Origin of the sequence: Acinetobacter sp. YH16042, assembly GCF_013417245.1 — a bacterium.
In the GTDB taxonomy this organism is placed as follows: Bacteria; Pseudomonadota; Gammaproteobacteria; order Pseudomonadales; family Moraxellaceae; genus Acinetobacter; species Acinetobacter amyesii.
Window position 1 is genome coordinate 57,541 of sequence record NZ_VPEJ01000002.1, and the last position, 115,343, is coordinate 172,883.

Here is a 115,343-nt window from a genome sequence, read left to right on the forward strand (position 1 = left end):
AAATCATAAGGTGTCATTTCTACTTTAACACTGTCGCCAGTCAAAATACGGATATAGTGTTTACGCATTTTGCCAGAGATGTGAGCAATCACTTCATGACCGTTTTCTAAACGTACACGGAACATAGTATTAGGAAGCGTCTCGGTGACAACGCCTTCGAACTCGATGAGTTCCTCTTTATTGGCCATAGCCTACCTGAATGAATAAATTAGCAAGGCGCAAATTATAGTCAATTTTTTTTCAGAATACAAGCCGTAAAAGGCTTTGAACTGATCGACTGTCAGTAAAATAAGCGAACAATTCAGTTAAATATTTTCAACAAAAAATGTGCAGTAACAGTTGTCAGTTTGGTCAATCGCAGTTAATCTAAAATCAATCTTTTTAGGTATAAATGAAGTACATACAAGGAAGGTTCTGGAGTGGGTCAGCTAACTGATGCATCTGTTGTGTTGCGTTTAGGGTATCAAGCGATTCGTCGTGCCGGATTGCCAACAGAAGAAATTTTAACAAAAGCGGGTGTGGCATTAAATCAGGTTGAAACCAATGACCGTACCCCATTGAATGCACAATTTGCATTCTGGGTGGCTGCAGAAGAGGTCAGTAAGGATCCTGACATTGGTTTGCATCTGGGTGAGCATTTGCCTTTATATCGAGGGCAGGTGATTGAACACTTATTCATTTCATCTGAGAATTTCGGTGAAGGTTTAAAGCGGGCTTTGGCGTATCAACGCCTCATTAGCGATGCCTTTCATGCGCAATTGGTGATTGAAGATGACCGCTGCTATTTGACCAATGGTCATCAGCCTTGGGCAGAAAATATCGTGAATCGTCATTTTTCTGAATGCGCGATGTCGGGTGTTTTGCGTTTCTTTAAGTTTATTACTGAAGGGCGTTTTCAGCCAATTTATATCGACTTTAACTTTAGTCAGGGCGCGCCAGATGATGAGTATTTCCGTGTCTATGAATGCCCTGTGAGCTTAGGGCAAAAAGAAACCCGATTATATTTTGATCCGGCTATTTTAGAGTATCAATTGTGGCAGGCAGAACCTGAGTTATTACAATTGCATGAGCAGTTAGCGATTGAAAAACTTCAGGAGTTGGCGCGTTATGATTTGGTTGGTGAAGTTCGCCGTGCTATTGGTTCAACGCTTGAAAGTGGTGAAACCACACTCGAAACGGTCGCTGCACAGCTCAACATTACCCCACGTCGTTTACGGACTCAGTTGTCAGAAGCCAATACCAGTTTTCAGCAAATTTTGTCAGACTATCGCTGTCGTTTGGCTAAAAAATTATTGGCCAATACCAATGAAAGTGTGGAGCGCATTGTTTACTTAACGGGTTTTTCTGAGCCAAGTACGTTCTATCGCGCATTTAAACGCTGGACCAATGAAACGCCTGTGGAATACCGTAAGCGGAAGCAGCGTTAAGGTTGATCTTCGATAAAATCCTTTCCTAAACAGAATCCCCCCTTTGAAAGGGGTACTTTCATTTTTAGAACCTAGCAATGGCGAAAATGACACTCATCCCTCTGTGAAAGGGAGGTTGGGAGGAATTTTTTATTCAGGCATATTTAACCAATGAGGTCCCAGCGGAACTTGAGGAAGTTCAAACTGTGCTGGATAGTCTGCATGGATAAAATACAGCCCATCGGGCGGTGCGGTGACACCAGCTGCTTTTCGGTCTTCAGCCGCAAAAATATCGTCAATATGGTCAACGTCATACATACCTTGCCCAATTTCCAATAAACAGCCCATGATGTTACGCACCATGTGATGTAAAAAACCATCGGCCTGAATATCTAGGACCAAGTAACATCCGTGTTGGATCAAGCGACAATGGCTGACATGACGAACTGGCTGATTGGACTGACAGGCTGCGGCACGGAAGCTTTCGAAATTATGAGTGCCTTCAAATTTGGCCACGGCACGTTGCATTTTCAGCACATCTAGCTTGGCATAAACATGGGTCACTTGCTTATGTAATAAAGCTGGACGTTGTGGATTATTATAGACCACATAGCGATAACGACGTGCTTGCGCTTTAAAGCGGGCATGGAAGTCCTGATCCATTTCCTTAATCCATTGGATGGAAATATCACGGGGTAATTGGCTATTGCTGCCCATTAACCATCCACGAATGGGACGAATCGCCTGAGTATCGAAATGTGCCACCATATTGGTTGCATGGACACCAGCATCTGTTCGGCCAGCACCGTGCAACATGATTGGCTCATTTGCCACTTTACTGAGGACGGTTTCAATGGTTTCTTGCACGCTTGGTACGCCCGGTTGCTGAGTTTGCCAGCCCTTGTATTGCATGCCACAAAACTCAATCCCAATCGCAAAACGTTGCATAGTTACCTCAAATGACTTAATCGTTCCAATGCGCAGTCCAGTCTGCGTCACTGCCGTATTGTAAATACATTTTCAAACATTTGGCATAAAGATCTGCATGCCCCAAACAATTACTCAGTAAAATTCCGCTGTCTTTGACCCAGTCACTCACAGCATAGCGCTGATCTATACCGCCATGAACAACCTGTGTACTTAAGATAATTTTGCAATTTTTTTGTTGTATGGCTTTCAATACATTGAGTAATTCAGCATCAACGGCAATGTTGCCTGTGCCAAAACCTTGCAGAATCAAAACGTCTGGCGTGTGTGTAAGCAGAGTCGTTAAATTTTGACTGTGTAGCTTGGTTGCAATCGGTTGCCACATCCAATTCAGGCAATTGAAATGAGCCGCTTTGTCTAAATCATTGGCCTGAACAATATAAGGCGATGTCAGCATTGAAAGTGGCTGTGTGGCTGGCAGCCCATCAAAGGCTTTTAGATCGGTTGTATGCACTTTCAGTGCGGATTGAGCATGCATCAATTGATGGTGAAAGGCCAAATAAACCCCAACACTCAATTGATGTGCCGATTCCAATGCAAAATTTAAATTGTCGATGGCATCAGTAAATTCACGGGTATTGTCACCAGCCACATTAAACAGCGGATATTGGCTGCCTGTAAGCACGATATGAGCAGACTGTCCTATAAAGTGTGCAAGCACTGCACTGGCATAGCTAAGCGTGTCTGTACCATGAATAATTACGAAATGCTGAAATTGTTGTAATTGTAAGCTTTGAATTTGTTGAATCAGCGCCAGCCAGTCGGGCGCAGTACAAGCACTACTGTCACGAATGACAGGTGCAACAAAACATTCAATGTTTAGGTGTAGTGGCAGCACATGCTGTAATTTAGGTAAAAACGCATTCGCTGGCATGGGGCTTAACGGTTCACCGATACAACCGAAGGTACCACCCATATAAATAAGAGCAATTTTTTTCATCATAAAAAAAGCAGCCTTGAAAGACTGCTTTAGTTTAAATCGCTTTTGCTTAAGATGCGATTTGATTCAGTAACTGATCTGCTTGTTGACGTTGAGCTGAAGAAAACTCAGCTTCTTTTTCAGTCAAAATTTCACGTGCAGCGTCATAAGCACCTAGTTTGATGTATTGCGCTGCCAATTCAAGATTCAATTCAATTTCATTGACTTCAACCAGTTCAGGGAAAGATTGAACCAATGGATCGTTTTGGTCTGTAGCAGATGGGGTTGACGGTGTGCCTAAACCGCTAATGTCAAAACTCACACCACTTGATGCAGGTACGGCAGGTTTCTCTTTAGGCGTAGACTCTAAGTTAAACTCTGTTGCAGGAGCGACAACGGCTTCTTCTGTTTTTGCTGTTTCAAAAGCACCTAAGTCAAAGTTTAAGGTTGGAGCTTCAACTTTGTTTTCTTCTACAACTGGTGTTTCTGTTGTAAATGAAAAATCTAAAGGCTCGATTTTTTCTTCTACAGTTTCTGTTTTAGTTTCAGCCGCAGCTTCAGTGCTTGGGGCAAAATCAATTGGTTTGATTTCTTCAACGGCAGGAGATGGCTGAGCAATCTCTTCGGTTTTCAGTGTTGCTTCAAGTGCAGGTTCTGGTGAAATTGAAAGCGTGTCAAATTCAAGCGGCTGTATTTTTTCAGCAGGCGCACTTTCAACTGGGGTAGAAATGTCTGCTTTTGCAGGCGTTTCAGTGGTGAAATTAAAATCTAGTGGTTTAATTTCGGCTGCTTTGGGCTCAACAGGTGCAGCAGTTGAACTTTGCATTAAAGCATCAAAATCAGAGGTATTTTGGGCTTTTGAGGGAGCCTCTTCAGTGATCGGTGATACAAAGTTAATGGCATCATCTTTCACATTTTGAGAATTTTCAAACTCTACTTTTTTTGCTTCAGCTTGTTCTAAAATTTCATCAAGTTCAAGTGAACGAATATGGCTCAGCAATTGGCTGATGGCAAATTCGTCTTTTTGTAAAATGTGAATATCTAATAGATATAGATACAACTCATGTTGTGAGTTGTCACGTTTTAATGATTGATTAATTTGCGCTTCAGCAGAAAAGAAATTACGTTCCGCAATTAATTTTTCAATTTTACCACGAGCATCGGTCGTTAACGGCGTCATTGATTTTTTTTCAATGACACTGCTTTCAACCACTTGAGTTTTCTTCGGAGTCGCTTTGGCTGAAACACCCGATTTCTTGGTTTTAGTGGATGTTGGTTTGGCTTTATCTGATTCTTGACCTTTTTGGCGTTTGTTTAAAAAAACCAATACGATCACTAAGATCACTAATGGAATCACATAAATCAGCATGTTTTAACCCCTTGGAGATAGAGCGATATACAGTTGCACTCATCCCTATAAAATCTTGATTGGTAACGTTTTAGTTTATTGGCTTCTTTTATCTGCTTGTTGAGCTTTCAACTGTTGTTGCAGTTGAGCAAGACGAGCATTTAATAATTGAATTCTGTGATCCTTTTGATTTAGCGCCAATTCTAATTGAGTTACGTTTCTCTGTAATTTAACGGTTTTTTCACGAGATGTCATAACTTTTAATGACAACTCTTTCGAAGTTTTATTCTTTTCTGCTGCACTGTTGGCAGAAGATTGTGCCGAATCTTGCGCTTTCTCTGCCACCAGACTCATTTCAGCTTGATTCAAGCGGTATTTGGTTTTGCCTGACTGCTTCGAAGGCACTTTGGCAAGTTCTGCCGCAGAGACTTTGACAGGCTGTTTTGCTTGCTGCATACCATGCAGATTTAAAGCCGCACCACGGCGCAGACGGTTTACATCGCCTTGAATGAATGCATGTTCGTTGCTGTTTTTAATCTGTTGCATGACTTCAGAAACAGGGCGGTTTTGTTCTGTCGCAATACGTGAGGCAATCCCCCAAAGGCTTTCATTCGAGCGAACCACATATTTTGCCGCTGGTGTTGCTGTCGATGCAGCCGCAGTACTTGTTGGTTTTGGTGTAGATGCTGTTTGAGCTGTCGTTGTTGGATTTTCACGTTTTTGTGCTGCCTGCTCCGCAGCAAATTTTTGTGCCAATGGGTCTTGAGATCTTGCAGTTGATGCTGTTGCAGTTTGTGTGGCTTGCATTTCTGAACTGACAGAGCCGGTCGAATTGGTTTTTGTAACTTTCGAAATTGATGTTTCAGAACCTGATGAAGTACTTGCGCTATTTTGCTCCGCAGGCGTAACACTATAATTTTGTACATGCGTGACAGGTTCAATCGCAACAGGCGTTGACGTTGCTAATTGTGCTAACTTTGGCGGTTCTTTGGTACTGAGTAATAAGGGTTGTTCTGCAGCTACGGGTGCTTTTGCGGTATACAGTGTGCTGACAGGTAAATTTAAGGCAATTTCTTTTTCATTTACAATCACGACAGGTGTTAAAGCACGCTCATTGGCACGGGTTTGAGTCGCATTTGACGGCGCTGGATTGCGTTTTAATGGGGTACGAATTTGTTGCAGGCGTGAAGCATTCCCTTCTTTAATATTAACAATAAAATTAAGTTCTGCATCGGTTACTGGACGCGAAGAGGTAATGGTAATTACCCCGTTGCCTGCACCATCACGACGCGTAAAGAAGTTTAAATGTCCCGGTGGTTGATGCCCTGTACCCATACTCAACAAATCCTCTGCCGTGGCTAAACTTGCATTGAGCGGCACAGATGTGTTTGAGTGGCGAAAATGAATCTCAGCGTACAGCAATTCCCCGGGTGCTGACTGGACTTGTACAGGATCAATGCTGATCGCTTGAATGTTTTGAGATGCAATAACGGCTAAAATGGCGATCTTTAATTTGTTATATACGGTCATCTTAATCTTTAGCTCGAATATATGTCGCATGGCGAAAATTATAGATTAGCGAGTTGTCAAAGAATTGTAAAATATTTACACGACAGTTACATAAAAAAGCCGATCAATTGTGATCGGCTTCCTGTTCAGAGACTTAAAAATGCTTAAGCATTTTTATAATCAATGAGAATTCTTAGCATACGACGTAAAGGTTCAGCAGCACCCCAAAGCAATTGGTCACCTACAGTGAATGCACCTAGGTATTCTTTACCCATGTTGAGCTTACGGAGACGACCAACTGGAACAGACAAGGTGCCTGTTACAGCAACAGGAGTCAAATCAGTCATTGACGCTTCACGGGTATTTGGAACCACTTTAGACCAATCGTTGGCACTTGCGATGATATCTTCGATTTCATCCAGTGGAACATCTTTACGAAGTTTTAAAGTCAATGCTTGTGAGTGACAACGCATCGCACCGATACGGACACAGTGGCCATCGATTGGAACGATTTGCTGGTTGCCTAAGATCTTGTTGGTTTCAACTTGACCTTTCCACTCTTCTTTCGACTGACCGCTTTCAAGCTGTTTGTCGATATAAGGAATGAGAGAACCCGCTAAAGGCACACCGAAGTTTGCAGATGGGAAACCTTCGCCACGTTGTAACTGTGCAATTTTAGAATCGATATCTAAAATTGGTGAACGTGGGTCATCCAGCAAGTCTTTGGTATTGTTGTACAAGTAGCCCATACCTGAAATCAGTTCACGCATGTTTTGCGCGCCTGCACCAGATGCTGCTTGATAAGTCATTGAGGTTGCCCATTCCACTAAATTATTTTGGAATAGACCGCCTAAACCCATTAACATTAATGAAACGGTACAGTTACCGCCCACGAATGTTTTTGTACCTTTTACTAAGCCGTCTTTGATTACATTCATGTTTACTGGGTCAAGTACGATGATTGCTTCATCGTCCATACGTAAAGTCGATGCAGCATCGATCCAGTAACCATTCCAGTTTTCAGCTTTAAGCTTAGGGAAAACTTCAGTCGTATAATCGCCACCTTGGCAGGTGATAATGACATCCATTTGCTTCAGACTATCAATGTCCGTTGCATCCATAAGTGCTGGGGCAGTCTTACCACCAAACGCAGGGGCTTCACCACCTGCATTACTGGTAGAAAAGTAAAACGGTTCGAAATGAGCGAAATCGTTTTCTTCAACCATACGTTGCATAAGGACGGAACCAACCATCCCGCGCCAACCGACCAGACCTACTTTCATGTCACTTTGCCTCGGTGCGTTAAAAAAATAAAAAGGGGGTTCGAGTGTACCAAAAGGGCGCATAACTGCAAGCGCTACATAATGAAAACACCAATAATATTGTGCAATATATCTTGTTTATGTTACATGCAAAACTGATATAAATTTATGAATCAATAAAAAATAAAGAATATAAGGGAGGCGTAATGATTTGGATTGAAATACTGGCTGGCTTCGTCATTTGGTTGACATTTTGGTCACTCATACCACGAGATGAATGGTGGTTTCGTGGTGCAGATTTTCCGCGTCTGCAAATCTTGGCTTTGGGCATATTTGCCTTCATAGGCTTAATTTTATGGAATGCTGAATGGGACTTGGCGCGTGAAATCATTTTAATTGGGTTGATTGCTGCCCTGGCATATCAATTAAAAATGGTTTTGCCTTATACCTTTATTTGGAAAAAACAAGTCAAAAAAGTTCGATCAGACCAGTTAGATAAACAGAAACAAATTTCAATCATTGTCTCAAATGTACTTACGCCGAATACTCAATATCACTTATTATTGGCACAAATACAAAAGCATCAACCTGACTTAGTACTCACGCTAGAAACCGATCAAACTTGGCAAAATGAATTGGCAGTGATTGAAGCTGATTATCCTTATCGCGTACCCGTACCTTTAGATAATTTGTATGGGATGCATTTGTATAGCAAGTTAGAACTTAGTGAAACTGAAGTCAAATTTATTCTCAGTGATGAAATTCCTTCGATCCATACCCGAGTCACCTTAGCATCAGGAAATCAGGTTCAACTGTATTGTTTACATCCCAAACCGCCAAGTCCAACAGAAGCCAAAGATTCAACTTTACGCGATGCAGAATTGCTGATTGTGGGCGATCAGATTAAAGATTTAGATGAAAGTTGCATCGTTATGGGGGACCTGAATGATGTGGCATGGTCACGTACTACACGACTCTTTCAACGAATCAGTGGGCTTTTAGACCCACGTGTTGGACGGCATTTCGTAAATACCTTTCATGCCAATTATCCACTGCTGCGTTGGTCGCTCGACCATATTTTTCATAGTACAGATTTTGCATTGGTACACATGGAACGCTTGCCCAATATAGGTTCAGACCATTTTCCAGTCTATGTGGTGCTGCAAACAGGCAGGGTATTTGAGCAAATCCAAGAAGAATTAGAGCAAACAGATGAAGATGAACAAGAAGCGCAAGAGGCAATTCAGGAGGGTATAGAAAAAGCTGAGAAAGAGGAGAAGATTGTGACTGATGAAATCGCCCATGATTATAAGGATGGTACGAAGGCACCTTGATTTTGTTTGATTTAAGAGAAAAGTGTAAGAAATAGCTTACACAGCTTTCGGCTTCTGACGAATGGTCAGGTCAAGTGTATTGACTTATTCTTTGTTCATCGGCACATGGAACTGGGAAAGGAACATCCCACTAAGGAAGACGAAGCCGATGGAAGCATCACGGAACGGATGCAGGAAAGGAAAGCCAATAAAAAATAAAAAGAATACTTGTGAAAGCACAACCTCATAGACCCGAGTTTTGCAGGATGCAGAACTCGGGTTTTGCTTTTGTGATATAGATTTTTTGCTTTTCTTTTGATCAATTTCTTTATACAGTGTGCCAAGAAAAAAACGATGAATTTCCAATAAAAATATAGGTATGAGACGTTCTATGCTGTCCGAATGGCACCAAAAAATATTGCAGATTACACACTTATCCACCGATGCACTTTCCATTTACCTTGGCTTAATACTGTTCTTTTTTGTGGCCTTTTGCCATCACCGCCAATTGAAATCACCTTATGCGATTTGGACGGTTGTGGTCGTCGCAGTGGGATTGGAATTGTTTAATGCACGCCATGATATTTTAGATAGAGGCTTTTGGCGTATAGGGCAAAGTTTGAAACATATTCTAAATGTCATGTTGTTGCCGCTGATCCTTTGGTTGATGGCCCGATACCGTGTATGGAAGGGTTGAATCACCATTGAGTCATTCATAATAAAAAAGGATATTGTGCATTTCACAATATCCTTTCTAGATGATAATCGAGTTGCCGAATTAAAAATATTTCCCGAGCTTCATCCTGAGCAGTAAGGATCAATGGCGTGTAGTCAATCAAGCTGAATGCTGAGAGACCACTTGCGTATACAACTCCAAAGTCTGATCACACATCTCTTTTAAACTAAACATGCTGATAGGCTGCACGTGTTGTGGTTGGTCTAAATGCAACTTTAAGGTGTCGAGTAATTGTGTTTCATCATCGACAGTGACTAAACCTTGCGGATAGACATTCGATAAAATTTCAGCTACGCCACCACGGTTCCAACCGATTACAGGTGTACCTACAGACAGTGCTTCAAGTACTGTCCGTCCAAAGGTTTCCGCTTGGCTCGACAAAGACAAAACCAAATCGCTAAAAGCTAACCATTCACGGATATCTGAACGATGACCGACAAAAGTAATCCGATCACTCAGCCCTTTAGCCGCAATACTGTCTTGCATTTCTTGTAAATAAGCCGCTTTTTTCGGATCTGCACCACCGACCACCACCGCATGTACGTCGGGATACTGTGTTTGTAGCTGTTCCATTAAATGGATCAGGGTTTCATGACCTTTCAAACGGGTGATACGGCCTGGTAAGCAAATCAGACGCTTATTTTCTAGTTCAGGGAAATCTTTTAGGGTTTGATTGAGCCACTGTGCTGAGGGTTGATAACCATGTGGAAAAGCAGCGGGGTCAATGCCACGATAAATACGCACAATGTCCTTGGTAGGACAGTTTTTGTAGTTGTCCGTGATGTATTTGACAACACTATCCGAGACCGCAATGACTTTTTCAGCCTGCGTCATGATTTGACTATAGCGATTAATCGAATAAAAACCATGTACAGTTGAAATCAGGTGAGGTCGCTTGTTTGCAGGAATCCCTTTGAGGGCAAAATGTGTGAGCCATGCAGGGACACGTGAGCGCACATGCACGATGTCTGGTTGATGTTGCTCAATCAGTTTACGTAGAGGACGAATTTGCCATAAGCTTGATAAGGCTTTTTTATGGATTGCGAGCGTGAGGTGAGTTGAACCTTCAGCTTCCAATTGTGCCACCATGCGGCCACCATTTGAAACCACTAAGGACTCATGACCGGCGGTCACTAAAGCACGAGCTATTTCTAAGGTTCCTCGCTCGACACCACCACTGTTCAATTCAGGTAAAAGCTGCATTACTTTCATAGCATTTCTCTTTTTTATGTGCTGAGTTGAACTCAATAGATTTTGTCATAGCCTTGTGGGCGGGTTTTAAAGCGGCGATGGAACCACATGTATTGTGTCGGTGCGATTCGTAGCTGATTTTCAATAATTTTATTGGTTCGAACAGCATCCGAAACTTCATCTTCACTCGGAAAATTATCCAAAGCAGGTTCAATCAGCACATGATATTGAGGGTTGCTGATGTCGCCATCGCGATAAAAATACAATGGAATCGCTACGGCTTTAGCAATTTTTAATAAGCGACGATGCGCAGTAACAGTGGCTGCGGGAGTACCAAAAAACGGTGCCATAACCCCTTGTTTTAAACCAAAGTCTTGATCGGGACTGTACCAAATGGCATGGCCATTTTTCAGATTGCGAATCAAGCCACGCATATCGTCATGGTCGATTTGGTTGGCATAGATGGTGGCACGGCAACGCACAATCAACATATCCAACAGCGGATTATTTTGCGGACGATAAACCACATCCGGCTCAAAGAACTGTGCGCATAAATAGCCACCAGCATCGAGCAGGGTAGAATGTGTGCCGAGGAGTAAAATACCTTTGCCTTCAGCTTGTGCATTTTGAATATGTTCTAAGCCTTCAATTTGCACCCGATTTTTGAACCACTGCGGACTGTACCATGCATTTAAAGTTTCAAAAATGCCAATCATTTGGTCGATAAAAACCTGTCGTGCATTGGCCTCAACCTGTTCTGCTGTCCATTCAGGAAAGCAAACTTCCAAGTTGCGAATCGTGGTTTTACGACGTGATTTGAGATTTTTAAATGCGACAGAACCGAGGAATTGTCCAAGGCGATACTGAACTGCCCAAGGAAGAATCGCCAAAATCATAAGAAATACAATCCCTATCCATATTCCCCAATACTGAGGAAGTAAGAAAGACCATTGGAATTTTCCGGGTTGATATGTTGGCTTTTGACTCATAGGGCTAAATCAAAGATTAAAAAATAGGGTTCAGTTTAGCATGAAGCTGAATTGAAAGAGAAAGTTCAAACTCATGCTGCGCTAGACTTAACCTTTGACTAAACCGCCATCGACAATCAAATTCTGCCCGGTGACTGCACGTGAGTAAGGGGACAAGAACATCATGATGGCCGCCGCAAATTCTTCAGGTGTGGTCACTGTGCGTAAAGGTGTCGATGCTGCGATTAAATCAAACACGGCATCGGGCGTCGCTTTACTGGCATCGGTTCTTTGTAATAAGCCACCTGAAAGCATATTCACATTAATCCCAAACTCACCCAGCTCATGCGCCGCTGTGCGGGTGAAGGCCAACAGAGCTGCCTTTGCTGCAGTGTAGTCGTGGTAAGGCACGACAGGGTTTTGTACCAGGTTGGTACCAATATTGACAATGCGACCAAAACCCTGTGCTTTCATCTTGGGAAGCGCCGCTTGCGTGGTGTTGAGTGCAGCGACGACTGCGCCATCAAACTGTTGCTGTAAGTGCTGTGCAGTCAGTTCTTCAATTTTAGGACGAGCATCGCCATTAAATTGAAAATGGATGAGGGCATTATTTACGACAGAGGTGATCGCGGTACCAAAATGTGCTTCTGCTGCGGCAAAAAGCTGTTCTACTTGAGCTTTATCTGTGACATCTGCTTGATAGGCAAACACTTGCTGAGGAAATGCGGTCGCCAACTGTTCTGCCGCAGTTTGACTGGATAGATAGTTCACGACCACGCGTGCGCCTTCAGCAATTAAAGTTTGGCTAATCGCCAAACCGAGGCCACGTGCGCCTCCTGTAACCAAGACAATTTGATCTGAAATTTGCATGCTCGTGACTCAATCTAATGTTGAGCGTCACCATAGCAAGCTTTTCACATTAGCGGAATCGTCTTTACAGACGCTGTATGCTCCAATTTGAAACTGAGTCATCCGATCTAATAATTCAGTCGAGTCATATGACATAAAAAAAGCCGTATCGAAATACGGCTTTTTCTTTGCGGAATATTTGTAGGCTTAGCCTTTTGCGAGCGTTTCTAGCTCATCTAAACGTTCCATTTTTTCTAGCATTTCGTCATCAATTTCAGCAAGACGCTGTGATGCTTTGGTCGCAGCATCAGCATCAGTCATAAACCAAGAACCGTCGGCTAATTTTTCAGACAATTCAGCTTGCTCTTGTTCTAATGCTTCAATTTCAGTCGGCAGTTGTTCTAAAGCACGTTGGTCTTTATAGCTGAGCTTGACTTTTTTAGGCACCGCAGCGGCAGCCGCTGCTTCGGCTTTAGCCATGGCTTTTTTCACATCGCTTTTTTGATCCACGACAGTTTGGTCAGGACGCTGTTCCAAATAGTCTTGGTAACCGCCGATGTATTCATCGATTTGACCTTTACCATCAAAGACCCAAGTTGAAGTCACCACGTTGTCCATAAATGCACGGTCATGCGAAATCAGTAACAGTGTGCCTTTGTAAGCACTGAGCATTTCTTCTAACAGTTCGAGAGTCACCATATCCAAGTCATTGGTTGGTTCATCCATCACAATCAGGTTCGATGGTTTGAGCAATAATTTAGCCAGCAAAATACGGTTACGTTCACCACCCGATAATGCTTTTACAGGTGTGCGTGCACGTTCAGGAGAGAATAAGAAGTCTTGTAAATAACTGTAGATGTGACGACGGCTACCGTTTACATCGACATGGTCTGAGCCTTCAGAGACGTTATCTTTCACTGATTTTTCAAGATCAAGTGCATTTCGAAGCTGATCAAAGTAAGCAACTTCAAGCTGTGTACCTGTTTTTACTGTACCAGTATGTTCTTGCTCACCCAAAATAGCTTTGATAAGAGTGGTTTTACCCACACCGTTGTCACCGACTAAGCCGATACGGTCACCACGTAATACCAGTGCCGAGAAGTCTTTGATGATTGGTGCGCTGTTGCCAAATTGCACAGCTAAGTTTTCAATTTCAAAGACCACTTTACCTGAGCGCTGCGCATCTTGCGTTGCCATGCTCACTTTACCTTGTTGTGAACGGCGTGCTTTAGACTCTTCACGCAATGCTTTTAGGGCACGAACACGACCTTCGTTACGGGTACGACGCGCTTTAATGCCCTGACGAATCCACACTTCTTCTTCAGCGAGTTTTTTATCGAATAGCGCATTTTGCTTTTCTTCCGCTTCCATTTGCTGAGCTTTGAGTTCGAGGTAACGTGAATAGTTACCTTCATAGCTACGCAAAATGCCGCGGTCAAGTTCCACAATACGAGTCGCAATATTGTCGACAAATGAACGGTCATGCGAAATAAACAACAGGGTTAAGTTGTTTTGATCAAGCAGGAATTTTTCGAGCCATTCAATACTTTCAACGTCCAAATGGTTGGTCGGTTCGTCGAGTAGTAATACGTCGGGCTGCGTCAAGAGAGCACGTGCCAATAAAACACGACGCTTACGACCACCAGACAAATCTGCAAGGTCAGCTTCTGGGTCTAGGCCCATTTTACTGAGGATAGCATTCACCTTGGTTTCAAGTGACCAGCCATCCATTTGATCCATCTGATGTTGTAGGTTACCCATGCGCTCACAGGCGTCCATATCACCGAGTACGCAGGCTTCGCTGGCTTCATGATAAGCACGCAGTACAGTAGCAGCTTCACCTGCACCATCGGCTACAATATCAGCGACTTTGCCCGAATCCATGGGTACATCTTGCGCAAGCATTGAAATCGTAATGCCATTTTGTAATGAAACTTCACCGCCGTCTGGCAATAAAGTTCCCTCAATCAGTTTAAGTAAAGTAGACTTACCTTCACCATTACGACCGATTAGACATACTCGCTCGCCACGTTCTAAACTGAAGTTCGCGCCGTCGAGTAGGGAAGGTCCGCCAAATGCAAGCTGGACGTCCCTTAAAGTAATATAGGCCATAATGTTTCCTGAAATCTTATATGAGGAGTGTAAATTGACTACACAACAAAATCTTGATGAACAGGCGTCATTTTCCGCACCCATTGAAGATTTGCAAGTCCGAATTGCATTTTTAGATGATTTAGTTGACCAACTGAATGATCAAGTTGCGCGTCAAAACGCCGAAATCGCTGATTTAAAGAAACAAATGCAGATGTTGTATCGTCGTATTGAATCGGCAGATTTATCTGAAGGTATTGCGGCATTTGACCCGATGACCAACCGCCCACCGCATTATTAATGTCGATTATGAATGACAAGCAGATGACGAATCAGCGCCAAAGCTGTGGATTGGTGTAAATTTATTTGACCTTTTGCAGCGTGACAGGTCTAATGCACCGCATCTGCTGATCGAAACCCATTATTTCATCTCATGAGTCAAAAAGTTGTCCTGCTAGATTTGGAAAATAACCAGCCCACAGCAAATCTATTGCGCAATATCATTGAGCATTACAGTACTTTGTATGTGTTTAGCTGCAGCGGAAAATTTGAATATGCACTTGAAGATTTGACTGAAATTGCAGGGTGGATTGCGAGTGGTCAATTGGTGGTTTTGGATATTCCAGAAACGCCGCAAAAAGAATTTGAATATGCGGTGATTGTGGGGCAACTGATGGCCTTGATGGATCTAGATTCGCATATTGAAGTCATTTCAGCAATGTCTGATATTGAATTACTGATGGAACAATTGGATGGCTCTGGACTCAGTGCACATCTCATTCAAATTCAGTCAGAACAAGAAGTTTCACATAAAGTGAAGTATAAGATTCCTGACCTAGAAACCATTCGGAATAAACCTGATTTATTACTGATTAAACACTATTGTGATGGTCTGGAAAAACTCAGTGGCAAGCCAAACAGTTTGGATAAACTGAAAAACTCGCTGATGAATATTTTGCAAGTCTCTAGCGAAAAAGCTCAGCATTTGGTCGGTATGTTGATCAATCTAAAAATCGTCAAACGCTTTGATGAGCAGATTTCGATTCGAAAAAAAGTACTCAAACAATGGGTGCAGCTAGATTTAAATGCGACTGCTGAAACAGCATTGCCCATCAAAACAGACCTGAATGCATTTTCTGCTTCACTCGAAGATCAAACCTCAAATACTGATGATACGGCATCGATGATTCAGGCTGCACAGCAAGGCTTATTTAAAAATTTCAATAAGATTGATCCTGTGCAAATGGAAGTGATCCGAAAATTGCATGAATTAAAGTCAGATAAACCAAAAGATATCTACGCCTTACGTGATTTATTGGAGCAAATGTTCCCACAATCTGATGTTCGACTATTACTTAAAGAGTTGATCGAAAAAGGATATATCTATTGGAATGGTCACGAAGTGCTGTATAGCCACGAGATGTTCCTGAATTAATATAAAATAATTAAATGGGTGAGCTATGAAAAAAATATTATTACTTGATATTGAAAATTTGCATAAAACTGAAAATGAGTTGCTAACTTATTTAAAGCAATACTCATCTATTTATTTAGTTTACGCCAAGTCTCCAATAAGTTTTAGCTTGGATGGTTTGGTTAAGCTCTCTCCATTTATTATGAATGGCAAACTAAAAGTATTAAAAATGCCAAAGATTGGGAAGGATGCAGCTGATTTTGGACTAACATTTATTGCAGGCCAACTTTCTACACAAGTTTCGGCTAAGGAATTTAGTTTTGATGTTATGTCTAATGATCATTCCATGGGGTATGTTGTTGATTTATTAAAAATAGCTAAATTTGAAGCTAAAATTATTCATGAAAAGCCGCTAGTTTCTGCTCATGTAATTAACGAAGTGAAAGCTGAGCAAAATGTGGGTGAGCTAATTTTTCAATATTGTGAATATTTAACAAAAAATGCAGCTAGACCTGCAAAGTTAGAAAGTTTATTAAACTCACTTAAAGCTATACTTAAAGTGAGTGATGATGTTGCCAAGGTTTTAGTTGAGTTATTAAAAAAACACAAAATTATCCGCTTGGATAATAGTAAAATATATTATCAAGATCCAAGTTTGCAGAAGTTTTTGAAATCAAATAAACAAACTGCTGAAACTGCTGAAACTGCTGAAACTGCTGAAACTGCTGAAACTGCTGAAACTGCTGAAACTGCTGAAACTGCTGAAACTGCTGAAACTGCTGAAACTGCTGAAACTATTGAGCAAAAATTGATTGAGATAAGAAATAAATTACTCGCTCATATGGATGTAAATAACCATACTCCTCCTAAATCTTTAAGTGGTTTTACTAGTATTTTAAAGAGATGTTTGCCTGAAGATGATGTTATTAACTCATTAGAATTATTGAGGAAATATAGATTGATAGAGGTTAATAGTAAACGGCAAGTTAGTTATAACCCGATATTGCTAACTAATATTATTCATTAAGCATGCTTGCGTTTTATATTGCGCTTATGCAACTCTAATAAAGGAATATAAAGGTTGTGCTATGGAAAATACTGGAATCTGGGTTACCGTTTTTATTGTGGTCTTTGTACTTGGGTCGATTTTTGGACTTCGAGTAAATCCTAGAGAAAAAGCCTTGGGCATTATGCGCGAGAAGGCGCGTAAGATGGGGCTGCACCCACGTTTAGTGGCTGCACCTGCTTGGACCAAGATTCCAATGGCATCTGAAAAGCGTGCCAGTATGGTGGCGTATTACAGTGTGCTGATTCCAGATGCGCGTTTGCCTTTAATGCGTGCTTTAGTGGTCGATGACAAACTTGAACTGGTGCATGGTGATGACAAGTTCAAGGATTTAGCCATTACATTAAAGGGCATTTATGCTATTGATATGCAGGCAAACTGTGTAGGACTCTATTGGAACGAAGAATCTGACTTAAGAGCCACACAGCTTGATGATATGAAAGCATTTTTACATTCATTGGCTGAACTTTAAATTTTAAAAAACCTATTAAACAGGAATGATGGTTAACTATGGCGAACGCTCCTCGGTCCACATCTAAAAGTACCACAGCAAAATCTGCCGATGCTGGGAAAAAGCGTGCGTTAGTGATTGTGGAATCGCCTGCAAAAGCGAAAACAATCAATAAATATTTGGGCTCTGATTACATCGTGAAATCATCGGTGGGTCATGTCCGTGATTTACCTACAGGCGGCTCGAGTAAAACAGCAGAGAAAAAGCCAGTAACTCGTGCAAAATTAACTGAAGCTGAAAAAGCCAAAAAAGCACAAAAAGCTTTGGTTAATCGTATGGGTGTAGACCCTGAAAATGACTGGAAGGCACAGTACGAAGTCCTACCGGGTAAAGAACATGTTGTTGCGGAACTGAAAAAGCTTGCATCGCAAGTTGACGAGGTCTATCTCGCAACGGATATGGATAGGGAAGGAGAAGCAATTGCTTGGCATTTAAAAGAAGTGATTGGCGGTGACGACTCACGTTATCAACGTGTGGTGTTCAACGAAATTACCAAAAATGCCATCCAAGAAGCGTTTAAACATCCTTCTCGCCTCGATACAGATAAAGTAAATGCTCAACAAGCCCGTCGTTTCCTCGACCGTATTGTGGGCTTTATGATCTCGCCACTCTTATGGGAAAAAATCGCTCGTGGTTTATCGGCAGGTCGTGTGCAATCTGTGGCTGTAAAACTTGTGGTTGAGCGTGAACGTGAAATTCGTGCCTTCATTCCAGAAGAGTTTTGGCAAGTTTTTGCAGATACCAAGTCGAAGAAAGACGATATCCGCTTAGAAGCGGTGAAGCAAAATGGCAAGACTTTAAAACTGCACAATAAAGCTGAAACGGATGCTTTACTGAACCTGATTAAAGATGCCGACTACACAGTTTCAGCACGTGAAGACAAACCAACCAAGGTCAATCCAAGTGCGCCTTACATCACGTCTACACTGCAACAAGCAGCAAGTACACGTTTAGGTTTTTCTGTGAAAAAAACCATGATGTTGGCACAGCGCCTATATGAAGCCGGCTTTATTACTTACATGCGTACAGACTCCACATTCTTGAGTGATGACGCTGTGAATATGGTTCGTGGTCATATTGAAACTGAGTTTGGTCAAAAATATTTACCGGCAAAACCAAACCGTTATGGTAATAAAGCTGGTGCGCAAGAAGCCCATGAAGCGATTCGTCCATCAAATGTAGCGCTAAAAGGCGATAGTTTGGTGGGTGTAGAGCGTGATGCGCAGCGTCTTTATGACCTGATCTGGCGTCAGTTCGTTGCATGTCAAATGACCCCTGCAGAATATTTATCATCAACGATTTTAGTCAATGCCAATGGCGTCGAACTCAAAGCCAAAGGCCGTACATTGGTCTTTGATGGTTTCACTAAAGTGCGTGGCCAAAACAAATCGGATGATGATGTACTGCTACCTGCTGTAAAAGTTGGGGAAGTACTCAAGCTTGAAAAATTAGATCCATCTCAACACTTTACTAAACCACCTGCGCGCTTCACTGAAGCATCATTGGTCAAAGAGCTTGAGAAAAAAGGGATTGGTCGTCCATCGACGTATGCTGCGATTATCTCAACCATTCAAGACCGTGGTTATGTGAAGCTCGATAACCGTCGTTTGTTCGCCGAGAAAATGGGTGAAATCGTGACAGACCGTCTCGATGAAAACTTTAATAACTTGATGAACTATGCATTTACGGCAGACCTTGAAGGCCAGCTGGATAAAGTCGCCGATGGTGATCGTAACTGGAAAGAGTTACTCAATAGCTTCTACGGTGATTTTAAAACACGCTTAACCACAGCTCAGGGTGAAAATGGCATGCGCCGTAATTTACCTGTAGAAGTGGATGCGGTGCACTGTAAAGAATGTGACCGTCCGATGCAGATTCGTACAGGGACTACAGGCGTGTTCTTGGGTTGTTCAGGTTATAACTTACCGCCAAAAGAGCGTTGTAAGGGAACTTTAAACCTGACACCTGTAGAATCATTGGCTGCATTGTCTGACGATGACTCGGCAGAAACAGCAGATTTAATGTCGAAAAAACGTTGTCCAATCTGTGAAACAGCCATGGACAGCTATGTGATTGATGGCGGTCGTAAGTTACATATCTGTGGTAATAACCCAGACTGTGCTGGTTTTGAGCTTGAAGAAGGTGAGTTCAAAATCAAAGGTTATGATGGTCCAACCATTCCGTGCGACAAATGTGATGGCGAAATGCAATTGAAGACAGGCCGTTTCGGTCCTTACTTTGCATGTAATAGCTGTGACAATACACGTAAAGTGTTGAAGAGCGGTCAGCCTGCACCTCCACGTGTAGATCCGATTAAAATGGAGCACTTACGTTCAACCAAACATGATGACTTCTTTGTCCTTCGTGATGGCGCAGCAGGTTTATTCTTAGCTGCAAGTAAGTTCCCGAAAGTACGTGAAACTCGTGCACCGAAAGTGGCTGAACTACGTTCTGTCGCAGATCAGTTGGATGCGAAATATCAGTTTATTTTGCAAGCACCGGATGTCGATCCTGAAGGAAACCCAACATTGGTGAAATTCAGCCGTAAGAACCAAGCGCAATATATTGGTTCTGAAAATGCTGAAGGAAAACAAACCAAATGGTCTTTGGTGTACCAAGACGGTAAGTGGGTTGAGGCTTAAGCTTTAAAATCAATAAAATGCTGACTTCGGTCGGCATTTTTTATGTCTTTTGATCAGGGATATTTGATGATAGGCAATCTATTGAGCTTTTAAATTGTCCAAGACATTTTAAGAATGTTCTGTTTTAATTCTGAAAATAAATGCTAAAAATTAATTGAGATCTTGGGGAATGTGGAAAAAAATTCGGGTACTGTGTTTACTGCTGATTCTACTAGTGGTCGCAGTCAATGCCTATAAAGACAAAAACCAAGACTGGAGTAAACCGATCTTTGTATTGTTACATCCAATTAATGCCGATGGTCGAGAGAGCACACAAGCTTATATACAGCAGCTCTCTGTCAATGATTTAAACGATGTTCAACAATATTTACAAGCGACAGCACAGAAATACCGAGGGCAACCGACTTATGTGTATTTTAAGTTAGGTCGTGAGCTGAAAGTTTTACCTCCCAAAGTACCCAATGATGCTGGCATGTTGGACGTTATCTTATGGAGTTTGAAATTCCGCTACTATGCTTGGCAGCAGCATGAAAATGTAGATGGTGTTTCGAGTGTGACGCTATTTTTAAATTATTACGATCCGACTCAAACCAAAGTACTTAAACATTCCACAGCTTTGGAAAATGGTCGGATTGGATCGGTGAATTTATTTGCATCGAATAAACAGACAGCGCAGAATAAAATCGTTTTAGCCCATGAGTTATTACACGCTTTTGGTGCAACTGATAAGTATGATTTGGCCACAGGTCAGCCTATCTTCCCTATCGGTTATGCAGAACCCCAAAGGCAGCCTTTGTTTCCGCAAAGTAAAGCTGAACTGATGGCAGGGCATATTCCTACCTCACAGACGCAAAGTAAAATGCCTGAAGATTTAGCTGATACTGTGGTGAATGACGTCACAGCGATTGAAGTGGGATGGAAAAAATAATGTGGATAAAGCGTATTTTATCCACAGTTTCAATTGGCAGTGTGGATAAGATTTGGACTTTTCTTTCATTTTTCTTCATCATAAAGTTGCATAATCCATTGAATAACGAATAACTTGAGAAAAAACATGAGAACAGTAGGCAACGATTTAATTCGCAGTCAGCTCCATGAAAACCGTAAGTGGTATCTCGGTTTAGGTGCTTTATTGGTGGTCTTCGGATTGGTCCTTTTGGCAGCTTTGCCATTTGCGACACTTACGGTGATTTATATTTTTGGTGTGCTGATGATGTTAGGTGGCGTAATCCATTTCATTGCAGCATTTAAAATTTTTGAAGGCGGTTACCGCTGGTTCTGGGCACTATTTGGTGTGCTGTATTTGGTCGCAGGTTATTATGCATTTACAACGCCTGTCAAAACGGCCATTGTCCTGACCAATTTATTGGCGATTATTTTGATCATTGCTGGAGTCATTCGTATCTTTAATGCTGTGCTATTTCGAGCATTTCAAGGTTGGGGATGGACACTATTTTCAGGGCTACTGACCTTGATTACGGGTGTGATCATTTTGATGTCGCCTGATGCGCCATTTTGGGTATTAGGATTATTCTTGGCGGTTGATATTTTATTCCAAGGGGTCAACTACCTTACTTTGGCTTCTTATATTCGACGTGAAGTGCCGAAAAGCTCGGCAGAGCAGTAAGCTGCTTGCGGATCCGATAAATAAAAAAAGAGTGCTGAGGCACTCTTTTTTTATTCACTTGAAATGTGTACAACCCGTTAAGGTTTCACGCTATAGCGGCTACTAATTGCGATACGATTCCATGTATTAATGACAATTGCGAGCCATTCAATCGCACTGATTTGATCATCCGTTAAAAAGGGTAGAGCATCTTCATAAACTGCATCGGGAACTTGGCCTTCGGCGATCAATGTAATCGCTTCGATCAAGCTTAAAGCCGCACGTTCTTTTTCATCGTAGTACGCAGTTTCACGCCATGCATTGAGTAGGCTAATACGTTCAATGCTTTCACCTGTTTTAAGTGCATCTTGCGCATGCATGCGAATACAGAACGCACATTCGTTGATTTGGGATGCACGTAATTTGAGTAAATGAGCTAATCCTTCACTTAGGCCAGCTTCATTTATTTTTTTCATTGCCAGTGCATCAAGTTCTGCGACTTTTTTATATAGCTCAGGTGCAGACTGACCTAGATTGATTCGTGACATTTCGAGCCTTTCTGATGTTTTTAGATATACCTGCTATTTTAAAACCGTTATGGTTGAGGATAAATTTTATTTTGAGCATTTAGATGACCACTTTTGTTCTTGCGCCAGATTCATTTAAAGAAAGTATGAGTGCTCAACAAGCCTGTGACGCGATGCAGCGTGCAATTTTAAAGCTCATACCTGACGCCAATGTCATCGCTGTGCCAATAGCAGATGGTGGTGAGGGAACTGTAGATGCGTTACTCAGTGCTTGCGACGGCCAAAAAGTGACGATAGCGCTTACAGGTCCTTTGCCCAATCAAGCTGTGACGACGTATTTCGGTTTGATCGACGGTGGAAAAACTGCGGTGATTGAAATGGCAAAAGCCAATGGAATTCATCTTGTCGATATTGCTCAGCGAAATCCTTTACTGACGTCAACTTATGGTACGGGCGAAATGATCCAGGCTGCTCTAGACTTCGGAGTAAGTAAAATTATTATTGGCTTGGGCGGGAGTGTGACCAATGATGGCGGTGCAGGTATGGCGCAGGCCTTGGGGGCGCAATTTTTAGATGAAAATGGCTTGGAAATAGCAGTTTGTGGTGGTTGTCTGGATCAAATTAACAGTCTTGATTTGACGCAGCTCGACTCACGTTTAACGCACACAGAGATCATCATTGCTAGCGACGTCATGAATCCATTATGTGGTGAAAATGGCGCATCCCATATTTTTGGCCCGCAAAAAGGAGCAACGCAGGAGATGGTGCGTCAGTTAGATCGGAACCTCAGTCATTATGCCAATGTCGTTGAAGCGACACTGGGTTGTGCTTTACGTGATGTCGCAGGTGCAGGTGCTGCAGGTGGATTAGGTTTTGGGTTGATGGCTTTTGCGGGTGCATCGATGCAATCAGGTGTGGAATTGGTCATTGAACAATGTCAGTTGAATGAAAAAATAGCACAGGCAGATTATGTGCTGACAGGTGAAGGGAAAATTGATCATCAAACTAAGTTCGGTAAAACGCCATTTGGTGTGGCGCAAGTTGCAAAAAAGTTTAATAAACCTGTGATCGCCTTTACTGGTCTAGTGGGTGAGGGGATAGCAGAACTCTATGATTTAGGTTTCACACAGATTGTTGGGATTAATCCACCAGATTGTAAGTTGGAAGATGCATTAAAAAATGCGGAACTAAATTTGGAACATTGCTGTCGAAATGTGATGAGGTGTTTGAAATAAAAATCAAGGTAAAATTTATGAATGCATTTAGCGAGTTTTAAGATAATCATAGTTAGAAAATATGATTAATTTGGTTGAGAATCTTTGCAATATTTTTCCATTGGTTTTTGATTTTTTGGAATTATATTTTCAATGTTTTTTATATTTTCTATTGCATTTTCTTTTGCCCGTTTCGCTTTTAATAATTCAGAATTCTCTGAAGCAATTTCATATTGTGCTTTACTCATTTTATAAGTTGCACATAAATTATCGGATATAAGCTTATGATTGCCAGAAATTAGAGCTACAGCTAGATCATCATGGAGTTGAATTCCTTTCTGATTATTTTTACTTATCAAGTGATCAAATTCAGTTTGAGTCAATTTTTTTTGCGTAAGATGGATGATTTGTAAATATTAAAAGTAATAAAACTGGCTGAAGGAAATGGCTAATTAGCTTAAAATTTTTCATAAACTTATCTTTTTCTAGTTGTAATTTTGATCCTACATTAGCATGTATTTTTTTTCAATCTGCTAAACTATACCTATCCATGAAATGATGAGTACATATGAGTTTAGCCAACCTGATTGATGAATTAAATCCTCAACAAAAACAAGCCGCAACAACAGAAGCACAGCATAGCTTGGTTTTGGCAGGAGCAGGTTGTGGTAAAACCAAAACCATCGTAGCGCGTGCAGCTTATTTAATTGATCAAGGCGTGCCTGCCAATCAAATTCAAATTTTGACTTTTACTCGCCGTGCGGCCAGTGAAATTGTCGCTCGTGTGGAGTTGGCTCTAGGTGAGCAAGCCAAAGGGTTACGTGCATCAACCTTTCATACTTTTTGTATGTACCTATTGCGCCGTATTCCAAATGCCTTTGGCCTAGAACAGTTTTCGATTATTGATCGTGATGATCAACTCATGATGTTCCGCCTGATTCGTGGTCGTGATGATAAGAAAAACCCCAATCACTTGCCCAAGCCGAAAGAACTCTGTGATCTGTATTCCTTTGCGCGGAATACGCGCCAAAAACTCAGCATTGCTATGGAAAAGCAAATGCCTGAGTACTTTGCGTTGAAAGATCAAATCGCGGATATCATGAAAGAATACGAAGCCCGTAAACGTGCGCGTAGTTTTTTAGATTATGACGATATCTTGGCGATTGTGGCGAAAGCCTTGGCGGAATCAGATGGACTGGTCGATTATGTCGCTTCAATTTGTCGCCACATGTTGGTTGATGAAATGCAGGATACCAATCCGCTGCAATGGGCGTTACTTGAGCCACTAAAGGAACGTGTCAGTTTGTTCTGTGTCGGCGATGATGCACAGTCAATCTATGGCTTCCGAGGTGCAGACTTTGAAAATATTCATCATTTCAAAGAGCGGGTACCCGACGCACAGATTTTTAAACTTGAAAAAAATTATCGTTCAACCCAAGAAATTTTAGACCTGTCGAATTGGTTGTTGGATGAAAGCGAAATTAAATATGACAAACGCTTAGATGCCTATCGTGGTGAAGGGATTAAGCCGAAAATGCATATTTTCCCGAATGAGTTTGATGAAGCCAAATGGATTGCCATCGACATTAAAGAACGTCATTACCTCGAAGGCAGCAAATGGTCGGATCATATGGTGCTTGTGCGTTCAAGCTTTGCTGCTCGTCATATTGAAGCGGCCTGTATTGCCGCAAATGTGCCGTATCGCTTTATCGGCGGCATGAAATTACTTGAAACAGCCCATGTAAAAGACTTGCTCAGTGTGCTGCGTGTAGTGGCCAATCCTTTAGATGATATCGCGTGGATGCGCTTTTTAACCTTGTGGAATGGTGTGGGTGATGTCGGTGCGAGTAAGTTATCGCAGCAGATTTTACTTGAGCCAGAAATGCAAGCCATTGCAACCAAGTTGGAAAAGTTTGGCAAAGTACCTGACCAAGCGATTCTGATGATGAAGCAAATGTCGGTGTTGAAAGATCAGGTCAAAGAATGTGTAAGCTTGGCTGTTCAAGCGATTTCTGAGCAGCTGGAAGAAAACTATAAAAAAGATTGGAACCGCCGTGTCGGTGATTTTGATCTGGTGAAACAATTGGCATCCAAACATACGCAGTTGAGTGAATTCTTAGAAGAATATGTCCTTGATCCAGTTTCCATTTCTGAAATTGAACGCCAATCTGACAGTGATGTCGTGACTTTAATTACCATTCATTCGGCAAAAGGAACGGAGCAAAAAGTCTGTTATGTGGCGAATGTCACACCAGGGCAATATCCACATGCACGTGCCCAAGGTAATTTCGATGAAGTGGAAGAAGAACGTCGCGTGTTATATGTGGCGCTGACACGTGCGCAAAATGAATTGATTTTGACCAAGCAAAACTTGAACCACTGGGCACGTGAAACTGTCGATGAGCAAGGCCGTAAAGTAGAAAGTTACTTTATGAATGATTTAACTCGAAATTTATGTAGTTTGGAAACACACTATAAAACCCGTCAGCAAACCGTAAAAAGTGCGTTAATCGAAAGAAAATCGATTAATTTAGATTTTGGTATCGATCTCGATTAAAATAGATTTTTGACGTGATTTACACGCAAGTTAAAAAGCAAAATAGACAAATGCTTTTTGATGATGCTGTCTATTTGGAAGATTGAATGAAAATTTTAGTACGTAACTTAGAGCGTTCAGTTACTGAAGCAGAATTGGTTGAACTGTTTAAACCATTTGGCGCAGTAGAGTCTGCTGTTGTTGTTATGGATGCAAGCACAGGTAAATCGAAAGGGTTTGGTTTTGTCGAAATGCCAAATGGTCGTGAAGCTGTGAAAGCAATTAAAGGCCTGAATACTTTGAAAGTCAAAGGTGCAGGTATTCGAGTAAAAGCGGCTGAAGATAAGCCTAAAGCATAAATTCAAAAAGGAGCGTAACGCTCCTTTTTTTATCGGTGATCTATGAAAAAACGCTACTCGGCTTTGTCGATTGTTGCGCCATCTGGTTCGAACATTGCGTGTGGGCTTAATGAAGTCCGCTCATGGCAGCCCGAACATTTGCCTTTAAAAGATTTAGTGATCGTGGAAAATCAACGCTACTTACATGAAAGCGGAGATGAAGATATTGGACGTGCAGTGGCGATGGTCGATGTCTATGACGTTCATGCATGGACTGAAACAGAGGTAGAGCAAGCGCAGGCGACCTATTGGGCCGCAGGGTACTGGGCTTGGCGTCTGGAAAATATCAGGATGATTGATTGGGATATGCCTGTTCCTGCAAAGCGTGACATTTATTTAATTGAAATCGATCATCCATAATATTTATTGTGAATTTCCTAAAAATCCGTTTAAGCTTATTCATGTAGAAAAACGCCAAAATTTAGGGAATTGTTCATGTCTCGTGTTGCTCGCTTTCATGCTGATCGTACCAATCAAAAATTATATTTTAGCCGTCTTGCATGTCAGCAAGCCGAGCAGACCGATCATGTTCAACAAGCTCAGGCTTATCGCGAAGCAGCGGTTTTTCATTTACATGGTGCAGTACTTGCGTTTTTACAAGAGTTGGTGCGTTACTATCGTTTAAATGATCCTGCACCCACGTTAAAGTCGATTGAAACACTGATGGCTGAAAAAGGTCAGGTATCACCTGAAGTGACTGTTATGCAGCAATTGGCCAAGCAAGGTTTTATTGCAGAGCTGAAACGCGCACATCGTATGTGTCAGTATGCACCTGAACCGTCTGCACCTGAGCCAGAAGATGAAACGTCTTCAAATTTAATTATTAAAGTCACTCAAACACCGCAAGCTTGGTTGCCAGATACCGCTATTTTGCGTGAATGGCATCGTGATCTAACCCAATTGATTGATGGATTTCGTAACGAGATGGTGGAGTTCTAATCGGACTATTGCTACTTGAAATAAATTTATTTAACCCGATATAAGATTATCTAAGTAATACAAAGTGCAGATGCCTTTATCACCATGTTGCGCATGGAGGGATATATGTCTATAGAACAGTTGAAAGAACTCTTTGGGAACCAGGAAGCAATTTTAGAGCTGGTTCAATTGGAAGGTGGTGAGTTGGCATTGCGTAATGCAGGCTCAGAAAAAGAGCCTTTGGTGACTATCCAATTCAATGAAGAATTACGCAATATTTTGGGCGATCAAATGAGTGTGATCGCTCAGCAAATGATTCAGGCTGCATTGTTTGGTTTGTTAGAAAAACAAGTGGATGAATGGCATGCCGAAGTGGTCGATGAAAAGCCTAAATATATGAGCTAATCATATAGGCACTGATTTTTAGATCATGATGAAAACGCACCTTTCGGTGCGTTTTTTTATACCCAAAATGGCACTTAGACTGTGCCCAGTTCAGTAGGTGAGATCAGTATCGAACCTAAAAATACAATAAAGACCCCGATGAGCTGTAAGAAAAAAGGATTTTTGGCATCTTGCCAATACAGAATCAGAAAGACGATGGAAATGGGATAAAACAATAGACAGCCCAGTCACCATAAAATACTGGTTTTAAATGCAGCGATGAGAAAGCCCAGACCGCCAATCAAAATAATGGCAAGGCCTAAATAGAGGATGTACATGTTTTTCTCGTTTCTCGTTTCTCGTTTCTCGTTTCTCGTTTCTCGTTTGAAGTTTTTAAAAATGATGCTTCGTTTGATGCTTATTTTATCAATATGTTTTTTAAATTCAATTATTTGTAATTTTAAAATTAATGAATTATATCCATTAAAAAAAGGCGATGCTTAAATGCATCGCCTTTTTGGTATCACCTTTAAGCGCTTAATTTGACATCTTAGTGTGTCGGTGTTTGGTGATGGGCAATTTGGATTTGATTTAAAATATGATTGCTCATATTTTTCGCCATTTCCTCTTTGGCATAATAAACCTCACCGACATTGTCGCGACGAATGACTTCAGCTTCTTCTTTGCTTTCCGCACACACCAATACTTGGATGGATGGATTCAGCATTTTTGCAATGTCGACAATTTTATGAATATCTAAAATATCCATAGGTGAAATGACCAAAAGGCGTGCGTGTTGAATATGGGCTTGAATTAAAACGCCGGGTTCTGTTGCCACACCAGATACCGCAGCGATGCCTTTTTCCCGTAAGTTTTCCACGATTTCACGGTTTTCTTCAGCAATAACCACTTTAATGTTTTCATTCATTAATTCGCGGGTAATACGACGACCGACTTCACCATGACCAATCAGCACCACCTGATCACGTAGATAATCCTGTGAGACCTCATCCGGCAACATGGCCAATGGGTCACTACTACGTTCCAGTAAACGAGCCAAATTCGAGCGCTCACGGATGAGTCGCTGCATAGGCTCGATTGCAGAAAATATAAATGAATTCAGCGTAATCGAGATTAAAGCGCCTGCCAGTATCAGATTTTGACCTTCCATTGAAAGGAGATTTAGAGATACACCTAAGGTCGCCAAAATAAATGAGAACTCACCAATCTGCGCCAAACTCGCCCCAACGGTTAATGCGGTATTGATGGGGTAACGGAAGAACAACACCAACGCCATTGCAGCGATGGTCTTACCAATCATGATAATGCCGACTACTGCTAAGACGTGAAGCGGTTGTTCAATCAAGATCCGTGGATCAAACAGCATGCCGACGGAGACGAAAAACAAAATCGAAAAAATTTCACGAAGCGGAAGGGTTTCTTCTTCTGCACGGTGACTAAAGTCAGACTCTTTGACCACCATACCGGCAAAAAATGCGCCCAGTGCCATGGATACACCAAATACCTTGTAGGCACCAAAGGCAATAGACACAGCTGCTGCAACCACGGTAAGCGTGAATAATTCACGTGAGCCTAAGCGTGCAACCACTTGCATAATCATTGGCACTAAGCGTTTACCAATGATCAGCATGAAGGCAATAAAGCCAGCGACTTTGAGTAAAGTTAGACCTAAGGTCAGCCAAATATTTTCATCAGCACTGCCTGCTATGAGCGGTTGACCACCAAGCAATACTGCTGTGGCAGGGAGTAAGACCAGAACCAAGACCATGACCAGATCTTCAACCAAGAGCCAGCCTACAGCAATTTTACCATTCACGGAGTTGAGTAAACCGCGATCACCTAAGGCTTTGAGTAGAACGACAGTACTTGCACACGACAAACTTAAGCCAAACACTAAGGCTGAGCCCATGCTCCAGCCCCAAAGCATGGAAATTCCCATACCGAGTAAGGTCGCCACTGCAATTTGTAAAATGGCACCCGGGAGGGCAATACGACGTACTTGCATCAAATCATTGAGTGAAAAGTGCATACCCACGCCAAACATCAGGAACATGACACCGAGTTCGGCCAATTGGTTAGCGAGATGGATATCGCCAACTACCCCAGGTGTGTTTGGGCTAATAATAATACCGGCAATCAGATAGCCGATAAGGGGAGGAAGTCGCAGGCGTGCAGCAATATAGCCAAAAATTAAGGCAAAACCAAAGCCAACAGCAAGTAATATTATGAGTTCTACATCATGAGGCACTAAAAACTCCTTAAGCCTAAGTTAAGGGTAAAAAAGACAAGCACAAAAAGTGCCAAAAAGCATTTTGAAAGTTTAGCAATTCGAATAAAAAAAATGCAAAAAAAAACGACCTAAGTAGGTCGTTTTTTTCAAAAAACTAAAATTATTTGATTTTAGCTTCTTTGAAGATTACGTGTTGACGGATTTTTGGATCAAATTTTTTGATTTCCATTTTTTCCGGCATAGTACGTTTGTTCTTAGTGGTAGTGTAGAAATAACCTGTACCAGCAGAAGAAACTAGGCGAATTTTATCACGCATGTTCGTAGCTCCTTAGATCTTTTGACCTTGAGCACGTAGGTCAGCAACAACCTTTTCGATGCCCAATTTGTCGATAATACGCATACCTTTAGTAGTTAGACGAAGACGTACGAAACGTTTTTCGCTTTCTAACCAAAAACGGTGGTGATGCAGGTTCGGCTCGAACCGGCGTTTAGTTTTGTTGTTGGCGTGTGAGACGTTGTTACCAACGACTGGACGCTTGCCGGTAACTTGGCAAACCTTAGACATGGTGTAACTCCATTGATTTAGCCAACAGCAAATCTGTATGGCCAGTCAAAAAAAACATTGAATTCATTCAAGGGGCGTTTTATATCAAAAATGCGCTTAAAAGACAAGCGATTTTGCATAAAACGAACGATCACCTAGTGTGATCGTTCATGCCTTGATCGTTTATCGAAGAAGTGTCTTCGAAATCAGTTTGTGGATCGGCTTATTGAACGGTGGAAGAATGAATTTCAAACTATAGAGTTTTGGATTCGACATCACCGAGCGTTCATGCGACAAACTGAAGAAACCTTCTGGACCATGATATTTCCCCATACCCGAAGCCCCCACACCGCCAAACGGCAGGTCATCTTGAGCAACATGGGTTAATACCGTGTTTTGTCCGAAATGTCCTGAATGGGTACGTGTTGCGACATAGTCGGCACGTGCCTGATCAAAGTCGAAATAGTATAAAGCAAGTGGACGAGGACGGCTATTAATAAAAGCAATAACCTCGTCAATTTGATCATATTCCATGATCGGAAGGATCGGACCGAAGATTTCATGCTGCATAATTTGCATGTCTGGAGTGACACCCGTTAAAACAGTCGGTGCAATTTTACGTACAGCGTCCACATCTTCATTTTGTGGGTTAAAACTGATGATTTGTGCGCCTTGATCACGCGCATCTTCTAAATAACCTTGTAGGCGGTTGTACTGCTTGTCATTAATAATCGAGGTGTAGTCCTGATTTTGGGCAATACTTGGGTACATGGCTTCAACGCACACTTTATAGTGATCTAAAAATTCAGCTGTTTTACCACGAGGTAAGAACACATAGTCAGGTGCAACACAAGTTTGACCTGCATTCCAAAGTTTACCAACCGCAAGACGCTGTGCGACATCTGCAAGGTCAATAGACGGATGAACCAATACAGGTGACTTTCCGCCTAATTCTAAAATCACCGGAACTAAGTTTTCAGACGCTGCCGCCATGACGGTTTTACCGACATTGGTCGAGCCAGTAAAAATCATTTTGTCGAAGGCAAGGTGACTAAACGCATCTGAAATTGGGCCACCACCGTTGACGACTGCGACCAATTCTTGAGGAAATGCTTCTGCGAGGGCTTTTTCGAGCACATCACCAAATGCCGTAGAGGCACTCGAAATTTTGATCATGGCATGGTTGCCCGCAGCCAAAGCACAAATCAGTGGGCCTATAGAAAGAAGCAGTGGGTAGTTCCATGGCGTAATAATGCCGACGACACCAAGTGGTTGATATTGCACCCATGCTTTTGCAGGTTGGTGAATAATTCCGACATGGCGTTTGGATGGTTTCATCCAGTCTGTCAAATGCTTGCTATAATATTTGATGTGCTCAAGACATGTGAGTAACTCACCAATCTTGGTTTCACCAATAGAACGGTTACCATAGTCTTGATTAATTGCATCAGCAAATTGATCTTGATACTTAACTAAGATACGCTTAAGCCGAGCCAAACGATCAATACGTTCCTTCGCTGTAGGCAATGGGTAACGTAAATACGCTTGTTTCTGCTGTTCCAACATATTGTTGAGATGCTGCTGATCAAAAGAATGTGGTGTCATTGAAGTTGTTTTTGTCTGACTATTCATGTCGCACGACCATATCCAAATTAGCGATTAATTAATTTTTAGAGTAAATGCTCTAAATAGTCAAGTTACTTTATGTGTTAGTGTTCTAATGCTTTGAAATAAATGGTTGTTTTAGGATGTCTCACACCAAAACCTTAAAAACGAAAGAACGTATTTTGCAGCTGAGTTTGCAGTTGTTTAATGAGCGTAGCGAGCGTTCAGTGACAACCAATCATATTGCTGCTGAACTGGGAATGAGCCCAGGTAACTTGTATTACCATTTCCGAAATAAAAGTGAAATTATTAAGGAATTAATGGAGCAATATCAGCATGAAACGCTAGAAATGTTAGCGCTTCCTGATGATCGTCAGCTTGATGCCAATGATAAAATTCGCTATTTCCAAGTGTTAAGTAGCCAATTATGGGCTTATCGCTTTTTACATCGTGATGTTTATCACTTGGTCGAAAATAATGAAGATTTCCGCAAAATGTATCCACGTTTTGCCGGTCAAGTTATGCAACAAGGGCAGAAAATTTATCGTGCCTTTGTCGATGCAGGCTTAATGCAGATGACCGATTCTGAAATTGAGGCCTTAACCATTAACTTGTGGATCGTGCTGACCAACTGGACCAACTTCCTTTATATGTCGGGCCATATTACCGACTCCAACACTTTGGAAGAAAAGTGGGTGTGGCAAGCACTGCGACAAATGGTGTTCTTAGAAGGCGCATATCTACGTGGTGAAAGCCGTGAAACCTATGAGCGACTGCTCGATACTTTAGGGCCGTCGGACTTATTTGCAAGTCTTTCAAACGCAAAGCATCAGGTTACTGAATAAGACTATTTAGTCTGGCTTTAAAAAGCGTTAGAATACTCGGCTCTTTTTTCAATTTAACTGATTAGTGATATAAACCAACATGAATATGTCGACCGCTAACACAGCACGCTTACTCATTACCTGTGAAGATAAACCAGGGATTGTGCAAGCTGTATCGAGCTTTTTGTATCATCAGGGAGCAAATATTACCGCACTTGATCAATACGCGACTGAAGCTCAAGGGGGGCGATACTTCATGCGTGTTGAGTTCGAATTGGACAATCTACAAAGCCGTAAAGAAAGTCTAACTCAAACATTTGCGAGCAATGTTGCTGAGCGTTACAACATGCACTGGCGTTTAGCTTTAGTCAGTGATGTGAAGAAAGTCGGTATCTTGGTGTCTAAAGTTGACCATGCATTGCTTGAACTGTTGTGGCGTCATGCACGTGGTGGTTTGCCATGTGAAATCACCAAAGTCGTGTCTAACCACGATGCTTTACGTGAATCTGTAGAAAATTTCGGTATTCCGTTTGAAGTTGTTCCTGTGAACAAAGAAAATAAACGTGAAGCTTATGAGCAAATTGATCAATTGATGCAAGGCAATGATTTACTCGTTCTTGCTCGTTATATGCAAATTTTAGACGAAGAATTTGTTCAAAAATGGGAAATGAAAGTGATCAACATTCACCATTCATTCCTCCCAGCCTTTGTTGGTGCGAACCCATATAAACAAGCGCATGAAAAAGGCGTGAAACTGATTGGTGCGACAGCACACTATGTGACTGCGGATCTTGACCAAGGTCCGATTATTGAGCAAGACGTAGAGCGTGTAAGTCACGACTTTACTGTTGAACAATTACGTGAGTTAGGTCAGGACGTAGAGCGTAATGTACTCGCACGTGCAGTCAAATGGCATCTTGAAGATCGTATTATTGTCGATGGTAATAAAACTGTTGTATTTCAATAAAACGAGATAAATTTTTGAATAAAAGGGCATACTTTAGGTATGCCTTTTTTATATTATGATTAAAAAAAGTCATTAAAACTGACGAATTAATAGTTGCAAATGAAAACACTTCTCATTTATTATTGCCGTACTTTAATTGTGCTAACCGATGAGCATGATTGTATTTTTGACAAAATAAATGCAATCGCTTCTTCAAGGTAACTGAGTTTAATGAGTCAATCTCCCGCTCCAATGATGCAATCACCTAACCCGATGAAAAAGAAAATCATTACTGCGCTTCTCGCTGTTGTGGTAGGGCATATGGGGGTATTGTGGGCGGTCAGCAATATGAAAGCACCAGAACTTAAACCGATCGAAAAAGATCCGATTAAAGTTCGCTTTGTGAAGATTGTTGAAGAGAAAAAACCAGAACCTCCGAAGCCAAAACCAGAACCGAAGAAAGAGCCACCAAAGCCAAAAGAAGTTAAAATTGTAGATAAGCCTTTACCACCTCCACCGAAGAAAGTGGAAAAAGTGGAACAGGTGAAAAAGAAAGATGCGCCGAAACCAACTGTTGAAGCGGTCAAAAACGTACCACCAACACCCGTTGTTTCAACTGTGGTTTCTGAAACGAAAGTCGTTCGTGTTGAACCAACACCTCCGGCACCTGTTGCACCACCACCTGCGCCTCCAGCACCACCTGCGCCACCGACACCTAAAACTGTGAGCATTGGTAATGGTGTCAGTTGGATTAAGAAACCGAATGTTCAATTTGAAGATGGTGAATTAAAAGCGTCGTGTACAGTTGAAGTTGCGATTGCAGCAAGTGCTGAAGGTAAAGTCGAATCAGCAACGATTAAAAACTCGACTTGTGGCGCTGCTGTAAACCGTAAAGTGACTGCTGCAGTGAAGCGTGCACGTTTATCCAAATATATTGATAATGGTGTGGCAACTCCGACGCGAGTTGATCAACCATTCAACTTTAAACTTAATTAAGATTCCGGCTAACCCATTAGGAGTTCGAATATGAACTTTTCAGTTTATTGGCAACATGCAGATGCAGTCAGCAAAACACTGTATTTCGTGTTACTTGCAATGTCGATTGCGACTTGGACGATCTTCGTTCTTCGTATTATGGGCACACGTCAGCTCAAACAAGTGGCGTATAACCACCTTGCAGATGCACTAAGCAAACTGAAAGCGAAATTTGCTCCTTTAGCTTTTGAACAACGTAAGGCTGTGGCTGAACAAGCATTACTACGTCAAATTTCGGTAGAAAAAGCTAATGCTGAAAAAGGCGTATCTGTATTGGGTACGATTGCTTCAATTGCACCGTTCGTAGGTTTGTTCGGTACAGTGTGGGGTATTTTCCATGCCCTTGTAGCAGTGGGTAAAAGCGGTCAAGCGGGTTTAGCGCAAGTGGCAACTCCAGTCGGTGAAGCTTTGATCATGACCGGTCTTGGTTTGGCTGTGGCGATTCCTGCGGTATTGGCTTATAACATCTGTGTTCGTTTTAACCGTACACTGTCGAATGAATTGCAAGATCAAGCGCATGGTTTATTGATTGATACTATGTTGCAACAAGAATCTGCAGCGAAGAAAGAAGACGTGAAAACTGCACAGCAAAGTTTAGCTGGAGGTCAAGCTTAATGGCTTTTCAATTGGGTGAAGACAACGATGCTGGCATGAATGAGATGAACCTCATTCCGCTCATCGATATTATGTTGGTATTGATGATCATCTTCTTGGTGACTGCGACTGTTGCCAACCCATCAATTCCATTAACCTTGCCACAAACGACTGCAGAAGTGATTGATCTGCCGCCTGAAAGCGTAACCATCAGTATTAACTCAGCGGGTGATATCGCTTGGAATGGTGATATTGTGACGCTCGAAGATTTAGAAAGTCGTCTAAATACAGCTGGTCAGCAAGAGCGTAAACCTGCATTGGTCTTAAAAGCCGATAAAGAATCACGTTATGACACAGTTGCGCAAGTGATGTCGCGTGCGAGTGGAGCCGGACTCAGCGATATCGCCTTTGCCAGTGATAACTAAGCACTGAGTAAAGATAGCTAAAAAAAAGCGACTGAAATGTCGCTTTTTTTTATGTCTCTATTTTGAAAAAATGTCGTACAAATAGATCACTCAGATTTGAGTAGGTCTTGAAATTTGCTACGTAATTTCATGAGTTTAGGTGGTATTGAAAAATTACAGTAGCCTTGGTTTGGGTTACGCGCAAAGAAGTTCTGATGATATTCTTCGGCAGGGTAGAAGGTCGGCATTGGACTGAGTTCAGTCACGATATTGATGCCTTCAGCTTTTAATTCTTCAATACGTTGTTCAGCGATTTGCTTTTGTGATTCGTCTTGATAGAAAATCACTGAGCGATACTGTGTACCGACATCATTGCCTTGACGGTTCAGCGTAGTGGGATCGTGGGTTGCGAAAAATACATCCAGCAATTGGCTAAAACTGATTTGGCTGTCATCAAAATTGATCTGAATGACTTCTGCATGTTGGGTATTTCCCTCACAGATTTGCTCATAGCTTGGATGCTGAGTAATTCCCCCTGCATAACCACTGACAACTGTTTGCACGCCCTGAAGTTGTAGAAAAACTGCTTCTACACACCAAAAGCATCCACCACCAAATACCGCTTGTTGCATAGTGAAATCCTATCTTGTTCCCTGATGTTTAATATGGGGTTATAGCTAAAAACTGCAATGTGCGTCTGTATACTAATCACAAGTTTATGTGCATTAAATGTCTCTGGCATGACTGAACAGTGAATAAAAAAGTCTGCCGAAGCAGACTTTTTTAACGATTTAACGCGGTTGAACAGCGCTTTCATATTGAATTAATAAATTGCCGTGACGGTCTAGCAATTTCAAGGTTTTTCCAAAAACTTGATAATGCGTTACCTTTTCGAGTGCTGAATGGTACTGTCGCTCTAGCCCATTGTTATTGAGACAAGCCATCTGTGTCGCAGCAATCGGGCCAAACGTTATGGTGTCTTTGCCAGCATTATAGCCGCCCATGATACGATTACAGCCATCTGCACCTGAGACACGTTTTGAAGCCGCATCGAATTGAATGCTTGGAATATTATGCGCATTGGGTGCTGTTTTGATTGGGGTGTTGCCAATCTGAGTGGCAATCCAAGTACGGTTTTGTAATAGGTTTAAATTTTCAGTTATGGTGTTGTCTTGTGCAGGCATGCTTTCACAGCCTGTCACCACTAAAGTTGAAACCAAAGTTGCAGCAACAAATATTTGTTTTAGCATCGGAATTTCCCCGTGGAAGCATTTCAATTATCTAAGCAAATATCGCACAGATAAGCTAGCCATATTTGTATCAATATTTAAGAATTACAATTGATTGGCGCTTGGATTAGACTGTGAATGCGGCAAACCTTGTCGGATTAACTTCGAATATTGTTCACTGCTCAGTTGCTTAATTTGAGAGACGCGGGGGTTAACATGGGCTTTTTGATACCATGTTTTCATATCCCAATTTTGGTCTATGGCATGAAGGTCATGCAAATAATTCGGCAAATAACCGGATGCAAATAAGCGGTAATCGGTTGGAAGTTGATGTTTGGAAACCGCTTGAATCATGTCAAATACCAGTGTTGTACAATTACTAGTGAGTGTGTTGTACCATTTGGGTTGAGTCTGCAGTTCATCGGCTTTATGTAGATATTCAATAAACAGCGCCTGCATTTCAGATTTTGGCATGTTTACGGGGAAGAAATAGACCTGTTCTCCGCGTGTATTGCTGCGGGTATAGATAATATCTTTTTCATCTGATGCAATGAGGCTCAGTTCATATTTACGGAAAAAACCACCAATCGCAGAGAATTCTTCATTTTTCTCTTTGCGAATTTCAATCGAAAACGTCAGCGGTGGTCGGTCAGCAAAATCAAAACTGACCAGAGTATGGGCAATTTTCGGCCCCATCCAATACGAGGTAATAATGTTGACGCCATTGATTTGACTCAGGTCATATTGGCGAGTTTCCCAACGCGGGGTATAGCTACCATCGGCATGCCAGTCGAAATTACGCACATTGTGTAAGGTGACGAGATTACCTTGCTTTTCATAATGTAGAATTTCAGCTACTTCAGGATTCCATTCACGATCTTGACGCGCTTCCATGCCAAAATACCAAAATAGACCGCAAATAAAGCCCATAATATAAATTAAGACATCTTTACGACGGCTAAAAAAGTGTTGGGTAATATAGATGCCTAAAATGCTCAGGGCAAAAGCAATCCAGATTCCAATGATAATGCGGCTGCCTAACCAGCCTGCCGGTTGCTGTATCCACAAGGCGGCACAGAGCCAAATCGAAGAACAGAGGACAAACACACTAAATAGAGCATGAAGAATACTTCGCCCTATTTTTTTGAACATTGCTTGTTGGTCACTCTGTTGCATATTTTTCTTTTAGCTTAAGATTTTTCTTTATTTTCGGTAAGTTGCGAACTCAAAAGCAATCCCAGTTTTGTCGTCGATATGTTGTTCTGACGCCACTTTTTGAAAGTCCGCAGGAATTTCAGGATAATGCGCATCACCTTGAACATCCAGTTCAACATGCGTGAGTTCTAAACGGTCTGCAATGCCGATGGTTTGCTTAAAAATTTCACCACCACCAATAATAAACAAACTCGTTGGTTTTTCTGAACTTGCAACATCAGCAACAGCTTGCGTTAATGCCTCGTCGATACTATATGCGACTTTGGTGCCTTCAAATGACCAAGTGTTATCTCGTGTAATTACCCAATTGACACGCTTCGGAAGGGTACGTCCCATAGACTCTAAGGTTTTGCGTCCCATAACCACCACACCACCTTGGGTGATGGCTTTAAAGTGCTGTAAATCGGCAGAAATATGCCACGGCAAATCATTACCTTTACCAATGCAGCGCTGCTGATCCATAGCGACAACGTGCACGATTTCTAAATTTTGAAATGCCATAGTTTGAACTCAAATAGCCGAATTATTTGCCGTCTATTAGAATGCAAAATCCCGCTTGAGGTAAAGCGGGATTTTGCTTTTCACTTGGGATTTCTAAAAATTAAACCGCAACAGGGGCTTTAATCGCAGGATGTGATTCATAACCTACGATTTCAATATCTTCAAATTTAAAATCGAAAAGATCGGTAATTTCAGGATTGAGTTTTAATTGGCACAGACCCATTGGTTCACGTGTCAATTGCAACTGCGCTTGTTCGAAATGGTTGGCATATAAATGTGTATCCCCACCGGTCCAAACGAAGTCGCCTACACCTAGACCACAAACTTGCGCAATCATGTGTGTTAACAGGGCATAGCTGGCAATGTTAAACGGCACACCCAAAAAAACGTCAGCACTGCGTTGATATAATTGGCAGGATAATTTTCCGTTTTGGACAAAAAATTGGAACAAGGTATGGCATGGTGGCAATGCAACATTACCTGCCTCATTTGGGTTCCAACCAGACACGATTAGACGACGAGAGTTAGGATTGGTTTTGATTTCATTGACCAACCATTTAATTTGGTCAAAACCATCTTGTTCATATAGGCCATCGGCTTTTTTGGTTGCACCGAAATTACGCCATTGATGACCGTAAACAGGACCTAATTCGCCAGCAGGACGACCAAAACGCGCAGTTTGTTCTGCTGTAGACCATTCATCCCAAATCGAGACTTTGTTGTCTTGCAAATATTGAACATTGGTATCGCCTTTAAGGAACCACAACAGTTCAATCACGATAGAGCGGAAATGAACTTTCTTGGTGGTGAGTAAAGGGAAACCTTGAGAAAGATCGAAGCGCATTTGATGACCAAATACAGAACGTGTTCCCGTACCCGTACGGTCGCCCTTGTCGCCGCCGTTGTCGAGAATGTGTTGTAAAAGGTCTAAATACTGGCGCATGTCTCTCTCATAATTTGCTAAATTTCTTGTGGCACATATTAGCTTGTTTTGCGTGTGGAAGGAACTGTGATGGGCGCTTGAATATAGTCAGGTTTAAAAAATCCAAAACATACGGTGTTTATTGGGTGATGACCAAATTTTGCAGGCAACAAGCGCTGAGTTGTCTGGGCTGAAGACGCCTATTTATAACAATTACATCAAGTGTTAACGAGACAATATGTCTGTTAAATCAAGAATGAAATTAGAAAACTTAAGCTCTATTGTTTATATATTGAGCGATGTTACATTCGCAGCGTTGAAAAAAATACAGATAAGTTTGATTAAAAAAATACACGTGATTTTTCTCATTTTAAAGAGGTGGTTTTGGGCTGCTATTTTTGATTAAGAGTTTGATATCAAAAATAAATCCAATTGAATTAAAAATAGACGATCGTATTTAAATGTGAAGATTTGTTTAAGAAATCTTACATTTTTTACATGAAAAAACATAATTTACGCGGTACTATCACCCTCGTTAAAATTTTTGAATGCCTAAATACAGGCGGGAGTGTGGGTTAAAGAATGGCTTATGATCACAATGTAAACTTGAGTGAAGTGCATGCTCCAGTTCAGGCAAATATCATAATTCGTTCTCAGGCGAGTAAAAATACGGGCAAGTCCAATACCACTCAAAAAGCAGCGACTAAAAATGTGGTATCCCGCAATGGTCAGCGTATCGATATCGATCGTTTGACTGGATTTTTACAAGGCATTACCCGCCAAAGAAGTACTCAGAAATGTGCCCGCAGTGTTCGTTTAGCACTTGAGTCCGCAGGGGCACGTTTTAACGGTCACCCCGTTGCCGCAGCAGATTGGGGCAGCACATTACAAAAAATTGGTTATCAAAAAATTAATTTAGCGTTTGATCGACCAAAGAAAGGCGATATTTATATTATCGACCGCAATCAAAGTAGCCGTTATGGTCATATCGCAGCATATTCAGGTAAGGATTGGGTGTCTGATTATCGTCAAGCGGGTTATGCGGTCTATCGAACTCCAAATGTGAAATACAGCTATTACCGCTTAGCGGATTAACAGCCCATGGCTGCAAAAAGGTTAGTCTTCAAACCTTTTTGCACGCTGACTGTAGATCGAGACGATAAATAATCCAATTGCCGCAAAGCCCATACATTGCAGCGCTAAAATCCAGCGTTGCTCATTGGGTAGAAAATAAATTAAGCACACTAAACATAAAATGGGCAAACTAGCCAAACCGCATTTTAATGACGGAGACAGTGTTTTCAGTTTGTTTATTCTTAGCTTATAAAGTAGATCAATCATCAAACCAATGGCTAAACTTAAGCCCGCAAAGCGGGGATCTAGTTGTTTTTGTTCAGCGCATAGAAAAATAAGCACACAGGTACTGATACAAATGATGAGCTTGATTTGTCGGTTACAGCGCTCAGAGTACCAAAACGTCAGCATTTAAACTTTACCTTCGGGCGAAGTGTTCTCGTTTTTATTCAGCAGTGAAATCGGGGAGAGCAGGCAGATCGCCAAAGCCATAAAGCCAATGCCTTGAGCACCCGGAATCAAAATTTCACCCTTATTCATGTTGATAAAAACCAATGCCAACAGCAGTGCAATCGGTATCCACGTCAATAAACGATAGAGCAAACCTGTTGGGTTTTTTGCTGCAAAATGAATCTTGCAATAACGACAAATCAGGAAAATGACGCCTGTACCCATGAACATTAGAATGGCTTGAAGTGTTAGGGGTTCCATCCAATACAGAACACCGGTCAGTACGACCATCGCAATAAAAAACAAGATTTTTTTAAGTACAGAAACGCTGGGGTTAAACCAAAATTCAAGCATGGATCGATAGTTTAAAAATAAGCTGAATAAACTGTAGCACAGATCGGTTGTCTAATTCAGTCACTTCATGTGCAGTAAATACGTATGAAGGGATAAATTTCAGCGCATAAAAAAGCGAGGCTTAGACCTCGCTTGCTTAAAGACAATTATAAAATATTAATGATTTTTTTGTGGACCCCAGTCATAGATTTTTTTCTGGTAGGCATACCACATCATCCATAGGCCAATCAGAATCATCGGAACTGTCAGGAACTGACCTTTACTCATCCATCCAATGAAGAGTTGACCATTGTCCGGCTCACGGAAGAATTCAACGGTGAAGCGTGCGATACCATATCCGATGAGGAACAAGGCTGAAACGGCATAACGTGGACGAGGTTTTGAACTAAACCACCACAGCACGATAAACAGAATTAAACCTTCACAGAGTGCTTGATAGAGTTGCGACGGATGGCGCACCAACTGAAGTGGATCGGTCGGGAAGATCATGCCGAAAGCAAAATTTGGGTCAGTCACTGCACGACCATATAGCTCGCCACCAATAAAGTTCCCAATACGACCAAACATTAAGCCTGTTGGAACGCAGGGTGCGATAAAGTCGAGGGTCTGGAACCAAGTCATTTTATATTTCTTGCACCACACTAACATGGCAATCATGACCCCAAGGAAACCGCCATGGAAGCTCATGCCGCCTGTCCAAACTTGGAATAGCCACAATGGGTTGGCAAGGAACTGATCGAAACCATAAAAGAAGACATAGCCAAAGCGTCCACCAATCACGACACCCAATGCACCGTAGAAAATCAGGTCTGAGACCATTTCTGCGTTCCAGCCGTCACGTTGTTTTGCACGGTAGGTTGCCAAGCCCCATGCAAATAAAAAGGCCAATAAATACATCAGACCATACCAGTGAACTTGTAGTGGCCCCAGTGATATCGCCACAGGGTCGATATTTGGATATGTCAGCATTGCTGTTCCTTGTCATTATGTTTTGCACAGATTTTAGCTGAATGTGCTGAAAAATGTTGTACATTCAATGTGTAAAGATATTGAGAGTTGAATATGTGCATTGTGGCTTTTGCTTGGCAGGTCTTGGATGACATGCCACTCTGCCTGATTTCGAATCGTGATGAGTTTTATCATCGACCGACGGCAGGCCTAAAGCAATGGGTAGATAGTCCGATTATTGCAGGGCAGGACTTACAGTCTGGTGGAACATGGATGGGGATAACCGCTCAAGGGCGTTGGGCGATTGTGACCAATTTTCGTGATGGTCGTGATCAGACCACATATCCCACTTCACGTGGCGCTTTGATTCAGCAATTTTTAGAATCTGAGCAAACGCCCATTCGGTTTGCGCAAGCACTGGAACAAATCCAATGTAATTATGCTGGCTTTAATTTATTCGTTGGCGATGCCACTCAAGCCGTTTATATGAGTAATCGCGGTGAAGCACCACAAGTCTTAGCCAAAGGGGTGTATGTCACATCTAATGGTTTAATGACTGAACATTGGGAAAAGACCCGACATTTACGCAAACGTTTCACTCAAGAATTTTTGCCGATGCTACAAAGCCAGCAACCACAGGCGGATATAGACGCTGCTGCGTGGGATATTTTGGAAGATGAACGTAAAATCATTCCATCATTGTTACCCAATACTGGGATTCAGGCGGAAATGGAACATTTGCTGTCTTCAACCTTTATTCAAAGTCCGGTGTATGGCACCCGCTGTTCAAATTTATTGTGTATGCGGGATTCACAGTGGCATTGGCAGGAAAAACAGCAGCAGGGTGAGCAACAAGGACAGATCACCCAGATACAAGTGCATTTAAAGGTATAAAAAAAGCCGACGATTCGTCGGCTTATTTTTTAAAGGTGTTTTATGCGGTTTTTTGTGTTGGCTGAGCTTGTTCTACCGCTTCGCCAGCAATCACCCCACCATCTTTACGGGTGATGACTACGGTCGCTGAGCGAGGACGTGAAGTCGCTGCTGCATTGGTTTGTGATGCAGGCCAGTGGCTGGTCGGTTCAGAATAGGATGCTGAATCTTCACCGGGATGTTGCACATTGATAAAAATCGCTTTGTAGTCAGGTGTCATCGTCACACCTGTGATTTCACATTCTTTAGGTCCAGTCAGGAAGCGACGTAAGTTTTCATCATTCAGTTTTGCCCCCACAATGGTTTCTTGACCCGATGAGGTCGTGGCTTTTGTGCCATCACCGACTTGACCCGGAAGCGCAGCAAGCATCATACAGTTGGTGGTATCGGTATAAGCACCGTCATCGGTTTGAATCCATAACACACCACGTGGGTCGAACCACATCCCATCGGGTGAAGACAAGTCATTGTTGTCATTTAGACCAGATAAGTTAATGTTGCTCGCCATTTTTGCTTCAGCACCAAACAGGTAGATATCCCAAGTAAAGCTGAGTGCTGTGGTTGTATCACCATCTTCACGGAAACGGATAATATGACCGTTGACGTTGCCTTTACCACCTTCAGGGTCGGTGTAGTTACGAGGGTTGGCTGCATCAAGTGCATGTGCTGTACCACGGTTCGAGTTATTGGTGAGGGTCACATAGACTTCACCATTGTCTGGATGTACAGCGACCCATTCAGGACGGTCCATTTTGGTAGCACCGACAGCATCTGCGGCAAGACGTGCGAAGGTCAGAACATCTGCTTGTGAGCTAAACGGATAAACGCTGTTGCTTTGGTTTAAACCATTGACGTTATAGCTCAATTCAATCCATTGACCTTTGCCGTCATTGTTAAATTTGGCAACGTATAACTTACCGTTGTTCATGTATTTGTCACCTGCAGCATAGCCACCGTTGACATCTTTTTTATTCCATTTTTGGTCGGATACAAATTTATAGATGTATTCACCGCGTGAGTCATCACCCATGTAAAATGCGAGGTTGTCATCTTCACGTAAGCGACTTGCACGGCAGTCTTCATGTGCAAAGCGACCCAGTGCAGTACGTTTTACGGGGTTTTCACGGCGGTCAAATGGATCGATTTCGACAATCCAACCAAAGGTGTTTGGACCATTACGATAATCTTCTGCTGCCTGAGTACCGGTAACATTCGCCGACCAACGGTCATATAAATCTTGAGACTCATTACTTCCAATCGCTGTTTCCCAACCATAGCGCGAGTTCGCACCCGCTTTTAGGCCATAACGGTTGAGTGCCACAATTTCAGCAGGACTACGTTTGGCATCATCTTCTTTTGCACGAGCGAAGTAACCAATGAAGTTTTCTTCTGTTGTCAGGTAAGTGCCCCAAGGGGTATAGCCATTACCGCAGTTGTTGTGTGTACCACGGGTTTGCTGGCCATTGGTTGAAAATTTCGTGCAAACTAAGCTTGAGCCTGCAACAGGGCCTTTAAAGTCCATTACGGTCGATGCGGTAATACGACGGTTAAATGGAGAGTTTTGTACCAGTTTAACGGCTTGAGTATTGCTGTCTTTTTCAATTTGAATGACAGAAACACCGTGTGCATTGACTTCACGGATAACTTCATCCTCAGGGCGACGACCATCTACTTTGGTTGGGCCCTGCGGGTGCAGGAAGGTTGGATTGATATATTCATGGTTCATCACCAACAAACCTTGGTCAGACTGTTTGGCATCATAACGTCCAGAGGTGGTATTTAAACCAAAGAAGCTCATACCGTCATGGCAGTCACCAGAGCGGAATTGGAAGCTCGGGCCAGAAGGAACATTGTTATCATCCCACGCTGGGTATGCAGGGTTAATCGAGTCACCCATCGCATATAGCACATGCGCTTGATAGCCTTCAGGAACGGTCACGATGTCGTCTAAATTCTTTTTCACTGGTGTGAAATTGAACTTGGTCGGTTTTTGATTTGGATCGGTAACTGGTGGTTTGGTATTGCTATTTGAATCTGAGTCATTGTCATCATTACACCCCGTTAATGAAGATGCCAATGCAAGTGCGACTGCTCCACTCGCAGTCTTGGTAATCAAGCTACGACGGCTGATGCGCTGTTCTAAAATGTCACGAAAATGAAGGTTATCCGAAGTGTTGTTATCAAGTTCTTGATCTTCGTTATATGGCATGTTTGTCATGAATTTAAATCCTGGCAAAGGTGTGCTGGGTAAAAGTTGATCACATAAAACTATCGATAAAATATGACAATGCTTTGAAGCTAATGTTGCAAACTGATGAAATAGGCGTTTGGCTTTCACGGCGTGAAAATTGCAAAACATTAAGATGGGCGCATAAAAAAAGAGGCTATCTCAGCCTCTTAGGTGTAAAACTCACCAAAATTGTCGAAACATATGTCTATTTAAGTTGCAGATGCACGTCGTTTTTCAATCAGCTTGCCAAAAAATAAACCTAGCTCGAACAGCATCCACATGGGAATGGCCAACATGATCATCGAAAGCGCATCGGGTGGAGTGGCAAACATGGCGACAAAAAAACAGCCGACGATAATAAAACGACGCTTCTCCACCAAGGTTTGAGTAGACACCACCCCGATCAAAATCAAAATTAGCGTGATGATGGGAATTTCAAAGGTCAGCCCAAACACCAAAAAAATCTTTAAGCAAAAACTTAAATAACTATTGATGTCCGTCATCGGGGCGACCGTTTCAGGCGAAACACTCATAAAAAAATGTAGGATGGACGGCAGGGCAACCCAATAGGCAAAGGCAATACCGACATAGAAAAGGATGATGCTGCCAAATAATAAGGGCATCGCCAAATGCCGCTCTTTTTCATACAGTGCAGGTTTGATGAAGGCCCAAAGTTGATAAATCACGAAGGGCATCGCGAGCATAAGCGCGACAAAGAAATTTAGCTTAAACGGCGCCATAAAGGTGGCGGTCACATCCGTTGCGATCATGGATGAGTTCATCGGCAACTGCGCACGCAGAGGCTCTGACATCAATTGATAGCTTTGATTGGCAAAGGGCAATAAACAAAAGAACAGAATCAAAATGAGCCCTGTAATTTTGATCAAATGCCGACGCAAAATCACCAAATGTTTGGTGATCGGCATTTCTTCCAAAACAGGTACAGTGTTCTGTGAATTATTCAGTGAAAGATCTGTCATACGGCCACCTGATATTCTGCTAATGCATCGGTCGAGCTTAATGCAGCAGATTGATCTGTTTTAATTTCGTGCTTTATTTTCATTTGGGGTGTAGCCACGGCAAAGATCGTGATCTGAGCACGTTCGATGTATTGATAACGTGGGGATAAATTTTTATTGTCAGGTAGGACGGCTTCTTGTTGTTTTTGCGCAGTCTGTTCTATGGGGTGTTGCGTTTGTTGCAATTCATTCATCTGCGCTTGCATACGCGCTTCGAGCTGTTGAATACGTTGCATTTCTTTTTGCATTTCTTCACGAAGTTCGGACATGCGAAGTTCACGATCAATGTCAGTTTGCACGTTAGTGATCAGTCGTTTAACTTTCCCGTACCATTTACCTGCAAAGCGGATACCTTCAGGCAGTTTTTCTGGGCCGAGTACGATCAGCGCAATAATGCTGAACACCAGTAATTCGCTAATACCAATATTAAGCATTATGACAACTCCTTAGCTTTGAACTGAGGAGTTGGTTTTATTTTGAGCTTCATGCTCTAGCGTGCGAGGCTCATTAAGCTGCGTATTTGCTGCGTCTTCATCACGCATCGATTTTTTGAAATCTTTGACCGCGCCGCCGACATCTTTGCCCAAGTTTTTTAGTTTTGATGTACCAAAGAGTAAAATCACCACAATTGCAAAAATCAGTACATGCCAAATCGATAGTCCAGCCATCTTGTTATCCTCTTGTTGGTTTGCACAACATTTCAGCAGTTGTAGATGACAGTGAAGTGACCAAGATGTTGCAGTTTAAAGACAGCCGCGAAGCTTATGTTCAGTGTTACTATGCATGGATTGAGCAGTGAGGGTGGTGTAGTGGCGTTTCTTCTTCCGATATTGGGTTTTTTAAGTGGCCTCGGATTGGCATCATTATCAGGAACCGCATCGCTCAAATCGATTTTCTCTAGCTTACTTGCACGCTGTTTTATTCCAGCTGTAATCATCTACAACATGGTGTTCTATCAAGCAGGCAGTTTAGCGCTCATGCTCTTTAGCTTTAGTGTTGCCGTGTTGATGTTTTATGTATTTCGCTGGCTGTTAAAAGATAGTTTACGTGCCTTGTGTGTCAGTTATTTGAACTTGGCTTGGCTGGGTTTTCCTTTTGCCTTAGCACTGTTTGGCCCTGAAATTAGTGCAGCGATGGTGGCTCTGTATGTCGGTGGCTCTATCTTTGGCAATATGTGGGCCGTGACAGCCGTCAGTTCAGCCCAATTACCATGGTCGAGCGTGATGCAAAAAGTGGCGATGTCTCCCCCTGTATTTGCCTTGATGATTGCAGGCGTCTGTCGAATAGTTGGACTGCAGCATTTAGAAGAACATCAGATCTTAGATTGGCTCTATCAAGCTGCAAAAATTGGAATGAGTTTCACAGGGATGTGCGTCTTAGGCATGTGGCTGCGCCAAACTAAGGTACAGTGGCGTGATCTGATGAACAGTAGTCGTATTTATGCGATGAAACTCACCGTTGGCGCGGTGATCTGTAGTTTGAGTTATGCCTTTCTTCCGATTCCTCAGATCGAGAAATATATTGGGGTGATGTTCATGCTGTTCTGCTTACCCCCTGCAGCCAATATTGTGGCTTTAGAAACGCATTATCAAGGAACAGGCACTTCGGCACGTTATATTGCTTCAGGCACGATTATGAGCTGTATCGTCGTCAGTTTTTATGGGTTAATTTTGCATCTTTTTTCGCTTTAAAATGAAAAGTTAATTATAAATGCCTAAAACAGTGATTACTTGAGCTGTTTGCGAATCTGCCAATCTCGCACGAGGGCATATATCATCGCGATACCTATCAGGCCTGGAAATCCAATCTGACCTTGCGACAAATTAAGCATGATCGACAGTATGATAAACACTGTAAAAATAGCGTAAGTGGTACGAAAGCCTGAGGTGAGCGGGTAGGTCAGTTGCACATGGCAATGAGAGCAGCTTATTTTTTGAAAACCAAGAAAAGAGCGTGTTGGGATTTCAGTTGAAGTGTGATTGCAAGCGTTGCATATGATCTGTATTGGTTGAAGTGCCATAATTATTCTATTTTTATTCAGGGATTGGAGTTAATCTTTGGCATTAAGATTAACTCCAATTCAAATTATTTCAAACTTGCTTTAAATAATTTCATCGCTTGACCACGATGGCTAATTTTATTTTTTTCTTCTTTTGATAATTCAGCACTAGAAACATTCAGTTCAGGCAGCCAAAACAGTGGGTCATAGCCAAAGCCATTTTCACCACGTGCTGCTTCCATCACTTCACCGCGCCAAATCCCTTGGAAAATTTGTGGGAGTGGGTCTTCAGCATGTTGGACCAAAGCCAAGACACATACAAACATACCTTCGATGGCTTCACCCTCTTTGCGGAGCGGTTTGAGGTCAGCAAGCAACTTGGCATTGTTAGCGGCATCATTGCCATGTTCACCTGCATAGCGCGCAGAGTAAATCCCTGGTGCGCCACCGAGTACAGGAACGCAAATGCCAGAATCATCTGCAATGGCTGGCTTGCCTGAAATTTTCGATGCGTGACGCGCTTTGATAATGGCATTTTCAACAAAGCTTAGACCGTCTTCAATGGCATCTTCAATGTTCAACTGACCTTGAGGAATCACTTCAACAGGCAAATTCAGTTCCGCAAACATTTTTTCAAATTCTGCAATTTTGCCTTTGTTATTACTTGCAAGCACCAAAGTGCCTTGAGATAACCAATCAGTTGAAGCCATGTGAATATTCACCATAAAACAAGATTTGAGGCTATTTTAACAAGATGCTGTGGTTGACAGGCAATAAAAAAGCACCCGAAGGTGCTTTTTAAGATTCAAAAACTTATTGCGCTTGAATCCATTTGTCTGCACGGTCACGTGCTTGACGAATTTGGTCTTGGCTTAAGTTGGCTGCCAATGCCGTTTTCTTACCTTCAGACAAGCTAATCACTTTGTTGTCGAGCATGCCATCACGGGTAGAAAGCTCATACCATTGGTATGCACCCATGTAGTTTTTCTTTTGCTCTTCCATCATGGCTAAGTTAAAGCTTGCGCGGTTATCACCACGGCTGGCTGCTTTTTCGAAATATTGACGAGCAAGCGCTTCATCTTTTTTAGTCCCAATGCCATCTGCAAGCATACGACCTACATTAAGCTGTGCTGCAGATAAACCTTGATCAGCAGCAGCCTTATACCATGCAAAAGCTTGACGTTCATCTTTGGCAACGTCTTTACCTTGTTGATATTTAGTGCCTAAGTAAAACTGAGCACCGGGCTGACCTGCTTTAGCAGCTTTACTTAAGCTGTGAATATCCATAATTGAATATTGTGCAGCTTGGCTAGAAACTGAAGATGATGGAGCAACATAATCCGCATGGGCTTGTATGCTAAAAAGTCCAATCAGTAGCGTCGTGCTTAATAATAATTTTTTCATAGAGCGCTCACTCGATAAATTGCGACTTCACCAAATAGATTTGGGAGACGTTTACTCAGTAAACTATCTTGTTGATCCCCATTCACGGCAAGTCGGTTAATAATCCGGATGTTATTTTCAGCACACAGCGCTTCAAAATCACGGAAAGTACATAAATGAATATTGGGCGTGTTATACCACATATAGGGTAACGCGTCTGAAACAGGCATCATTCCTTTTAATGCAAGGAAAGAACGAGTCTTCCAATGTGCAAAGTTTGGAAAGGTGATAATGGCCTGTTTCCCCACACGCACCATGTCTCTTAAAAGAACGTCTGGTGCATCTACAGCTTGCAAGGCTTGTGCCATAACCACATAGTCAAAAGACTGGTCGGCAAAGCGACTTAAACCTAAGTTCAAGTCCTGTTGGATGATATTTAACCCGCGACTGACCGCAATTGCAATCTTTTCTTGATCAATTTCTAAGCCATATGCACGAATATTGTGCTTTTTGCTCATATGTGCAAGCAGTTCACCGTCACCACAACCTAAATCGAGTACGCTTGAATCTGGTTTAATCCAACGTTCAGCAAGTTGATGATCAATACGCATTAGTTGGTCTCCTTCGGTGTTTCTTGCAGGTGTTTTACACCGCCTAGGAATGCACGTAAGCTTTTCACATATAACGGAATCGGGAACAAGAAAGAGTCATGACCTTGTTCAGCATCAATATCCACATAGCTCACAGGCTTATGATTACTAATTAATGCATCTACAATTTCTTGCGAACGAGCAGGGGTAAAACGCCAGTCCGTTGTAAATGAAACAACTAAAAATTGACACTTGGTTTTAGACATCGCGGTTTTTAATGATTGCTCATATTCACGTGATGGATCGAAATAATCTAAAGCCTTGGTCATGATCAAATAGGTATTGGCATCAAAGTTACGGCTAAATTGCTCACCTTGATAACGCAAATAACTTTCGACTTGGAATTCGACGTCAAAGCCATACATAAATTTACCTGACTTTAAGTCACGGCCAAATTTTTGTTTCATGGCCTCTTCAGAGAGGTAAGTGATATGACCGACCATACGGGCCAAGATCAAACCACGCTTAGGATAACTGTCATTTTCTAAATAGCGACCATCATGGAAATCTGGGTCAGACAAAATCGACTGACGTGCCACTTCGTTAAAGGCAATGTTTTGCGCAGACAGTTTAGGTGTGCTGGCAATAATCACGCACTTTTGTAAACGATCTGGATAGTCCACAGACCATTGTAGAGCTTGCATGCCCCCTAAAGAGCCGCCAATCACCGCATACCACTGCTGAATTTCTAAACGATCAGACAACATGGCTTGGGTTTTGACCCAGTCACGGACAGTCACTAATGGGAAATCAGGACCATAAGGGCGATTGTCATTTTCAGGATTTGGAGAGGTCGGTCCAGTAGAGCCGCTACAGCCGCCAATATTATTTAGTGCTACGACAAAGAATTTTGACGTATCAATGGCTTTGCCTGGTCCAATACATGCGTCCCACCAACCCGGCTTACGGTCATCTTCATGATGATAACCTGCTGCATGGTGATGGCCTGACAGTGCATGACAAATCAAAATTGCATTGGATTTGTCTGCATTCAGTTCGCCATAAGTTTCAACCATGAGCTCAAAACGTGGGAGTATGCGATCGCATTCGAGCTCTAACGGCTCTTCAAAAATAAACTTTTGTGGGGTAACTAAGCCCACTGAGTCAGCTGGAAAAGACACAGGAATAATTCGCCTTAAATCTTTAGTATGAATAATAAAAGGATACCACTTGAGGGTATCCTTCTAAAGTCATTTTATTGCTATTTGATATTTATAGCATTGAATTAGACTGCAGCAGCAATCACTTGTTCAGTACTCAAAACACCTTGTTCAATTAAACGGTTAGTGCTGGCAATAATCGCTTCGATGGATGCAGTAACGATATTGTCATGTACACCTGCGCCGAATGCAGACTTGCCTGTGCCTTTCACTTGAAGCTCAATCAACGCCAAGGCTTTGGCATGCGCGCCTGAACTGATGCTGCGTTCTTCATAGTTCAAGACATCAATCGGCAACTGCAAGGCATTTAAGATGGCAGAGATTGGGCCGTTGCCTTCACCGCGCAATTGCTGGATCTCACCGTTCACTTCGACATCAAGCTCAATGACTTGTTTGCCATTTTCATCATGTAAGCGGTAGTTTTTCGCCGCATAATGCGTATCTTTGGCCGCCACATAGGTGTCTTTAAACAATGACCAGATCGCTTGCGCAGAAATCTCGGTACCGTCTTCATCTGTTTTTTGCTGTACGATTTGCGAGAACTCAATTTGAATACGGCGAGGCAACACCACGTTGTAATTTGATTCTAACAAGTACGCAATACCGCCTTTACCAGACTGTGAGTTGACACGGATCACCGCATCATAGTCGCGGCCCAAGTCTTTCGGGTCGATTGGCAAATAAGGCATATCCCACATTTCTTCGTTCTTTTGGAACTCGAAACCTTTTTTAATGGCATCTTGGTGTGAGCCAGAGAACGCGGTGAAGACCAAATCACCAGCATACGGATGACGAGGGTGTACCGGCAAGCCTGTACATTCTTCAATGATTGAAATGATTTCGTTGATGTTTGAGAAATCTAAGTTTGGCGCAACACCTTGGGTATACATGTTCAATGCAATCGCTGCAACGTCCACGTTACCTGTACGTTCACCGTTACCAAACACACAACCTTCGACGCGGTCAGCACCAGCCATAATGGCCAACTCAGAAGCGGCAATACCACAGCCACGGTCGTTATGACAGTGCACAGAAATAATCACACCGTCACGGCGTTGAATGTTACGGTGCATCCATTCCACTTGGTCTGCATAGACGTTCGGACCTGAAACTTCAACCGTTGCAGGCAAGTTTAAAATCACTTTGTTCTCTGGAGATGCTTCCCAAATTTCAGTGACCGCATCACAGACATCTTTAGCCACTTCTAATTCTGTTGCAGTAAAACACTCTGGACTGTATTGGAATACAAATTCAGTTTCAGGCTGTTTTGCAGCATATTCTTTGACTTTCGTTGCAGCATTAATCGCTAATTGTTTTGCACCAGCAACATCAACATTCAACACTTTATTGCGGAAGGTTGGAGAATTTGAGTTGTAGATATGCACGATGGCACGTTTTGCACCTTGTAATGATTCAAATGTACGTTGAATCAAATGATCACGTGCTTGAACCAAAACTTCGATGTACACATCATCAGGAATATGACCGCCTTCGATCAACAAACGAGTGAAATCAAAGTCGATTTGTGATGCAGAAGGGAAGCCGATTTCAATGTGTTTGAAACCAATTTTCACAAGCATTTGGAACATTTTGAACTTTTGTTCAATGTTCATTGGCTCGAAGATCGCTTGGTTACCGTCACGAAGGTCGGTACTCATCCAGATCGGCGCTTTATTGATTTCGTTATTTGGCCATTGACGGTCTGGTAAGTCTACACGTTGGTACATGCGACGGTATTTTTTGCTTGGATCTGCCAACATCATGTGAAAACTCCTTATAGCACCGTGGATAAATGTCGTGGATAAACGGCAAGGTACTACTTATATAGATTGTGTCTATTCTAGCAATTTACAAGTTTAATTTCGGAGTCTTTAGTCGAAAGTCGAAATAAATCCGTAAAGATTCACATGACTTAGCTTTACCGTAAGCTCGTAAATGTATAACTAAATATTAGTCCATATATTCCGGAAATAATTTCCTATTTTTGCGTCAAGATGCCATTACTGGAAAATATTTTTCTATAAAATTAGCTTTATTGAAAAATATAATCTTTATTAATCCCATCGACGGTGGCTGTTCCCATCAATGCCATCGTAATCTCAAATTCTTCTTTCAGTATTTTGAGTACATGAGCAACGCCTAAAGCGCCCGCTGTCGCTAAACCATAAATGCAGGGACGTCCGACTAATACGGCAGACGCACCCAAGGCTATCGCTTTAAACACATCTGAACCACGACGAATACCACCATCATATAAAACTGGGAAATCCGTAGGCACAACGTTTTTAATCAGTTCTAAGGCGGTGAGTGGGGGAATGCAACCGTCCAGTACTCGCCCACCATGATTCGACACAATAATGCCTTGTACACCGTGTTGCAGGGCAAGTTCAGCATCATGTGGACTGACAATGCCCTTTAAAATAATCGGTAATGAGGTGTTTTGACTGAGCCAAAGGATATCCGCCCATGTTGGTGCGATTTTCATCAGACCGTTAAATACGGGATGGTCGCCATCATTGAGCTCAGGCAATGGGATATGTGCAGGGGTATGCGGATGTTGCATGCCTTCAGGCAAATGAAAAAACACTCGACGTTCACGGTCACGAATCCCTGTATGCGGGGAATCAATGGTTACTACAATTGCTGTATAAGCATGTTCTTCTGCCATCTTGACCAGTGATAATGACTTTTCGCGCTCACCTTGCCAATACAATTGGAACCATTTGTACGGATTGTCCTGCTTTAACTCACGCATATCTGTATTGGTAAATGTACTGAGGATCATATTGCTGCCAAGGACTTCGGCAGCGAGGGCTGTTGCAGCTTCAGCATCAGGATGAAATTGTTGTTGGTGACCAATGGGTGCTACAAAAATCGGATGCGGGAAACGTTGCCCTAAGATTTCGATTTGGGTATGACCTTGGGTTAGATCTTTCAGCATACGTGGTAGCAGTTGTATCTGTTCAAACTGAGACAAATTGCCACGGACACTGTGTTCATCCATCGAGCCGCCTTGCAAGTACTGCCACACCATTTGAGAAAGGTGCAATTCAGCCTGTTTTTCGTAATCTGCAATGGTTTGCAAATGAGCTGGAATCTGAGTCAGTGGCGCTAAAATGTTGTGATCAGTCATTGGTAGTTTGTCCATGTCTATTGACCTTGAGCTTTAAATTTCGGCCCATTTGCGGATAAGGTTGTGATACAGACTCGTCAACTTGACGACTTCACTATGTGCATCACCCAATTGCATACGCAAATTTTGAATGCTTTGATCGAGATTAAATAACATGTGACGCTCAGCATCTTCACGGATCATACTTTGCAACCAAAAAAATGACGCAATACGACAGCCTGCAGTCACAGGAGTAACTTCATGCACACTGGTAGATGGATACAAAATCAAATCTCCGGCAGGCAATTTCACTTCGTGGTAGCCATAGGTGTCTTCTACCACAAGTTCACCACCTTCATATTCTTCAGGTTCACTTAGAAAAATCGTGCAGGACAAATCGGTACGAATTTTTTGATTGCTGTCAGGCATCCAGCGAATGGCATTGTCGACATGGAAACCAAACGTTTCACCATTTTCATAGCGATTAAAATAGGGCGGCAAAATATTGAGGGGTAGGGCTGCCGATGTAAAAAGCGCGTGTTGTGACAATTCATGCAGAATAATGTCACCTAAATGCTGTGTTAATGGATGGTCTATATCTAGCTGTTGGTTGTTTTTTACATTTTTAGACAGTGAGCCCGTAGTTTTTTGACCATTAATCCATTCTACTTTTTGCATTTCTGTGCGGAAGTAGTTGACCTGTTCTTTACTCAATACATTTGGAATATGGTGAATCACGGTCTGACCTTTTGAAATGTAATGTTTGTGTTTCGATCATATACAAAAATAGCCTCGAAGCGAGGCTATTTGAGTCAATACCATAAATTATTTATGGTATTTATTTTTTCTTAGTATTTGAAGTTTACAGACAGAACTGCGCTGCGACCTTCTGCTTCAGTTGCATAGTGTGAGGCATACGCTTTAGTGAAGTAGCGTTTGTCAGAAAGGTTGTTTACGTTAAGTTGTAAATCAACATTTTTGTTGACATTATAACGCGCCATAGCATCGTAGCGTACATAAGATGGAGCCCATTTGATGTTTGCAACATCACCATAAACTTTGTCTGAATATACTGCACCACCACCCAAAGTTAATTGCGGCAATATCTTATAGGTAGTCCATAATGTTGCTGCTTGTTTAGGTACATTAGGCATTTGGTTGCCATTATAAATGGCATTATCTGTACAAGTTGCTGTTGAACCTGAACCACGGCATGATTTACCATTTTTTGTTAATTCACTATTAAGATAAGTATAACCTGCCGAAATATCCCATTTATCGGTAATTTGACCATTTAATCCTAATTCAACACCATCAACTTTACTTTCACCTACATTCGCATAAGTTGTTGGGTCAAGTTGTACACGAGTATTTTGTTTTTCAGTACGGAAGATCGCTGCTGTTAAATTCAAACGATCATTTAACAAGTCCCATTTAGTACCCAACTCGTAAGTTTGTGCTTCTTCAGGATCGATCATTTGGTTATTAGCATTTATGGTTTCGCTGTTATCTCCCCAACCAGCATTTAAGCCAACAGGACTGGCAGAGGTAGCATAACTTGCATAAATTGAACCATTTTCAACAGGTTTAAAGGTTATACCTGATTGATATGTAAAGAAGTCTGAATCATTGTTAGCTGTATATGCAGCAGCTGAAGATGTAGCACGAAAGTTTTGTGCAGCTTCAAACTTGTCCCAGCGCACACCAAGATCAAGTAACCATTGTGGTGTGATTTCAATACTATCTAATAAATATACAGAAGTGCTTTCAACCGTGGCATCAAAGTCTTGGCGGGCTTCTAGACGATCTAAAAATGGTTTTTGAGTTGGATTGTTTAGAGAAGTACACCAATTGCTTGAAAGGTCTTTACAGTCGCTGTAAAACCCAGTTGAGGAAACTTTGCCATCTTTACTGTTAATGATGTTATAACCACCTTTGTCAGTTTCTTGCTTGCTGTATTCAGCACCAACATTAAAGCTATGATTAATGGCACCTGTAGCAAATTTACCTATCAATGCTAATTGATTTGTAAAGGTATCGCTATCTGTGATGGCAGAGTTTTGACGATGCCATACTTGGCCATTAGCTACATTGCCTTTAGAATCATCAGGGTTTGTCCAGACATAATCATTTTTAGATTTGCTGTACATTGCAGTGTTTGTAACGGTTAAATTGTCAGTTAAATCATGTTCTAACTTGATTGTCCCTGCTTGGTTCTCTTGTTTTTGGAAGTCACGATCTTTCCAACCATAATAAACGCCTTGTTTTACTTCCGCTGGTTTACCTTGTGGTTTACCTAAACCAGCATCCCAATATGGAACACCTGAATCGGGAGTGTCATCCGATTTTAAATAGTAATAACTTAAAGTTGCACGAGTAGGGGTGTCTAAGCCAAAAGTAATACTAGGGGCAATACCTGCACGTTTATATTCAGCACCGTCAGATTGACCTGCTTTCTCATTCATGTGGCCCATTATTGCAACACGTGCAGCAATCCCATTGCCAAAATCTTTATTGCCATCTAGTGTTACACGTGCATAAGCATCTGTACCGCCAGCAACTGAACCTTCTAAAAAGTCACCTTTTTTAGCCACTTTAGAAATCATGTTGATGCTACCGCCAACAGTACCTGCACCACCCATAGCAGAAGCAGAACCTTTGGTGACTTCAACTTGTTCTATGGCAAACATTTCACGGTTTTGTGAGGTTGAATTACGAATACCATCTATATACATTGAGCTTTCAGAGCTGTAGCCACGGATAAATGGACGGTCGCCATTTGGATTGCCACCTTCACCAGCACCGAGGGTAATTCCAGGTACTGTACGTAAAGCATCACTTAAAGTTGTGACTTGCGTGTCTTCAATCAGTTGCTTAGAAATCACTGATACTGATTTTGGTGTATCAAGAAGGGGAGCAACAAATTTAGCATTCGCAGATTTATCAACTTTTAAGCTTGGTGCTTTTTCAGCAGCAACTTCTTGGTTAATCGTTGGAAGTTGAGTAACTTGCTCTTGTGCGATTGCATTAACAGCAATAACAGAAAGTGAAGAAGCAATTGCTGAAGAAACAATTTTCTTACGTGTTTTAATGAAGGCCATTTCGAACCCGATTTGGAATAGTGAATTTGTATGCGAATAATAATGATTCTTATTTTTTCTTACATCTTTATGTAATTGTAAATCACGATAAATAATCATATTGTGATAGTCCTATTTAATGTAATGATATAACAAGTATTAATTAAGACTATGTTTTATTTAAATATTGATAAAATATATTGTTTTTTTATGTTTAATTGAGATTATAAATATAGACATGATTGTGAATTAAATAAGAAGTAATCGTAAATTATTTATGCAAAAAACCTGCCGAAGCAGGTTTTTTAGTTTTGTCTTTTATAAGTACTAAAAGTTAGAAATCATAAGAAATGGATAACCAGTAGTTGCGACCAGCTAAGTAAGTTCCAGCCATTGAAGAACCTATAGTCATGTAGTCATAGTACGATGCCTCTACATTTTGGCTATTGATATAAGTTCCATTGCTTGTGAAGTCTTTATCTAATAAGTTATTTACAGAACCATTAATACGAATATTGTCGTTAAGGTTATAACTTGTACCGAGGTTAAATAAATTATACCCCTTCAACTTATTGCCAGTTGCAGCATAAATGATGCCAGCATCACCAGCAGTTTGGACTGTACTATAACGTTTACGATCAGATTTATACTCATGCTGTAACCAAACATCGAGTGAAGGATTAATATGCCAAGTAGATGTCATATTAAAAGCATTTTTGGGTACGTTATTTAGGTACGAGCCTTTATTTTCACCTTTTGTGATCTCACTTTCCATATAGGTATATGCAGCTTTAATATCCCATTCAGGGATAATGCTGTATTTCAAGCTAACTTCAACGCCCTTAGTTTCTGCTTCATTGGCATTAATACTTTGTGAAAAACTATCTTGAGTAATATGGGAACCATAGCTGACACAACCTGCTTGGTTTGGATTTGTTTCAGAGTAACAGTTCCAAAGGTCAGCTCCATCAGTTATCAGATCTTCAATTTTATTAAAGAATGCCGTTGTGGTTAAGTCAAAGCTACCTTTGTTATAATTAAAGCCTAATTCATAGTTGGTGGATTCTTCAGGTTTAAGATTAGGAGAGCCGACACCAAAAGTTGCACCTTGACCACTAACACTAATCACGCCATTGTGTAATGCTTTTGCAGAAGGTGCTTTGTAACCCGTACTTACACCACCTTTCAGTGTTAGATTTTCATTAGTATTCCAAACTAAATATGCTCGTGGGCTGAAGTGACCACCAAAACCTGAATGATCTTCATAACGTCCACCTAAAGTTAAAGCAACTGAATCTAAAAGGCGCCATTCATCTTCAGCGTAGAAAGATAATGAGTCTTTTTTGAATTTTGAACCCACGCCCGCAATATCGTCAGCAATTTCTGCTTCTTTATATTCGGCACCTACTGTGATTTTATGATCTGCAATAGGCATGACGATATGTGTATCAGCAACAAAGTCAGTGTTTTCTAATGTACGATCTGTACCTGCAAATGCATTTAATGGGAATGTGTTTCGTGGAATAGTACGGCCTACGGTTTCAGTAGTTGTATGGCTTACGTAAGATGACCATTTACCAAAATTATAGTTACCCTCATGTCCAGCAGAAATTTGATCACGGTTAAATTCTAGTTCGTCTTTATAACCATTAGCACGGCTCGGTGTGTCTTGAGTGCCCAGTCGATTATCATCATTTTTATAGTTTTGACTTGAATGGAAGCCATCTAACCAAAAACTATTTTTATCATCTAAGTTAAAGGATAATTTACCACCAAAATCAAAATTATCTGCTTCACTTGGGCGTGGGTCACGGCCAGATGTACCTGGAATACGTTCAGATTTTTGACGGTCTAAATAAGAACCGCGTAGCTGCATCCCTAATCGTTCGCTTATAAGAGGGCCATTTAAAACAAAACTGGTTTTTGCTGAGTCGGCTTCCCCATTATGTTCCATGAGGTTACCACTCACAGTAACATTACCAGTCCATGTATCAGACACTTTTTTAGTAATAATGTTGATTACACCACCCATTGCTTCTGAGCCATAGCGAGTAGCCATAGGACCACGAATGACCTCAATACGCTCAATTGCAGCAAGGGGTGGTAAGTAACCATTTGATGATTCACCGAAACCATTTGGAGTTACGTCAGAAGATGTTGTTTGGCGACGTCCATCAATTAAAACCAAACTATAGTCATTACCTAGACCACGCATTTTTACGTTTAAGCCGGATGTTTTACCAATACCGTCACGAATATCAATGCCCGGAATGTCAGCTAGTAAATCTGCAATGCTAGAAGCATTTTTCTTTTCTATGTCTGCTTTTGTAACAACACTGATTGAAGCAGGAGCATTCTTGATCTTTTGTTCAAAGCCCGCTGCAGAAACAACAATGGTTTCCATCTGTTGAGCTTGAGATTCAGTCGTTTCAGCATGTGCGAAACTCGTGGTGGTTACAATTGCCCCAAATAAAGCAGCGGAAAGTGGGTTGAGATTAAATTTACTCATAAAAGAATTCCAAATATGGACGAGATAAATATATGAAAATAAATTAAAAAAATATCATTAAGAATAATAGTGAGAAAGTTTCTCATTTTCAACAGTGAATTAAAAAATAATCAATATTTCTTCGAAAAAAGCTGAAAAATTCTAAAGATAAGAAGGGCATCCATGCTTGAATTTATAGTGTTATAATCCATTTTTGTATATCTTTAATTGTTGTCATATAATGTGGCACTTTTTTTTAAAACTGTTTTAACTAACAAATTATCGAGGAAGCCATGCAAGTAACTTCTGAAGCGGTTTCGGGCGTTGCCCGTCGTTTAAATGTATCTGTACCGACGAGCCGTATTAACGAGCAGTTTGAAGCTCGCTTGAAACGCACTGCCAAAACTGTGAAGATCAACGGCTTCCGTCCAGGTAAAGTACCTGTAAACGTTGTTCGTCGTGAATACGGTGCTGGTATCTATCAAGAAGTTGTAAACGACATCATTCGTGACACAGTATTCGAAGCGATCCAACAAGAAAAAATCAATGCTGTTGGTATGCCAAACATTGAAAAAACTGAAATGAAAGATGATGCTTTAGTTTATGAAGCAACTGTAGAAGTTTATCCAGAAGTTGAAGTTAAGTTCGAAGGTCTAGAAGTTGAACGTAAAACAACTTCAGTTGACGACAAAGACGTTGAGAAGATGATTGAAAATCTTCAAAAACAACGCGCTTCATGGGTTGAAACTAAAGGCATGGCTAAAAAAGACATGCAAGTAACTTTCGACTTTGAAGGTACTGTTGATGGCGAGAAGTTTGAAGGCGGCGCTGCTGAAGACTTTAAACTCGTTCTTGGTTCTGGTCGTATGATCCCTGGCTTCGAAGACGGTATCGTTGGTATGAAGAAAGGCGAAGAGAAAGTTATCGATGTAACTTTCCCTGAAGACTACCAAGCTGAAAACCTTGCTGGTAAAGCTGCTCAATTCAAAATCACTGTTAAGCTTGTTGAAAAACAAAAACTTCCAGAAGTTGATGCTGAATTCTTAAAAATCTTCGGTCTAACTGAAGAAGAAGGCGTTGAAAAGCTGAAAGCTGACGTGCGTAAAAACATGGAACGTGAAGTGAAAAACGGTCTTCGTAACCAAGTGAAAGGTGCAACTTTTGATGCGCTTGTAGCTGCAAACGAAGTAGAACTTCCAGAAGCAATGGTTGCTCAAGAAATTGACCGTCAACGTCAACAAATGATCCAACAATTCACTCAACAGTTTGGTGCTCAAGGCGCTAAAGCGTTTGATTCAAGCATGCTTCCAGATGACCTATTCAAAGAGCAAGCTGAAAAATCAGTTAAACTTGGCGTATTGGTCAGCAAAGTATTAGCTGATGCTAAAATTGAAGTTGATGCTGCACGTGTTGATGCTTACATCGAAGACATGGCTTCTTCTTACGAAGATCCTAAAGAAGTAATTGAATACTTCAACAACGATAAACAGCAACGTGCTCAAATCGAAGCTGTTATTCTAGAAGACCAAGTTGTAGATCACATCTTAGCTTCTGCTAAAGTAACTGATACAACTGTGAGCTATGAAGACTTATTGAAAGAGCAACAAGCTCGTCAACAAGGCTAATTTCTAGCTTTCAAAAAAAGGCGCATTAAGCGCCTTTTTTTATCGAAATTTGCCCCCAAATAAGTTGTCCTGATTTCACAATGCTTATGAAAAAAATATCTGTTATTTAATTGGGAATCTTTTGCAATTTCGACAAATATCCCTCATATTGTGAATTATGGGTTGAGTCAGAAAAATTTAGGAATAAATAACGTATGTATGTTCCAACAATTGAAAACGCACTAGTACCAATGGTGGTAGAACAGTCATCTCGTGGCGAGCGTTCTTTTGATATTTATTCACGCCTTTTGCGTGAACGTGTGATTTTTTTAACCGGTGAAGTTGAAGACAACATGGCAAATTTGATTGTTGCCCAAATGTTGTTCTTAGAAGCAGAAAACCCAGATAAAGATATTCATTTATATATCAACTCACCAGGCGGTTCGGTTACTGCAGGTATGGCGATTTACGATACCATGCAATTTATTAAACCTGATGTTGTGACTTACTGCATGGGGCAAGCAGCATCGATGGGTGCATTCCTGCTTAATGCCGGTGCTAAAGGCAAACGTTACTGTCTTGAAAATGCCCGTGTCATGATTCACCAACCACTCGGTGGTTTCCGTGGTCAGGCATCTGACATTGAAATTCATGCACGTGAAATTCTATTCATCAAAGAACGTTTAAATCGTTTAATGGCAGAGCATAGTGGTCAAGACTACGAAACTGTTGCTCGAGATACTGACCGTGACAACTTTATGACAGCGCAAGCTGCGAAAGAATACGGTCTTGTGGACGAAGTTTTATCTAAACGCCCATAAGTTTTAAAGAATTAATTATTGGAGTGAATATGTCCGAACATCCTCAAGGACAAAAGCATTGTTCATTTTGCGGTAAAACGCAGTCTGAAGTCGGGAAACTGATTGCAGGTGAGGACGCGTACATCTGTAATGAGTGTGTGGACGTATGTCTTGACCTAGTTCAGACCAGTCAGCAAGTTGAATCAAATGACTGGGCAACTCGTCCTTTACCAAAACCGCATGAAATCCGTGCTGCGCTTGACCAATATGTGATTGGGCAAGATGTTGCGAAAAAGACCCTCTCTGTTGCGGTATACAACCATTATAAACGCCTAAAAGTTGGCACCAGTGGTAAAAAACCAGAAGACGGTGTAGAGATTTCGAAAAGTAACATTATGTTGGTTGGACCAACAGGTTCAGGTAAAACGCTGCTTGCTCAGACACTTGCGCGTCTTTTAGATGTGCCATTTGCGATGGCAGATGCAACGACTTTAACTGAAGCAGGTTATGTGGGTGAAGACGTTGAGAACATTGTTCAAAAACTCCTTCAAAAAGCCGATTACGATGTAGAAAAAGCGCAAAAGGGCATTATCTATATCGATGAAATCGACAAAATTACCCGTAAGTCTGAAAATCCATCGATTACTCGTGATGTATCGGGTGAGGGTGTTCAGCAAGCGTTATTGAAAATGATCGAAGGTACGGTTGCGTCGATTCCGCCTCAAGGTGGTCGTAAGCATCCGCAGCAAGAATTTATTCAAATTGATACTTCAAATATCCTGTTTATCTGTGGTGGCGCATTCTCTGGTCTAGAGAAAATCGTACAGCAGCGTCAGGAAAAAGGAGGTATTGGCTTTACAGCTGAAGTGCGTAAGAAAGATGAAACTAAAAAATTATCTGACTTATTCCGTCAAGTTGAAGCGACAGATTTGGTTAAATTCGGTCTGATTCCTGAATTTATTGGTCGTTTGCCAGTCATTGCAACCTTGGAAGAACTCGACGAAGAAGCATTGATGCAGATTCTGACTGAACCAAAAAATGCATTGACACGTCAATACCAATATTTATTTGAAATGGAAAATGTTGACCTCGTATTTGAAGACTCAGCATTGCGTGCCGTGGCTAAAAAAGCCCTTGACCGTAATACGGGTGCACGTGGTCTACGTTCGATTTTAGAAAATTCATTGCTTGAAACGATGTATGATCTACCAAGTCGTTCAGATGTGGGTACGGTTGTGGTCAATGAAGCGGTGATTAATGGTGAAGCGGAACCTGAATTTAAATCAGAACGTCAACCAAAGAAAACTGAAGAAGCTGCACCGAAGTCAGATTTAAAAGTTGTGAACTCTAAATCTGCTTAAGCGCTATTCGTCTGAAACGTGTGTAAATCCAAGATTTGCACACGTTTTTTATTTCCAAAAATAAAAGCAGAATGTTAATCTCAGCAGGATGGCGTGGATGCCTGAATGTAAAAAACTGAAAACAAAAGTGTAAAAATAAAAAAAGACGCAGTGAGGGATAATCATGCGTGAAGTTGCAATTCTACTTTTAAGCAGTGTAGCGCTGCTGGGTTGTCATGGAAAATCAGCCGTTGAGCAAACGTCATTGGCTTCGACATTAAAGCCTGTGGATCCTGAAAGTACACCGGGTCATATTGAGCAATATCGATTGGGTATGTTTACCATTGGTGGTTGGGTCAATCAGAAACAAGGCCGACATTTTCAAGAAGTAAAAGCTCAGCATGATCAAGCAGCGATCGTGTATTTATATCGTCCAGACAGTAAATGGAATCGTCAAGAAATTGTGGCCAGCAGCTTATTTCTGAACAGTGAGCGTATTCCAAGTTTATTGAATAATCATTATTACTGGGTGGAGTTACCGGCAGGGAATTACCGCTTATCGTCCAGTCGCCCTTTGGGGGTGAATCATTTTCAAAAGCCTAAATATTTAGACTTTGATGTTGAAGCAGGTCAAACTTACTTCATTAAATATGATGAAGAGAATTTATCCAGTAAAAGAACGGTTTCAGGGCCATTGCTGCTCATGCCTGAAAAAATTGGTCGAAATGAAATCGCATTTACAGAGTTGAAATCCAACAGTTTTAACTTTGTGGCAGAAGATCAAAACACTGGAAAAGTGCGGAAAAGTGCGCAGAAGTTGAAAGTACCTCATTATGATCCTGCGGAAGATGTGCAGTTGACCAAGCCTTTTAAACTGTGGAATCCATTAACTTGGTAATGTAATTAGCTCGTGTTTTTGAGTGTGTGAAAATATTAAATAGCGAATGTCATTCGACAAACAGCCTAAATATTGACATTAAAAAAAGCACCCGATGGGGTGCTTTTTTAGATCTTGAATGTGGCGAAATTAGTTCGCAGCAGCATCAACTACTGGGATTTTACCAATTTTTGCTTGCCAGATTTTTGGTGCAGTTGCGTGAACAGAAGTACCATTTACGTCAACAGCTACAGATACAGGCATGTCTTTTACAACAAATTTGTAGATCGCTTCCATACCTAAGTCAGCGAAAGCAACCACTTCAGCTTCACGAATCGCTTTCGATACTAAGTAAGCAGCACCACCAACAGCCATGAGGTAAGTTGCTTTGTTGTCTTTGATTGCTTCAACAGCAGCAGGACCACGATCCGCTTTACCAATCATACCGAACATGCCAGTTGCTTCAAGCACTTGACGTGTGAACTTATCCATACGTGTTGCAGTTGTTGGGCCAGCTGGACCAACCACTTCGTCACCGACTGGATCAACAGGGCCAACGTAGTAAATAAATTTACCTTTTAGGTCAACTGGAAGTTCTTCACCTTTGTTTAACATGTCAACCATACGTTTGTGCGCAGCGTCACGACCTGTATAGATTGTACCGTTAAGAAGCAGTGTGTCACCAGGTTGCCAAGAGTTCATTTCTTCTTGAGTGATGTTATCTAAGTCAACACGTTTAGACGTTGATGAATCCCAAGTTACCGCAGGGTAGTCTTCAAGGCTAGGCGCTTGAATATGTGCTACACCTGAACCGTCTAATTGGAAATGTGCATGACGAGTTGCAGCACAGTTAGGAATCATACCTACTGGTTTACCCGCAGCATGACATGGGTAGTCTTTGATTTTGATATCAAGAACAGTCGTTAAACCGCCAAGACCTTGAGCACCAATACCTAAAGCATTTACTTTTTCGAAGATTTCGATACGAAGTTCTTCGATTTGGTTTTGTGGGCCACGACGAAGTAATTCGTCCATGTTGATTTCTTCCATCAATGCTTCTTTTGCAAGCATCATGGCTTTTTCAGCAGTACCACCAATACCGATACCGAGCATACCAGGAGGACACCAACCTGCACCCATTGTTGGAACAGTTTTAAGTACCCAATCTACGATAGAGTCAGAAGGGTTAAGCATTGCAAGTTTAGATTTGTTTTCTGAACCGCCACCCTTAGCAGCAACAGTAATATCAACTTTATTACCCGGAACGAGTTTGTAGTGAATTACAGCAGGGGTGTTGTCTTTGGTATTTTTACGACCAAAAGCAGGATCAGCTAATACTGATGCACGAAGAATGTTTGAGTTTTCAAGATAACCTTGACGTACACCTTCGTTAATTGCATCGTCTAGGCTCATGGTTAAATCAAATTTAACGTCTAAGCCCACTTCAAGAAATACGTTCACAATACCCGTATCTTGACAGATAGGACGATGGCCTTCTGCACACATACGAGAGTTAATTAAAATTTGTGCAATCGCGTCTTTTGCGGCTTTGTTTTCTTCACGGTCATACGCACGGCTCATCGCTTGGATGAAGTCCTGTGGGTGATAGTAAGAAATGAACTGAAGCGCATCTTTTACCGATGTGATCAAGTCATCTTGCTTGATAATAGTTGTCATACAAATATCTCTTGAGCGGGCTGATAGCTAGCGGGCTAAATTATAAGACAAAAACACAGTTGTGTGGGTATTTCGCTTAATCTTTGGCCGAAAGTTTAATAGGCTTAAACAGTGCCATATTTAACTGTCATAAATGGCCTGAAAATGACGTTTTAACTGTCATATTTCATGAAATATTTGTCACAAAACTAGAGGGGGAGATATGTTTTTATTTTTAAATTTTTGAAAATAAATGATATTTGTTATTTTTAAATATTTCGTATGTGTCATATAACTGTCATAAAACTTTTACATAATGACGTCATCAAAGTTAGAGTGTGAAATATATGGTTACTCCAGTGTTGTCAGTTATTGGTTTTTCTCTGTTTATCGCAGCAACTTGGTTCTACGGTCAACAAGAAGATCAAGCCTAAAGCTTTATCTTCTTTTTTTGCTTTAAATTTTATAAAAATAATATTCTTCTTCAAATCTTCAAATCTTCAAATCTTCAAATCTTCAAATCTTCAAATCTTCAAATCTTCAAATCTTCAAATCTTCAAATCTTCAAATCTTCAAATCTTCAAATCTTTAGTTTCAATGATCAATTTTGTGTAAAAGTGCTTTAAAATTGAGTCTAAACGCGACAACATTTGATTATTTAACATATTGCCAAACATCAGGATCTTCATAATTTTCATCGATATGGTAGCCTTGTACTATAACTTCTTTTTCATCAATTTCTCTTGATTTTTTATTTCTTATCAGCTCATTTGTAAATGCTTGTTCTAACTCTTTTGACGTCATTTTGTAAGTATCAATATTATTCTCTGAATCATCCATTGAATTTCTTTGATCATAACGAATCGTATTGAAAGCATAACGAACCATATATTGTTCTTTACCATCTTCAGTTTTTTGAGTTTGTTTTATACTCAGATCCAAAAGGATACCATTGGCATATAATCGGTAGCCTATAGAGTTCCCTCCAACTGTATTTATTATCTTTTTCCATTCTTCATAATTAAAGATATAAGTCGGGTCAATGACATCACCTGATTTCATTAGATATCGAATATTATCATCCTTTGCTATTCGTGCAGAAAAACGATAGAAATAATTTTTCCATTCGGCCTGATTTATACGTTTCATTAAGTCAACATAAGCTTGGTGGGCTTGTTCAGGACGTACAAATTCCTCTTTGTTTAGCCCTGCATTAATATCAAGCCCTTGTATTCCATCCTCATTATTAAACGATGTTCCTAGAACTGAAAATACATGATCTATCACTAAGCTATTCTCACCATTTTCAACTTTAATCTGACCTAAGTTGGGCGGTGTAAAATCTAACTCTCTAAAACCTGCTCCAGATGGATGACTATCGGGATGCCCAAGATTATGTTGAGAAAAATCTTTAAATCCTTGTTGGCCTAAATGTAAACTAAAACGTTGTTGATTCATGACATTATTCTCTGTATTTTTTGCACTAGGTTGACAAGCTGAAAGGAGATAACCCACCATAAAAATAACAATGAAGTAATTAAATTTTTCCATCATTACTATCCTTTCCAACTGTAAAATTAGCTTTGCTATCGCCCCATTTCGCAATAATTTTTAGTTCTTCTTCTAAAAAGTATCTTCCTTTATCACTTTGCATTAAACGATGATATTTTTCTGCTGCTTTATTAATCCATTCCATACGGCTATCATAATTGGCGACTTTAGTGTTTGCTAATGGTTCGCTGTATACTGTTTCTGGTACCTTATCGAGTACACCTGCGTGTCGCCCCTGATATTCTCTTTCCATGCTTTTGATATTATAAGAACTCGGCAGAATACTTTTCGATTTTCTAACAGATTTAACACTTTCAACGAAGTAATCGCTCGACAGGACTAAGGTACTATCAGGTAAGCGAGTAAAGCTTTGCACCGTTGCTTGAGCTTGTACCTTCCAGTCTTTCCATACTAATTCTTGTAAAATATTTCTTTGCTCTTGTACTGCAACCACCATGAGGTGATCGAAAAGATTTTTACTAGACAACTTAAATCTATTTTGTCTTGATACATTCTTTTTTATAAATACTTTTTCAATTTTAGGTAGATATTCAAAAGCACTTTTAATTTCTGGAGTGCTTTTTAAGTGTTTAATTATGGGTAAACAACTTGACCAAGGAACGTTTATAACTTCTTCCTTAATATGAGTGAATTTGGAAACATCACGTTGAATTCGGCATTGATTGAAAGAGGTTGAAGACATGCTCCAAGCATAATGCCAAGGTGCAATATCCATAAATAGCCATAAGTTACCTTTTGCAAAAGTATGTACAGGATCACGAATTACCCCTAGTGGAATCCATTTATATCCCCATGCAGTTAAACCATGTTTAACAATGGCAGCTAAGATTTTTTGAAGCAAATGCACCTAAGCCCATCCAATAATAACGACCAACTAAATCCTTGTTTCCATGTTTTTCTTTTTCTAGATAAATATTGGCATAAACTGAAGCAAGACGTCACGCCCTAGCTTCATATCCAGGCTCTAATTTATGTAAATTTTTCCTTTTATTTTTTAAATTAGATATGTGTATCAGAGCTTTGATTTCTTTTTTTAAGCGAAGAATGAATACATTATTGGTCATGTACCAAATACTCAAAATTCAGCCATAGAATTTAAAAGAAATTTCCACTAATTCTGAGCCATTTTTAATATAATGGAAGTTATATAAAACAAAAAACCACCCAGTCTTTCGAAAGGGTGGTTAAGAACTCGAAACTAAAATTAAGCTTCTTGTTGTTCGGATTGAATCGCCGTTAATGCAATGGTAAACACGATGTCATCGACCAATGCGCCACGAGACAAGTCATTTACAGGCTTGTTTAAACCTTGCAGCATTGGGCCAACACTGACTACATTTGCAGAACGTTGAACTGCTTTATAGGTTGTATTACCTGTATTTAAATCAGGGAAAATAAACACATTGGCACGACCAGCCACTTTAGAGTCAGGTGCTTTAGAACGTCCCACACTTTCCACCGATGCAGCATCGTATTGAAGCGGGCCATCAATGAGTAAATCTGGACGGCGTTCTTTGGCAATGCGTGTTGCTTCAGCCACTTTTTCGACATCTGCTCCTGCACCTGAAGTACCTGTTGAATATGAAATCATCGCAATACGTGGGTCAATACCAAAAGCTTTCGCTGAATCTGCAGATTGAATCGCAATCTCTGCAAGCTGTTCTGCATTTGGATCTGGATTAATGGCACAGTCACCGTACACATAGACTTCATCTGGTAACAGCATAAAGAATACAGAAGAAACCAATGAATAATCAGGTGCAGTCTTAATCAATTGGAATGCTGGACGCACTGTATTCGCCGTAGTATGTACTGCACCAGATACAAGGCCATCCACTTGATCGAGTGCAAGCATCATGGTGCCTAAAACCACGGTGTCTTGTAGCTGTTCGCGTGCTTGTAGATCATTGAGTTTGCCTTTACGCAGCTCAACCATTTTCGGCACATAGTTTTCACGAATCAGGTCTGGATCAATGATTTCCAAATCATGAGGAAGTTCGATATTACGTGCTTTTGCAACTTCAATCACTGCTTCAGGTTTTGCCAATAAAATACAGTGTGCAATGCCACGTGATTGACAAATGGCAGCCGCTTGAATGGTCCGTGGTTCATCACCTTCAGGTAGAACAATCCGTTTTTTCGCAGCAATGGATTTTTGTACCAATTCATGACGGAATGCAGAAGGGGACAAGCGTGGTTGATACGAACCATTCAATACTTCAGTAATCCACTCAGCATTAATATGGCTTGAAACAAAGCGAGTCACTTGCTCTGCACGTTCTACGTCATCGACAGGAATTTCATTGCCTAAATTTGAAAGTTGTTGTGCCGTTTCAAAAGTGCTTAAAGGCGTATGTAAAATCGGTAAGCCTTGCTTAATCGCGGTTTGGCAGAAATCCAAAACTTGTGGGTTCGGTTGATGATGTTCAGTCAAAACTAAACCGGCAAGTGGAATACCATTGCTATTTGCAAGGCTAGAAGCCAACAACACATCAATACGGTCAGAGGCGCTGATAATCAGTTCGCCTGCCACAAATTTGTGAAGTTCATGTTCAATATTCGATGCAACTAGGCTGCTATGTAGTACGCGGCGATGAGCGGCATCGCCTTGGTTAATCCATTCCGCTTGAATATGCGTTGCTAAGTCAGACATGCGCGGTACGCTGAGCGTATTACTAAATGGAACGAGGCCAATAACAGGTAGTTGTGCAGAGCCAATTTGCGGATTACTTTGTTGTAATTCGAGTACAAATTTATTGGTATCACTAATTAAACGCAGATTTGGATCAAGTGTGACAGGAATTTGCGCAGACTCTTCTGGCAAGCCACGTGTGCGCATAAACAAAACACCCGCAGTACGTTCAGATGCCGCACCACCAAATTGGCGTAGTGAACTGTCAATTTTCTCAGCCGTTTTCGTGGCATTTTGAATATCTGCTGTGCTGACAATAATCACTTTGGCATCGAGTGCTTTTGCTAAAGTCGCATTCAGTTCTGAGGCAAAGTTATCTCGGCTGTTTGGAACCAAGCCTTCAACAATAATTAGGTCATGCTTTTTTGCAATTTCACGGTGCAAACGAACCGCTTCTTCGAGCAGTTCATCACTTTCATCATGACTGAGTTGTTTCACGATGGTGGCATGGTGAATGGGTTCTACCGTTTCATTATTAAATAAATGACGATAAAGAGCCGTTGTACGGTCTACAGTATCTGCGACATTTTCCTGTGAAAATGGTTTCAGAAAACCTGCTTTGACCCCTTGGCATTCCAAAGCATAAATTAAACCTAAGCATGCAGATGTTAAACCTACACCTTCCCCAGTTGGCACGAGTAAAATTGTTTTCATACGGTGTCTAAATTAAAGCTAAAAATTAATATTGAAGGCGAAGGGGCTGATGCGATTGCTTATGCAATCGCAGCTTCAGCATCAGGCTTTTTTGTAGCAGACGCTGTCACCTCGTCTACAACATGCTCAGTTTCTTTGGCAATACGGCCTTCTTCATCGGTAGGAACAACCCAAATTTGTGGGCCAGTACCGTGGTCAATACGACCTTCCGTACCGCGTTTTAGGTTGTCATTTAATTCTTTACTCAGGTTGAAACCAAAGTGTGGTAAGTATGAAACCGTTTTTTCACGAATGTAGGCAGAATTTTCACCAATACCACCGGTAAAGAATAAACCGTCAATACGTGGTAGACCACAGCTGAGACCTGCTAAAGATTTTGCTAAACGGTAGCAGAATACTTCAATGGCAAGCGCGGCATCTTCGTTGCCTTGTTCCGATGCTTCGATCAATGTACGCATGTCATTTGAAAGATCAGACAAACCGAGTAGGCCTGATTGGCTGTTCAGCATTTTGTCGATTTTGTAGATATCCCAACCTAAGTTGCTCGCAAGGAAGCTGTGAATACTTGGGTCAACATCACCACTACGTGTGCCCATCACCACACCTTCAAGTGGAGTCAGACCCATTGACGTATCTACAGATTGACCATTCCAAATCGCACAAGTCGAGCTACCATTGCCTAAGTGAGCAGTTAACCAGCCACCTTGTTTAAAGCTGCCTGCCAACATTGAGCCACGCTCAGATACGTAGGCATGGCTAGTACCGTGGAAGCCATAACGACGTACGTTATGTTGTGTGTACAAGAATTTTGGTAATGCATAACGGTATGCATGAGACGGCATCGTTTGGTGGAATGCTGTATCAAATACGGCTACTTGCGGAAGTTCAGGGAACAAACGCATGGTTGCTTCGATACCCACCAAGTGAGCAGGGTTATGCAATGGCGCAAGCGGTGTAGCTTCACGAATACGTTCAATTATTTCTGGTGTTAATAGCTCAGCTTTGGTTAATGTACCGCCGTGTACCACGCGGTGACCAATCGCTTGAGGATTATGGTGAGCCAAACGCTCTAAAATAGTTTCGAGGGCTTTTTCATGGTCAGCATGTGGAATAGACAGCTCAAGCGCAGCACCACCCGTAGTGACCCCTTTAATACGTGCATCAGCAGAACCTAGGTTCTCGGCCAGACCAAAAATACGATCTTCACGGCGCTCAGAAACTAACGCATATTTGATAGAAGAAGATCCGCAGTTAATTACTAATACTGATGTAGACACGTTTAAATACCCGAATTCTAATTGAAATACTTATCCATAATGTTGATCTGATTGCAGTTGTATTGATTGATGCAATTTAGATCTGTGATGATGTTTTATCATGGGTTTTTTTATCGTCCTAGATAGACTTTAGGAGATTAGACTTAAGCACTATCGACCCTGAGCACAATAATAATTAAAATTTATCAGTTCATAGTTTTCATTTATTAATAAAATAATCCTCAAAATTTATACGATTTAAGAGATATACATAGAACATAACATGCGGTTGCTGCGCTGTAATCCTAAAATTGTTGCAAAAAAGCAGGTAATTTGAACTTCTCTTATTTTTCTGAAGCATTTAATTGTCAAAATATCTGTTTTTCGATTCTAGATCCTGTGTGTTTGCAGGCTTATATTTCAATATGTGAACCTTGGGTCTAGTTTTTTAAATTGCCATAAAAAAAGCTGTGCCTTTAATCAGAAAAGCACAGCTTTCATTGTCTTATTGGGTGTTATTGGCGAATTTGACCATCACCAAAGACAATCCATTTTTCAGAAGTCAGACCTTCAAGACCGACTGGACCACGTGCATGGATTTTATCGGTTGAAATACCGATCTCAGCACCAAGACCATATTCAAACCCATCTGCAAAGCGCGTTGAGGCATTAATCATCACTGAACTCGAATCTACACGCGCTAAGAACTGACGCGCCAAACTGAAGTTTTCGGTAATGATTGAGTCGGTATGGTGTGAGCCATATTTGTTGATGTGCTCAATTGCTTCATCTAAGCCTGTAACGACTTTCACTGCCAAAATTGGGCCTAAGTATTCGGTGTACCAATCTTCCTCAGTTGCAGGAACAATCGACTCACCCAAAATGCGCTGCGTTTCAGCACAGCCACGCAGTTCAACTTTTTTCTCAGCATAAAGTTCAGCAATGCGTGGTAAAAACTCTTCAGCGACATTTTCATCGACAAGTAAGGTTTCCATGGCATTACATACGCCATAACGGTGTGTTTTGGCATTAAGCGCAATAGGTAATGCTTTTTGCAAATCAGCCTGAGCTTCCACAAAAACATGGCAGTTACCATCAAGATGTTTGATAACAGGCACACGTGCTTCATTGGTAATACGTTCAATTAAGCCTTTGCCACCACGAGGTACGATCACATCGACATATTCAGGCATAGTAATTAATTGGCCAACCGCAGCACGGTCTGGGGTATTTATCACTTGAACGGCATGCTCAGGTACACCTGCGGCAGTTAAGCCATGTTGAATCGCTGCCGCAATTGCTTGGTTAGATTCCAAAGCTTCAGAACCACCACGTAAAATAATCGCGTTACCTGATTTAAGCGCTAAAGATGCGGCTTCAAGGGTGACATTTGGGCGAGATTCGTAAATCATGCCGACAACACCTAGCGGTACGCGCATTTTGCCCAGCTGAATACCTGTTGGACGAAAGGCCATATCGGTGATTTCGCCAATCGGGTCAGTCAGTGCGATTACATCTTTTAGACCTTGGAGCATGCCTTTAAAGCGTGTGGGGGTAAGTTCTAAGCGATCAAGCAGAGCACTATCCAAGTTGTTGTTATGCGCTTTGGTCATATCCACTTGGTTAGCTGCCAAAATTGCAGTTTCACTGTTTTGTAAAGCAGTATAAATTGCTGATAAGGCATTATTTTTAGTCTGGGTAGAAGCCCCTGCGAGCACACGTGATGCTGTGCGTGCTTGCTGTCCTACCGTTTGCATGTATTGTTCAATAGACTCTTGCATAGCGGTTTGATCACTTAGAAATTTCAACTCGATATTAACAGCCTGTGACTGAACAATGAAGCACTTAAGTGCATATTCGACTGTACTTGCTGACCAGAATTAACATTTTGAAATTGTTTTTAGAGCAAAAGTAGATAAGCGGCGGGGATATCAGTTGCTTGTAAAATGAACCTCTGTATAGAATGAAACAATAGCGACATTGAAGTCGTACAAATAACGATTAAAGAGCAGGACGCTAAGTCGAGCAGAGTCTCTAAATGAATTCCTGACAATAAAAATAAGGCAGGAATGGAGGAAAGGAATATGAATTCCATTATCCAAATGGATCCCACCGTACAGGAAAGTACGCATTACAGTTTTTTCGATCTGTATGACAAGCAAAGCTTTAAACAGCCTGCCAGAACGACATGGATTGATGGCTGGAAGGTCGAATATATGGCCATTGCACAACCTGAAACCATTCATCGTACCCCGATTGTTATTATTGGTGGGGCATTTCAAAACTTTAATTCCTACAAATATTGTGTCGAACAACTATTTGCGGCAGGACCTATTATTTTAATTGATTTACCCTCTATGGGCTCAAATCAGCAAATTACCAATGTCGATACTTCGGTGTCGGCAGGGACTTTAGAGCTGGGTGATCTGGCGCAGATGTTGGGCGTTTGGCTGGATATCGTCGGGCTAGAAAAAGTATCCGTGATGGGGATGTCACTAGGTTCAGTGGTGGCAGCAGGTCTGGCAGATCAACGTCCTGAATTGATTGATCGCATGATTTTAATGGGCGTGATGCAAAAAACGCGCAAGAGTTGGCGCATGTTGCTTGAAGAATCCTTGCATTTGATGAAAGAACAACGCATGGATGAATTTGGTCAAGCGGTGATTTTGTATTTGGTCAATCATGCCAAACTGGATGTGACGCGGATGTCACCGACAGCAAAGCGTTTGTTCTTTAGACAAATGGCTGAATTCACCAATACCGAACAAGAGCGTTATGACATTAACTGTAATCGTTTGCTGCGTTTGCAAGACGTGCCGATTCCACAATGTGATGTATTGGTGTCATGCGGGCAGTACGACAGTTTTACTTTGCCACATGAAAATGCAGGCTTTGCCTTGCAATGTCCGAATATGCAATTTGCCATGATTGCCAATGCGGATCATTTACCGCAATTGCAACGCCGTAAGGAAACCATGAATTTGTTTGCAACTTATCTACGCGGTGAGTCTATTCAGCAGTTGGATGGGATCATTCCAATGAGCCGAGAGCAAATGCAAAATATTGAACGCCGTGGCGAAGCGCGTGTAAGTGTACAACAGCCATTCACGCATTTATCTCATCGCCATTCAGACCTCGTGGTTGAAACTCAAATTACGGATTTAAATTATTTCGGCGTGTTGCTGAATGTACAGGCTGAAATGTTGGACTCCATGCACGCATATCCTCGGGATTTGGCTTTACATCTAGAAGATGAAGAAGGTGAGTTTAAAATTGAATGTCTCATCTTTGACGTTGTGGATACGCAGATTCGCGCTTTGTTTAAGCATGGTAGTTTTGAGTTGGCGGAGCGTTTATTGCGCTTTGTGCAACGCCAAAAAGAAGATGTGTTGTTATTAGAAGCCGTAAGTTAAAACATGAATATATAAAAAAAACAGCGCGTTAGCGCTGTTTTTTTGTTTTGGCATGCACCATCCAAACCAAATCTCCACAATGCTGCTCTGCATCGTGGAAAGGAATCACTTGTTCATGTTGCTGTTGTGGAAAGTATAAGGCCGGCTGAACGACGTCTACTTCTTCAAATCCTGTATGACTGAAAAACTGCTGTAATTCAGCAGGGGATTGAAAATGAAAAGTAAAAGCGCTGCGAGACATGACTTTGAGTAATTTACTACTGGCCCAAATAAAACGTGCTAAACGGTTTTTAACGGGTTCTGGATAGATGTCGGTCAGATAATGTAATTCCTGAAACGAGGCGCCATATTCGGTGATCCCTTGCAATAACTTATTCAGTAGGTGTTGATCAAAATAATTAATCAGACCTTCGCTAATCACCACCAAAGGACGTTCAGGGTCAAAACTCTGAAAAATACGTTCAAAATCTTGAGTGAAAATGTCACCAGTTAAGACCTCAGGGGCATGCGGGTCAATCTGTTTGAGTGCCTGTGTTTTGATTTTTGCCATATCTGGCAAGTCGAGTTCACGATAGTCAATTTCAGGATGCTTGGTACGAAAATTCCAACCGCGCGGGGAAAGGCCACAGGCAATTTCAAGGACTTGTAGCTGAGGGTGCTGGGCAATGAGTTGATCTAAATGCTGATCGATCATGGCATGGCGCTGTTTGAGCGTCGAGCGCATGCTACCGCCCACATTCTTTTCTGCCCAGCTTTCTAATGGGTGGACTAAACGTGCTAAAAATTTGCCTTTACGCGTAGCAAAAACGGGATGTGAAATCCCCATGCTGTACCAAATATAGCCGGTGTAATGTGCAGTAAAGGAAATGTGTCGATGTTCCGATAAACTTTGTGTCATGTCGTCCTGACCTAATGTTGTTTTTATTGGCAATTTTTGTATAGCACCGAAGCACTTATTTTGACTTCATCATAAATCAAAAAGGAGCACCTTGTCGTGCTCCTTTTTATGATTTTAAAGGTTGTGGATTAGCAGTATTGATTTTTAAAATCCACAATACGGTTACGCACGTTTTGCCAGTCCGCCCCGAGTTCAATGCTTTGTCCAATCTCAATTTGTGGGATTTTACCTCGCATACGTTCTAGGCGTTCTTGATTTGGGAGAGCCAAGTTTTGAATGCCATCCAGCGCAATGCATGCAGATTCACGGTTATTACATACAAGGCCCATATCACAACCTGCATTTAATGCTGCTTGGATACGAGCATCTGCGCCGCCAGCGACACAAGCGGCTTGCATGCTTAAATCATCGGAGAATAAAACGCCATCAAATTGGAGCTCTTGACGTAAGACTTTCTGAATCCAATACGGTGAAAAACCAGCAGGGTTAGGATCAATATTTTCATAAATCACATGCGCAGGCATTAATGCATCAAGCTGTGGTTGCAGTTGAATAAAGCTTTGCATGTCTTTTTGGTAGATCTCTTCATAACTACGATGGTCAATAGCAGCAGCGACGTGTGAGTCTGCTTTCACTGAACCGTGGCCTGGGAAATGCTTACCTGTAGATGCCATTCCTGCACGTTTCATACCTTTTAAGAAGGCACTTGCCAGTGGAATGATATCTTGCATATTTTTGGCAAAACCACGGTCACCAATCACATCACTAACATCATTTAAATCAAGCACTGGTGCAAAACTGAAATCGATCCCGACCGCAAGGACTTCGGCTGCCATCAACCAGCCACATTGTTCAGCCAGTTCAACTGCTTTTTCAGGTTCAGTTAAGTAAAGTTCTCCAAACTTACCCATAGCTGGTAGGAGTGTGAAGCCTTGTTTTAAGCGTTGTACACGACCACCTTCCTGATCGACGGCAATTAAAATATCAGGACGAATTTGACGCATATGGTCGGTCAGGGCACGAACTTGTTCAGGAGATTCAATGTTACGACCAAATAAAATCATGCCGCCAACTTGTGGTGCCTGTAATAGTTCAATATCTTCTTGGGTGAGTTCTGTGCCAGCAATGTCGAGCATTAATGCGCCAATCATATTCGGTGTCCGTGTTGGAATTTTTAAGGAAAAACAATACCTGAATTCTGCAATGATTTGCTACACTTTGTCAGCAGAGAATATGATAAAACTACACGACATAAACATATTAAGTTGTTTAAGATTTTGAATCTATTCAATTCAGGTCGAAAACCAACACGGTAATATTGGTCTTAATACCAAGGAAGTACAAATTATTTATGAAACTTCAAACATTAGCTTGTGCCGTTGCGATTGCGACAGGTGGATTCTTTTTCACTCATGTGGTGAATGACGCAATTGCTGCAAATAATACAGAAGCAGTGAGCGCGGGTACCATTCAGCCCACACAAGAGCAAGCCTTGGTCTCACGTCAGCTTGCAACATTGGTAGACCGTCAACACTATTTAAATCAGCGTTTAGATGCCAATACATCTAACCGTATTTTAGATTTTTATATTGATAGTTTAGATGCTGAACATACGTTGTTCTTGGCATCGGATATTGAAAATTATAAAAAACGTTATGGCTCAACTTTTGGCGCAAATCTCAAAGCGGGCAATTTAACAGGGCCGTATGCCATTCATGCGCAATATCGTGAGCGCTTAAAACAGTTCTACACCTATATGTTGGAAGAGCTGAAAAAGCCACAGAATTTAAATCAACCGAATAACTACATCGAAACCGATCGTGAAAAAGCGCCATTCTTTAAATCGACAGAAGAACAGCGTGCGCATTGGAATAAAATGTTGGTCTCTCAGCTGATCAACTTAACCATCAGCAAAGAAGAAGAGAAAGCCAAACAAAAAGCGTTGAAAGATGACCCAACACTGGCAAATGGTCAAGACTTAACAGGTCCTGAAGACTTAACACCTGTACAGACTTTAACCAAGCGTTATACACGTCAGTTAGAGCGGATTAGTCGTTTAAAAAGCGATGATGTGCTTGATAAAACTCTGAATGCCATGATGCTGACGTATGATCCGCACAGTAATTACTTTCCACCTGTAGATGCGATGGAATTGAACCGTCAAACCACGCTGCAATTGGAAGGGATTGGGGTATCGATCCGTCCTGAACGTGGTAATGAAGACTACACCAAAATCGAGACGATTGTGGAAGGTGGGCCAGCCAGCAAATCAGGACAAGTGAAGTCAGGCGATCGCATCGTTGGTGTTGCCCAAGATGGCGACAAAATGGTCGATGTGATTGGTTGGCCGAGCAATGAAATTGTCGGACTGATTCGTGGTAAACGTGGCACCAAAGTGACTTTACGTTTATTGGGTGCTGGTGCGTCCATGAATCAAGCGCGAAATGTCACTATTGTACGTGATGTAATTCAAGAAGAAGATGCAGGCGTGCGTTCACGTACCGTTGAAATTGAACGTGATGGCAAAAAACATAAGTTTGGTGTGATTGAAATTCCATCGTTTTACTTAAACTATCGTGCACGTCGTGCGGGTACAGATTACCGTTCTGTGTCGGAAGATACCAATAAAGCTTTAAAAACTTTAGATGCGCAAAATGTTGAAGGCATCATCATTGACTTGCGTAACAACCCTGGTGGCTCACTTGAAGAAGTAGCACGTATGCTTGGACAAGTGATTAAATCAGGTCCAGTGGTGCAAATCCGTGATGGTAATGGCAATGTCAGCGTGTTTGAAGATGATGATGGTGGCGCGCAAACTTATGCAGGCCCATTGGCGGTATTGATTAATTTGGCTTCGGCTTCTGCGAGTGAAATTTATTCTGCTGCGATTCAAGACTATGAGCGTGGTGTGGTGATTGGTAGTACCACAACGGGTAAAGGAACAGCGCAGGTACAACTTGACTCTTTAGCCTATGGTCAAGCAACCTTAACGCAACGTAAATTTTACCGAGTGACGGGCGGCAGTACCCAAAATAAAGGGGTCGTACCGGATATTAAGCTGGTCGATATTTACAATGAAGAGTTTGGTGAGCGTAAATCGAAAAATGCTTTACAGTGGGATACTATTCCAACTGCACCGTTTAAACGTGAAGGCTCGATCCAAGCCTATGTTCCAGATTTGATTAAGTCATCTCAGCAACGCGTCACGATTGATCCTCAATTTAAGTATTTAGAGCAACGTACAGCGATTGCAAAAAAGACGGATGAGCAAAAGCGTGTGGTACTCGACTTAACGAAGCGTAAAGCTGAATTGTTGGCACTAGAGCAAAAGTCTTTGGATGCTGAAAATCAACGTCGTAAAGTGGTGGGTCAAAAGCCTTATGCCAACTGGGAGAGCTACCAAGCGTCTATGGATGCATTGGTGGAAGCACGTGCGAAAATGAAGGCGAACCAACGTCCAGCACTGCCTGAAGAAGAAGTCTTTGTGACGGAAGCAGCGAATGTGCTAATGGACTATGCCAAATTACAAGGTACGAATCCAACAACAGCAGCCAAAAAGTAAGCCATTCATCCATAAAAATATTGAGCTGATTGCTTAAGTTTTTGACGGAAAAGATGAATTTACCTATTGAGAAATAGCGAGCTACGGCTCGCTATTTTTTTGTGTAGAGAGGCATGATTTAAATCTAGAAAACAATATAGAAATCAATCTAATTTATTCATTTTATTATGGTTAGAAACTGTTCTAAAATAAAAACCACCTGATGCATTTTTTATCAAAAGTTTAAGTTTTAGTGAACTTGATCAAGCTTTCTTTTTTTAAATTAATCAGTTGCTTAAAATCTTGAAAGAAAGACTTGACCATTATCGTAGACTAATAGATTCTAAGGGAAAATAAGTAAGTAATTGAAAACGTAACAAGTTAAAGGGAAGAGATAGATTGGGTAATTCGGTTAAAGAAAGTGCCACGATAACCTAAGCGGAACGCTTGATATGACTCATATTCATTATGATTACAGTCTGGTCGCTGGTTCAATCGTAGTTGCATTATTAAGTTGTTACTTTGCTGTTTCACTCGAACAAATGTTGTTTCGTGGAACACGACCAAGATATGAAAATGTCATTTTATTCTTCAGCGGTGCAATTTTAGGTGCTGCGATCTGGTGCATGCATTTTGTAAGCATGATAGCCAGCCATTTGCCTTCAAGCCATAGTTTCGATACCAGTCTGACCCTGATATCCTATTTTATTGCTTTCGTTGCTTCCACTTTTGCTGTGTGGTTAACCACACGACAGACATTACCTTTTCCTCGTTTAATTTTAGGTTCAGTGTTAATGGGCCTTGGCATTTCCGGCATGCATTATACCGGTATGCTGAGTTTAGCCGTTCAGGGCTATGAACAACGGTATGAACCTTTAATTGTTATCTGTTCAATTTTAGTTGCGATCTGTGGTTCGGGTTTGGCCTTTTGGATGACGTTTAAAAATAAATATTCGCCAAAACGGAATATTTTGAATGTCTTTGTCGCATTAATGCTGACTTTTAGCATTGTGGCTATGCATTATATTGGTATGGCGGCTGTTGATTTTGTACCGCTAAACTCGATGGATATATTGGTTGCGGCTCAAATTAACCATAATTTATTGCTATTTATTGTCTTATTTGTCACCAGTTTATTGTTGATGGCGGCCTTTAGCGTTGCAGTACTTGAGCAACGTTTAGAACATCGCAGTTTGCAGTTGATGCGCGCAAATCGAGAACTGGCCAATCAAGCTGTACAGGACAATTTGACCCGTTTACCTAATCGACTATTTTTGGCTGAATATGCACATTTTCTATTTACAGAGCATCGCTTAAGACAAGATAAAATTGCTTTTATTTATATTGATATCGACCGTTTTAAAGCGGTCAATGATGTGTTTGGACACCATGTCGGTGATCAACTACTGATTCAAATTGCTACGCGTATTCACCGTTTAATTAATGATAAAGCCAAATTGCTACGAATCGGTGGCGATGAGTTTCTGATTGTACTTGAGTCGGCAAGCAATGATTCTGCCACAGCAATGTCTGAAAAAATATTGGAATTGATGCAAGAAAGTTTCCTGATTGCAGGCAAGGAAATCAATATTTCAGGCAGTATTGGTATTGCGATGTACCCTGAACATGGTGTGAACTTACAAGATCTGCTGATTAATGCAGACACTGCAATGCTGAGTTCGAAGTATCAGGGGCGTAATACCTATTCGTTTTTTAATTATACCGCCGACCAATTTGAAGAAAAAAGTCAGACGAAACTGATCAATGATTTGTATAAAGCGGTAGAAGAACAGCAGTTTAGCTTATTTTATCAGCCAAAATTTAATGCCGCTGATCGTGAAATTTGTGGGGTTGAGGCCTTAATTCGTTGGAATCATCCAACTCTAGGTATGCTGACGCCAAATAAGTTCATTAATGGCGCGGAAAAAACTGGACTGATTATTGCCATGGGCTATTGGGCACTTGAAGAAGCCTGTAAGCAAATTCAGCACTGGGAAAAGCTGAACATGCCGCTGTATCCGATTGCGGTCAACTTATCAGCCATTCAGTTTGAACATAAACATTTATTTAGTACCTTAGAGTCGCTTTTTGCACGGTATGAAATTAACCCGTCCAATTTAATTATTGAAATTACCGAGTCAACAGCGATGCATCATATCGATGCCAGTATTGTAACTTTTGAACATTTGAGACAAATGGGGATTAAAGTTGCGATTGATGACTTTGGGACGGGACATTCAAGTTTCTTATATTTAAAAGAACTGCCTGTAGATGAACTGAAAATTGACCGTGAGTTTATCCGCAATTTGAGCGTCGGTTCTAAAGAAGAAATTATTTTAGAAAGTATTATTCACTTGGCAATTCGACTGGGGCTAACAGTCACTGCAGAAGGTGTAGAGACAGAACAACAAGCAGAAATTTTAAAACGTTTAGGTTGCCAACAGTTGCAAGGATATTTGTTAGGAATGCCGATGCCAGTGACACAGCTTGAAGAAAGCATGAAAGCGAAAGTTGAATAAAGTCATTTGTAGTGTTATCGCATTGCCAATGAGTATAGAAAAAAGACAGTGGAATACGTTATATCGTCGATAAAAACAGGTCGTCATCCAATGTAAAACATCAAGACACGCCACGCTAAGATTTTGACTCAACCCAATGTGGTTGATTATTTTTAATGGTCAATCTGATACAATATCGCCAATTTTCCATATTGATCAGATCTGATCTTTTGCACTGCGAGTTTTGCAGTAGGTGTCTTTCATGAGTTTTAAAGAAGAATTAGCGACACAGGTCGCTCAGCGACGTACTTTCGCTATTATTTCCCACCCCGATGCCGGTAAAACCACAATGACAGAAAAACTGTTGTTATGGGGACAGGCGATTCAGGTTGCAGGTATGGTAAAAAGCCGTAAATCTGATCGTGCGGCAACGTCTGACTGGATGGAAATGGAAAAAGAACGTGGGATTTCGATCACCACCTCTGTTATGCAGTTCCCGTTTAAAGACAAGATGATTAACTTGCTCGACACCCCAGGGCATGAAGACTTTTCTGAAGATACTTACCGTACATTAACCGCTGTTGACTCTGCGCTTATGGTGATTGATGGTGCAAAAGGTGTCGAAGATCGTACGATCAAATTGATGGAAGTGTGTCGTATGCGCGACACGCCGATTATTTCATTCGTCAACAAAATGGACCGTGAAATTCGTGAGCCATTAGAACTGCTAGATGAAATCGAAAACGTTTTAAAAATTAAATGTGTTCCGATTACTTGGCCACTGGGCACAGGTCGTGACTTTGCGGGTGTATTTAACCTACTCGAAGAAAAATTCTACGTTTATAAGGCGGGTTTCGGTTCAACCATTACGGATATTGAAGTTCGTGATGGCTATGACTATGCAGATTTGCGTGAAAAAGTCGGCGATCTCGCTTGGGCCGCATTTGAAGAATCATTGGAGTTGGTTCAAATGGCCAATGAGCCTTTAGACCGTGATGAATTTTTGGCAGGTCGCCAAACGCCAGTCTTGTTTGGTACGGCACTCGGTAACTTTGGTGTAGACCATGTTCTGGATGCATTTAGTCAATATGCGCCTGAACCTAAAGCACATCCGACTCAAGACCGCAAAGTTGAAGCGACTGAAGAAGGCTTCACAGGTTTCGTCTTTAAAATTCAAGCCAATATGGATCCAAAACATCGTGACCGTATTGCATTCATGCGTATCTGTTCAGGTAAGTATGAAAAAGGCTTAAAAATGAAACATGTGCGTCTAGGTAAAGATGTACGTATTAGTGATGCCTTAACGTTCCTTGCCGGTGACCGTCAACATCTTGAAGAAGCATGGCCGGGTGACATTATCGGTTTGCATAACCATGGTACGATTCAGATCGGTGATACCTTCACTTCTGGTGAAGATTTACACTTTACCGGTATTCCTCACTTCGCACCTGAAATGTTCCGTCGCGTGCGTTTAAAAGATCCATTGAAGTCAAAACAGCTACAAAAAGGCTTAAAAGAACTTTCAGAAGAAGGTGCAACTCAGGTCTTTATGCCACAAAACAGTAACGACTTAATCGTGGGTGCTGTGGGCGTACTTCAGTTTGAAGTCGTGGCTTATCGTCTGAAAGAAGAATACAAAGTTGATTGTATTTACGAGCCTGTAAGTATCAATACCGTACGTTGGGTATCGTGTGATGACGAGAAAAAATTCAACGAATTTAAGAAAAAAGCACATGACCAATTGTCTGTCGATGGCGGTGGTCATTTAACTTATCTTGCACCAAGTCGTGTGAATTTACAGTTAATGCAAGAACGTTATCCGGATATCGTGTTCCGTAATACACGTGAACACTAAGTTGTTCTTTTACAGAAATAAAACAGCTTCTTCGTGAAGCTGTTTTATTTTGTGGTAGAGTTTTTTAAATCCATACATTACGCAATCATTTGGTCGTTTAGGACATCATGAAAATATTCAAGGATGCTACAGTTTTTGCACTTTTGGGGAGTGTTTTGCTGCTCAGTGCATGTGATTCAGGAAAAGAAAACAAAGCGACAAAGCCGGCCGATGATGGCGCTTCTGAAGCGGCCGTGATCAATCCAGATGTTTTGCCTTATTTAAATATCCAAGAGCAAGCCGCTAAAATTGCCAAACCGTTTTGTGAAAATAAAAGTTGTATTGATTTAGAGATACAAACCATTCAGACCGTAGATACGTGGTTGAATAGCTGGATTGAAAAGAATCAGGCGAGCGTCGTACAAGATCAGATTGCACTAAAGCAGAATATGAATCTCCAACAAGCTGTCGATGCGTATGTGAAAAAATCAGATGCTTGGCAGGCCGAGTTTAAAACCAATAAAGCCTATGAATTGGCGATGTACACACGAGTTCCATATCAACGGAATCAATATGTGCTGCTGCAAATCGGTGTCGATACCAAACAGGAAAATATCACGGTCAAAGAGCGCTATTATTTTTTTGTGGCAGACCGTCGTGCGAAAAAAAATCTCAAACCCTTAGATATTATTGATGCAAAGCAGCAGCAAAATATGGATGCCATTGTGCAGCAAGCCTATGGCAAATGGTTAGATGAACAAGATGTGGATGTCAAAAAATCGGCACCGAAAAAGCTCTATTGGGGCCAAGCAGATTGGTTCTTTGATCAAGAAGGTGTCGGTTTGCATTACCGTACAGATGAAATTATCAAAGATAGTACACAACTGGATATTTATCTCAGCAAAGCGCAAACACAACAAGTCTTGAAAGCTGATGTGTATCAGCATATGTTCTAAACAACGAAAGTATTTAATTTGATGAGATATTTACTGAGATAAATATCAATTATTCGAAATGAAAGGTTGAAGCAATGGTGCAAAAAAATAAAATTTGGGCAAGCTCAATATTGGCAGTTTCTGTTGCATTCACGGCGTGTCAGCCACAACAAGCTGAACCTGAAAAAAAGCCGGATCAAGCCAAAACTGAACAGCCAGATTTGAGTGCAAAACTGATTGGTGATGCGGAAAAATTACAACTGAATTTACCTGAATGTGATGGCGGGGTCTGTCCTGAAATTTCAGTTGAACGCTTAAACAGTAATCAAGCCTTTATTGATGAATTTATTGATGCGGAAATTTTAAAACAGTTGGGAGAGATCCTGTCTGTTTCGCCTTTAGAAGATAAAACGCTGAGCAAAGACGCTCCCGCTGCAAGTGAAGTACCTGCAGCGTCTGAAGCAAAATCTGCTTTGGCAAAGGTTGAAACGCCCAAATTAAAATTGGAAAAAGCCACGCAGCCTTATATGCAAGCATTTTTAAATTTAGATAAAGAGTTGAAATCTTTAAGCGCCAATCAGCAAATCAGTTTGATGATTAAACCTAAAATATTGAATGCTGAAAAACCCTTGGCAACAGTGGTTTTAAATACCAGCTCATATTTAGGTGGGGCGCATGGTTCTTCTGCACAGCAATATTATAACTTCGATTTAAGCACTCAAAAATTGGTACAGCTCAATGACATATTGCTGCCCAATCAACGTACTAAACTTGAAAAGCTGGGCTATGAAGTCTTTAAAACTTGGGTGAAAGATGCCAAGTTGGCGGACAATGTTCAAGAATATGAACAGATTTGGAAATTTAAACTGTCTGATAACTTTTATCTAAGTCAGCAAGGTCTAATTTTGCAATATGCCGAATATGAAATTGGGCCATATGTGGCGGGTTTACCACGTTTGACCATTCCGTATGATCAATTGCAAAGTATCTTGAAAAAGCAATATCTACCAGTAGTTGAAGCTGCTGAAGCCTCAGCCGTAAAAGCAAATTAATTAGTTCAATGACTTACTCACTGTTTGATACGCATACGCATTTTGATGTTCCTGATTTTGACGCTGATCGGGAACAGTTGGCGCATGCTGCCAAACAGGTGGGTGTCGATGCTTTGGTATTGATTGGTTTTGTGCAGTCACGTTTTCACGATTTGCTGCAAACCCAAGAGTTTTTAGCTCGTTTATCCAATGCTCCCAAAAGCTATTTAGCCCCCGGCTTACATCCGTTTTATATTGAGCAACATCGTACAGAACATTTGTTCGATGTGGAACAGCTGCTAAAGCAGCATGATTGTGTCGCTATCGGTGAAATAGGTTTAGATACCTTTTTGAAACAGCATAAACAGCCCGAACTTTTTCAAAAGCAGCAGCAGTATTTTTCCGCACAACTTGAATTAGCACAGCAGTTTGATAAACCCATTTTGCTGCATATTCGCAAATCCCATGCGGAGGTGCTTTCGATGTTGAAAAAGCATCAATTTAAGCTCGGTGGTATCGCACATGCATTTAGTGGTGGTGTTGAAGAAGCGAAGGCATTTACCAAGCTAGGTTTTAAAATTGGTGTAACGGGGCAAATCACCAATCCCAATGCAAAAAAATTACATCAAGTGGTTCAGACTTTAGGGGCGGCACATTTGGTCTTAGAAACCGACTGTCCCGATATGACACCCTTATGTTGTCAGCATTCGACGGAAGGGCGTACTCGTAATACGCCGGTCAATTTGCCCTATGTATTGCTGGGTTTGGCTCAGAGCTTAAACCGTACTGAATCTGAGATTGCACAGATCTTATGGAGAAATTCATTACAAGCATTGCATTTGGACGCTTAAGCGGCAACAAATATTGACGCTGCTTGATTGAATCAGGTTTTCTCCACATTGTTTATACAATGATGGTTTTCTAAAAAAAGGCGCATTATGCAATTTCTAAAATGCTTTAGACTTGGCATTATGCTGTTAAATTATTTTGAGTGAGTTTTACATGGCACAAGGACTATTGGCTGGCAAACGCTTTTTAATCGCGGGTATTGCAAGTAAGTTATCAATCGCATTTGGTATTGCGCAAGCTTTACATCGCGAAGGTGCAGAACTGGCTTTTACTTATCCAAACGAAAAATTAAAAAAACGTGTAGATGATTTTGCTGAACAATTTGGTTCAACTTTAGTTTTCCCATGTGATGTCGCAGTGGACGCTGAAATTGATACCGCTTTTGCTGAACTTGCTAAACATTGGGATGGTCTAGACGGTGTTGTGCATTCAATTGGTTTTGCACCAGCGCATACTTTAGATGGCGATTTCACTGATATTACCGACCGTGAAGGTTTTAAAATTGCTCACGACATCAGCGCATATAGCTTTATTGCGATGGCTCGTGCGGCAAAACCTTTATTGGCTGCACGTCAAGGTTGCTTATTGACGCTGACTTACCAAGGTTCTGAACGCGTAATGCCAAACTATAACGTTATGGGTATGGCAAAAGCGTCACTAGAAGCAGGCGTACGTTATTTGGCAACAAGTCTTGGTGCTGAAGGTATTCGTGTAAATGCGATTTCAGCAGGTCCGATTCGTACCTTAGCGGCTTCAGGGATTAAATCTTTCCGTAAAATGTTAGACCTAAATGAAAAAGTCGCACCGCTTAAACGCAATGTCACCATTGAAGATGTAGGTAATGCAGCATTGTTCCTTTGCTCGCCTTGGGCAAATGGTATTACAGGTGAAATTCTGTATGTTGATGCTGGCTTTAATACTGTAGGTATGAGCGCTGATCTGATGGCAGATGCTGAGTAATTCTCTTTAAGTTCCCTCTCTCTTTGGGAGAGGGCTAGGGTGAGGGAATAAAAACCTCTCCCCTTGCGAAACAGTGTTTCTCATCTCCTAGAAGGAGAGGGGATAAATAAAGCAATAAAAAAGACCGCTAAAAGCGGTCTTTTTTATATCTGAGATCAAGTAATTAAGCTTGGCCTTCAGCAGCAGTTTGCGCACGTTGCAAATTCGCTTCGAATTCAGCATCGAAGTTAATTGGTGTAAGCAATAATTGTGGGAAGCTGCCTTTAGTAACCATATCGTTCACTGCTTCACGTAGGAATGGGAACAAGATATTTGGGCAGTAAGCACCAAGAATGTACGGAAGACGTTCTTCTTCAACGCTATCGATCAGGAAGATACCTGCTTGAGTAACGTCAACGATAAATGCAGTGTCACCCGCATTGTTCGCTTGAACGACAACTTTCAGTGAAACTTCGAAGTGTGTTGGATCAACTTTTTCCGCAGAAGAAGAAAGGTTGATATTTAGTTCAGGCTGCCATTCTTTAGTAAATACTTGAGCCCCAGGTACTTCGAAAGAAATATCTTTAGTATAAATACGCTCTAATGCCAATTGTGGTTGAGCTTGTTGTTCTTCACTCATTGTTTATTCCTTAATATGAGGTGACGATTTATGTTTAAAATTAAGATAGCATGCCGTCGAGTTTGCCTTCACGCTCTAAAGCATAAAGTTGGTCAAAACCGCCAATAAACTGATCATTAATAAAAATTTGAGGAACAGTACGGTGGTTGGTGCGTTGCATCAATTCAACACGTACTTCAGGCGCTTCATTTGATAAATTAATTTCTTTATAAGCCACGCCTTTACGCTCTAGGAGCTGTTTTGCACGAATGCAGTAAGGACATACAGTTGTTGAATAAATCGTAACTTCAGCCATGTTAATCTCCTAAGAAGCGCTTATTTGCTTTTAACTAGAGGTAAGCCTTGAGCTTTCCAGTTGCTAATGCCGCCGTCTAAACGGTATGCATCTGCATGACCGACTTGTTGCAATGCAGAACCTGCCACTTGACCAAGGTTACATACAAAAACCAACGGGCGATCAGAAGTTTTTAACTCTTCAATGTGTTTTGTAATTTGGCTATATGGAATATTACGGCTACCGCTAATATGGCCTTCGCGGAAGTCTTTCGCATCACGTAAGTCAATCAATTGAGCATTTTTAGCTTTAACCAAAATACCCAATGACTGCGGTGAAATTTTGCGACCATTACGCTGGCCTTCCAGAATAAAGAACAGCACGACCAATACAGCCAGTGTTCCAAATAAGAAGGGGTGATTCCCCATAAACTCGAACCAACGTTCCACAATTCACCTAATTACAATTTAAAATTGCCCAAAGTATAGCTCATAAATATGGTGATCAAAATCACCCCTTCAAGGGCTACTGTTGAATAAAAATTAATTTTTTTGCTGCGCTTCAGTAATTTCGTCAATTAAACGTAAATAACTGTCGAGACGACGCTGTAAAATTTCCCCATTTTGAGCAGCAAGGCGCAGTGCACATTGCTTTTCATGTTTATGCGTACAGTTACGGAACTGGCAATAGCCCAAATGTGAATCGATCTCAGGGAAACCTTGTTGAACTTTTTCCAATTCTAGGTGCCATAAACCAAATTCACGGATTCCTGGTGAATCAATCAATGCAGAACCTTCACCAAACGCAATTAAACGCGTAGAGGTGGTGGTGTGCTGACCGAGCGCGGAGTTTTCCGAAATAATATTGGTTTTTTGCGCAGCATCCGGAACAATGGCATTAATTAAAGTACTTTTACCAACCCCAGACTGACCTACAAATGCGACAGTTTCACCAGAAAGTCGAGCAGAAAGTGCGCTTAAGTCACCATCAGATTGGGTTTGCATAACCTCATAGCCCAAGTCACGATATTCTTGTAATAGCGTTAAGATCGGATCATTGTCTTTAAGCAAGTCGGATTTATTTAAGACCAATAATGCTGGAATATCGGCATCTGCGCAGGCCACCAAATAGCGGTCAATCAGGCCTGGTGCTGGCTCAGGAAGCGGTGCAAATACAATCACAATCAGGCTGACATTGGCTGCGACAGGTTTCACTTTGTGATAACGGTCAGGGCGTGTCAGTAAAGATTGGCGTGGATGAATCGCGGTAATAATCCCTAGACCTGTAATCGGGTCAGCTTGCCATTTGACACGGTCACCCGTCACCAATAATTCGAGATTGGTACGGGTATGGCAGCGCCAAACACTGCCTAATTCGATGGGTTTCCAATGTGGCTCAGGTTCACCTGCTTGCACAATTGGTTTTTCAGGATGTTGGTCGGGTGTAGACAGCGCTTGAACTTCAAGTTGACGACCATAATGTTGGACGACCAAGCCTTCCAAATCTGCAGAAGTATCGATTTCTTCCTGACGAGATTTATGTTGCTTCTGAATGCGACGTTGCTGCTGTTCAGTCAGTCGGCGCTTACGAATTAAAGCCATTCATATCCTAAAAAACCATGAAAACTAGATGGCAAAAATAGCATGAAAGCAGGGTCTATTTACAGCGCAAGCCCAATAAATTTGCTACTATGTTCATTTTTACAGCCTAATAAGATTGCACATTTATGAGCAGCACACCTGATACACGCCTGATTTGGATTGACCTTGAAATGACAGGTCTAGATACAGATAACGACCAGATTATTGAAGTTGCAACAATTGTGACGGATGATAATTTAAATATTCTGGCGGAAGGGCCTGTGCTTGCGGTACATCAGTCTGACCGTGTGCTCAATGCGATGGATGAATGGAACACTCGCCAACATGGTCAATCAGGTCTGATCGAACGTGTACGTCGTAGTAAATTGACAGCACAAGATGCTGAACAGCAAACTTTAGAATTTTTGAAAAAATGGGTAAATCCAAAATCATCACCGATGTGCGGTAACTCAATTTGCCAAGATCGTCGTTTCTTGCATCGTTTAATGCCTGAAATGGAACAATACTTCCACTACCGTAATCTCGATGTATCATCAGTGAAAGAATTGGCGAAACGCTGGCGCCCAGAGATCATGGGTGGCTTGAAAAAGAATGCCTCACATTTAGCGATGGATGATATCCGTGACTCCATTGCAGAACTCAAATACTACCGTGAATATTTCTTTATTATGAATAAAGACTAAGGTTGTAAGATCGAAAAAGAGGCGAAAGCCTCTTTTTTTTATCCGAGATATTTTCTCTATCGTTGATAGACGTTGGCTTGATGAATCTCGAGAAAACTTGCAGGTTGAGCCAAATCAGTGAAGCCAAATTGGCGGTATAGACCATGTGCATCCGCCGTTGCAAGTAACATGCGTCTTAGATCTGCGGAGCCACATTTTTCAAATAAAGTACTCACAATCAATTTTGAATAGCCTTTGCCTCGATGCTCATCGGCGACATAAATATCGGCTAAATAAGCAAAAGTTGCATAATCCGTAATGGCACGACCAAAACCGATGAGTTCATCATCGAGAAGTAAGGCCACGGCCAAAGAGTTTTCAATCGCTTTTTTCACCACATGTTTCGGAATGTCTTTTGACCAATAGGTATGGCTTAAAAAGCGATGCACGGTGTCTAAATCCATTTCATTTTTGTCATCGGTGATTTTTAAATTATTTGGCAGAGGATGGATGTCCATGGCAATACACACTTGAGCTTTTGATCTATGGTTATATTTTTAAAGCAGATCTCCGTTCGCTGTAAATGTTTATTTTGATGGATTTAGACCTGATGCGAATGCCGCTCTGTTGCGCTGTCTGCTGAATTGCGTTTTATCAAAGAAAAAAAGCAGTGAATTTGCTAAAATGGCGGCTGATTTAACTCTGCCTCCAAACCTATGACTGAACTGCTCCAAGATGATGAATATGACCGCCGTTTTGCTGGCGTAGCCAAAATATATAGTGATGAAAGTTTTCATCATTATGAAAAAAGTCATGTCATGGTGATCGGGATCGGTGGTGTAGGCTCATGGGCGGTCGAAGCTTTAGCACGTACAGGTATTGGTGAGCTAACCTTGGTCGATATGGATGTGGTTGCTGCATCGAATATCAATCGACAATTGCCTGCCATGAGCACGACACTGGGACATGAAAAAATTGAAGTGATGGCAGAGCGCTGCCGTGCGATTAATCCCCGAATCAAAATAAATTTGATTGATGATTATCTTACGCCTGAAAATGTCAAAGAAATTTTGGCAGGTGCTCCTGACCTAATTTTAGATTGCATTGATGATGTGAAGGCAAAATTTGCCTTAATGCTACATTGCCGTTTTAATAAAATTCCGTTGATCGTTTCGGGTGGAGCAGGGGGTAAACTTGATCCGCTGAAAATCCGAGTCGCAGATTTATCAAGAACAGAGCAAGACCCGATGTTAGCTAAATTGCGGACACAATTACGTGGCAAAGGCATTTGTAAAAAGCCGAAAGAAAAGTTTGGCATCACCTGTGTTTATTCAATTGATAATCCATTTTCCAGTGCTGATGTTTGTCCAAGTGCAGGCTTACGTTGTGGTGGATATGGTTCAGCAGTAGTCGTGACGTCCAGCTTTGCGATGGTGGCTGTGTCAGAGGTGCTCAAAAAACTTGATGCAAAACGAGCAAAAGCATGACAGCTATCTCATTTTGAAAAAAATAAAGCACCGAATTCGGTGCTTTTTTTGTATATAGAATTAAAATCAGACACAATGTTGGAATAATTAAAATATTGATTTTTTGGGGCGAGTATGTGGTTTTTACTGATACTAATTTTGGGGATGGGAGCACTTGCGTTTTGGATGTGGAAAAGACCCGATCCAGTAAAACGCGATCAGGCTAAAGCAGTTGGGCATGACTTGTGGATAGACCAATTAGATGCACAACTGAAATTCGCAGAACGTTTAATGCTTGATGCACCAACCGACTATACGCGTGCCTATGAGTTGTATCAAAATTTGGCCAAACAGCATGAAATTCCACAGGCCTATGTCGCTATGGGGCAGATGCATTTACAAGGTTTAGGCCGAGAAGTCAGTGTGGAAAATGCGCTGGCTTTATTGGAAAAAGCCAATAGTTTAGGCAGTGATGATGCTGCATATGTGTTGGGGCAAGTTGAAGAAGGTATCTATGGCGGTGTACCCAATCTTGAAAAAGCGCAGTATTGGTATCGACATGCGATTTCACGCGGTCATTTGGATGCGCAATATCGACTCGCTGAATTAAACCCAGAAGATCAAACGCATGCCGAGCAGCAACATTTAGATTTGTTGCAAAAAAATGCGGACGATGGACATGCCAATTCACAGTATCAATTGGCACAGTGCTATTTAAACCAAGCCACGCCAAATATTGCTCTGGGATTGGAATATTTACTGAAAGCTGGCCAACAAGATCATATGGCGGCTATTCAGCAGTTGCAGCAATTCTATGCACAAGGAAAGTATCTTGCGCAAAATGATGAAAAGTCATTGCAATATTTAAAGCGAGGATTGCTACTCGGGCACCAGCAGCAGTTGTATGAATATTATCAAGCGGTGTTGATGGGTAAAATCGACGTCGATCAGCGTCAGCGGGTTTATCATGATCTTTTGCAGCAGGCCAAAGAGCACAAAGTTGCAGCAGCCAGCCGATTATTAGGCATTGCACATTTTCATGGTTGGTACCTGGAGAAGCAGGAAACTTTAGGTTTTCGCTTTCTGACCGAAGCTGCTCAACTTAAAGATGCTGATGCAATTAGTCTTATTGCAGCGCTGTATTTTGAAAAGTATTTGGTTAGTGATGATCCGCAAAAAGCATTTGAGTTATATCAAACAGCGTATCAATTCAAACCATTATTCATTAACCAAGTCGGTTTGGCACTATGCTACCTACATGGGGTCGGTGTTGAGCGAAATATCAAGCAAGCGCAGCAACTTTTAGTTGAAGCGGCAAGACACTTAAATGATATGTCCATTACTTGTGTCGCCGATCAGAATTATGTGATTGGGCGTTTTTATGCATTGCCAGAGTATCCATTAGCACATCGTGATCAATGTCTGAGCTATCTGGAAAAAGCTGCAGAACAAGGTTCGCAGGATGCTGCTTGGTATCTCTACCGTTTAGCCGTGGACAATATCTTGCCTGATCTCTCATTTGATGATAGTCAAACACAGCGAGCATTGTTGAAAGCGGCAAAATTAGGCCATCCTGATGCACTCACGCAACTGGGGCTGGTTAACTTAAAAGGACAATGGGGAGCACAAGATTTCCAACAAGCATCGCAGTATTTTTCGCAAGCGGCGGCATTGGGAAATGTGTCTGCCTTGTACCAGCTCGGCGAAATGTCAGAACATGGTTTGGGTGTGCAGCAAGATTTAACGCAAGCGCAAAGCTATTATGTACAAGCGGCTCAGGGGATGAATGCTGCGGCATTAACGCGATTGGGTTATTTATATATTCATGGCATCGGTGTAGAGCGTGATCTTAAAATTGCACAGCAATATTTAGAAAAAGCGGCCTTGCAAGGCTATGTCGAAGCACAAGAACAATTGGAGAATATTCACGCATTTTTAAATGCCAATTAATCGTGATGCAAGGCAGTAAGGTGGTATGAAGAGACCTGAAGTTTGGTTTGATGGTCTCTACATTTTTTTAATGCAGAAATAAATAGAGTAAAAATAACATAAAGAATTGATGTGGAAATTTGAATTTTTACTTACATAAAACCCAACAAAGCAGGCAGTTTATGCCTAGAAAAATATGAGTTTTTTTGATTAAATACCCCGCATATTTTATAAAAATCTGATTTTAGATAATAACGATGCTGAACAATATATATTCTGCAATTGAAAAATTGGGCATTAGTCCACAAAAACGTGCTTTGCACATTCAATTTTCAAATTCGACATTAAATCAGGCGGTATTTTTACAACGCATTGATGGGGAACATGCGCTTAGTACGGGTTTAAATGTTCAACTGATTTGTCTGTCTACTTCTGCCACCTTAGAACTCAAACAATTTATTGGTACGCAAGTCGCAATCGATCAGGTGACCGATGCGGGTCAACTTTTTCGTATTACCGGGATCATTACAGAAGCATTTCAAGGCCAAAGTGATGGTGCATTAACGCTATATAAGTTGACCTTAGAAGATGCAACGGCATTGTGGCATAAGCGTCGCAATAGCCGCGTGTTTATGAATAAATCGGTCAAAGATGTGGTCGAGATTATTTTTAAGGAATGGCAAAAAAAGAGCCCACTTTTTGCAGCGAGCTTAAGTTTGGACTTAAGTGGCTTAAAAAAAGAGTATGACGTTCGACCATTCATGATGCAAAGTAATGAAACTGACTATGATTTTATTACCCGTTTACTACGCAGTGAAGGCATTCATTGGTTGGTTGATGAAGCTCAATCTTTTGTAACATCGTCTGCGACACCCATAGCAGCCCAAAAGCTACGTTTGATTGATGATAATAGTCAATATCAAGCTTTGGAGCGACGTAATATCCGTTTTCATCGCAGTAGTGCGACTGAAAAAAATGACAGTATGACCAGTTTTATCGGTCAGCGCAGTCTGCAGCCGACGTCGGTACATGTGCAGCGGTGGCAGGCGGATGTGCTTGAACAGGACGAGGGTGGTGGTGCAGTACAAAGCAAGCACCTACATAGCCAAAATCAAGATAATGCGAGCTTAAGCTTAGAGCAGGCATGGCATGTGAGCCCTGCATGGATGCAAGATCTGAATGGTGAAGATGCTGCAACTGCCTCTAATAGTGCTCAAGTTGAACGTCTCAATCAAAATTTTAGTGATTATTATGCGGCTCAAGCCAAACAATTTATTGCTAAAAGTACCGTGCGTGATACACAAGTTGGTTACTGGTTCAAATTGGATGAGCATCCAGAGATTGACCAGCATCGTGGGGCCGATCAAGAGTTTTTGATTTTATCCAAGTCTTTTTATAACCAAAATAATTTACCTAAAGACTTAACTGATCAAGTCACCCAGCTGATTCATCAGAGTCAGTGGCAAGTCAAACAAAGCGAGGCGGATGAACGCCAAGCCAATACCTTGGCTTTACAACGTCGAAATATAACGACCGTCCCTGAATTTAATCCACTTACACATCGACCAGTAACACATCCCCAACGTGCCAAAGTTGTGGGGCCTGCCGGTGAAGAAATCCATGTTGATGAATGGGGGCGGATAAAAGTTCGTTTTCTGTTTACCCGTTCTGATGATCATGGCCATGATGGCGGTGCAGGTGCGAATAATAACGACACAGACTCGGCTTGGGTTGATGTGTTGACCCCGTGGGCCGGCGAAGGTTATGGCGCACGCTTCTTACCTCGAATTGGTGAAATAGTCGTCGTTGATTTCTTTGATGGCAACATTGACCGACCTTTTGTTGTGGGGCGTATTCATGAAGCGCAGCGTAGTCCCACTAAATTTGACAATAAAGGACAATTACCCGATACCAAAAAACTCGCGGGAATTCGCTCGAAAGAAGTGGCGGGAGAGGGTTTTGGTCAATTACGCTTTGATGACACCACGGGGCAAATTAGTACCCAGCTGCAAAGTAGTCATGGTGCGAGCCAACTGAACCTCGGTAAGCTCAGTCATCCAAAAGATAAAGCAGAAAGTGAAGATCGGGGTGAAGGTTTTGAGCTGCGGACCGATCAATGGGGAGCGGTTCGGGCTGGACAAGGTTTATTGGTGTCGACTTATAAACAGGAAAAGGCCAATGGTGAACATTTAGATGCAGAGATTGCAAGAACACAGCTGGAGACGAGTCATAGTAATAGTAAGTCTTTAAGTGATATTGCAAAACAACAAAAAACAGATGAAATTGAATCTGTTGAACAGCTAAAAGCTTTTGCCAGTGAAATAGAAAAAGATATCGCTAAATTTAAAAAAGCCATTCTTTTACTTAACTCAGTGGATGGTATTGCACTTAGTACACCAGAGGATATTCATTTATCTGCAACAGGCATGATCAACCAAATTGCCGGTGATAGCATTAACCTGAGTACGCAAAAAAATATTGTGGGACAAGCTTTAGGTAAGGTTAGCTTATTTGCAGCTCAAGGTGGTATTAAAGCAATAGCAGCGCAAAGTAAAGTCGAAATTCAGGCACAGTCTGATGCTTTGGATATTTTGGCAAAAAAAGGAATTACGATTTCTTCTACTGAAGACAAAATAGAGATTAGCAGTCCTAAAGAGATTGTGATCACAGGAGCTTCTTCCCAAATTACTTTAAATGGCTCGGGAATTCTTGCTAAGACAGGCGGTAAATTTGAAGTAAATGCAGGGCAGCATCTATTTAAACCTGCATCGAGTGCAAGCAAGTCTACACAACTTCCTGCTTCAAACCCTTTGAAAGGTGCCTTAGAACTTCTTAAAAGTTATGGGGGGCAAGATTTCTTTAGTGGCACCGGTTTTAAAGTGATTGATGCTTTGGGCAAGCAAGTTACAGGAAAATTAGACGGCAATGGCTTTGCTCAAGTAACGGGTATTGCACCAGGACCGGCTAAAGTTGAGTTTGACAAAGATCCTCGAAGTGCTTGGGATTCAGCGAGTCATTTTAAGCGTGACTATCAATGGGCAGAAAACGTTGTACCGGGAGCTTCAGACTTGATTCAGAATGCACTCGGGTCGTTGGGGCAAAATTTAACTTCACAGCTTAAAGATAACTTATTCAATTTAAATGCAGATTCTTTAAAAAATATAGGAAAAAATGCATTAAAAGATGTTGGTGGACAAGCGTTAAATCAATTTAAAGACCAAGTCACCAACTCTGCACTATCTGCAATTTCATCGAAACTCAACTTGGGGCTTTCTGCTTCACAAATGGCAAGTTTGGGTCAGGGGGCACAAGGCTTATCCAGCGTATTAGGTGGAAGTGGAATGAGTAACGGCATCGTTTCTGGGTCAACTGCTGCCGCAGTTCAGAACTCTCAAGCAACTATTGATAAGGATATTGTGGGTCGTAAAATTTCTTATTCTACACGTGCATTGACCTACACAGAAACGATTCGAGAAGGTGCGGTAACACCCATGAATGTAGCAGCTGCACCCGTGGCAGTGCCTAAAGTTACTGAAATAAAAGTAGCAGAAGTTGCACCTGCACCAGTGATACCTGTCCTTGCCAGTGACGATGATTGGGTAGATAGGAAGCAATATTCAAGCCCTTATCTCACTTATAGCGAAACTACACGACCGAAAAAGAACAATGGTTAGCATTTGCTAAAGCTAGCGTCAAACACAGTTTTAAATATTTAGAATTTGAGTAATAGGTTTTTACATGACAACTGATCAAAATGTTCAAAAAGAACAACAGACAATAAATAAGCCAGCCGTAGAACTGGCAATTTTTAATTTAGAAAGTGTGACGCATACTGAAGATCATAAATTTATAGCCCATCAAATTCAGGATTATTTAAAAGCGTGTGGTAATACAAGTTTAGAGCAGTTAAAAGCCAAAGCAAATGTCCCTACTGTAGCCAATATTTTTGCACTTTCAGGTGCAGTGTTGGACTTACTATTATTTGCTACCGAGCAAGAACAGGGTGATGCTGCTGTGCAAAAATCTGCTTTGCTGAGCATGAACCTGATTGGCTTATATTTAGAGCCAAAAGCTGAAGCGCATGTACGTATGGCATTACGTCCTTTGTTGGGGCTAATGGCTGAAAAGCTCTATCCAGAAAATGGCAAAATTCAAGAGGCCGATCTTCGCCGTATGTCTTTGCATCTGAATGCACAGATTGCAGGGGATTTAGAAAAGTTTCTGACTGAAACACAGGCCAAACTTCCCGCATTATTAAGTGGCGCAACAACTTTAGGCACGTCTATTCTAAATACTTTTGCAGCGCCGATTCAGTCAGGACTGGTTTCACCCACTATTAGTTTTGGTGCAACTGCGGAAAAGCGTGATCCGACAGAACAATTTAGCAATTGGGCAAAACCGCTGATTGATTTAAGTAAAACTAGCGCACTTGCCAATATGCTGCCTAAAATAAGGAAAGAACAAACAGGCACGCTGCTACAAACTCAAGCAACTCAGGCATTGAGTTCATTTCCAAATGAAATTCAACGTCAAGCTAACGCAGGTCTAAAATACAGTTTGGCATGGCTAATTCAAGAAACCTTAAAAGCCATTAAAACTCAAGGTAACAAAGCCAATGCCAGTGTGCCGATTAATCAAACTGGCGAGCATGAGCAGCATACGACGGGCGATACTTTAGAGTTTTTAGCTTTACAGGCTGACGCATTGAATGATTCGACTTGTTCGATTCTAAGAGAGGATGCTACACCTAGTGACTCAGCAACTGATAATAGTATTAGTTATGCTATAGGTGCGGAAAGAGTCAATCACACCGATTTCAATCTGCCTAAAGTGGGTTTCAGCTTTAAGCGTCAATATAACTCGCAAATGTATGAGTTTGACCAAAGCCTCATGGGCGCGCGTTGGATGATGCCTTTTTCGAATGTCATCATCCAAAATAGAAACGGCTATTTGTTTATTGATAGTAATGGGCGCAAGCATCAGCTACCAGATTCAATTACCTATGAAGCATACACGGTGCCTTATGAAGGCTTTACGGTAGAACCTTTAGAAAATGAAGATTTGCTACTAAATTTTGGTTCAGCGTGGAGTTTTCATTTCCATAGCTTTAATGGCGGAAAACACTATCAGTTGATTCAGCAATTTAATGAAGAAACAGATGAAAAAGTTGCTTTAAGTTATATTTTGTTTGAGCAGCAGGCTTATCTACAAGGCATTGATTTTCAATTGAAACGAGGCAAGCATCAACTCAAGTTTGCCTTTAATGATCAAGTAAAAGTTATCGCTGCTTTTGTGGATGAACAGGCAGAGCCAGTGTCACGTTATGAATATGATACGCAAGGCAATTTAATTAAGGCTGTAGATCAAAATGGCCACGTGCGCAGCTATGAATATAATGATGCGCATCAGCTGACCCGTTATACCGACCGTACAGGGCGTGGGCATAATATTCGCTATGAATCCAAAGAAGCAAATGCCAAAGCCATAGCGGAATGGGCAGATGACGGCAGCTTTAAGACCCGTTTGGAGTGGCATCCACGACTGCGCCAAGTTGCTGTATATGATGCTTATGATGTGCCGACCTATTACTATTTTGACTTAGATGGTTTTACCTATCGGACACGCTTAGCCGATGGCCGTGAAAAATGGCTATCGCGTGACAGTCAAAAACGCATTACCCGTCAAATTGATTTTGCAGGCCTAGAAACCGAACAAGTTTATAACGAGCAAGATCAGCTGATTAAAATTGTACAGCCGAATGGGGGCATCATCCGTTTTGCCTATGATGAAGCAGGAAATTTGACGGAAATTAAAGATCCAGAAGGTCATATTTGGAAAAAAGAATACGATGCAGACGGTAATGTAACGAAGGAAATTAATCCTTTAGGTCATATCACGCAATATAAATACAACAATGATAATCAAGTTGTCGAAATCATTGATGCCAAAGGCGGCGCTAAAAAAATTCAATACAATGATTTGGGGCAAATGACCGCATATAGCGATTGTTCAGGTAAAGAAAGCGCATGGGAATACGATGAAGAAGGCGCACTGACGGCCCAGCAGTCTGCTGATGCAAAGCAAGTCAAATATATCTACAGCTCAGAAGGTAAAGACAAAGGTCAGCTTAGAGCAATTGTTTATCCTGATGGTTTAAAAGAACAATTTGAGCATGATGAAGAAGGGCGCTTGCTCAAGCATACGGATACCAAAGGTTTAAGCACGCAGTACCGTTATAATGCTGCGGGTTTGCTCGAACAGCGTATAGATGCGAACCGTCAACAAATTGGCTACCAATGGGATCAGCAAGGCCGTATTCAAAAGCTGATCAATCAAAACCATGCAGAATATTTATTTGAATATAACCGTTATGGTCAATTGGCGCGTGAACAAGCCTTTGATGGCGAAGAAAAGCACTATAGCTACAATGAAAACGGTCAGCTGTTCCAAATCCGTCAGCCGAATGTGTTTACTCAATTTGCATATTTTGCAGATGGCGCAATCGCTTCGAAAACTTATACCCATGTGCAAACACGTGTAAGCCAAACAGAAGAATTTGAATACAACCTGAATCATCAGTTGAGTAAGGCGACGAATAAAGACAGTCAAATCGATTTTTATCGCAACGCGCTTGGCCAATTGGTCCGTGAGCATCAGCATTATAAAGTGCCGCATTTAACTCCGCTGACGGCTGTGCTGCGTTATGAATATGATGTGCTGGGAAATTTAACTCAAACGATTCGCCCTGATGGACAGGTTCAAAGCAATTTGAGTTATGGTTCAGGGCATATTTATGGCATTGCGTTAAATAAAAAAGACATGGTGGCATTTCAGCGCGATGATTTACACCGTGAAACTGCGCGGATGCTCGCCAATGGATTGGTTCAAACCAAAAATTATAATGATGTGGGTTTACTCAGTTCGCAGCTGATTCAGCCAGAGCAAGAGACTTTAGGGCGAGTACAGCATCAGGCGGAACGGCAGTATCATTATGATCAAAATTATCTACTCACGCAGGTGGACGACAGCCGTTTAGGCAAGCTGAATTATCAATATGATGCGGTTGGCCGTTTGATACAGAGTCAAAGTGTGCATAAAACGGAAAGCTTTACTTTTGACCCTGCGGGAAATTTAATTGACCCGATTGCCACGCAGGCGTCTCAAGTGAAAAGTAATTTGATCGCTCAATATCAGGGTAAAAACTATAAATACGATGCGCAAGGCAATGTGATTGAAAGCAGCCATGCAGGTAAAACATTAAAACTGACGTGGGATAACCTGAACCGTTTGATCCAAAGTGAGCTTAATGGTCAGGCGACTGAATATGGTTATGATGTATTTGGAAGGCGTTTATACAAGAAAAATCAAAATGCGCAAACCCTGACCTTATTCGGCTGGGACGGTGACCTGATGATTTGGGAGTCACAGCAATCTAATGACGTTGAAGAAAACTACACTAAGCATTATGTCTATGAACCGCAGAGTTTTGTACCGCTGCTGCAAACGGGCTATACAGGTTTTATCAAGCTTCTAGAAACCCCAGATTACACTCAATTTCAGCATGAAGATTATTCGGTTTATAAAGATCCGCTATGGAAAACGGAAACACGAAAAAATAAAGCTGAATTGGAACGAGTGCTTTTTTATCACTGTGACCAAGTTGGCACACCACAAACATTAACTAATGAATTAGGTGAGTGTATTTGGGAAATTAAGCAGAATGTATGGGGTGACGCTTTAGAAATAAAGGCTTCTCATAATTTACTTGAGCAAACCAATATTCGTTTCCAAGGGCAATATTACGATAGTGAAACTGGCTTACATTATAACCGTTACCGTTATTATGAGCCGCATAGTGCGAGATATGTAAGTAAAGATCCGATTGGACTAGCTGGCGGACTTAATAATTTAGCTTATGTAAGTGATCCGAATCAGTGGGTAGATGCGTTGGGGTTGGCGAAAGTATTTATTCATCCCGATGGGACATATTCCGATAGGTATGTGCCTGGAAGTAAAGGTTTAAATTCTGAAGCTCAGGAATACATTGCCAAACTTAACCAACGTTCAAGTACACAAGCTACATCTAAAAATAAATCATCATCTTATAAATCATCAGATTATAGTAATAAAGCTAGTCAGGATTATCGTAATGCTATACAACAAAATAAAGCAGCATTTGAAACTTTGGATCGTGGAAGTAAACAACTGGAAAAGATATCAAAGGGTACAAATAAAATTAATAGTAATCAACAACCTGATTTTAAAGGCTATAATTTTCTGGAAAAAACCCAGAAGTGGGTTGGTGAAAAAAGGGATCAAATACAAAAAGGTCATGAAAACTTTGGAAAGTATAGTCCAACTGGTATAGCTAGAGATAGAGAGTTAGATCATATTGATAGAGTTGCAAAATGTATATTAGAAAATAAATGTACCTTAGACTATGCAGTTTGTTCAGGTGGAATGGGGCCATTATCTACAGGAGCTGTAGTTAACTTACATGATGGTAGCGTGTATTTAACAGGAAGCGTTAGTGGAACATCTATTCCAAATGAAGTTACTAAAATGCTAAATACGAAAAACTTGTCGCCATTTCAATTGGCAAAGGGAATTTCTCAAAGTGTGGCAGCTAAAGGTGGGAGCTGTAGTTTTGGCACTATTACTAATAAATCCCAAGCAGATAGAGCGGATATAGCAGAATTTGTTAACAGATGGTTACCTGGTAAGAGTGTTACTACATCTGTTGGATTTTTTGGTGTTGTTGGTGGTGTGACTGTTCCACATACTCAAAAATGGTTTGACCCAAATGCCCAAATTGGAATTGAGGTGGGTGGCGGTAGCCCAAGAATTGATATGTCGGAAGGTGTAACTTCAAGTCAGCGTATTTATCAAATTGAATTTTTAAATAAGGCTAATAGAAAATGATTTTTTCAAAACTAAGTTTATTATTAATGAGTATTTTTATATTAGTATCTTGTACAAATACAAAAGTTACTAAAGAAGGGGAGTACTTTAAAACAATTACTTATAAATTCTTTAAAGATTTTGAACCCAATGAAGAGGTCTTAATAGATAAAATTGATAATAAATATTCAGTGACTCAAATAAATAAGTCTGATCTTTCCTTAAGTGATTTTAAACAGATTGATAATAAATTAAAAAAAGATGGGTGGAGAATAATATCAGCTAAAGATAAATTTTTTGAATATTGTTTTGGTGAGAAAATTTATTTGGGTGCACTATTTCCAGAAAAAGAAAAATATAGAAATTTTGCAGGTAATGAAGTTTTACCATTTAATCAAAAAAAATGGCTAGTCATTATGTCGTATAGTGAAGGAAAAGTAAATTATTGCCGCAATGATGAATTGGAAAATATAGAGTTGGAGGATTTATGATAACTTATTTATAATTTTTTTAATAGGTTTATTTGACTTTATTAATTACATAAAAATTTTAAAGATAGGTTATCCATGACTTAATCTTATTCAAGTATTAACTTGGTTATGAGGTCGGTCTAATTCTGTGTATTTGTTTAACATGGCTATAAGTGTATGGATTTCATTAGGATGACTGAGAAAGAAATTTTTAGCTAATTTGTTGCTTAATATTTTGATATAAATAAAATCTTAATATATTTCTAGAATGGTATGTAAAAAGAAAAAGCCTCTCTAGGCTTTTTTAATATGAATTAAGGTAATTGTGGAAAAAGTACTACACTTAATCCCTGCACCAACGTTACATAATCATTGTATTAGCTTTTTATTTGTTGATTTAAAATTGAAGCATAAAAATCGTGTATTAAGTCTGTAAACCACAGAGTTTCGTACCGTTACTGCAGACAGGTTATACCGGTTTTATCAAGCTTTTAAAAATCCCTTACTATGCTCAATTTCAGCATGAAGAATATCGTTTTATAATGATCCCATATGGAAAAGGGAAACACGAAAAAATAAAGCTGAATTGGAACGGGTGCTTTTTTATCACTGTGACCAAGTTGGTACACCACAAACATTAACTAATGAATTAGGTGAATGTATTTGGGAAATCAAACAAAATACATGGGGTAGTGCTTTAGAGATTAATACTAGTGATAATTTATTAGAGCAAACCAATATCCGTTTCCAAGGTCAATATTATGACCATGAAACTGGATTGCATTATAACCGATATCGTTATTATGAGCCACATAGTGCAAGGTATGTGAGTAAAGATCCGATTGGGTTGTTTGGTGGGTTAAATAATTCAATTTATGTGAGCGATCCGAATCAATGGGTCGATTCGATGGGGTTGATGGCACAAGGGGAAAGGGAAAAAGTTGCTGCGAATAATGCGTTAGTTGAAAAGCATGCAGCTGAAAGATTCGCTCAACAAAAAGCTGCTTGGCAAGTTTCAAAAATAAAAGATGCAAGATCCAAACAACAAAATAGACCAAGTACTGGAATATTGGGTGCATTATTGCCAGGAACTATGTCAAGTGTTGCGAAAAATAAGCAAGATGCAAATGTTTTAAGAAATCAGCAAGGAATGAGAAATGTAGGTACAGTTGGAGCTGCCGCCGCTACTTTACCATATGGAGTTACAGTAATTAGTGGCGGTTTTGGAGCAGGTGCAAAGGCACCAATAATGGGTGCTGTTGGTTCTGCTGCAGTAGACGGTGGTTTTCAAACATTTGATAGTGTTAGATGTAAATGCAATGCCTATAATTATAAGCGAACTCTTGGTGTAGCTGGTGTGGGAGCATTAGCAGGAGGAGTTGGCGCAAATCTTGCAAAAGCAAATGGAGTAGAATATGTTACAGCTATGAATTTCTATAAAAATACTACAAATACTATTGGAAAAAGAATATTTTATGGTCAAACAGCAGTAAAATCTATTACAACAAAGCCTATTAAAGAGAATCCGAGTCTAAAGTTAGATGAACCACAGTACAGTAAATAATAAAGGAAGTACTTTTATATGTTCAATATAATTATTGAAATTGTGTTAGGTACATTTATATCTAATCTGAAAGCAGATAATCATCCCTATTTGTTTTGTTTTATAAAGGGGGTTTTACTGGGGTTGACAGGATTTTTTTTAGCCGTTATTTATAATTATTTTAATGATGATTATATAATGCCTTTTAATGATCTAATGTTTTTCTTTTTAATAACTCAAACGATAGGTATTGTAGTTTCAGTAATTTTTCTTATAATTGAATATTTGTTTCCAGATAAAAAAAACGAAGACTTTTAAAATATTTTAGGTGTAGGTGTTTGAAAAATATGTGTATTAAATTTACCAAAAAAATGTGATTGAAACCAGCCAAATAAGCAGAAACCTTAATCGCTTAATCCAAAGTGATCACAATAGTCAAATCACCATTTATGGTTATGATATATTTGGAAGACGAATATCTGAACAAAGTCAAATAGTTAATCAAAATTAAGTGGAACACAGCCTGACATTATTTGGTTGGGATAGTGATTTGACGATTTTCGAGTCGCAACATTACACTCAAAGCAATAATAAAATACAAGAGAACTTACAGCATACAAGTTACACCAAGCATTATTTTTTGAACCAAATAGTTTTACCATTTTTTCAAACAGGCTATGCAGGTTTTATTAAGTAGATTGAAACCTCAGACTATTCACGTTTCCAAACAGAACCTTATTCAATTTTATAAAGACCCGATATGGAAAACCGAAAAGAGAAAAAACAGAGCTGAATGGCTTTGTTGCACAAAGCTGTTCTTGAGGGCTTTTTCAGCGATATAATTTTCAAATGAAGAAGCCTACATACAAAATCTACCGCACAACCAATTGGCCCGCATATAACCGAGCACTCATGAGTCGCAGAAATATTGCCATTTGGTTTGATTCTGCTACGCAATGGTATGCGCCATCAAAAGGCAAACAAGGGCGAAATCAAACCTACTCCGACGCAGCCATCCAATGCTGCTTAATGATTAAATCCTTATTTCGTCTGTCTTTACGTATGGTTACTGGCTTTGTGCAAAGTCTGATTAAACTTTGCGGATTAAATTGGATAGCTCCAGATTACACCACGCTTTGTAGAAGACAAAAGCATATTGATATTGTAATCAGCTACCAAAAAAGTAGCGATGGGCTGCATCTACTCATAGACTCTACAGGCATGAAGTTTCTAGGTGAGGGCGAATGGAAGCGCAAGAAACATGGACCTGAATATCGTCGCCAATGGCGTAAACTTCATATTGGTATAGATGCTAAAACCCTACAAATACGAGCAGTTCAGCTTACAACCAATAATGTCAGTGATTCACAGGTACTGGAAGATTTACTTGCTCAAATCCCTTTAGATGAACAAATCGATTCTGTCTATACAGATGGTGCTTATGACACAAAACGATGCCGTCAGGTCATTGCAGATCGGCAAGCACATGCGGTGATTCCACCTAGAAAAAATGCGAAACCATGGAAAGATAAAAAGAGTAGCTCGCTAGAGCGAAATGAATTACTTCGAACAGTTACACGTTTAGGCAGGACACTATGGAAAAAATGGTCAGGCTATCATCGGCGAAGTTTGGTTGAAACTAAGATGTACTGCATTAAATTATTAGGAGATAAACTCAGTGCAAGGAGTTTAGATAGCCAAGTGAATGAGATTCATGCACGTGTAGCAGTGCTCAACAGATTTACGGAATTAGGTCGACCACTTACCCAGGTTACGCCTTAAATTTGGCTCAATTAGGGGCGCTTTGCATTTCAAATCTTTGTGCAACAAAGCCATTCGAAATATGAATATGTGGTTGATGAGGCTGGAAGTTTAAAAAGAAACAAAATTATTGACTATGCTCGATCTTTCTTTTTCTTTTATTATCTTATTTCATTATTAGGTAATCTATTTATTCACGTGTTTAATAGAAATTATTCTTTTAAAAATGATCATGATGCTCGTGAGGTTGAAGGTGTTAGCTTAAATTCAACTAAATTTGGACTCACTCACTATTTAATATGTATTCTATGCGCTTATATAGGGTTATTGTGTTTTACTTCGTTTATTGAATTTATTATGCAAACACGAGGTCGTGGGTTTGATAATTATTTGAAGTTTTGGAATTTTCTATAATAAAAAGCCCTTTCGGGCTTTTTATTATATTAATCAAGGCAACTGCTGAATCGGACTACCGCCTAATGCCTGCATCAAGGTCACATAAGCATTGTATTGACTCTGCTTGGTTTGAACCAAGGACAAACGTGCATTACGTGTAGTTTCTTGGGCATCTAGCAAGTTTTTCAACGCAATTGCACCATTACGATAACGAACTTCTGTTAAACGCTCAGTCTTTTCTGCAAGCTGTACATTACGCTCTTGTAAAGCAACTTGTTGGCTGAGCTCTGTACGATTCGATAGCGCATTTTCCACGTCGGCAAAAGCCTGATACAAAGTCTGACGATATTGAATAATGGCTTTTTCATAATCCAAATCACTAATAGCAAGGTCTTTCTTCATATCATTATATTGTAAGAAGGGTAGGCTGAGACTTGCGCCCAAAGTCAAAGCAGGGTTTTGCAATAAGTTACTCAAAGAGGTACTACTCGAACCCAAATTACCAGTCAAACTGATTGAGGGATAATAACTGGCTTTAGTTGCATCTTTATTGGCTAAAGCTTTACGTAATCTTAATTCGCTCGCTTGTAAATCTGGACGGCGAGACAACAACTCGGCAGGTAAACCTGCTGCAATCGTCGGTAATGCAATTCGAGGTAAACGCTGTGGCTCAGTAATATTCAGTTGTTGTACAGGTTGATGTAACAACACAGCCAATGCAGTACGTGTTTCCACTTTTTGTTGGGTAATTTGGCTTAAGGTCGCTTTTTGACTTTGTACCGACTGTTCCGCTTGGGTTAGATCTAAACCTGAAACGGCGCCGGCTTTATATTGCACTTTGACTAAGTCATAGGTTTTTTGAGTACTGGTTAAGTTTTGCTGCGCAATACTGTAGCGCTCATTTAAATAACCGAGCTGCCAATAGAGATTAGCAGTCGTAGCAATTAAACTTTGTGCAGTGGCTTGTAAATCTTGCTCAGTTGCCAAAGCTTCCCATTTTGCGGCCTCAGTCTGGCTAGCCAAACGACCAAATAAATCTACTTCATAACTAACGCCACCACTGAGTGATACACCTTTTGATGAGTCATCACCTGAGTTAAGGTCAAAGTTATGTCCAGTTGAAACACTTGAACTAACGCGTGGCCTTTGTTTATTTTCAGCCAAACCTGCTTGTAGTCGAGCTTGCTGTAAATTAATACCTGCAACGGCTAAATCTGTGTTGGCTGCCAAAACTTGATTCACCAACTGGTTCAACTGAGCATCATTAAACAATGTCCACCATTGGTCAGCATACGTATCTGCATGAACTTGCTGACTCATGGCTTTCGCATTTTGAAATTGCGATGGGATTTGTGTTGCAGGAGCCTCATAAGGCGTTTTAACTACAGCGGCACAGCCGACTAAGCTACTTCCAAGAATGAAGGCACTTGCAAGTTTAGTTAAGGTCATTTGCATCATTATTTCCTTATTCGCGAGAAAGCGCATCGACAGGGTTAAGCTGTGCGGCATTACGTGCAGGAATAAAGCCAAACACAATACCAATCATACTAGAGCAGACAAAAGCAGCTACGATAGACGTCGTTGAATAGGCCATTTGGAATGTTCCACCGGCAAAATGACTAATCAATTGTCCAATACCCAAAGATAATAAAACTCCAAGTACACCGCCTAAGATACATACCAGTACAGCCTCAATCAGGAACTGTTGCAGAATGTCACTTTGACGGGCACCCACGGCCATACGCACACCAATTTCTTGAGTACGCTCAGTCACAGAAACCAACATAATGTTCATGACCCCAATACCACCGACGATCAATGAAATCACCGCAATCGCAGACACCAATAAGGTCATTGTTGCAGTGGTTTGTTGAATGGTTTCACGGATACTATCGGAGTTTTGTGTAAAGACATCTTGCGCGCCATGACGTTGCACTAACAAGTTTAATATGGCGTTCTCAGCAGCGGCACTTGGGTATTCATCTTTTACTCGAACAATGATGCTACGTACGTTCGACTGCCCCAGCATACGACTCATAACCGTTGAATAGGGCAAATACACATTCAGGCTATCTGAGTTACCCATCATGCTTTTTTGTTCTTCGATCACGCCAATGATACGGCTCGGCACACTGCCTAATAAAATCACTTGACCCACAGGGTTGGTGCCATCGGCAAAGAAGGTATTTTTAGTATTACTATCAATCACCACATCTTGCGCTTGCTCAGTCACGCTTTCTTTATCAAAAGGCTGACCCGAAGCGAAGTTCATTCCTTTGACATAGAAGAAATCTTCACTCACGCCATTCACTGTGGTCGACGCTTCTGTATCTTTAAAACGTGCTGTGACAGATGAATTAACCGAAGGACTAACGCCATCGACATAAGGTTGCTCAGCAAGGGCTGTCGCATCGGCTGGAACCAATGTTTTTACTTGGGAGGATCTGGAATTATCACCAAAGCCTCGACCTTGATACACCGTGATGGTATTGGTCCCCAAGCTGCTGATATTTTCTAAAATTTGCTTTTGCGAACCATTACCCAAGGCCACCACGGAGACCACAGAGGCAATACCGATAATAATCCCGAGCATGGTGAGGAAGGTCCGCATCCGGTGTGCATTCATGGCAAGGATCGCCATGCGGAATGCTTCACCAAGACGGTCAACGGCAGAGCGCCAACTCGAGGTTTTTTTCTGGGTGTCTGGAACGAGTTGTTGCTTTTCTAAAGGTTCATCATCTGTTTCAGGCACATTGGGCTGATCTGAAATGATGTTACCGTCTGAAATTTCAATAATTCGAGTCGCATTTTTTGCAACATTATGGTCGTGCGTGACCAAAATAATGGTATGACCTTTGGCATTGAGTTCGCGCAAAATCCGCATTACTTCAATACCACTATTCTTATCTAATGCACCAGTGGGTTCATCGGCAAGAATAACATCGCCACCATTCATCAGAGCACGCGCAATCGACACACGTTGTTGCTGACCACCGGAAAGTTGACTCGGACGGTTTTGGGTTTTTTCACCCAGTCCTAAGTCAGTCAGCAGTTGTTTGGCACGTGCATTGCGTTCGGTTGCATCTGCGCCGGCATAGATTGCGGGAACTTCAACGTTACCTGCAGCATTCAAATCACCGAGTAAGTGATAACGCTGGAAAATAAAGCCAAAATATTCACGGCGTAACTGTGCCAGTTCATCTGGTTCAAGTTCACGGGTTTCACGTCCCTTGACCTTGTAACTGCCATTGGTTGGCTTATCAAGGCACCCCAAAATGTTCATGAGGGTAGATTTACCAGAACCGGACTGACCTACAATTGCTACCAGTTCACCTGGGTAAATCTCAAGATTAACCCCTTTTAGAATCTGGACTGTGCTTTCACCGGCAGGGAATTCACGAGTCAGATTCTTGACCTCGAGTAGAGGCGTCTGATTTTGACTCATCATTACATTCTCATTGGGCCGCCGCGATTACTGCGTTTTGCAGAATCATTACTAGTGTCTGAACCGTCGGCAATTACGACTTGATCACCTTGTTTTAGGCCACGGATCACTTGTGCGGTCACACGGTTATTTAAACCAAGTAATACGGGTTGAGGTTGTGCAGAACCATCCGCTTGCAATACACGTACCATAGCAACGCTCGCTTTACCTTGTTTGACCAATGCTTTTTCAGCTTCGGTTAGTTCTAAACGTTTAGGACGGTTTGGATTATCTTTATTCGATTTAGCTTCTGCGTTGGTATTTTTATCAGCAGATTCACCATCGGTAGACGTATTATTTCGGCTACGTTGTGGACGGTTCGAGGTTTGTACGGCTGCGGCAGGTACAGTCAAGATATTCTTGGCTTCGTCTAAAATGATATACACCTGAGCGGTCATATCGATACGCAATTTGCCGTCTTCATTCGGGACATCAAATAGCGCGTTGTAGTAAACCGCAGTACTTGAAGACGAAGAGGTATTGCTGTTGCTTTCGGTGTTAATTGAGTTTGGTGCAGGTTCAACTTGGCGCAGGGTAGCATAGTGTTTTGTTTCACTGTCGCCCAATGTCGTAAAGTAAACAGTTTGACCTTCTTGGACTTTCATCACATCAGCTTCAGAAATTTCAGCTTTAATGGTCATGGTGTCGAGTTTAGCCAATTTCACAATGGTAGGCGCACTTTGGTTGGCGTTTACGGTTTGACCTTCTTCAGTCACAATCGCCACGATGGTTCCATCCATAGGTGCAACAATTTGTGTATAGCCTAAGTCTTCTTTTGCAGTCGCTAAAGTTAAACGTGATTGTTCGATTTGTGCATTAATGGCTGCAATATCAGCTTGCGCAGTTTTATAACTTGCTAGCGCAGATTCAAGTTCTGCACGACTAGTCGCATCTTGAGCATACATCGCTTGTTGACGCTTATATTCAGCATCGACTTTGGCTAAATTTGCATTTTTTACTGCCAATTGCGCTTGTTGATTTTTAATACTGGCTTCGGCTGTTTTGAGGTCATTTTCCTGACGCACTGAATCAATTTGGGCAATCAATTGACCTTGTTTTACTTCATCGCCAAGTTGCACATACATTTTTTTTACTTGACCTGAAACCTGCGCTCCTACGCTGACCATTTTAGTTGCTTCAAGCACACCAGTGGCAAGCACTGAGTTTTCAATATCCCCACGGCTGACTTCGGCCGTAATGTACTGAGGTTGCTCTTGTTTTGGTTTGAAAAAATGCCATGCTGTGACAGCGATCGCCAGAGCAGCGATGATGGCTACGATCAATTTTGCTGGTTTTATTTTTGGCATGATTGGCAGTAAAGCGTTAAGAAAGTTATTTGAATTATAAGAGTTAAATACGGATAAATTGTGAATATTTTAGCAAAGAAGTAATGATTATTATTTCCCTTTAGGCTTTCCGATTGATATGAAGGGACTTAGCAGAATCTGTAAACAGACTCATTCTACTGCGTAAAATAATTTTTTAACTGTAACTAAATGCCAATTAAAGTACAAAAAGCATATTTCATGCCTATTTATTTGAATCTAATTTCAAATTAGAAAAAAGTTGAATGAAAATTAAAAAAAGTGGTGCTATAAAGCTTTTTTGTAGCCTATGTTAATGATATTAAAATAAAAATATGCATTGTGTTTGTGCTTTAGTGTGCACAGTTTTTGTTGAGCGTGTGTGATTTTTTGCAATAGTCTTGTTCTAAAAATGCAGCTAAGATCAAAACCCATAAAAAAATTATGGGTTTAATGATAAGTGGTTTTTTTTCATTAAATATACAAAATAAAATAGGAATATAAGTCGGGGTTAGATATGGAATGGAATGAAAAATATAATATCGGCATTGATGTTATTGATAATCAACATCGCCAGATTTTAGATTATATCAATACGTTGGAAGCAATCCTCGTGAATGGCAGTCGAGAGAAAATCAAAGAGGTTTTGGATGATTTGATTGACTATACACAATCGCATTTCAGCTTTGAAGAAAATTTATTGGAACAGGTACATTATCAGTATTTGCCGTCTCATCGTGGGATTCATGAGCATTTTGTGAGGCGACTGAATGAGTATCGAACCAAATTTGAAAATGGTGTTTCGGTTGAACAAGATTTATATCGTTTATTGTCTAAATGGCTGATTAATCACATTCAGCATGATGATCAAGATTATGTAGATTCAGTGCGAGACAATATGCTGCACTATCTGCGCTCGCAGGAACAGAAAAAAGGCAAAAGTTGGTTTGCTCGCTTTTTTAGTTAAGTCAACAGGGACGGAAATAACCTTTTACCGCACATCTGAGCAATGGCTTGCATAATCAGATGTTCGGCATTTTCATGTCCCAAACCTTTAATCGAGGCATCTAAACGTAACAACAGGGCAGGCCACGTCAAAAACTCATTGGCATTTAAACGGCGTAAAGCTTGTTGATACAGCCCGACCTTGGTCTTCCAAATGCCAATTTGTAAGGCATTTTGTGGTTGCTCAAACAGTTGCATCAGCAAGCGCATTTCCTTGCTGATACTCCATAAAATGAGTGACATCGGCTCACCAGATGCAATCAAATATTGAAAAATTTTAATTGATTGCGCCAAATTGCCTTGCAGCATTGCATCATTTAAATCGTAAGTGGTGTAGCGTGACTGATCTTGTAAGCAAGAGTACAGATGATCAATCTGAATCATCTCTGCTTCAGGAAAAGTATCTACGACACGCATTAAACTATTTTTTGCCGCCAGTAAATTGTGCTCATGATGCTGTTCTAGCCATTGCCAAGCATCATTGGCGAGTTGAATGCCAAGCTTTTGCGCCTCGGTGGCTAAGATTTGCTGACGATCTTTAGGGTAGTTTGCAGTCAGTGCAACATTGACTCCATTGGCATCAATGGTTTGGAAAAAACTGGTCTTTAAACTCGCACTGTCTTGCTTCGGCATGACCACGAGCAGCAAGTTACTTTCATTTTGCTGCAAATAGCTTTTTAACAGTTTTAGTCCATTGGCATCGGGTTTAATGCTGCCATGTGCCTCAATTGCCAGTTGACTGGAAAATAATGACAAGCTATTTAAAGCATTAA

At 41.1% G+C, this 115,343-nt stretch carries 98 protein-coding genes and 2 pseudogenes (2 of these 100 only partly in view); 46 read left to right on the forward strand and 54 right to left on the reverse strand.

Going from position 1 to position 115,343, the window contains the following annotated elements; all coding sequences use genetic code 11:
• Window positions 1-188: the 5' portion of a translation initiation factor IF-1 gene (gene infA / locus FTV37_RS01800; protein WP_001284370.1), read on the reverse strand. The gene continues 34 nt to the left of window position 1, outside the view; only the first 188 of its 222 coding nucleotides appear in the window; its start codon is at window positions 186-188; its stop codon lies off the left edge, out of view.
• Between the two features lie 231 nt (window positions 189-419).
• Here infA and FTV37_RS01805 point away from each other — a divergent pair, with 231 nt between their 5' ends.
• Window positions 420-1,427, forward strand: coding sequence for an AraC family transcriptional regulator (locus FTV37_RS01805; RefSeq protein WP_078189717.1), 1,008 nt, complete (start codon window positions 420-422; stop codon window positions 1,425-1,427).
• Between the two features lie 129 nt (window positions 1,428-1,556).
• Here the strand turns inward: FTV37_RS01805 and truA are convergent, their stop codons facing one another.
• From truA to asd, 5 genes are all read right to left on the reverse strand, one after another.
• Entirely contained in the window at window positions 1,557-2,354 is a 798-nt protein-coding gene (gene truA / locus FTV37_RS01810; protein ID WP_180062915.1) for a tRNA pseudouridine(38-40) synthase TruA, read from the reverse strand.
• Between the two features lie 16 nt (window positions 2,355-2,370).
• Window positions 2,371-3,333 (reverse strand): asparaginase domain-containing protein, encoded by a 963-nt coding sequence (locus FTV37_RS01815; RefSeq protein ID WP_180062979.1) that lies wholly within the window; start codon window positions 3,331-3,333, stop codon window positions 2,371-2,373.
• 49 nt (window positions 3,334-3,382) lie between these two features.
• Window positions 3,383-4,681, reverse strand: a complete 1,299-nt coding sequence (locus FTV37_RS01820) for a fimbrial protein FimV (RefSeq protein WP_180062916.1) — start codon at window positions 4,679-4,681, stop codon at window positions 3,383-3,385.
• 75 nt (window positions 4,682-4,756) lie between these two features.
• Complete coding sequence (locus FTV37_RS01825; protein WP_180062917.1) at window positions 4,757-6,190, reverse strand: hypothetical protein; 1,434 nt, start codon at window positions 6,188-6,190, stop codon at window positions 4,757-4,759.
• 143 nt (window positions 6,191-6,333) lie between these two features.
• The gene (asd, locus tag FTV37_RS01830) at window positions 6,334-7,452 is read right to left on the reverse strand and encodes an aspartate-semialdehyde dehydrogenase (protein ID WP_180005293.1); all 1,119 of its coding nucleotides are present in this window, start codon (window positions 7,450-7,452) and stop codon (window positions 6,334-6,336) included.
• Between the two features lie 185 nt (window positions 7,453-7,637).
• On the opposite strand from asd, the gene FTV37_RS01835 reads away from it, so the two are divergent.
• Together FTV37_RS01835 and FTV37_RS01840 are read left to right on the forward strand one after the other, a co-directional pair.
• Window positions 7,638-8,765, forward strand: a complete 1,128-nt coding sequence (locus FTV37_RS01835; protein ID WP_180062918.1) for an endonuclease/exonuclease/phosphatase family protein — start codon at window positions 7,638-7,640, stop codon at window positions 8,763-8,765.
• Between the two features lie 370 nt (window positions 8,766-9,135).
• Entirely contained in the window at window positions 9,136-9,441 is a 306-nt protein-coding gene (locus FTV37_RS01840) for a hypothetical protein (RefSeq protein ID WP_228144755.1), read from the forward strand.
• A 138-nt stretch (window positions 9,442-9,579) separates the two neighbouring features.
• Here the strand turns inward: FTV37_RS01840 and FTV37_RS01845 are convergent, their stop codons facing one another.
• From FTV37_RS01845 to FTV37_RS01860, 4 genes are all read right to left on the reverse strand, one after another.
• Window positions 9,580-10,692, reverse strand: a complete 1,113-nt coding sequence (locus FTV37_RS01845) for a glycosyltransferase family 4 protein (protein ID WP_180062919.1) — start codon at window positions 10,690-10,692, stop codon at window positions 9,580-9,582.
• Window positions 10,693-10,724: 32 nt separating this feature from the next.
• A complete protein-coding gene (gene lpxL / locus FTV37_RS01850; RefSeq protein ID WP_180034952.1) occupies window positions 10,725-11,660 on the reverse strand; it encodes an LpxL/LpxP family Kdo(2)-lipid IV(A) lauroyl/palmitoleoyl acyltransferase in 936 nt (311 codons plus the stop codon).
• Between the two features lie 87 nt (window positions 11,661-11,747).
• Window positions 11,748-12,509 (reverse strand): 3-oxoacyl-ACP reductase, encoded by a 762-nt coding sequence (locus FTV37_RS01855; protein WP_111884077.1) that lies wholly within the window; start codon window positions 12,507-12,509, stop codon window positions 11,748-11,750.
• A gap of 186 nt (window positions 12,510-12,695) precedes the next feature.
• The gene (locus FTV37_RS01860) at window positions 12,696-14,600 is read right to left on the reverse strand and encodes an ATP-binding cassette domain-containing protein (protein ID WP_168377902.1); all 1,905 of its coding nucleotides are present in this window, start codon (window positions 14,598-14,600) and stop codon (window positions 12,696-12,698) included.
• 34 nt (window positions 14,601-14,634) lie between these two features.
• Here FTV37_RS01860 and FTV37_RS01865 point away from each other — a divergent pair, with 34 nt between their 5' ends.
• From FTV37_RS01865 to FTV37_RS01895, 7 genes are all read left to right on the forward strand, one after another.
• Window positions 14,635-14,880, forward strand: coding sequence for a SlyX family protein (locus FTV37_RS01865; RefSeq protein WP_078189840.1), 246 nt, complete (start codon window positions 14,635-14,637; stop codon window positions 14,878-14,880).
• 132 nt (window positions 14,881-15,012) lie between these two features.
• On the forward strand, window positions 15,013-16,014 hold the full coding sequence (locus FTV37_RS01870; RefSeq protein WP_180062920.1) for a hypothetical protein: 1,002 nt from the start codon (window positions 15,013-15,015) through the stop codon (window positions 16,012-16,014).
• A gap of 25 nt (window positions 16,015-16,039) precedes the next feature.
• Window positions 16,040-17,020, forward strand: coding sequence for a PIN domain-containing protein (locus FTV37_RS01875; RefSeq protein ID WP_180062921.1), 981 nt, complete (start codon window positions 16,040-16,042; stop codon window positions 17,018-17,020).
• Between the two features lie 61 nt (window positions 17,021-17,081).
• Complete coding sequence (locus FTV37_RS01880; protein ID WP_078189705.1) at window positions 17,082-17,531, forward strand: hypothetical protein; 450 nt, start codon at window positions 17,082-17,084, stop codon at window positions 17,529-17,531.
• Between the two features lie 38 nt (window positions 17,532-17,569).
• Entirely contained in the window at window positions 17,570-20,212 is a 2,643-nt protein-coding gene (gene topA / locus FTV37_RS01885) for a type I DNA topoisomerase (protein ID WP_180007162.1), read from the forward strand.
• 169 nt (window positions 20,213-20,381) lie between these two features.
• Window positions 20,382-21,140: a hypothetical protein gene (locus tag FTV37_RS01890; protein ID WP_180062922.1), complete on the forward strand. Its 759-nt coding sequence runs from the start codon at window positions 20,382-20,384 to the stop codon at window positions 21,138-21,140.
• Window positions 21,141-21,266: 126 nt separating this feature from the next.
• On the forward strand, window positions 21,267-21,839 hold the full coding sequence (locus tag FTV37_RS01895) for an HdeD family acid-resistance protein (protein WP_078189701.1): 573 nt from the start codon (window positions 21,267-21,269) through the stop codon (window positions 21,837-21,839).
• Window positions 21,840-21,916: 77 nt separating this feature from the next.
• Here the strand turns inward: FTV37_RS01895 and FTV37_RS01900 are convergent, their stop codons facing one another.
• Window positions 21,917-22,366, reverse strand: a complete 450-nt coding sequence (locus FTV37_RS01900; RefSeq protein ID WP_180055624.1) for a carboxymuconolactone decarboxylase family protein — start codon at window positions 22,364-22,366, stop codon at window positions 21,917-21,919.
• 83 nt (window positions 22,367-22,449) lie between these two features.
• Here FTV37_RS01900 and FTV37_RS01905 point away from each other — a divergent pair, with 83 nt between their 5' ends.
• Window positions 22,450-23,580, forward strand: a complete 1,131-nt coding sequence (locus tag FTV37_RS01905) for a glycerate kinase (protein WP_180062923.1) — start codon at window positions 22,450-22,452, stop codon at window positions 23,578-23,580.
• 65 nt (window positions 23,581-23,645) lie between these two features.
• On the opposite strand, the gene FTV37_RS01910 is transcribed toward FTV37_RS01905, so the two are convergent.
• Entirely contained in the window at window positions 23,646-23,942 is a 297-nt protein-coding gene (locus FTV37_RS01910; RefSeq protein WP_180062924.1) for a hypothetical protein, read from the reverse strand.
• A 185-nt stretch (window positions 23,943-24,127) separates the two neighbouring features.
• Here FTV37_RS01910 and FTV37_RS01915 point away from each other — a divergent pair, with 185 nt between their 5' ends.
• From FTV37_RS01915 to FTV37_RS01935, 5 genes are all read left to right on the forward strand, one after another.
• Complete coding sequence (locus FTV37_RS01915) at window positions 24,128-26,116, forward strand: ATP-dependent helicase (protein ID WP_180062925.1); 1,989 nt, start codon at window positions 24,128-24,130, stop codon at window positions 26,114-26,116.
• Window positions 26,117-26,202: 86 nt separating this feature from the next.
• Complete coding sequence (locus FTV37_RS01920) at window positions 26,203-26,454, forward strand: RNA-binding protein (RefSeq protein WP_078189697.1); 252 nt, start codon at window positions 26,203-26,205, stop codon at window positions 26,452-26,454.
• Window positions 26,455-26,496: 42 nt separating this feature from the next.
• Complete coding sequence (locus tag FTV37_RS01925) at window positions 26,497-26,853, forward strand: ASCH domain-containing protein (RefSeq protein ID WP_180062926.1); 357 nt, start codon at window positions 26,497-26,499, stop codon at window positions 26,851-26,853.
• Between the two features lie 75 nt (window positions 26,854-26,928).
• A complete protein-coding gene (locus FTV37_RS01930) occupies window positions 26,929-27,432 on the forward strand; it encodes a DUF6586 family protein (protein WP_180010190.1) in 504 nt (167 codons plus the stop codon).
• A gap of 105 nt (window positions 27,433-27,537) precedes the next feature.
• Complete coding sequence (locus FTV37_RS01935; protein ID WP_078192732.1) at window positions 27,538-27,816, forward strand: hypothetical protein; 279 nt, start codon at window positions 27,538-27,540, stop codon at window positions 27,814-27,816.
• A gap of 529 nt (window positions 27,817-28,345) precedes the next feature.
• On the opposite strand, the gene FTV37_RS01945 is transcribed toward FTV37_RS01935, so the two are convergent.
• From FTV37_RS01945 to FTV37_RS01960, 4 genes are all read right to left on the reverse strand, one after another.
• The gene (locus FTV37_RS01945) at window positions 28,346-30,064 is read right to left on the reverse strand and encodes a cation:proton antiporter (protein ID WP_180062927.1); all 1,719 of its coding nucleotides are present in this window, start codon (window positions 30,062-30,064) and stop codon (window positions 28,346-28,348) included.
• A gap of 142 nt (window positions 30,065-30,206) precedes the next feature.
• Window positions 30,207-30,362, reverse strand: a complete 156-nt coding sequence (gene rpmG, locus FTV37_RS01950; protein WP_001205031.1) for a 50S ribosomal protein L33 — start codon at window positions 30,360-30,362, stop codon at window positions 30,207-30,209.
• 12 nt (window positions 30,363-30,374) lie between these two features.
• Complete coding sequence (gene rpmB / locus FTV37_RS01955) at window positions 30,375-30,611, reverse strand: 50S ribosomal protein L28 (protein WP_000048256.1); 237 nt, start codon at window positions 30,609-30,611, stop codon at window positions 30,375-30,377.
• 162 nt (window positions 30,612-30,773) lie between these two features.
• Window positions 30,774-32,222, reverse strand: coding sequence for a coniferyl aldehyde dehydrogenase (locus FTV37_RS01960; protein ID WP_180062928.1), 1,449 nt, complete (start codon window positions 32,220-32,222; stop codon window positions 30,774-30,776).
• Window positions 32,223-32,338: 116 nt separating this feature from the next.
• Between FTV37_RS01960 and FTV37_RS01965 the strand changes: the two genes are divergently transcribed.
• From FTV37_RS01965 to FTV37_RS01985, 5 genes are all read left to right on the forward strand, one after another.
• The gene (locus tag FTV37_RS01965; RefSeq protein ID WP_180055631.1) at window positions 32,339-33,040 is read left to right on the forward strand and encodes a TetR/AcrR family transcriptional regulator; all 702 of its coding nucleotides are present in this window, start codon (window positions 32,339-32,341) and stop codon (window positions 33,038-33,040) included.
• 79 nt (window positions 33,041-33,119) lie between these two features.
• A complete protein-coding gene (purU, locus tag FTV37_RS01970) occupies window positions 33,120-33,986 on the forward strand; it encodes a formyltetrahydrofolate deformylase (protein ID WP_078192727.1) in 867 nt (288 codons plus the stop codon).
• A 210-nt stretch (window positions 33,987-34,196) separates the two neighbouring features.
• Window positions 34,197-34,961 (forward strand): TonB family protein, encoded by a 765-nt coding sequence (locus tag FTV37_RS01975; RefSeq protein WP_111884065.1) that lies wholly within the window; start codon window positions 34,197-34,199, stop codon window positions 34,959-34,961.
• A 30-nt stretch (window positions 34,962-34,991) separates the two neighbouring features.
• Window positions 34,992-35,615, forward strand: a complete 624-nt coding sequence (locus tag FTV37_RS01980) for a MotA/TolQ/ExbB proton channel family protein (RefSeq protein ID WP_078192725.1) — start codon at window positions 34,992-34,994, stop codon at window positions 35,613-35,615.
• Complete coding sequence (locus FTV37_RS01985; RefSeq protein WP_078189686.1) at window positions 35,615-36,019, forward strand: biopolymer transporter ExbD; 405 nt, start codon at window positions 35,615-35,617, stop codon at window positions 36,017-36,019. The genes FTV37_RS01980 and FTV37_RS01985 overlap by 1 nt, the downstream gene beginning before the upstream one ends.
• An 86-nt stretch (window positions 36,020-36,105) precedes the next feature.
• Here FTV37_RS01985 and msrA read toward each other — a convergent pair whose 3' ends face one another.
• From msrA to thyA, 5 genes are all read right to left on the reverse strand, one after another.
• The gene (gene msrA / locus FTV37_RS01990; protein WP_180010195.1) at window positions 36,106-36,630 is read right to left on the reverse strand and encodes a peptide-methionine (S)-S-oxide reductase MsrA; all 525 of its coding nucleotides are present in this window, start codon (window positions 36,628-36,630) and stop codon (window positions 36,106-36,108) included.
• 159 nt (window positions 36,631-36,789) lie between these two features.
• Window positions 36,790-37,248 carry an META domain-containing protein gene (locus FTV37_RS01995; protein ID WP_180062929.1) on the reverse strand — a complete coding sequence of 153 codons (459 nt, stop codon included), beginning with the start codon at window positions 37,246-37,248 and terminating at the stop codon, window positions 36,790-36,792.
• Window positions 37,249-37,332: 84 nt separating this feature from the next.
• Window positions 37,333-38,403 carry a DUF4105 domain-containing protein gene (locus FTV37_RS02000; protein WP_180062930.1) on the reverse strand — a complete coding sequence of 357 codons (1,071 nt, stop codon included), beginning with the start codon at window positions 38,401-38,403 and terminating at the stop codon, window positions 37,333-37,335.
• A gap of 27 nt (window positions 38,404-38,430) precedes the next feature.
• A complete protein-coding gene (locus tag FTV37_RS02005; protein ID WP_180010197.1) occupies window positions 38,431-38,943 on the reverse strand; it encodes a dihydrofolate reductase in 513 nt (170 codons plus the stop codon).
• A 100-nt stretch (window positions 38,944-39,043) separates the two neighbouring features.
• Entirely contained in the window at window positions 39,044-39,886 is an 843-nt protein-coding gene (gene thyA, locus FTV37_RS02010; protein WP_078189681.1) for a thymidylate synthase, read from the reverse strand.
• A gap of 561 nt (window positions 39,887-40,447) precedes the next feature.
• Between thyA and FTV37_RS02015 the strand changes: the two genes are divergently transcribed.
• Complete coding sequence (locus tag FTV37_RS02015; protein WP_168377881.1) at window positions 40,448-40,960, forward strand: peptidoglycan amidohydrolase family protein; 513 nt, start codon at window positions 40,448-40,450, stop codon at window positions 40,958-40,960.
• Between the two features lie 21 nt (window positions 40,961-40,981).
• Here the strand turns inward: FTV37_RS02015 and FTV37_RS02020 are convergent, their stop codons facing one another.
• The 3 genes from FTV37_RS02020 to lgt all read right to left on the reverse strand — a co-directional run bounded on the left by FTV37_RS02020 (window position 40,982) and on the right by lgt (window position 42,712).
• Window positions 40,982-41,350 carry a hypothetical protein gene (locus FTV37_RS02020; RefSeq protein ID WP_180062931.1) on the reverse strand — a complete coding sequence of 123 codons (369 nt, stop codon included), beginning with the start codon at window positions 41,348-41,350 and terminating at the stop codon, window positions 40,982-40,984.
• A complete protein-coding gene (locus FTV37_RS02025; RefSeq protein ID WP_180062932.1) occupies window positions 41,351-41,743 on the reverse strand; it encodes a hypothetical protein in 393 nt (130 codons plus the stop codon). It abuts the gene before it with no gap.
• Window positions 41,744-41,899: 156 nt separating this feature from the next.
• Window positions 41,900-42,712 (reverse strand): prolipoprotein diacylglyceryl transferase, encoded by an 813-nt coding sequence (gene lgt, locus FTV37_RS02030; protein ID WP_180010199.1) that lies wholly within the window; start codon window positions 42,710-42,712, stop codon window positions 41,900-41,902.
• A gap of 93 nt (window positions 42,713-42,805) precedes the next feature.
• On the opposite strand from lgt, the gene FTV37_RS02035 reads away from it, so the two are divergent.
• Window positions 42,806-43,585, forward strand: coding sequence for an NRDE family protein (locus tag FTV37_RS02035; protein WP_218946139.1), 780 nt, complete (start codon window positions 42,806-42,808; stop codon window positions 43,583-43,585).
• A gap of 40 nt (window positions 43,586-43,625) precedes the next feature.
• On the opposite strand, the gene FTV37_RS02040 is transcribed toward FTV37_RS02035, so the two are convergent.
• From FTV37_RS02040 to tatA, 4 genes are all read right to left on the reverse strand, one after another.
• A complete protein-coding gene (locus FTV37_RS02040) occupies window positions 43,626-45,842 on the reverse strand; it encodes a PhoX family phosphatase (protein ID WP_180062933.1) in 2,217 nt (738 codons plus the stop codon).
• A gap of 221 nt (window positions 45,843-46,063) precedes the next feature.
• On the reverse strand, window positions 46,064-46,834 hold the full coding sequence (gene tatC, locus FTV37_RS02045) for a twin-arginine translocase subunit TatC (protein ID WP_180062934.1): 771 nt from the start codon (window positions 46,832-46,834) through the stop codon (window positions 46,064-46,066).
• On the reverse strand, window positions 46,831-47,307 hold the full coding sequence (gene tatB, locus FTV37_RS02050; RefSeq protein WP_180062935.1) for a Sec-independent protein translocase protein TatB: 477 nt from the start codon (window positions 47,305-47,307) through the stop codon (window positions 46,831-46,833). The genes tatC and tatB overlap by 4 nt, the downstream gene beginning before the upstream one ends.
• A 12-nt stretch (window positions 47,308-47,319) precedes the next feature.
• Window positions 47,320-47,541: a Sec-independent protein translocase subunit TatA gene (gene tatA, locus FTV37_RS02055; RefSeq protein ID WP_078189673.1), complete on the reverse strand. Its 222-nt coding sequence runs from the start codon at window positions 47,539-47,541 to the stop codon at window positions 47,320-47,322.
• Between the two features lie 141 nt (window positions 47,542-47,682).
• Here tatA and FTV37_RS02060 point away from each other — a divergent pair, with 141 nt between their 5' ends.
• Window positions 47,683-48,564, forward strand: a complete 882-nt coding sequence (locus FTV37_RS02060) for a permease (protein ID WP_180062980.1) — start codon at window positions 47,683-47,685, stop codon at window positions 48,562-48,564.
• Between the two features lie 394 nt (window positions 48,565-48,958).
• Here the strand turns inward: FTV37_RS02060 and rdgB are convergent, their stop codons facing one another.
• The 9 genes from rdgB to FTV37_RS02105 all read right to left on the reverse strand — a co-directional run bounded on the left by rdgB (window position 48,959) and on the right by FTV37_RS02105 (window position 60,766).
• Window positions 48,959-49,582 (reverse strand): RdgB/HAM1 family non-canonical purine NTP pyrophosphatase, encoded by a 624-nt coding sequence (gene rdgB / locus FTV37_RS02065; protein ID WP_078192870.1) that lies wholly within the window; start codon window positions 49,580-49,582, stop codon window positions 48,959-48,961.
• 103 nt (window positions 49,583-49,685) lie between these two features.
• The gene (locus FTV37_RS02070) at window positions 49,686-50,276 is read right to left on the reverse strand and encodes a tetratricopeptide repeat protein (protein WP_078189669.1); all 591 of its coding nucleotides are present in this window, start codon (window positions 50,274-50,276) and stop codon (window positions 49,686-49,688) included.
• Complete coding sequence (metW, locus tag FTV37_RS02075) at window positions 50,273-50,866, reverse strand: methionine biosynthesis protein MetW (RefSeq protein WP_067763682.1); 594 nt, start codon at window positions 50,864-50,866, stop codon at window positions 50,273-50,275. The genes FTV37_RS02070 and metW overlap by 4 nt, the downstream gene beginning before the upstream one ends.
• Window positions 50,866-52,026, reverse strand: coding sequence for a homoserine O-acetyltransferase (locus tag FTV37_RS02080; RefSeq protein ID WP_168377871.1), 1,161 nt, complete (start codon window positions 52,024-52,026; stop codon window positions 50,866-50,868). The genes metW and FTV37_RS02080 overlap by 1 nt, the downstream gene beginning before the upstream one ends.
• A 104-nt stretch (window positions 52,027-52,130) precedes the next feature.
• Window positions 52,131-53,828, reverse strand: a complete 1,698-nt coding sequence (leuA, locus tag FTV37_RS02085) for a 2-isopropylmalate synthase (protein WP_111884051.1) — start codon at window positions 53,826-53,828, stop codon at window positions 52,131-52,133.
• A gap of 269 nt (window positions 53,829-54,097) precedes the next feature.
• Window positions 54,098-55,198, reverse strand: a complete 1,101-nt coding sequence (locus FTV37_RS02090; RefSeq protein ID WP_180062981.1) for an alpha-hydroxy acid oxidase — start codon at window positions 55,196-55,198, stop codon at window positions 54,098-54,100.
• A 33-nt stretch (window positions 55,199-55,231) separates the two neighbouring features.
• Window positions 55,232-55,915 (reverse strand): Fe2+-dependent dioxygenase, encoded by a 684-nt coding sequence (locus FTV37_RS02095; protein ID WP_078192711.1) that lies wholly within the window; start codon window positions 55,913-55,915, stop codon window positions 55,232-55,234.
• Window positions 55,916-56,025: 110 nt separating this feature from the next.
• Window positions 56,026-58,278, reverse strand: a complete 2,253-nt coding sequence (locus tag FTV37_RS02100; RefSeq protein ID WP_180062936.1) for a TonB-dependent siderophore receptor — start codon at window positions 58,276-58,278, stop codon at window positions 56,026-56,028.
• A 313-nt stretch (window positions 58,279-58,591) separates the two neighbouring features.
• Complete coding sequence (locus tag FTV37_RS02105) at window positions 58,592-60,766, reverse strand: TonB-dependent receptor domain-containing protein (RefSeq protein WP_180004551.1); 2,175 nt, start codon at window positions 60,764-60,766, stop codon at window positions 58,592-58,594.
• A 272-nt stretch (window positions 60,767-61,038) separates the two neighbouring features.
• On the opposite strand from FTV37_RS02105, the gene tig reads away from it, so the two are divergent.
• From tig to FTV37_RS02125, 4 genes are all read left to right on the forward strand, one after another.
• Entirely contained in the window at window positions 61,039-62,370 is a 1,332-nt protein-coding gene (gene tig / locus FTV37_RS02110) for a trigger factor (RefSeq protein WP_078192708.1), read from the forward strand.
• A 194-nt stretch (window positions 62,371-62,564) separates the two neighbouring features.
• Window positions 62,565-63,170: an ATP-dependent Clp endopeptidase proteolytic subunit ClpP gene (clpP, locus tag FTV37_RS02115; protein WP_078192707.1), complete on the forward strand. Its 606-nt coding sequence runs from the start codon at window positions 62,565-62,567 to the stop codon at window positions 63,168-63,170.
• A gap of 29 nt (window positions 63,171-63,199) precedes the next feature.
• Window positions 63,200-64,510 (forward strand): ATP-dependent protease ATP-binding subunit ClpX, encoded by a 1,311-nt coding sequence (gene clpX / locus FTV37_RS02120; RefSeq protein WP_078189661.1) that lies wholly within the window; start codon window positions 63,200-63,202, stop codon window positions 64,508-64,510.
• A gap of 163 nt (window positions 64,511-64,673) precedes the next feature.
• Window positions 64,674-65,387, forward strand: coding sequence for a DUF2846 domain-containing protein (locus tag FTV37_RS02125; protein ID WP_180062937.1), 714 nt, complete (start codon window positions 64,674-64,676; stop codon window positions 65,385-65,387).
• Between the two features lie 129 nt (window positions 65,388-65,516).
• Here the strand turns inward: FTV37_RS02125 and FTV37_RS02130 are convergent, their stop codons facing one another.
• The 6 genes and pseudogenes from FTV37_RS02130 to FTV37_RS02155 all read right to left on the reverse strand — a co-directional run bounded on the left by FTV37_RS02130 (window position 65,517) and on the right by FTV37_RS02155 (window position 74,977).
• Window positions 65,517-67,043, reverse strand: coding sequence for a fumarate hydratase (locus tag FTV37_RS02130; RefSeq protein ID WP_078189659.1), 1,527 nt, complete (start codon window positions 67,041-67,043; stop codon window positions 65,517-65,519).
• Window positions 67,044-67,676: 633 nt separating this feature from the next.
• Entirely contained in the window at window positions 67,677-68,576 is a 900-nt protein-coding gene (locus FTV37_RS02135; protein WP_180062938.1) for a hypothetical protein, read from the reverse strand.
• Window positions 68,560-69,658 (reverse strand): annotated as a pseudogene (locus tag FTV37_RS02140) (DUF2515 family protein). Before FTV37_RS02140 ends, FTV37_RS02135 begins: the two are co-directional and overlap by 17 nt.
• Before the next feature lie 140 nt (window positions 69,659-69,798).
• Window positions 69,799-71,940, reverse strand: a complete 2,142-nt coding sequence (pta, locus tag FTV37_RS02145; protein ID WP_180062939.1) for a phosphate acetyltransferase — start codon at window positions 71,938-71,940, stop codon at window positions 69,799-69,801.
• 59 nt (window positions 71,941-71,999) lie between these two features.
• On the reverse strand, window positions 72,000-73,217 hold the full coding sequence (locus tag FTV37_RS02150) for an acetate/propionate family kinase (RefSeq protein WP_078189653.1): 1,218 nt from the start codon (window positions 73,215-73,217) through the stop codon (window positions 72,000-72,002).
• 494 nt (window positions 73,218-73,711) lie between these two features.
• Complete coding sequence (locus FTV37_RS02155; RefSeq protein WP_180062940.1) at window positions 73,712-74,977, reverse strand: glutamate-5-semialdehyde dehydrogenase; 1,266 nt, start codon at window positions 74,975-74,977, stop codon at window positions 73,712-73,714.
• Window positions 74,978-75,280: 303 nt separating this feature from the next.
• Between FTV37_RS02155 and FTV37_RS02160 the strand changes: the two genes are divergently transcribed.
• A complete protein-coding gene (locus tag FTV37_RS02160; RefSeq protein ID WP_180062941.1) occupies window positions 75,281-76,609 on the forward strand; it encodes an alpha/beta fold hydrolase in 1,329 nt (442 codons plus the stop codon).
• A 28-nt stretch (window positions 76,610-76,637) separates the two neighbouring features.
• Here FTV37_RS02160 and FTV37_RS02165 read toward each other — a convergent pair whose 3' ends face one another.
• Window positions 76,638-77,507, reverse strand: a complete 870-nt coding sequence (locus FTV37_RS02165; protein WP_180062942.1) for a class I SAM-dependent methyltransferase — start codon at window positions 77,505-77,507, stop codon at window positions 76,638-76,640.
• Between the two features lie 128 nt (window positions 77,508-77,635).
• Window positions 77,636-78,658 carry a beta-N-acetylhexosaminidase gene (nagZ, locus tag FTV37_RS02170; protein WP_180034909.1) on the reverse strand — a complete coding sequence of 341 codons (1,023 nt, stop codon included), beginning with the start codon at window positions 78,656-78,658 and terminating at the stop codon, window positions 77,636-77,638.
• A gap of 200 nt (window positions 78,659-78,858) precedes the next feature.
• Between nagZ and FTV37_RS02175 the strand changes: the two genes are divergently transcribed.
• From FTV37_RS02175 to FTV37_RS02205, 7 genes are all read left to right on the forward strand, one after another.
• Window positions 78,859-81,069, forward strand: a complete 2,211-nt coding sequence (locus tag FTV37_RS02175) for a carboxy terminal-processing peptidase (protein WP_180062943.1) — start codon at window positions 78,859-78,861, stop codon at window positions 81,067-81,069.
• Between the two features lie 431 nt (window positions 81,070-81,500).
• Entirely contained in the window at window positions 81,501-83,567 is a 2,067-nt protein-coding gene (locus FTV37_RS02180; protein WP_180062944.1) for a bifunctional diguanylate cyclase/phosphodiesterase, read from the forward strand.
• A 241-nt stretch (window positions 83,568-83,808) separates the two neighbouring features.
• Entirely contained in the window at window positions 83,809-85,401 is a 1,593-nt protein-coding gene (locus FTV37_RS02185) for a peptide chain release factor 3 (RefSeq protein WP_078189646.1), read from the forward strand.
• 107 nt (window positions 85,402-85,508) lie between these two features.
• Window positions 85,509-86,336 carry a hypothetical protein gene (locus FTV37_RS02190; RefSeq protein WP_180021052.1) on the forward strand — a complete coding sequence of 276 codons (828 nt, stop codon included), beginning with the start codon at window positions 85,509-85,511 and terminating at the stop codon, window positions 86,334-86,336.
• 74 nt (window positions 86,337-86,410) lie between these two features.
• Window positions 86,411-87,367: an RsiV family protein gene (locus FTV37_RS02195; protein WP_168378435.1), complete on the forward strand. Its 957-nt coding sequence runs from the start codon at window positions 86,411-86,413 to the stop codon at window positions 87,365-87,367.
• Between the two features lie 8 nt (window positions 87,368-87,375).
• Window positions 87,376-88,197 carry a TatD family hydrolase gene (locus FTV37_RS02200; protein ID WP_180062945.1) on the forward strand — a complete coding sequence of 274 codons (822 nt, stop codon included), beginning with the start codon at window positions 87,376-87,378 and terminating at the stop codon, window positions 88,195-88,197.
• Between the two features lie 151 nt (window positions 88,198-88,348).
• On the forward strand, window positions 88,349-89,155 hold the full coding sequence (locus FTV37_RS02205; protein ID WP_078189642.1) for an enoyl-ACP reductase: 807 nt from the start codon (window positions 88,349-88,351) through the stop codon (window positions 89,153-89,155).
• A 163-nt stretch (window positions 89,156-89,318) separates the two neighbouring features.
• On the opposite strand, the gene secB is transcribed toward FTV37_RS02205, so the two are convergent.
• The 4 genes from secB to rsgA all read right to left on the reverse strand — a co-directional run bounded on the left by secB (window position 89,319) and on the right by rsgA (window position 91,649).
• Entirely contained in the window at window positions 89,319-89,774 is a 456-nt protein-coding gene (gene secB, locus FTV37_RS02210) for a protein-export chaperone SecB (RefSeq protein WP_078189641.1), read from the reverse strand.
• Window positions 89,775-89,814: 40 nt separating this feature from the next.
• The gene (gene grxC, locus FTV37_RS02215; RefSeq protein ID WP_078189640.1) at window positions 89,815-90,069 is read right to left on the reverse strand and encodes a glutaredoxin 3; all 255 of its coding nucleotides are present in this window, start codon (window positions 90,067-90,069) and stop codon (window positions 89,815-89,817) included.
• Between the two features lie 20 nt (window positions 90,070-90,089).
• Window positions 90,090-90,497, reverse strand: coding sequence for a rhodanese-like domain-containing protein (locus FTV37_RS02220; protein ID WP_078189639.1), 408 nt, complete (start codon window positions 90,495-90,497; stop codon window positions 90,090-90,092).
• Window positions 90,498-90,590: 93 nt separating this feature from the next.
• A complete protein-coding gene (gene rsgA, locus FTV37_RS02225; RefSeq protein WP_180062946.1) occupies window positions 90,591-91,649 on the reverse strand; it encodes a ribosome small subunit-dependent GTPase A in 1,059 nt (352 codons plus the stop codon).
• 125 nt (window positions 91,650-91,774) lie between these two features.
• On the opposite strand from rsgA, the gene orn reads away from it, so the two are divergent.
• A complete protein-coding gene (gene orn, locus FTV37_RS02230) occupies window positions 91,775-92,332 on the forward strand; it encodes an oligoribonuclease (RefSeq protein WP_067763591.1) in 558 nt (185 codons plus the stop codon).
• A gap of 56 nt (window positions 92,333-92,388) precedes the next feature.
• On the opposite strand, the gene FTV37_RS02235 is transcribed toward orn, so the two are convergent.
• Window positions 92,389-92,829 carry a GNAT family N-acetyltransferase gene (locus FTV37_RS02235; protein WP_218945745.1) on the reverse strand — a complete coding sequence of 147 codons (441 nt, stop codon included), beginning with the start codon at window positions 92,827-92,829 and terminating at the stop codon, window positions 92,389-92,391.
• Between the two features lie 198 nt (window positions 92,830-93,027).
• On the opposite strand from FTV37_RS02235, the gene FTV37_RS02240 reads away from it, so the two are divergent.
• The 8 genes and pseudogenes from FTV37_RS02240 to FTV37_RS02275 all read left to right on the forward strand — a co-directional run bounded on the left by FTV37_RS02240 (window position 93,028) and on the right by FTV37_RS02275 (window position 108,402).
• On the forward strand, window positions 93,028-93,798 hold the full coding sequence (locus FTV37_RS02240; RefSeq protein WP_180004537.1) for a ThiF family adenylyltransferase: 771 nt from the start codon (window positions 93,028-93,030) through the stop codon (window positions 93,796-93,798).
• 114 nt (window positions 93,799-93,912) lie between these two features.
• The gene (locus FTV37_RS02245) at window positions 93,913-95,727 is read left to right on the forward strand and encodes a tetratricopeptide repeat protein (RefSeq protein ID WP_180062947.1); all 1,815 of its coding nucleotides are present in this window, start codon (window positions 93,913-93,915) and stop codon (window positions 95,725-95,727) included.
• Between the two features lie 236 nt (window positions 95,728-95,963).
• On the forward strand, window positions 95,964-99,380 hold the full coding sequence (locus FTV37_RS02250; RefSeq protein ID WP_180062948.1) for a type VI secretion system Vgr family protein: 3,417 nt from the start codon (window positions 95,964-95,966) through the stop codon (window positions 99,378-99,380).
• 64 nt (window positions 99,381-99,444) lie between these two features.
• Window positions 99,445-104,628: an RHS repeat-associated core domain-containing protein gene (locus FTV37_RS02255; protein ID WP_180062949.1), complete on the forward strand. Its 5,184-nt coding sequence runs from the start codon at window positions 99,445-99,447 to the stop codon at window positions 104,626-104,628.
• Window positions 104,625-105,098, forward strand: a complete 474-nt coding sequence (locus FTV37_RS02260; RefSeq protein WP_180010225.1) for a hypothetical protein — start codon at window positions 104,625-104,627, stop codon at window positions 105,096-105,098. The genes FTV37_RS02255 and FTV37_RS02260 overlap by 4 nt, the downstream gene beginning before the upstream one ends.
• 407 nt (window positions 105,099-105,505) lie before the next feature.
• Window positions 105,506-105,997 (forward strand): annotated as a pseudogene (locus FTV37_RS18080) (RHS repeat domain-containing protein); the annotation flags it as partial.
• A gap of 662 nt (window positions 105,998-106,659) precedes the next feature.
• On the forward strand, window positions 106,660-106,938 hold the full coding sequence (locus FTV37_RS02270) for a hypothetical protein (RefSeq protein ID WP_180036263.1): 279 nt from the start codon (window positions 106,660-106,662) through the stop codon (window positions 106,936-106,938).
• A gap of 531 nt (window positions 106,939-107,469) precedes the next feature.
• Complete coding sequence (locus FTV37_RS02275) at window positions 107,470-108,402, forward strand: IS5 family transposase (protein WP_180050115.1); 933 nt, start codon at window positions 107,470-107,472, stop codon at window positions 108,400-108,402.
• A gap of 426 nt (window positions 108,403-108,828) precedes the next feature.
• Here the strand turns inward: FTV37_RS02275 and FTV37_RS02280 are convergent, their stop codons facing one another.
• Genes FTV37_RS02280 through FTV37_RS02290 form a run of 3 tightly spaced genes read right to left on the reverse strand, consistent with a single transcriptional unit; the run spans window position 108,829 to window position 113,568 of the window.
• Window positions 108,829-110,232 (reverse strand): efflux transporter outer membrane subunit, encoded by a 1,404-nt coding sequence (locus FTV37_RS02280; RefSeq protein WP_180062982.1) that lies wholly within the window; start codon window positions 110,230-110,232, stop codon window positions 108,829-108,831.
• Between the two features lie 10 nt (window positions 110,233-110,242).
• The gene (locus tag FTV37_RS02285; RefSeq protein ID WP_180062983.1) at window positions 110,243-112,222 is read right to left on the reverse strand and encodes a MacB family efflux pump subunit; all 1,980 of its coding nucleotides are present in this window, start codon (window positions 112,220-112,222) and stop codon (window positions 110,243-110,245) included.
• Between the two features lie 2 nt (window positions 112,223-112,224).
• Window positions 112,225-113,568 carry a MacA family efflux pump subunit gene (locus FTV37_RS02290; protein ID WP_180062950.1) on the reverse strand — a complete coding sequence of 448 codons (1,344 nt, stop codon included), beginning with the start codon at window positions 113,566-113,568 and terminating at the stop codon, window positions 112,225-112,227.
• 514 nt (window positions 113,569-114,082) lie between these two features.
• Between FTV37_RS02290 and FTV37_RS02295 the strand changes: the two genes are divergently transcribed.
• Window positions 114,083-114,532 carry a bacteriohemerythrin gene (locus tag FTV37_RS02295; RefSeq protein ID WP_180007206.1) on the forward strand — a complete coding sequence of 150 codons (450 nt, stop codon included), beginning with the start codon at window positions 114,083-114,085 and terminating at the stop codon, window positions 114,530-114,532.
• Here the strand turns inward: FTV37_RS02295 and holA are convergent.
• A protein-coding gene (gene holA, locus FTV37_RS02300; RefSeq protein ID WP_180007207.1) for a DNA polymerase III subunit delta crosses the window boundary here: on the reverse strand, window positions 114,529-115,343 show its 3' portion. 184 nt of this gene lie beyond the right edge of the window; the window shows 815 of its 999 coding nt (coding positions 185-999); its start codon lies beyond the right edge, outside the window; it ends in the stop codon at window positions 114,529-114,531. The two genes, FTV37_RS02295 and holA, sit on opposite strands and share 4 nt — an antisense overlap.

Bases quoted from the DNA above. Each gene is read 5' to 3' on its own strand.
- truA (WP_180062915.1), bottom strand. From the start codon at position 2,354: ATGCAACGTTTTGCGATTGGGATTGAGTTTTGTGGCATGCAATACAAG.
- FTV37_RS01815 (WP_180062979.1), bottom strand. From the start codon at position 3,333: ATGAAAAAAATTGCTCTTATTTATATGGGTGGTACCTTCGGTTGTATC.
- FTV37_RS01820 (WP_180062916.1), bottom strand. From the start codon at position 4,681: ATGCTGATTTATGTGATTCCATTAGTGATCTTAGTGATCGTATTGGTT.
- FTV37_RS01825 (WP_180062917.1), bottom strand. From the start codon at position 6,190: ATGACCGTATATAACAAATTAAAGATCGCCATTTTAGCCGTTATTGCA.
- asd (WP_180005293.1), bottom strand. From the start codon at position 7,452: ATGAAAGTAGGTCTGGTCGGTTGGCGCGGGATGGTTGGTTCCGTCCTT.
- FTV37_RS01835 (WP_180062918.1), top strand. From the start codon at position 7,638: ATGATTTGGATTGAAATACTGGCTGGCTTCGTCATTTGGTTGACATTT.
- FTV37_RS01840 (WP_228144755.1), top strand. From the start codon at position 9,136: ATGCTGTCCGAATGGCACCAAAAAATATTGCAGATTACACACTTATCC.
- FTV37_RS01845 (WP_180062919.1), bottom strand. From the start codon at position 10,692: ATGAAAGTAATGCAGCTTTTACCTGAATTGAACAGTGGTGGTGTCGAG.
- lpxL (WP_180034952.1), bottom strand. From the start codon at position 11,660: ATGAGTCAAAAGCCAACATATCAACCCGGAAAATTCCAATGGTCTTTC.
- FTV37_RS01855 (WP_111884077.1), bottom strand. From the start codon at position 12,509: ATGCAAATTTCAGATCAAATTGTCTTGGTTACAGGAGGCGCACGTGGC.
- FTV37_RS01860 (WP_168377902.1), bottom strand. From the start codon at position 14,600: ATGGCCTATATTACTTTAAGGGACGTCCAGCTTGCATTTGGCGGACCT.
- FTV37_RS01870 (WP_180062920.1), top strand. From the start codon at position 15,013: ATGAGTCAAAAAGTTGTCCTGCTAGATTTGGAAAATAACCAGCCCACA.
- FTV37_RS01875 (WP_180062921.1), top strand. From the start codon at position 16,040: ATGAAAAAAATATTATTACTTGATATTGAAAATTTGCATAAAACTGAA.
- FTV37_RS01880 (WP_078189705.1), top strand. From the start codon at position 17,082: ATGGAAAATACTGGAATCTGGGTTACCGTTTTTATTGTGGTCTTTGTA.
- topA (WP_180007162.1), top strand. From the start codon at position 17,570: ATGGCGAACGCTCCTCGGTCCACATCTAAAAGTACCACAGCAAAATCT.
- FTV37_RS01890 (WP_180062922.1), top strand. From the start codon at position 20,382: ATGTGGAAAAAAATTCGGGTACTGTGTTTACTGCTGATTCTACTAGTG.
- FTV37_RS01895 (WP_078189701.1), top strand. From the start codon at position 21,267: ATGAGAACAGTAGGCAACGATTTAATTCGCAGTCAGCTCCATGAAAAC.
- FTV37_RS01900 (WP_180055624.1), bottom strand. From the start codon at position 22,366: ATGTCACGAATCAATCTAGGTCAGTCTGCACCTGAGCTATATAAAAAA.
- FTV37_RS01905 (WP_180062923.1), top strand. From the start codon at position 22,450: ATGACCACTTTTGTTCTTGCGCCAGATTCATTTAAAGAAAGTATGAGT.
- FTV37_RS01915 (WP_180062925.1), top strand. From the start codon at position 24,128: ATGAGTTTAGCCAACCTGATTGATGAATTAAATCCTCAACAAAAACAA.
- FTV37_RS01920 (WP_078189697.1), top strand. From the start codon at position 26,203: ATGAAAATTTTAGTACGTAACTTAGAGCGTTCAGTTACTGAAGCAGAA.
- FTV37_RS01925 (WP_180062926.1), top strand. From the start codon at position 26,497: ATGAAAAAACGCTACTCGGCTTTGTCGATTGTTGCGCCATCTGGTTCG.
- FTV37_RS01930 (WP_180010190.1), top strand. From the start codon at position 26,929: ATGTCTCGTGTTGCTCGCTTTCATGCTGATCGTACCAATCAAAAATTA.
- FTV37_RS01935 (WP_078192732.1), top strand. From the start codon at position 27,538: ATGTCTATAGAACAGTTGAAAGAACTCTTTGGGAACCAGGAAGCAATT.
- rpmG (WP_001205031.1), bottom strand. From the start codon at position 30,362: ATGCGTGATAAAATTCGCCTAGTTTCTTCTGCTGGTACAGGTTATTTC.
- rpmB (WP_000048256.1), bottom strand. From the start codon at position 30,611: ATGTCTAAGGTTTGCCAAGTTACCGGCAAGCGTCCAGTCGTTGGTAAC.
- FTV37_RS01960 (WP_180062928.1), bottom strand. From the start codon at position 32,222: ATGAATAGTCAGACAAAAACAACTTCAATGACACCACATTCTTTTGAT.
- FTV37_RS01965 (WP_180055631.1), top strand. From the start codon at position 32,339: ATGTCTCACACCAAAACCTTAAAAACGAAAGAACGTATTTTGCAGCTG.
- purU (WP_078192727.1), top strand. From the start codon at position 33,120: ATGAATATGTCGACCGCTAACACAGCACGCTTACTCATTACCTGTGAA.
- FTV37_RS01975 (WP_111884065.1), top strand. From the start codon at position 34,197: ATGAGTCAATCTCCCGCTCCAATGATGCAATCACCTAACCCGATGAAA.
- FTV37_RS01980 (WP_078192725.1), top strand. From the start codon at position 34,992: ATGAACTTTTCAGTTTATTGGCAACATGCAGATGCAGTCAGCAAAACA.
- FTV37_RS01985 (WP_078189686.1), top strand. From the start codon at position 35,615: ATGGCTTTTCAATTGGGTGAAGACAACGATGCTGGCATGAATGAGATG.
- msrA (WP_180010195.1), bottom strand. From the start codon at position 36,630: ATGCAACAAGCGGTATTTGGTGGTGGATGCTTTTGGTGTGTAGAAGCA.
- FTV37_RS01995 (WP_180062929.1), bottom strand. From the start codon at position 37,248: ATGCTAAAACAAATATTTGTTGCTGCAACTTTGGTTTCAACTTTAGTG.
- FTV37_RS02000 (WP_180062930.1), bottom strand. From the start codon at position 38,403: ATGCAACAGAGTGACCAACAAGCAATGTTCAAAAAAATAGGGCGAAGT.
- FTV37_RS02005 (WP_180010197.1), bottom strand. From the start codon at position 38,943: ATGGCATTTCAAAATTTAGAAATCGTGCACGTTGTCGCTATGGATCAG.
- thyA (WP_078189681.1), bottom strand. From the start codon at position 39,886: ATGCGCCAGTATTTAGACCTTTTACAACACATTCTCGACAACGGCGGC.
- FTV37_RS02015 (WP_168377881.1), top strand. From the start codon at position 40,448: ATGGCTTATGATCACAATGTAAACTTGAGTGAAGTGCATGCTCCAGTT.
- FTV37_RS02020 (WP_180062931.1), bottom strand. From the start codon at position 41,350: ATGCTGACGTTTTGGTACTCTGAGCGCTGTAACCGACAAATCAAGCTC.
- FTV37_RS02025 (WP_180062932.1), bottom strand. From the start codon at position 41,743: ATGCTTGAATTTTGGTTTAACCCCAGCGTTTCTGTACTTAAAAAAATC.
- lgt (WP_180010199.1), bottom strand. From the start codon at position 42,712: ATGCTGACATATCCAAATATCGACCCTGTGGCGATATCACTGGGGCCA.
- FTV37_RS02035 (WP_218946139.1), top strand. From the start codon at position 42,806: ATGTGCATTGTGGCTTTTGCTTGGCAGGTCTTGGATGACATGCCACTC.
- FTV37_RS02040 (WP_180062933.1), bottom strand. From the start codon at position 45,842: ATGACAAACATGCCATATAACGAAGATCAAGAACTTGATAACAACACT.
- tatC (WP_180062934.1), bottom strand. From the start codon at position 46,834: ATGACAGATCTTTCACTGAATAATTCACAGAACACTGTACCTGTTTTG.
- tatB (WP_180062935.1), bottom strand. From the start codon at position 47,307: ATGCTTAATATTGGTATTAGCGAATTACTGGTGTTCAGCATTATTGCG.
- tatA (WP_078189673.1), bottom strand. From the start codon at position 47,541: ATGGCTGGACTATCGATTTGGCATGTACTGATTTTTGCAATTGTGGTG.
- rdgB (WP_078192870.1), bottom strand. From the start codon at position 49,582: ATGGCTTCAACTGATTGGTTATCTCAAGGCACTTTGGTGCTTGCAAGT.
- FTV37_RS02070 (WP_078189669.1), bottom strand. From the start codon at position 50,276: ATGAAAAAATTATTATTAAGCACGACGCTACTGATTGGACTTTTTAGC.
- metW (WP_067763682.1), bottom strand. From the start codon at position 50,866: ATGCGTATTGATCATCAACTTGCTGAACGTTGGATTAAACCAGATTCA.
- leuA (WP_111884051.1), bottom strand. From the start codon at position 53,828: ATGATGTTGGCAGATCCAAGCAAAAAATACCGTCGCATGTACCAACGT.
- FTV37_RS02090 (WP_180062981.1), bottom strand. From the start codon at position 55,198: ATGACTGATCACAACATTTTAGCGCCACTGACTCAGATTCCAGCTCAT.
- FTV37_RS02100 (WP_180062936.1), bottom strand. From the start codon at position 58,278: ATGGCCTTCATTAAAACACGTAAGAAAATTGTTTCTTCAGCAATTGCT.
- FTV37_RS02105 (WP_180004551.1), bottom strand. From the start codon at position 60,766: ATGAGTAAATTTAATCTCAACCCACTTTCCGCTGCTTTATTTGGGGCA.
- tig (WP_078192708.1), top strand. From the start codon at position 61,039: ATGCAAGTAACTTCTGAAGCGGTTTCGGGCGTTGCCCGTCGTTTAAAT.
- clpP (WP_078192707.1), top strand. From the start codon at position 62,565: ATGTATGTTCCAACAATTGAAAACGCACTAGTACCAATGGTGGTAGAA.
- clpX (WP_078189661.1), top strand. From the start codon at position 63,200: ATGTCCGAACATCCTCAAGGACAAAAGCATTGTTCATTTTGCGGTAAA.
- FTV37_RS02125 (WP_180062937.1), top strand. From the start codon at position 64,674: ATGCGTGAAGTTGCAATTCTACTTTTAAGCAGTGTAGCGCTGCTGGGT.
- FTV37_RS02130 (WP_078189659.1), bottom strand. From the start codon at position 67,043: ATGACAACTATTATCAAGCAAGATGACTTGATCACATCGGTAAAAGAT.
- FTV37_RS02135 (WP_180062938.1), bottom strand. From the start codon at position 68,576: ATGATGGAAAAATTTAATTACTTCATTGTTATTTTTATGGTGGGTTAT.
- pta (WP_180062939.1), bottom strand. From the start codon at position 71,940: ATGAAAACAATTTTACTCGTGCCAACTGGGGAAGGTGTAGGTTTAACA.
- FTV37_RS02155 (WP_180062940.1), bottom strand. From the start codon at position 74,977: ATGCAAGAGTCTATTGAACAATACATGCAAACGGTAGGACAGCAAGCA.
- FTV37_RS02160 (WP_180062941.1), top strand. From the start codon at position 75,281: ATGAATTCCATTATCCAAATGGATCCCACCGTACAGGAAAGTACGCAT.
- FTV37_RS02165 (WP_180062942.1), bottom strand. From the start codon at position 77,507: ATGACACAAAGTTTATCGGAACATCGACACATTTCCTTTACTGCACAT.
- nagZ (WP_180034909.1), bottom strand. From the start codon at position 78,658: ATGATTGGCGCATTAATGCTCGACATTGCTGGCACAGAACTCACCCAA.
- FTV37_RS02175 (WP_180062943.1), top strand. From the start codon at position 78,859: ATGAAACTTCAAACATTAGCTTGTGCCGTTGCGATTGCGACAGGTGGA.
- FTV37_RS02180 (WP_180062944.1), top strand. From the start codon at position 81,501: ATGACTCATATTCATTATGATTACAGTCTGGTCGCTGGTTCAATCGTA.
- FTV37_RS02185 (WP_078189646.1), top strand. From the start codon at position 83,809: ATGAGTTTTAAAGAAGAATTAGCGACACAGGTCGCTCAGCGACGTACT.
- FTV37_RS02190 (WP_180021052.1), top strand. From the start codon at position 85,509: ATGAAAATATTCAAGGATGCTACAGTTTTTGCACTTTTGGGGAGTGTT.
- FTV37_RS02195 (WP_168378435.1), top strand. From the start codon at position 86,411: ATGGTGCAAAAAAATAAAATTTGGGCAAGCTCAATATTGGCAGTTTCT.
- FTV37_RS02200 (WP_180062945.1), top strand. From the start codon at position 87,376: ATGACTTACTCACTGTTTGATACGCATACGCATTTTGATGTTCCTGAT.
- FTV37_RS02205 (WP_078189642.1), top strand. From the start codon at position 88,349: ATGGCACAAGGACTATTGGCTGGCAAACGCTTTTTAATCGCGGGTATT.
- secB (WP_078189641.1), bottom strand. From the start codon at position 89,774: ATGAGTGAAGAACAACAAGCTCAACCACAATTGGCATTAGAGCGTATT.
- grxC (WP_078189640.1), bottom strand. From the start codon at position 90,069: ATGGCTGAAGTTACGATTTATTCAACAACTGTATGTCCTTACTGCATT.
- rsgA (WP_180062946.1), bottom strand. From the start codon at position 91,649: ATGGCTTTAATTCGTAAGCGCCGACTGACTGAACAGCAGCAACGTCGC.
- orn (WP_067763591.1), top strand. From the start codon at position 91,775: ATGAGCAGCACACCTGATACACGCCTGATTTGGATTGACCTTGAAATG.
- FTV37_RS02235 (WP_218945745.1), bottom strand. From the start codon at position 92,829: ATGGACATCCATCCTCTGCCAAATAATTTAAAAATCACCGATGACAAA.
- FTV37_RS02240 (WP_180004537.1), top strand. From the start codon at position 93,028: ATGACTGAACTGCTCCAAGATGATGAATATGACCGCCGTTTTGCTGGC.
- FTV37_RS02245 (WP_180062947.1), top strand. From the start codon at position 93,913: ATGTGGTTTTTACTGATACTAATTTTGGGGATGGGAGCACTTGCGTTT.
- FTV37_RS02250 (WP_180062948.1), top strand. From the start codon at position 95,964: ATGCTGAACAATATATATTCTGCAATTGAAAAATTGGGCATTAGTCCA.
- FTV37_RS02255 (WP_180062949.1), top strand. From the start codon at position 99,445: ATGACAACTGATCAAAATGTTCAAAAAGAACAACAGACAATAAATAAG.
- FTV37_RS02260 (WP_180010225.1), top strand. From the start codon at position 104,625: ATGATTTTTTCAAAACTAAGTTTATTATTAATGAGTATTTTTATATTA.
- FTV37_RS02270 (WP_180036263.1), top strand. From the start codon at position 106,660: ATGTTCAATATAATTATTGAAATTGTGTTAGGTACATTTATATCTAAT.
- FTV37_RS02275 (WP_180050115.1), top strand. From the start codon at position 107,470: ATGAAGAAGCCTACATACAAAATCTACCGCACAACCAATTGGCCCGCA.
- FTV37_RS02280 (WP_180062982.1), bottom strand. From the start codon at position 110,232: ATGCAAATGACCTTAACTAAACTTGCAAGTGCCTTCATTCTTGGAAGT.
- FTV37_RS02285 (WP_180062983.1), bottom strand. From the start codon at position 112,222: ATGAGTCAAAATCAGACGCCTCTACTCGAGGTCAAGAATCTGACTCGT.
- FTV37_RS02290 (WP_180062950.1), bottom strand. From the start codon at position 113,568: ATGCCAAAAATAAAACCAGCAAAATTGATCGTAGCCATCATCGCTGCT.
- FTV37_RS02295 (WP_180007206.1), top strand. From the start codon at position 114,083: ATGGAATGGAATGAAAAATATAATATCGGCATTGATGTTATTGATAAT.